Annotated in this window: 88 protein-coding genes, 1 tRNA gene and 3 pseudogenes (1 of these 92 cut by a window edge); 42 read left to right on the top strand and 50 right to left on the bottom strand. The window is 47.0% G+C overall.

What is annotated here, in order from left to right:
- Positions 1 to 2063: 2063 nt before the first annotated feature.
- Together ACYVF1_RS31450 and ACYVF1_RS31445 are read right to left on the bottom strand one after the other, a co-directional pair.
- A complete protein-coding gene (locus ACYVF1_RS31450; protein ID WP_461086555.1) occupies positions 2064 to 3020 on the bottom strand; it encodes a histidine decarboxylase in 957 nt (318 codons plus the stop codon).
- 347 nt (positions 3021 to 3367) lie between these two features.
- Complete coding sequence (locus tag ACYVF1_RS31445) at positions 3368 to 3574, bottom strand: hypothetical protein (RefSeq protein ID WP_461086553.1); 207 nt, start codon at positions 3572 to 3574, stop codon at positions 3368 to 3370.
- Between the two features lie 982 nt (positions 3575 to 4556).
- On the opposite strand from ACYVF1_RS31445, the gene ACYVF1_RS31440 reads away from it, so the two are divergent.
- From ACYVF1_RS31440 to ACYVF1_RS31425, 4 genes are all read left to right on the top strand, one after another.
- Positions 4557 to 5165: a hypothetical protein gene (locus tag ACYVF1_RS31440; protein WP_461086551.1), complete on the top strand. Its 609-nt coding sequence runs from the start codon at positions 4557 to 4559 to the stop codon at positions 5163 to 5165.
- A gap of 363 nt (positions 5166 to 5528) precedes the next feature.
- Complete coding sequence (locus ACYVF1_RS31435) at positions 5529 to 6110, top strand: RNA polymerase sigma factor (protein ID WP_461086549.1); 582 nt, start codon at positions 5529 to 5531, stop codon at positions 6108 to 6110.
- Between the two features lie 128 nt (positions 6111 to 6238).
- The gene (locus ACYVF1_RS31430) at positions 6239 to 7585 is read left to right on the top strand and encodes a putative Ig domain-containing protein (protein WP_461086563.1); all 1347 of its coding nucleotides are present in this window, start codon (positions 6239 to 6241) and stop codon (positions 7583 to 7585) included.
- Positions 7586 to 9799: 2214 nt separating this feature from the next.
- Positions 9800 to 12307 (top strand): PAS domain-containing sensor histidine kinase, encoded by a 2508-nt coding sequence (locus ACYVF1_RS31425; protein ID WP_461086547.1) that lies wholly within the window; start codon positions 9800 to 9802, stop codon positions 12305 to 12307.
- A 145-nt stretch (positions 12308 to 12452) separates the two neighbouring features.
- Here ACYVF1_RS31425 and ACYVF1_RS31420 read toward each other — a convergent pair whose 3' ends face one another.
- Positions 12453 to 13490, bottom strand: coding sequence for a ligand-binding sensor domain-containing protein (locus tag ACYVF1_RS31420; protein ID WP_461086545.1), 1038 nt, complete (start codon positions 13488 to 13490; stop codon positions 12453 to 12455).
- Between the two features lie 465 nt (positions 13491 to 13955).
- Here ACYVF1_RS31420 and ACYVF1_RS31415 point away from each other — a divergent pair, with 465 nt between their 5' ends.
- Together ACYVF1_RS31415 and ACYVF1_RS31410 are read left to right on the top strand one after the other, a co-directional pair.
- Entirely contained in the window at positions 13956 to 14552 is a 597-nt protein-coding gene (locus ACYVF1_RS31415; protein WP_461086543.1) for a dihydrofolate reductase family protein, read from the top strand.
- Between the two features lie 512 nt (positions 14553 to 15064).
- Complete coding sequence (locus tag ACYVF1_RS31410) at positions 15065 to 15370, top strand: hypothetical protein (RefSeq protein ID WP_461086541.1); 306 nt, start codon at positions 15065 to 15067, stop codon at positions 15368 to 15370.
- A 965-nt stretch (positions 15371 to 16335) separates the two neighbouring features.
- On the opposite strand, the gene ACYVF1_RS31405 is transcribed toward ACYVF1_RS31410, so the two are convergent.
- From ACYVF1_RS31405 to ACYVF1_RS31395, 3 genes are all read right to left on the bottom strand, one after another.
- On the bottom strand, positions 16336 to 16578 hold the full coding sequence (locus ACYVF1_RS31405) for a hypothetical protein (protein ID WP_461086539.1): 243 nt from the start codon (positions 16576 to 16578) through the stop codon (positions 16336 to 16338).
- A gap of 9 nt (positions 16579 to 16587) precedes the next feature.
- Positions 16588 to 16752 carry a hypothetical protein gene (locus ACYVF1_RS31400; protein WP_461086537.1) on the bottom strand — a complete coding sequence of 55 codons (165 nt, stop codon included), beginning with the start codon at positions 16750 to 16752 and terminating at the stop codon, positions 16588 to 16590.
- Between the two features lie 195 nt (positions 16753 to 16947).
- Complete coding sequence (locus tag ACYVF1_RS31395) at positions 16948 to 17931, bottom strand: hypothetical protein (RefSeq protein WP_461086535.1); 984 nt, start codon at positions 17929 to 17931, stop codon at positions 16948 to 16950.
- Between the two features lie 121 nt (positions 17932 to 18052).
- Here ACYVF1_RS31395 and ACYVF1_RS31390 point away from each other — a divergent pair, with 121 nt between their 5' ends.
- On the top strand, positions 18053 to 18688 hold the full coding sequence (locus tag ACYVF1_RS31390; protein ID WP_461086533.1) for a MarR family winged helix-turn-helix transcriptional regulator: 636 nt from the start codon (positions 18053 to 18055) through the stop codon (positions 18686 to 18688).
- Positions 18689 to 19106: 418 nt separating this feature from the next.
- Positions 19107 to 19235: a hypothetical protein gene (locus tag ACYVF1_RS31385; RefSeq protein ID WP_461086531.1), complete on the top strand. Its 129-nt coding sequence runs from the start codon at positions 19107 to 19109 to the stop codon at positions 19233 to 19235.
- 463 nt (positions 19236 to 19698) lie between these two features.
- On the opposite strand, the gene ACYVF1_RS31380 is transcribed toward ACYVF1_RS31385, so the two are convergent.
- From ACYVF1_RS31380 to ACYVF1_RS31350, 7 genes are all read right to left on the bottom strand, one after another.
- Positions 19699 to 19932: a hypothetical protein gene (locus ACYVF1_RS31380; RefSeq protein ID WP_461086529.1), complete on the bottom strand. Its 234-nt coding sequence runs from the start codon at positions 19930 to 19932 to the stop codon at positions 19699 to 19701.
- Between the two features lie 60 nt (positions 19933 to 19992).
- On the bottom strand, positions 19993 to 20370 hold the full coding sequence (locus tag ACYVF1_RS31375; protein WP_461086527.1) for an alpha/beta hydrolase: 378 nt from the start codon (positions 20368 to 20370) through the stop codon (positions 19993 to 19995).
- 294 nt (positions 20371 to 20664) lie between these two features.
- Entirely contained in the window at positions 20665 to 21654 is a 990-nt protein-coding gene (locus ACYVF1_RS31370; RefSeq protein ID WP_461086526.1) for a glycoside hydrolase family protein, read from the bottom strand.
- Between the two features lie 180 nt (positions 21655 to 21834).
- On the bottom strand, positions 21835 to 23256 hold the full coding sequence (locus ACYVF1_RS31365; RefSeq protein ID WP_461086523.1) for a RagB/SusD family nutrient uptake outer membrane protein: 1422 nt from the start codon (positions 23254 to 23256) through the stop codon (positions 21835 to 21837).
- 14 nt (positions 23257 to 23270) lie between these two features.
- Positions 23271 to 26783, bottom strand: coding sequence for a SusC/RagA family TonB-linked outer membrane protein (locus ACYVF1_RS31360; RefSeq protein ID WP_461086521.1), 3513 nt, complete (start codon positions 26781 to 26783; stop codon positions 23271 to 23273).
- Between the two features lie 87 nt (positions 26784 to 26870).
- Positions 26871 to 27920, bottom strand: coding sequence for a FecR family protein (locus tag ACYVF1_RS31355; RefSeq protein WP_461086518.1), 1050 nt, complete (start codon positions 27918 to 27920; stop codon positions 26871 to 26873).
- 72 nt (positions 27921 to 27992) lie between these two features.
- Complete coding sequence (locus ACYVF1_RS31350) at positions 27993 to 28604, bottom strand: RNA polymerase sigma factor (protein ID WP_461086516.1); 612 nt, start codon at positions 28602 to 28604, stop codon at positions 27993 to 27995.
- Between the two features lie 193 nt (positions 28605 to 28797).
- On the opposite strand from ACYVF1_RS31350, the gene ACYVF1_RS31345 reads away from it, so the two are divergent.
- Together ACYVF1_RS31345 and ACYVF1_RS31340 are read left to right on the top strand one after the other, a co-directional pair.
- A complete protein-coding gene (locus ACYVF1_RS31345) occupies positions 28798 to 29046 on the top strand; it encodes a hypothetical protein (protein ID WP_461086514.1) in 249 nt (82 codons plus the stop codon).
- 151 nt (positions 29047 to 29197) lie between these two features.
- Positions 29198 to 29653 (top strand): glycosyltransferase, encoded by a 456-nt coding sequence (locus ACYVF1_RS31340; RefSeq protein WP_461086512.1) that lies wholly within the window; start codon positions 29198 to 29200, stop codon positions 29651 to 29653.
- Positions 29654 to 29826: 173 nt separating this feature from the next.
- Here the strand turns inward: ACYVF1_RS31340 and ACYVF1_RS31335 are convergent, their stop codons facing one another.
- The 3 genes from ACYVF1_RS31335 to ACYVF1_RS31325 form a co-directional block, all read right to left on the bottom strand.
- The gene (locus ACYVF1_RS31335; protein ID WP_461086510.1) at positions 29827 to 30942 is read right to left on the bottom strand and encodes a thioredoxin-like domain-containing protein; all 1116 of its coding nucleotides are present in this window, start codon (positions 30940 to 30942) and stop codon (positions 29827 to 29829) included.
- 39 nt (positions 30943 to 30981) lie between these two features.
- Positions 30982 to 31254 carry a DUF4369 domain-containing protein gene (locus ACYVF1_RS31330; protein WP_461086508.1) on the bottom strand — a complete coding sequence of 91 codons (273 nt, stop codon included), beginning with the start codon at positions 31252 to 31254 and terminating at the stop codon, positions 30982 to 30984.
- Between the two features lie 337 nt (positions 31255 to 31591).
- Positions 31592 to 31876 (bottom strand): DUF4158 domain-containing protein, encoded by a 285-nt coding sequence (locus ACYVF1_RS31325; RefSeq protein WP_461086506.1) that lies wholly within the window; start codon positions 31874 to 31876, stop codon positions 31592 to 31594.
- A 182-nt stretch (positions 31877 to 32058) separates the two neighbouring features.
- Here ACYVF1_RS31325 and ACYVF1_RS31320 point away from each other — a divergent pair, with 182 nt between their 5' ends.
- Both ACYVF1_RS31320 and ACYVF1_RS31315 read left to right on the top strand, forming a co-directional pair.
- Complete coding sequence (locus ACYVF1_RS31320) at positions 32059 to 32514, top strand: recombinase family protein (protein ID WP_461086504.1); 456 nt, start codon at positions 32059 to 32061, stop codon at positions 32512 to 32514.
- Between the two features lie 85 nt (positions 32515 to 32599).
- Positions 32600 to 32947: a hypothetical protein gene (locus ACYVF1_RS31315; RefSeq protein WP_461086503.1), complete on the top strand. Its 348-nt coding sequence runs from the start codon at positions 32600 to 32602 to the stop codon at positions 32945 to 32947.
- A 76-nt stretch (positions 32948 to 33023) separates the two neighbouring features.
- Here the strand turns inward: ACYVF1_RS31315 and ACYVF1_RS31310 are convergent, their stop codons facing one another.
- Positions 33024 to 34190 (bottom strand): glycoside hydrolase family 43 protein, encoded by a 1167-nt coding sequence (locus tag ACYVF1_RS31310; RefSeq protein WP_461086501.1) that lies wholly within the window; start codon positions 34188 to 34190, stop codon positions 33024 to 33026.
- Positions 34191 to 34571: 381 nt separating this feature from the next.
- Between ACYVF1_RS31310 and ACYVF1_RS31305 the strand changes: the two are divergent.
- Positions 34572 to 34951: pseudogene (locus ACYVF1_RS31305) on the top strand (YpsA SLOG family protein).
- Positions 34952 to 35081: 130 nt separating this feature from the next.
- Here ACYVF1_RS31305 and ACYVF1_RS31300 read toward each other — a convergent pair.
- Positions 35082 to 35570, bottom strand: a complete 489-nt coding sequence (locus tag ACYVF1_RS31300; protein WP_461086499.1) for an FKBP-type peptidyl-prolyl cis-trans isomerase — start codon at positions 35568 to 35570, stop codon at positions 35082 to 35084.
- A gap of 99 nt (positions 35571 to 35669) precedes the next feature.
- The gene (locus ACYVF1_RS31295) at positions 35670 to 35912 is read right to left on the bottom strand and encodes a hypothetical protein (protein ID WP_461086497.1); all 243 of its coding nucleotides are present in this window, start codon (positions 35910 to 35912) and stop codon (positions 35670 to 35672) included.
- Between the two features lie 228 nt (positions 35913 to 36140).
- Here ACYVF1_RS31295 and ACYVF1_RS31290 point away from each other — a divergent pair, with 228 nt between their 5' ends.
- Together ACYVF1_RS31290 and ACYVF1_RS31285 are read left to right on the top strand one after the other, a co-directional pair.
- A complete protein-coding gene (locus ACYVF1_RS31290; protein WP_461086495.1) occupies positions 36141 to 36485 on the top strand; it encodes a DNA/RNA non-specific endonuclease in 345 nt (114 codons plus the stop codon).
- Positions 36442 to 36978 (top strand): DNA/RNA non-specific endonuclease, encoded by a 537-nt coding sequence (locus ACYVF1_RS31285; RefSeq protein WP_461086561.1) that lies wholly within the window; start codon positions 36442 to 36444, stop codon positions 36976 to 36978. Before ACYVF1_RS31290 ends, ACYVF1_RS31285 begins: the two co-directional genes overlap by 44 nt.
- On the opposite strand, the pseudogene ACYVF1_RS31280 reads toward ACYVF1_RS31285, so the two are convergent.
- A pseudogene (locus ACYVF1_RS31280) lies at positions 36956 to 37602 on the bottom strand (transposase). The gene ACYVF1_RS31285 and the pseudogene ACYVF1_RS31280 overlap by 23 nt on opposite strands.
- Positions 37603 to 37619: 17 nt before the next feature.
- Positions 37620 to 39227 (bottom strand): hypothetical protein, encoded by a 1608-nt coding sequence (locus ACYVF1_RS31275; RefSeq protein WP_461086493.1) that lies wholly within the window; start codon positions 39225 to 39227, stop codon positions 37620 to 37622.
- Between the two features lie 1190 nt (positions 39228 to 40417).
- Here ACYVF1_RS31275 and ACYVF1_RS31270 point away from each other — a divergent pair.
- The gene (locus tag ACYVF1_RS31270; RefSeq protein ID WP_461086491.1) at positions 40418 to 40957 is read left to right on the top strand and encodes a hypothetical protein; all 540 of its coding nucleotides are present in this window, start codon (positions 40418 to 40420) and stop codon (positions 40955 to 40957) included.
- 357 nt (positions 40958 to 41314) lie between these two features.
- Here the strand turns inward: ACYVF1_RS31270 and ACYVF1_RS31265 are convergent, their stop codons facing one another.
- From ACYVF1_RS31265 to ACYVF1_RS31255, 3 genes are read right to left on the bottom strand one after another with little or no spacing between them, the layout of a single operon-like run.
- On the bottom strand, positions 41315 to 42622 hold the full coding sequence (locus tag ACYVF1_RS31265; protein ID WP_461086489.1) for an aminotransferase class V-fold PLP-dependent enzyme: 1308 nt from the start codon (positions 42620 to 42622) through the stop codon (positions 41315 to 41317).
- Positions 42623 to 42641: 19 nt separating this feature from the next.
- Complete coding sequence (locus ACYVF1_RS31260; protein WP_461086487.1) at positions 42642 to 44087, bottom strand: SusD/RagB family nutrient-binding outer membrane lipoprotein; 1446 nt, start codon at positions 44085 to 44087, stop codon at positions 42642 to 42644.
- Between the two features lie 42 nt (positions 44088 to 44129).
- Positions 44130 to 47387: a SusC/RagA family TonB-linked outer membrane protein gene (locus ACYVF1_RS31255; RefSeq protein WP_461086485.1), complete on the bottom strand. Its 3258-nt coding sequence runs from the start codon at positions 47385 to 47387 to the stop codon at positions 44130 to 44132.
- Between the two features lie 369 nt (positions 47388 to 47756).
- Here ACYVF1_RS31255 and ACYVF1_RS31250 point away from each other — a divergent pair.
- The 3 genes and pseudogenes from ACYVF1_RS31250 to ACYVF1_RS31240 all read left to right on the top strand — a co-directional run.
- Positions 47757 to 47900 (top strand): annotated as a pseudogene (locus ACYVF1_RS31250) (apiosidase-like domain-containing protein); the annotation flags it as partial.
- 29 nt (positions 47901 to 47929) lie between these two features.
- On the top strand, positions 47930 to 48064 hold the full coding sequence (locus tag ACYVF1_RS31245; RefSeq protein WP_461086484.1) for a hypothetical protein: 135 nt from the start codon (positions 47930 to 47932) through the stop codon (positions 48062 to 48064).
- Between the two features lie 59 nt (positions 48065 to 48123).
- Entirely contained in the window at positions 48124 to 49101 is a 978-nt protein-coding gene (locus ACYVF1_RS31240; protein WP_461086482.1) for a nucleoside hydrolase, read from the top strand.
- Between the two features lie 297 nt (positions 49102 to 49398).
- Here the strand turns inward: ACYVF1_RS31240 and ACYVF1_RS31235 are convergent, their stop codons facing one another.
- From ACYVF1_RS31235 to ACYVF1_RS31220, 4 genes are all read right to left on the bottom strand, one after another.
- Positions 49399 to 50037: a response regulator gene (locus ACYVF1_RS31235; RefSeq protein ID WP_461086480.1), complete on the bottom strand. Its 639-nt coding sequence runs from the start codon at positions 50035 to 50037 to the stop codon at positions 49399 to 49401.
- A gap of 54 nt (positions 50038 to 50091) precedes the next feature.
- On the bottom strand, positions 50092 to 51951 hold the full coding sequence (locus tag ACYVF1_RS31230; protein WP_461086478.1) for a sensor histidine kinase: 1860 nt from the start codon (positions 51949 to 51951) through the stop codon (positions 50092 to 50094).
- Positions 51952 to 52013: 62 nt separating this feature from the next.
- A complete protein-coding gene (locus tag ACYVF1_RS31225; RefSeq protein ID WP_461086476.1) occupies positions 52014 to 53888 on the bottom strand; it encodes a sensor histidine kinase in 1875 nt (624 codons plus the stop codon).
- Between the two features lie 18 nt (positions 53889 to 53906).
- The gene (locus ACYVF1_RS31220) at positions 53907 to 55814 is read right to left on the bottom strand and encodes a sensor histidine kinase (protein WP_461086474.1); all 1908 of its coding nucleotides are present in this window, start codon (positions 55812 to 55814) and stop codon (positions 53907 to 53909) included.
- A 166-nt stretch (positions 55815 to 55980) separates the two neighbouring features.
- On the opposite strand from ACYVF1_RS31220, the gene ACYVF1_RS31215 reads away from it, so the two are divergent.
- The 5 genes from ACYVF1_RS31215 to ACYVF1_RS31195 all read left to right on the top strand — a co-directional run bounded on the left by ACYVF1_RS31215 (position 55981) and on the right by ACYVF1_RS31195 (position 62254).
- Positions 55981 to 57225, top strand: coding sequence for a serine hydrolase domain-containing protein (locus ACYVF1_RS31215; protein ID WP_461086472.1), 1245 nt, complete (start codon positions 55981 to 55983; stop codon positions 57223 to 57225).
- Between the two features lie 111 nt (positions 57226 to 57336).
- Positions 57337 to 58971, top strand: a complete 1635-nt coding sequence (locus ACYVF1_RS31210) for a flavin-containing monooxygenase (protein ID WP_461086470.1) — start codon at positions 57337 to 57339, stop codon at positions 58969 to 58971.
- 62 nt (positions 58972 to 59033) lie between these two features.
- Complete coding sequence (locus ACYVF1_RS31205; protein WP_461086468.1) at positions 59034 to 59600, top strand: hypothetical protein; 567 nt, start codon at positions 59034 to 59036, stop codon at positions 59598 to 59600.
- Positions 59601 to 59881: 281 nt separating this feature from the next.
- Positions 59882 to 60346 (top strand): hypothetical protein, encoded by a 465-nt coding sequence (locus ACYVF1_RS31200; protein ID WP_461086466.1) that lies wholly within the window; start codon positions 59882 to 59884, stop codon positions 60344 to 60346.
- Between the two features lie 156 nt (positions 60347 to 60502).
- Positions 60503 to 62254, top strand: coding sequence for a hypothetical protein (locus ACYVF1_RS31195; RefSeq protein ID WP_461086464.1), 1752 nt, complete (start codon positions 60503 to 60505; stop codon positions 62252 to 62254).
- Positions 62255 to 63764: 1510 nt separating this feature from the next.
- Here ACYVF1_RS31195 and ACYVF1_RS31190 read toward each other — a convergent pair.
- From ACYVF1_RS31190 to ACYVF1_RS31180, 3 genes are all read right to left on the bottom strand, one after another.
- The gene (locus tag ACYVF1_RS31190) at positions 63765 to 65603 is read right to left on the bottom strand and encodes a hypothetical protein (RefSeq protein WP_461086462.1); all 1839 of its coding nucleotides are present in this window, start codon (positions 65601 to 65603) and stop codon (positions 63765 to 63767) included.
- A gap of 649 nt (positions 65604 to 66252) precedes the next feature.
- Positions 66253 to 66336, bottom strand: a tRNA-Leu gene (locus tag ACYVF1_RS31185).
- Positions 66337 to 66467: 131 nt separating this feature from the next.
- Positions 66468 to 67706, bottom strand: a complete 1239-nt coding sequence (locus tag ACYVF1_RS31180; RefSeq protein ID WP_461086461.1) for an ABC transporter permease — start codon at positions 67704 to 67706, stop codon at positions 66468 to 66470.
- Between the two features lie 159 nt (positions 67707 to 67865).
- On the opposite strand from ACYVF1_RS31180, the gene ACYVF1_RS31175 reads away from it, so the two are divergent.
- Both ACYVF1_RS31175 and ACYVF1_RS31170 read left to right on the top strand, forming a co-directional pair.
- Complete coding sequence (locus ACYVF1_RS31175; RefSeq protein WP_461086459.1) at positions 67866 to 69128, top strand: asparagine synthetase B; 1263 nt, start codon at positions 67866 to 67868, stop codon at positions 69126 to 69128.
- Between the two features lies 1 nt (position 69129).
- The gene (locus ACYVF1_RS31170; protein WP_461086457.1) at positions 69130 to 69579 is read left to right on the top strand and encodes a hypothetical protein; all 450 of its coding nucleotides are present in this window, start codon (positions 69130 to 69132) and stop codon (positions 69577 to 69579) included.
- Here the strand turns inward: ACYVF1_RS31170 and ACYVF1_RS31165 are convergent.
- Positions 69576 to 70634: a DNA/RNA non-specific endonuclease gene (locus ACYVF1_RS31165; RefSeq protein ID WP_461086455.1), complete on the bottom strand. Its 1059-nt coding sequence runs from the start codon at positions 70632 to 70634 to the stop codon at positions 69576 to 69578. The genes ACYVF1_RS31170 and ACYVF1_RS31165 overlap by 4 nt on opposite strands.
- Before the next feature lie 93 nt (positions 70635 to 70727).
- Between ACYVF1_RS31165 and ACYVF1_RS31160 the strand changes: the two genes are divergently transcribed.
- Positions 70728 to 71966, top strand: a complete 1239-nt coding sequence (locus ACYVF1_RS31160; protein WP_461086453.1) for a BaiN/RdsA family NAD(P)/FAD-dependent oxidoreductase — start codon at positions 70728 to 70730, stop codon at positions 71964 to 71966.
- A 64-nt stretch (positions 71967 to 72030) separates the two neighbouring features.
- On the opposite strand, the gene ACYVF1_RS31155 is transcribed toward ACYVF1_RS31160, so the two are convergent.
- The 8 genes from ACYVF1_RS31155 to corA form a co-directional block, all read right to left on the bottom strand.
- A complete protein-coding gene (locus ACYVF1_RS31155; RefSeq protein ID WP_461086451.1) occupies positions 72031 to 72969 on the bottom strand; it encodes a bifunctional riboflavin kinase/FAD synthetase in 939 nt (312 codons plus the stop codon).
- Between the two features lie 61 nt (positions 72970 to 73030).
- Complete coding sequence (truB, locus tag ACYVF1_RS31150; protein ID WP_461086449.1) at positions 73031 to 73765, bottom strand: tRNA pseudouridine(55) synthase TruB; 735 nt, start codon at positions 73763 to 73765, stop codon at positions 73031 to 73033.
- A gap of 64 nt (positions 73766 to 73829) precedes the next feature.
- Positions 73830 to 74675, bottom strand: a complete 846-nt coding sequence (locus tag ACYVF1_RS31145; RefSeq protein ID WP_461086447.1) for an undecaprenyl-diphosphate phosphatase — start codon at positions 74673 to 74675, stop codon at positions 73830 to 73832.
- Between the two features lie 125 nt (positions 74676 to 74800).
- Positions 74801 to 75145: a DUF3098 domain-containing protein gene (locus ACYVF1_RS31140; protein WP_461086445.1), complete on the bottom strand. Its 345-nt coding sequence runs from the start codon at positions 75143 to 75145 to the stop codon at positions 74801 to 74803.
- Between the two features lie 108 nt (positions 75146 to 75253).
- A complete protein-coding gene (locus ACYVF1_RS31135; RefSeq protein ID WP_461086443.1) occupies positions 75254 to 76135 on the bottom strand; it encodes a cell division protein FtsX in 882 nt (293 codons plus the stop codon).
- 170 nt (positions 76136 to 76305) lie between these two features.
- Complete coding sequence (truA, locus tag ACYVF1_RS31130; RefSeq protein ID WP_461086559.1) at positions 76306 to 77073, bottom strand: tRNA pseudouridine(38-40) synthase TruA; 768 nt, start codon at positions 77071 to 77073, stop codon at positions 76306 to 76308.
- Between the two features lie 76 nt (positions 77074 to 77149).
- Positions 77150 to 78493, bottom strand: coding sequence for a DUF6600 domain-containing protein (locus tag ACYVF1_RS31125; protein WP_461086441.1), 1344 nt, complete (start codon positions 78491 to 78493; stop codon positions 77150 to 77152).
- Positions 78494 to 78627: 134 nt separating this feature from the next.
- Positions 78628 to 79578, bottom strand: a complete 951-nt coding sequence (gene corA / locus ACYVF1_RS31120; RefSeq protein WP_461086557.1) for a magnesium/cobalt transporter CorA — start codon at positions 79576 to 79578, stop codon at positions 78628 to 78630.
- A 214-nt stretch (positions 79579 to 79792) separates the two neighbouring features.
- Between corA and ACYVF1_RS31115 the strand changes: the two genes are divergently transcribed.
- Positions 79793 to 81121, top strand: a complete 1329-nt coding sequence (locus ACYVF1_RS31115; RefSeq protein ID WP_461086439.1) for an isochorismate synthase — start codon at positions 79793 to 79795, stop codon at positions 81119 to 81121.
- Positions 81122 to 81188: 67 nt separating this feature from the next.
- Here ACYVF1_RS31115 and ACYVF1_RS31110 read toward each other — a convergent pair whose 3' ends face one another.
- Together ACYVF1_RS31110 and ACYVF1_RS31105 are read right to left on the bottom strand one after the other, a co-directional pair.
- On the bottom strand, positions 81189 to 81365 hold the full coding sequence (locus ACYVF1_RS31110; RefSeq protein WP_461086437.1) for a hypothetical protein: 177 nt from the start codon (positions 81363 to 81365) through the stop codon (positions 81189 to 81191).
- An 86-nt stretch (positions 81366 to 81451) separates the two neighbouring features.
- The gene (locus ACYVF1_RS31105; RefSeq protein ID WP_461086435.1) at positions 81452 to 81715 is read right to left on the bottom strand and encodes an adhesin; all 264 of its coding nucleotides are present in this window, start codon (positions 81713 to 81715) and stop codon (positions 81452 to 81454) included.
- 213 nt (positions 81716 to 81928) lie between these two features.
- Here ACYVF1_RS31105 and ACYVF1_RS31100 point away from each other — a divergent pair, with 213 nt between their 5' ends.
- On the top strand, positions 81929 to 82987 hold the full coding sequence (locus ACYVF1_RS31100) for a glycoside hydrolase family 130 protein (RefSeq protein ID WP_461086433.1): 1059 nt from the start codon (positions 81929 to 81931) through the stop codon (positions 82985 to 82987).
- Positions 82988 to 83101: 114 nt separating this feature from the next.
- Entirely contained in the window at positions 83102 to 83317 is a 216-nt protein-coding gene (locus tag ACYVF1_RS31095; protein ID WP_461086431.1) for a hypothetical protein, read from the top strand.
- 241 nt (positions 83318 to 83558) lie between these two features.
- On the opposite strand, the gene ACYVF1_RS31090 is transcribed toward ACYVF1_RS31095, so the two are convergent.
- Complete coding sequence (locus tag ACYVF1_RS31090) at positions 83559 to 84755, bottom strand: MFS transporter (protein ID WP_461086429.1); 1197 nt, start codon at positions 84753 to 84755, stop codon at positions 83559 to 83561.
- 180 nt (positions 84756 to 84935) lie between these two features.
- Here ACYVF1_RS31090 and ACYVF1_RS31085 point away from each other — a divergent pair, with 180 nt between their 5' ends.
- Positions 84936 to 85319, top strand: coding sequence for a SpoIIAA family protein (locus ACYVF1_RS31085; RefSeq protein ID WP_461086427.1), 384 nt, complete (start codon positions 84936 to 84938; stop codon positions 85317 to 85319).
- 27 nt (positions 85320 to 85346) lie between these two features.
- Here ACYVF1_RS31085 and ACYVF1_RS31080 read toward each other — a convergent pair whose 3' ends face one another.
- Positions 85347 to 86018, bottom strand: coding sequence for a DUF6624 domain-containing protein (locus tag ACYVF1_RS31080; protein ID WP_461086425.1), 672 nt, complete (start codon positions 86016 to 86018; stop codon positions 85347 to 85349).
- A gap of 79 nt (positions 86019 to 86097) precedes the next feature.
- Here ACYVF1_RS31080 and ACYVF1_RS31075 point away from each other — a divergent pair, with 79 nt between their 5' ends.
- Entirely contained in the window at positions 86098 to 89100 is a 3003-nt protein-coding gene (locus ACYVF1_RS31075; protein ID WP_461086423.1) for a S9 family peptidase, read from the top strand.
- Between the two features lie 97 nt (positions 89101 to 89197).
- Positions 89198 to 89575 carry a retropepsin-like aspartic protease gene (locus ACYVF1_RS31070; RefSeq protein WP_461086421.1) on the top strand — a complete coding sequence of 126 codons (378 nt, stop codon included), beginning with the start codon at positions 89198 to 89200 and terminating at the stop codon, positions 89573 to 89575.
- Positions 89576 to 89629: 54 nt separating this feature from the next.
- On the opposite strand, the gene ACYVF1_RS31065 is transcribed toward ACYVF1_RS31070, so the two are convergent.
- Positions 89630 to 90022, bottom strand: coding sequence for a DUF1573 domain-containing protein (locus ACYVF1_RS31065; RefSeq protein WP_461086419.1), 393 nt, complete (start codon positions 90020 to 90022; stop codon positions 89630 to 89632).
- A 174-nt stretch (positions 90023 to 90196) separates the two neighbouring features.
- On the opposite strand from ACYVF1_RS31065, the gene ACYVF1_RS31060 reads away from it, so the two are divergent.
- The 4 genes from ACYVF1_RS31060 (at position 90197) to ACYVF1_RS31045 (ending at position 94120) form a co-directional block, all read left to right on the top strand.
- Complete coding sequence (locus ACYVF1_RS31060; RefSeq protein ID WP_461086417.1) at positions 90197 to 91594, top strand: sensor histidine kinase; 1398 nt, start codon at positions 90197 to 90199, stop codon at positions 91592 to 91594.
- Positions 91591 to 92271 carry a response regulator transcription factor gene (locus ACYVF1_RS31055; protein WP_461086415.1) on the top strand — a complete coding sequence of 227 codons (681 nt, stop codon included), beginning with the start codon at positions 91591 to 91593 and terminating at the stop codon, positions 92269 to 92271. Before ACYVF1_RS31060 ends, ACYVF1_RS31055 begins: the two co-directional genes overlap by 4 nt.
- A gap of 116 nt (positions 92272 to 92387) precedes the next feature.
- Positions 92388 to 93503: a hypothetical protein gene (locus tag ACYVF1_RS31050; RefSeq protein WP_461086413.1), complete on the top strand. Its 1116-nt coding sequence runs from the start codon at positions 92388 to 92390 to the stop codon at positions 93501 to 93503.
- A 131-nt stretch (positions 93504 to 93634) separates the two neighbouring features.
- On the top strand, positions 93635 to 94120 hold the full coding sequence (locus ACYVF1_RS31045; RefSeq protein ID WP_461086411.1) for a hypothetical protein: 486 nt from the start codon (positions 93635 to 93637) through the stop codon (positions 94118 to 94120).
- Positions 94121 to 94473: 353 nt separating this feature from the next.
- Here ACYVF1_RS31045 and ACYVF1_RS31040 read toward each other — a convergent pair whose 3' ends face one another.
- Positions 94474 to 95661 (bottom strand): alpha/beta hydrolase family protein, encoded by a 1188-nt coding sequence (locus tag ACYVF1_RS31040; RefSeq protein ID WP_461086409.1) that lies wholly within the window; start codon positions 95659 to 95661, stop codon positions 94474 to 94476.
- A 438-nt stretch (positions 95662 to 96099) separates the two neighbouring features.
- On the opposite strand from ACYVF1_RS31040, the gene ACYVF1_RS31035 reads away from it, so the two are divergent.
- From ACYVF1_RS31035 to glgX, 5 genes are all read left to right on the top strand, one after another.
- On the top strand, positions 96100 to 96804 hold the full coding sequence (locus ACYVF1_RS31035) for an OmpA family protein (RefSeq protein WP_461086407.1): 705 nt from the start codon (positions 96100 to 96102) through the stop codon (positions 96802 to 96804).
- Between the two features lie 69 nt (positions 96805 to 96873).
- Positions 96874 to 97086, top strand: a complete 213-nt coding sequence (locus ACYVF1_RS31030; RefSeq protein WP_461086405.1) for a hypervirulence associated TUDOR domain-containing protein — start codon at positions 96874 to 96876, stop codon at positions 97084 to 97086.
- Positions 97087 to 97093: 7 nt separating this feature from the next.
- Positions 97094 to 97441 (top strand): DUF3140 domain-containing protein, encoded by a 348-nt coding sequence (locus ACYVF1_RS31025; RefSeq protein ID WP_461086403.1) that lies wholly within the window; start codon positions 97094 to 97096, stop codon positions 97439 to 97441.
- A gap of 143 nt (positions 97442 to 97584) precedes the next feature.
- Positions 97585 to 98040 (top strand): ferritin-like domain-containing protein, encoded by a 456-nt coding sequence (locus ACYVF1_RS31020; RefSeq protein WP_461086401.1) that lies wholly within the window; start codon positions 97585 to 97587, stop codon positions 98038 to 98040.
- 228 nt (positions 98041 to 98268) lie between these two features.
- On the top strand, positions 98269 to 100398 hold the full coding sequence (gene glgX / locus ACYVF1_RS31015) for a glycogen debranching protein GlgX (protein WP_461086399.1): 2130 nt from the start codon (positions 98269 to 98271) through the stop codon (positions 100396 to 100398).
- Positions 100399 to 100495: 97 nt separating this feature from the next.
- Here the strand turns inward: glgX and ACYVF1_RS31010 are convergent, their stop codons facing one another.
- The 4 genes from ACYVF1_RS31010 to ACYVF1_RS30995 all read right to left on the bottom strand — a co-directional run.
- Complete coding sequence (locus tag ACYVF1_RS31010) at positions 100496 to 102127, bottom strand: ABC-F family ATP-binding cassette domain-containing protein (protein ID WP_461086397.1); 1632 nt, start codon at positions 102125 to 102127, stop codon at positions 100496 to 100498.
- A gap of 124 nt (positions 102128 to 102251) precedes the next feature.
- Positions 102252 to 102965, bottom strand: coding sequence for a GIN domain-containing protein (locus ACYVF1_RS31005; protein WP_461086395.1), 714 nt, complete (start codon positions 102963 to 102965; stop codon positions 102252 to 102254).
- A 102-nt stretch (positions 102966 to 103067) separates the two neighbouring features.
- Positions 103068 to 104909, bottom strand: a complete 1842-nt coding sequence (locus tag ACYVF1_RS31000; protein ID WP_461086393.1) for an STN and carboxypeptidase regulatory-like domain-containing protein — start codon at positions 104907 to 104909, stop codon at positions 103068 to 103070.
- Between the two features lie 57 nt (positions 104910 to 104966).
- Positions 104967 to 105222 carry the 3' portion of a FecR family protein gene (locus ACYVF1_RS30995; protein ID WP_461086391.1) on the bottom strand. The gene runs 797 nt beyond the window's last position, so the window shows 256 of its 1053 coding nt (coding positions 798-1053); its start codon lies beyond the right edge, outside the window; it ends in the stop codon at positions 104967 to 104969.

The following is a 105222-nucleotide window of genomic DNA, read 5'->3' as shown; positions in this document are numbered from 1 at the left end:
TCAATCACTGGGCGGCTTGGCACCAGCAACATATGCCAAGCAAGGGGAAGATGAAAAAGTCTAAATGCTTGCTGTCCTAATTGGGGTAAGGCTACACTATTGCAATAATCAGTCGTTTCTCCTTGATGCCGGTCGTTTTGCTGATGGGGGCGAGCTGGCTTAGCCCTCCGTTACAGAACCTTGTTACTTTAGATCCGGTCTTCGTCATACAGGATCAATTAGTACAGTACGTTTTCACCCTATCAAAAGGAAAGATAAAAAACGCGCGTTTATAGTTACTGATTACAGATCTAATTTTTACCGGCATACGTCTAAACGCCCAATCTAACACGTTACTGGTTTACGACCGTGTAAGCCATGATTACCCAAAAGCCTCAAAGGGCAAACAAATGCATATTTCCTGATACCTGCCGTGGGTTATCAGTGGAACGAGCACTGGACCGCTGGGGTCAATCTTGCCCGGAGTGGGACGAAGGAGTCTGTAAACAGTTCCAGCGTCGCGGTTGGTCCATTTGCCCCTAGTGGGAAACGAAGCTAGTGATTAAATCCAGAGCGATTGCCAACAAAAACGGTCAGGCCATAATGAAACAAGAACAGTCGCTCCAAAAGGGAACGGACAAATTCCCCGGATGCGCATTGTATAGATTCCGCTAGGCCACTTTCAGCACATAAGCCATCTCTTTTTTCGTCAGGCCATTCAACCATTCAAGAACGCGACGGGGTCAATAAACTGACGGGGTAACGCTGGGGGCCTATATAATGAGATCAAGCGTGGGAAATCTCAAACCTAAACCAGACCGAGTGATTGCTGGTGATACGATTTAGCCACCAACCAGGATAAACAAATTGACCAAATTTAGCGTTGGCATGCATTGAGCTGCCAGGTAAAGCTTATAGGAACACCTAATGAGTAGAGTATAAGGCACTTCTGAAAAACAATTCCTTACGACAAGCCATGAGGATCCGTATGCCAGGGCTTTGAGAGAGGCATTCAAGAGAGATGGCCTAAAACAGGTAGCTGGATAGATACACTACGGCCTGTCATCGGTTTATACTTGTCGATGCGGCCTCAATCAGGTAGCTGTAGACACATGCGGGAGCAGTTTTGCTAACCGTCTGCTTTATTCAACAGTTAATTACCGCTAAACATGGCTTTTTTGGCTTCGGGCGGCAATTGCTGAAGTAGGGTAGATAAATAAGAATGGACTTTTAGAATCGTTGAAGCCAAGTCGTTGGGACAGGGACCTTCTGAGCAGGTGGCCGCTGCACGTAGCGTCACCTAGGCTATAGCGAAGACTGCCGTTAGCAGCTCAGCTTCCTTCTTGTGCCCCAGTATATAAAACCGGAGAATGGATTTCTTCATCTCCTGAATAGCCAGAAGGAGCTTTGCATCTGCGGAGTGCCCATTCATTAGATAATTTATTAAGTTAAGTGAGTACGTCACGTGTTTCAATCTGATTGAGGCTTATATATTATCATTAGGTTACATATAATTCTATATTTAATTCCTTTTTGGTTTGATTATGCTATAAAATCACCTCGTTGTCAGGTATCCAAAACCATTCCCAAACAGGGTTTTCAATATAAAATAACCACCAGTTTGCGAAAGCAGCTTACAGTCGTTTTTAATCTGTTTATCGGCTTAATACACGAATCGAAGTGGGCATGCCCTGGCGTAATTACCCCCCCCTTCACAATGAGGATTTAGCGGAAACAGGCACCGCTGTGAGGCCAAACCCAATCGGGCAGATATCGTATCCGCTGAGTCTGAAAAATGTCGATTCACCTACCAGATTACCCCATTCGTTTGTCTTTGCGGCAAAAGGCGATCACACAATTTCTCATGGGTTAGGGACGATGTCCAGGCGACTAGGATTTGTCAGGTTATGAACAGACATTTCCTGCTAGCCCGCCTGCAGGCTTACCATATCGTCGATGAAGGCATCGATCATCGACTTGGACAGGCCCGGGATACAGACGATATGAGCCTGATGGCCCTGTGAAGCGAACTGCCATTTACGGCAAATGGATTCTGCCGGTCTAGGAAAGACAACCGTGATGGATTACTTATTTCGCCAGGCAGCTATTCCGTTCCGTTGTAGTTTATCTTCCGTATACGCAGCCAGCGAAAGACATTCCCTTATTCTAGTGAGCAATCCTTCTTTTTTGAGCTGTTTAAGGGCATACCACAGAAACACGGGAGTAATGCCGTTTCTTGAACCCAAAATTGTGGTATCCATTGCCCCAATATAGCTGATATGCCTACCCACGCGCTGGGGATGTTCTTTCCGGACGATAACGACCCCGCAGGGAATGGGCGAACCAATAAATTTGTGACCACTGCACGAAAGGCTGTCGATACCGCCCGTAAAGTCGAACGTGGGGTTCTTATCCAGTAAGGGTAGGTAGATCCCTGAGAGGGCAGCATCACAATGGATATAGGCCTGCTGCACACCTAGCTCCTGGAAGATGTGCCGAATGGTAGGAACATCGTCCTTCGCTTCGGTCATCGTCGTACCAATATTGGCTAATAGGATCACCGGTCGATCCTGATTTTGCTGAATAGCTGACGTTAACGCCGTGTAATCGATTTCACCATTGGCTGTACTGGCAATCTGAACAGCCGTCATATTCAGCACACGGGCGCTTTTTGCTACACTGTAATGCGTGGCCGCAGAATAATAAAGAATTCCCTGTGGGTAGCGTTCGCGGGCCATATATAAGCCGTAAAGATTTCCTTCACTGCCACCACTGGTGACGTAGCCGGAGAAAGAATCCCGGGGAGCCCGAAACAGCTCCGCAAAAAATTCGATCACTTCTAGTTCAATAGCCAGGGAATTGATCCCATAGTTGCTGCCCACAAACGGATCACCCAGGTTAAGCATGGCATAATCCAGCAGCGGATACAAGGCCCGATAATCAAAGTGGGTGGCCAGAGGATAGCCAATAGATGTCTTCGCTTTCTGGGCAAGCTGGTGTATAAAAGTGGTTAATTGATCCTGATCTTGAATGGTCATCATAGGTTACCAACGGAGCTGGCTTAACCAGGCGGTGCGTAACGGCCTGGTTAGCTAATTGGGGTAAGTACATGAGACTGAAGCAGGCCGTCAATGATTCATCCGAACCACATCAACGAGCTGTTAAGTACTATCAATGTCCTTATGTAGCGTATGAACGAGCAGAGCGGCCGAAAGGAAACGGTTACTGATTAGGGTATTAAAATGAGGCAGGCATCTATTAAAGTAAACCTGAAGCGAAGGGGTTAGAAAATCAGCATGACAACCAACGATTCAGTTGATGCAATTCATTACAAGAAACATTGCCTGAACGCCTGGTTGTTTTTTGACAGATGCTGTCGGTTAACGTATTATTGCCGGTCTTTCCAATGGCCAGGAGGTAGGTTAAACTGTTGGAACTGTGCCGTCAAGTGTAACTGCATGATCTGTTCAGCTACGTACCGACCGTGACTGGGCCGTTCAATCCGATGTTCAATGGCAAACAGCAACAGACGTCGCTGGTAATCCCGGATACTTTCGCCGGCCTTTTGTAAGGCCAGGTAACGATCAGTTGGCATAGCAAACGGGCAATGCCCGGGTTAAAGTCGAACCTCTCCAGGTACGTTGCAGTCGTCCGTGGCATAAGGGTGTTTTTTAATCGGATAAAGGCCAATATGCCTAACTGATTAAGCTAACACCTAAAAATTACGGATAGACATGTACTGTATTTGAGCCAGCTGACGAATTAAAACACCCGGCACATTCCCAGGAGCCTTTAAGTTGACTTCGTCTGTGTATCCGAAGCGGCTTATCACAATGTACTATAGACACACAAAGGGGAATTTAGTCTCGCCTGAAACACAAAAATTTGGCGTTAACCTGGTAGTTTAACTGATCGTCGATGCTGATTCCGTCTATCTTGGTGAAAGTTAAGGCCGACTTTCGGCTAGAGGCATTGGTCACGAAGAGCCTAGTTACTCTCATTTTTGCTTTGGTTACGTCCCAGCGGATTACTGAAAGCGTTTGATTATAAAATAGATAGAGAACAAACAGGCCACCCAAAAAAAGAGAGCCAAGCAGGTACAGATGGGAACGAGGTGTCCCAAAGCGAAAAAACCAAGCGTAGCTAAGGAATTAATGGAAGGTCTGGATCACTCTTGTTAAGAAAAACAGTCACCCAACGGCTGCCGAACAGGCGGCTGAGCGCGCGATCTGTCCTAGAAAAAGGTTTTCGGTAGGCTCCAATTGCACGCTTAGGCAAAATGTGGACGACTGCCGACCACTCATCGCCAGACTCATGAATGGCCTACAGTCGGAAAGGAAGTAACATGGGCTTAGTTTATCAACAGAACAGGGCTACTCCGTTACGAACAACCAATTGGTACGAGTCGGTTTTTAAACTACAACGTGTCCGACAGGGTAGCCAAGGAAGCCGTTCATGGATCATCAATCGTTTGCTCAAATAACTAGTTGAGGTCATTAAACAACCCATTAATATAGTTTAGGCGAGTCTTTTAGGTGGTTAACCCGTCTTAGGTACTTCACCATATCGAGACGTTTATGAAAAAATTAGTTGTGTTAATCGCTATGCTGGTCACAGGGCTGGCGCAGGCTCAGGAGTACAAGCCTTTTAAAATAAATTTGTCCGTCGGCTATGCCAATCCGGCCGGACTGGGCGTAAAGGGCGGTGTCTTGATTGGAATTGAGCCCAAATACAACATCAGCCCCAGGATCGAACTGGGGCTTCGGCTGGAGTCAGCCCTGATGATACGGGGGGTCGAGTGGGACAAAAACAATCAGGCATCTGATGGCGTGGTCTCGGGTGTTGGTTCAACCCTGCTTACGGGTAATTACCTGTTTGGTCCCTTTGGCGATTCCCGCTTCCGTCCATTTGTCGGCATTGGTGCAGGCGTGTTCCATATTGCTTCGGGGGGTAAGGTCGCCATTTTTGAAAACCAGACTAACGTGGAACTGCCCCTTACCCAGTACACCACGATTGGGGGAATGGTGCGAGCGGGCCTTAAGGTAGGCCATTTTGTGGTGAGCATCGAGCATAACGCTGTGCCGAGCCACACGTATACGCTGCCAAACGTACCCACCGTTTATACGACCAAAAGTGGCTACACCGGCTTTCGGCTGGGCTTCGATCTGGGCGGAGGACGAAAATAAAACCTACCAAACCGGTTGATCAGTTCAGTTTATTCCTATCCAGCTGTGTTGCTTCTGGCTGAAGTTTCACAGCTGGATAGGTTGATAAATGACGTTTGCTGCCGAGCGTACCCGTGGGTCAGTGAGTTGAACAGGAAATAGCCCCGTTGCCGCTCGATAAAGGCAGTAAGCGATATGCACCTCCTTCCCCACCGGTTTGCCACCGACCACAAACGGACCACTTAACATTCTTTCCGCCAACTATTTAGAAAAAGCAAGAAGCCCGCTTGATTGGCTTCTATTTTTTACAATTCCGGGCATGAGGAGCGCATTCGAAAAACTCATGTCTCAAGTTGCCTACCTTATAAACAACAAAAAACTACCATGTATTGGCCAACCAACTCCATTCAACTCAACAAACGAATTAAACACTTATCGGATGAACAATTGGTACGCTGGTTTCAGCAAACCCAGCCAGCCGAGTGTTTCGAGATGCTCTACCAGCGCTACGTCCAAAAGGTCTATCGGCATTGTTTGAAGATGACGCAGGACAGTGACGATGCTCAGGATATGACGCAGGATATTTTTTTAAAAGTATTTATCAAACTGTACTCTTTTCAGCACCGCTCCAGCTTTTCGACCTGGTTATACACCATTTCCCATAATTACTGCATTACCCAGCTAAAAGCCAGGCGGCTTTCCGTTGAAGTCATCACCGAACAACTACGTGAGCAGACGCCCCAGGAAGAAACGGGCGACTATGTTTTTGAGCAACAGCGCCGAGTATTGAAAAAGATACCCAAATTTGAGCTAACTCTCCTTCAACTCAAGTATGAGCAGAACCGGTCCATTAAGGAGATTGGGGAACACTTTCAGCTGAGTGAATCGGCTGTGAAAATGCGATTAACCCGTGCCCGCAAACGCGTGAACCAGCTGTACAGGGTTCATAATATCGACGAGGGATGAATACAGCATACACAAAGCGAAGCTTAACCAGCAGGCCTAATCGGATAAGGGGCTACAGGACGATTAATTCGGTCCTGTTTTATTCGAGAAAAAGGTGAGTCAAAGAAGCTACGTATACCTACAACTGGCTGGCCGTTTGTCAGAATCCGCAGCCGAATACCCCTCCGCGCGTTGACCAGCAGCTGACTAATCAGACCACTCGAGTGGGTCAAGGCTTCGGCTATACCCTGCCGCAGAATGCGTTCACCGACAATGAATCGCCCCAAAGCCTGACGATATCGGTGAGTGGTTTACCGGCGGGGCTTAGCTTTACAGCACCTGCACAAATTGGGGGTGTACCGACAGTAGCCGGAACAAGTTCGGTGACCGTAACGGCTACCGATCCCGGCGGGCTCACGGTGGCGGCAACCATTGTGATTACGGTGGTGGACACTTCGGCAGCTAACACACCACCGATTGTGGCCAATCCAGTGCCTGACCAGCTTGCGTCCCAGGGCCAGCCGTATTCCCTGAGTCTGGCCAACACGTTCTCCGATGCTCAGACGCCGCAGGCACTGACGCTGGTAGGTACCACAATCTCAGGTACGCCGTCGCAAACCGGTACGTCGACCATTACCCTGACAGCGACTGATCCGGGTGGACTCACGGTAACAACCAGCTTTAGCCTCACGCTACAGGCGGCTTCGGCCAGTGGGCCTTTTGCCATCACCAGCGTGAGTCCGATTACCTGTAATCAGATTGCGGCTAACCGCTACGACATCAGCTTCACTCCGCGCTATAGTGGCCTTAACGGACAAACCGTTACGTTCTGGGTGGCCGATGAGTTGGCACCGACTACTGCGCCGGGGCCTTACAGTCTGCAACTTTATAACGACAAGCCGACGATCGTGCTGAAAGCCTCCCAGGCGGGTAGTCCGGGAGAAGTTATGTTTACCTACAACTGGATCAGTTTCTGTCAGAATCCGCAGCCGAATACGCCCCCTCGGGTCAATCAACCGCTGACTGATCAGGTGGCCAAAGTGGGGCAGGAATTTGGCTATACGATTCCTCAACTCACCTTCACTGACAACGAATCGTCCCAAAGTCTTTTGTTGAGTGTGCGTGGGTTACCAGCGGGTATGAGCTTCTATCCGCCAACGCAGATTGGGGGTGTTCCCAGTGTAACGGGTACCAGCTCGGTAACGGTAACCGCGACGGATCCGCAGGGTTTGACGGTGAGCAACACCTTTACGCTACGTGTGATTGATCCGAACAACTGCCGGACAACTGGAGCCATCACTTCGGTAAAAGCAGGAAATTGGGATGATCCGGGGGTTTGGTCGTGTGGCGTAGTACCCGGTCCTGCTGACGTAGTGCAGTTGAACCACGTAGTGAATTTGCCGGCCAGCTACGTAGCCCCGATCAAAACGCTACGTTACGGAACCGGTGGCAGGCTAACGTATCAGATCGAGGCACGATTGCGGCTGGGCTTTTGAGCTATTTACAAGGCACTTTGGTAAGCGTATCGTAAATATTCCCGGCAAGATAAGTGTCCCTACTTTCAACTGAATGATCGATGAAATTAAAACGAAGTATCTGGGACTTATACCAGGTGCCCCGACGAATAGTTATCATCTGAGTCTTGGTCAGGGTTGTAGCGACGCTGTTTTTTGGCCGATTGGCGCATTAAAATTATACCTAAAAACGGACAGTACCTGACCAAACCTCTGTTTTCTGTTTAGCGACCAATCGGTATTGATTTTCACGCCCCGTTTGCACTACGGACCGCCAGTTCTCGCCCACTTGGGCCATCCAGACTAAGTTAATCACTAGTTATGCCAGGGGCGATTTAGGACAGGCTAGAGGCCTAGGTGATCTCTTTTTGTCCAACACGTAGATCCTTATCGGCAAGTCACCCTGGAGTACTACCCTATCGCTGGGCTTAAAACTCCCATGACCTATCAAAGTAGTCTCGGCAAAGGGGATCTCATTGGGGGTGTATCGGTAACAATGCACTTTCGGGTACATTAAGCGTTACAGAAACTTTCAGCGAACCTCCCTGTGAAACGCGGATGTATGTCAACAATACGGATTGGGCCAATCCACGAACCCATCGTTTGTGATTATTTCGGCAACACCACCCGGGTTTATGACCCATAAATTACCCCCAACTGGAATTACGCACGTATTGTTATCGTGTGCAAACCAGTTTACTGGGGTAAGCCCCTGGCAATTACAAGCGACCTACGCCTACCTAACACGTTAACAATCCGAGGAGGCTCGCCCATAGTGGTAAAGTTGCTAGAGAAGCAATATTTAAATCTTTGATAAAAATTATCATGCTCTAAGGAATAAGCTAATCTACATAAAACGGTAGAAGTGGCCATGGCTTTAAGCCAGATCGGGGCTTATTGTAAAGGAAACGAGATCTTCTTAGGAATACCCAATCCAACGGTACGAGTTTATGGACTGTTTAGTTGACCTTTTATACAGTCATTTATTCTGAACGTGAGTTGATTATTAAATAATATAAAACATAAATCCAACTTAAGACACCATAAATAACTGCCCATAATACCGATTTATTTTTAGTCCAGGATATCGCTACTGCTATTGCCGAGCCTAACCCGATTCCATTATTAACAACCGTTTGCTGGACTGACCCAATTGGTTGAGCAAAGCTAGATGTTACGCAAACACCTATTAGAATAAAAACGAGTATAACAGGTACCTTTACCATAAAAACTTCGGTTAAACTAAAGAATAAAGGGTATTGATATTAGACGAGTCTATAGTAAAAAAGTATTGCTTTCTCTAGTTTTTTCATCAACAAAGAGTTGTGAGCGAACAGACTTTGCCAGTACAAGTCACTGGAATGAGGTCCTCTCAAGTACTGAATCACTCAAAGATTGAGGATCGGACTTTCTTGAACTTACTTCATGTTGAATAAAGAACAGGCTGCCAAGCTTGTCCTTTATTCAACATGAAGTTGGTCTTTTCTAGTTAGTCGAGTTGACTGAGGCGTCAGGGAGTGTGCACCTGAAATCCTACTTATCCCTTCTGATCCTACCACCCTGCAAAAACAGAGGGTGATAGCAGCTAATGAATTTCTGAGTATTTGTGATGGCACTGGCCACCCGGCGTCTCTCGACGGGTTATGACAGTGGCTACTATTGGGAAGATGTCCAACGAGCCCTTCGTATTGCTGTTGGTTTAGAGAAGTGGCTCGACTAAGACTTTGCAAATCAACTGATAAATAACTTTTATTGCCTATTTTTATTGTTCTGTTTTGTAACATTTTCACAACGCTACTCCGAAAAGGCTACAAACTCGAATCTCATCTAATTTTACATTTTCTAAACGGTGGTGGCTGTTGCACAACTCCAACTTACTATCTAGCCAAGTAGTATCTAGAGCTGATTTGCCTGAGTTTTTCGACCAAATAGCCAAACGCAAGCCCTGTGAGCGATCAGATTTAGGCCAAACCCTACCTGAAAATAGTTGTGCAACACCCACGCTCCCAACCGAGACGAAGTAAACTTCTCGCGCTGTCTTACCTAACTGGGCGTTTTATGCGTCACTAGATGTGCTCCGATTTTCACCTTGAATCGCTCAAGTAGGCATATGGATGGGCACAAAAGCCCTGAATTCATAGCTTATTCTAACACATGGGTAACGGAATGGGTTTGCTAAAAAACCTTTACCTAGCGATGAATAGCCCACGACAAGGTGATCCCTGGCCCAACAACGTCCAGCTGCCAGCCGCTGTTTCCGACAGCCAGAAGTATCAGGCCTTGCGCCTACATATGCCCCAGGGCTACTGTGTGATTGAAGTCCTCTTTGATGAGCACGACCTGCCCCTGGATTACCTCTTCCTGGAAGTCAACCCCCTCTTTGAAGAGCTAACCGGCCTGTTGGACGCGGTGGGAAAGACCATGCGCCAGCTACAACCGGCCCATGAACAACACTGGTACGAGCTGTATGCCCAGGTGGTCAAGACCGGACAACCGGTGCATGTTGAACAGCAAGCGGCTCATTTAGCCGGGGGCGTCTGGTATGATGTGTTGGCCTTCCCCCTTGGCCCGTCTCACCCCCATCAGGTGGCCATCTTGTTTCAGGACATCACCCCGCGCAAACGCACCCAACTGGCTTTACAAGTCAGTGAAGAGCGATTCCGACTCTTTGTGACGGCTAGTTCGGATGTGGTCTATACCATGAGTGCCGACTGGCGGATAATGAACCGACTGGAGGGCAAGACCTTTTTAGCCGATACTCGCCAGCCAAGCCGAGACTGGCTGCTAGCCTACATTCCCCTGGAGGAGCGAAAGCGGGTCGAAGCGGCCATTGAGGTGGCCATCACCACCAACAGTCTATTCGAGTTGGAACACCGGGTGATCCGGGCTGATGGGAAAGTAGGCTGGACGTATTCACGGGCCGTACCGATTCTGGATCAAGAGGGCCAGCTTCTCGAATGGCTAGGCACGGCCATTGACATCACCGAGCGTAAACAGCAGGAGCAACAACAGGCCTTTCTGCTCCGATTCAGCGACACGCTGCGGACTCAGCCCAATCCCGATGCGCTCACCAACCGGGCTCTGCAACTCCTCACCGACCACTTGCAGCTCGACCGCTGTTACATAGCCGTCTACCGACTGGCCGAGGATCGAGCCGACATCACGCACCAGGTGGGTAACGAGCGGGTGCCGCCTATGCCTCAGAGCATTCGTCCATCGGATTTCCCTGAGACCTTTCAGATTGTCTTCGAGCAGACGCTGGTGATCGACGACGTGGGCAAAACGGATGGCCTGACCCAGATGGACCGGCAGAATATGAGCGCTTTGGGCTTCTCAGCCTTGGTCGCCTCGACCCTGCGTCAGGGAGAAAACCATCCACTCTGGGTACTCGTGGCGGTCTCAGCCCATGCCCGGCACTGGACACCGGCCGAAATTAAGTTGATCGAAGAGGTGACCGAACGCACCTGGACGGCCATCGAGCGGGCCCGCGCCGAAGAAGCCCTGCGGGAAAGTGAGAAACAGTTTCGAACGCTAGCCGATGCCTTACCCCAGGCCATCTGGGTCACCGATCCGGCGGGTAATGTCGAGTTTTTGAACCAGTGGTGGGCTGACTACAGCGGGATTGTGTTTGAACCCACAACGGCCTGGCAAGTGGCCCAGGACAGCTTACACCCCGAGGATGGTCCCCGGCTGGTGGCCGCCTTTCAGCAGGCCATGCAACAGGGAGAAGGCTTTGCCATCGAACAGCGCAACCGGTCAGCGTCGGGTGAGTACCGCTGGTTTTTGAACATTGGCGAACCCTACCAGGACCCCAAAACGGGGCAGATTACCAAATGGGTAGGCGTGAGTATCGACATTGACGATCGCAAGCGGACCGAGCAGGCTTTAGCCGACAGCGAGAACCGCTACCGGGGCTTAGCTGCTGAATTGGAAGGGCGCGTAGTGGCACGCACTCAGGAACTGGAGCAGGCCAATCAGAATCTCACTCGCTCCAATGCCAATTTACAGCAGTTCGCCTACGTAGCCTCGCACGATTTACAGGAGCCGCTGCGCAAGATCCAGCAGTTTGGCGATTTACTCAGGGCTCGTCATACGTCCTTAGCCGGCGATGAGTTAGTCTACATTGAGCGGATGCAGGTAGCCGCCAGTCGGATGGCTACGCTGATTCGGGACTTATTGAATTTTTCCCGGCTATCGACCCAGCGCGAGCGGGATGAGCGGGTGCCGCTAAACGGGGTCATCGACCAGGTACTGACTACTTTTGACCTGGTCATTGCGGAGACCAAAGCGGACGTTAAGGTAGGTCCACTACCGGCCGTGCTGGGAGATGCCTCTCAACTCGTCCAGTTATTTCAGAATCTGGTGGGCAATGCGCTTAAGTTCCACCGGCCAACAGTAGCTCCCCTCATTCAGATACAGGCTCAAACACTACCCGTCAGTGAACTGCCCTCGACCGTTAAGCCTGGCCGGGCGGCTGAGTACTATTATCAGATTGATGTGATGGATAATGGCGTTGGCTTTGATGAGAAGTATCTGGACCGCATCTTTCAGGTGTTTCAGCGCCTGCATGGTAAGAGCGAGTTTGCCGGAACGGGTATCGGCTTAGCGATTAGTGAGCGGGTTGTGGCCAACCACGGGGGAGCCATTACGGCCAGCAGCCAAGTGGGACAGGGGGCAACCTTCAGGGTGTATCTACCCACTTAAGTAAGGTCATCTAAACGGGTTTCAAGCGCACTAAGCCATACCCTTGGAGAAGACTACATCTTATACCAATAAACCCTCCCACCTGAGACGAAGGCGCATGCTTACTGAGTCTTAATTGGGGCTTTTTGAGAAACAGCTATACACCTTACTTCTGACCCTCTCTACCTTTAAATGCCGTCAAGCGCTTTCCATCATACCGATACACGCCGAAAAGAGAGCCAACCAATATACTTCCATCAATAGCTTCTAACATATCAAAAAGCATTCCTTTACTGCCTTCGTAGGTTGACTTTATTTCGGTTACTATTGGCGTTTTATCGTACAAGGATTTTCGATCATAACGGCAAAGTACCCAATCATTCCCGATGTTCGGTTTAGTGGGTTTTACTTCACCCGTAGTCCAGATGTTGCCTTTTTTATCTTCCAGTATGGCAGAAGCACCCCGCTGCGATACATGAGTAAAGCTTCTGCCGTCATAGCGCCAAAGCCCATCCACGTCACCGAACCAAATGCTTCCTTGTTTATCTTCGATGATGGACCAAACGTTTTTAAAGGCTTTGCCATCTTTGTTTTTTAAAACGGTAACTGTTTTTCCATCATAAAAACAAGGCCCGCCCCCTGTGGCAAACCATAATTTTCCAGTTTTGTCTTCCAGGATAGCCTTAACACCCGTATCGGGCAGGCCGTCTTTGGTTGTAAAATGTCGAAAGGATTTCCCAAATGCCCGCCTGGGATCGTAACGGCTTGCTCCGAACCAAATAGTACCGGCTCTATCTTCATAAAGAGACATAACCAAATTAGTAGCGAGGCCCTCCCTGGTGGTAAAATGTTGAAAGGATTTCCCATTGTACCGATAAACCCCTGAATCAGTCGTAGCGAACCAAAGATTTCCGCGTCGATCTTCCAGTACATCCCAGTATCTGCGCGACCCTATTTTACTGGCGATATTGGTAAACGATTTTCCATCATATCGAAACACACCGCCCCTTGATGCCGCCATCAGAATGTTTCCGTTTCGATCTTGCTTTAGATTCCGAACCATTGAGTTAGGCCCGTAGGCAGTGACTGTGTCTTTGATCGTGTAATTGATCGTATCATTTGGGAGGTCTGTTTTTTTTTGTCCTCCACAGGAAGTGCAAAAACCAAGCATCCATAAAGCACAAACCAATACGCGTTTAGTCATTACTTGTTTTGTTTATGTTTAGTCATTACTTGTTTTGTTTATAAGGATTTCAACCATTGCAGTGGCCGCCATTGCGGTAGGCCACTAAGCTAAACGTTTGTATCCTATCGTCTGTTAATGGTCTGTAAAAGAAGATTAACGAAATGTAAAAGCTACCGCTTCTGCCGTCCAATTTTATGGACTGCTATGGATTTTGGCCTCTAAGTAGTTGGATATGCTGTGCAATAAACATTCCTACTGTATTCTCACGAATCGCTGATTTTACAATCTGTTCAAGCTAACTTTTCGCATCAAATTTCGATCAACGACCTTTTTTTTCGATAAACGGTGGATACAGATGATTTAGGTTGTGTACCGACTATGCCCTTAAGAAGTCATACTTGTCTCTAGTTTTGAGTCGTCATCATCAATCAACTCCTGGCTATATCCTAGCTCGTTGACGCTTACTTAAACCAACTCGACACGATGCGAAAAATAATCGTCTTTTCCATGATGACCTTAGATGGCGTCATGCAGGCACCGGGTGGACCCCAGGAAGATACCTCAGACGATTTCCAGTATGGGGGGTGGAGTGCACCCTATGAGGAGGAAGTGGGTGAACAGGTATTGCAAAACCAGTTGAACCAACCGGCCGATTACCTGTTGGGCAGGAAAACCTTTGAGATTTTTGCCGCCTACTGGCCTGAGCATGCGGATAGCTGGCCCGGTATCAACGAGGGTATAAAATACGTCCTGTCCCAAACCCTACATCAGTCAGCCTGGAAAAACACCATTTTTATCCAACATGTGGAGGCCATCAAACAACTCAAACAGTCCGCCGGTGCTGATCTACAAGTTTGGGGTAGTAGTCAGCTGATAAAATGGTTACTTACCCATGATTTAGTGGACGAACTGCGGCTCAAAATTTACCCCATCACGTTGGGTCAAGGGAAAAAGTGGGTTGACAAGGGCCCGATTCCGGCTGCCTTTCGGTTAACCGACAGTTTGGCAACCCCCAGCGGTGCCCTCATTGCCAACTATCAACGAGCCGGCGAAGTCAAAACGGGTAGAGTTGGCGCTTAAGCAGACAAAAACGATAGTATGGGTCATTAAGGACCCCATAGCGTACATTTATTAAAAAGCGCTAATGACGACTTCACTTGCCATGTCTTGTGTAATGAATGGTTGTCACCGCCAGCTATATAATCTCATAAAAACGCTCTTATCTGAGACGAAGTTAACTTTCTTTATCTGCGTTTTAAATGCCCATGCCGCTGTCCTGTGCATTTAATGAAGTAGATGATCAACCAAGAGTATTTGAGTTTTGCTTATCTATAGCTTTGTCACAAATGTTAAACGAACATTCAAAATTTGTGGCAATACCCGCTGAAATTTTCAGCTTCAGCTAACCATTTCTCCATACTTAGATCCTAAAAGTTAAGACCAAATCTGCTTTTGATCTATTTTACATATCATTTACGGACCGTTCAGGCACGTCCTGCTAGGCTTTTCGACAATTACCTTTTTGGTTTTTATCTATAAAGGGATTGATCGAAATATTACTATTTAACATAATTGAAGATTATACAACAGAAATGAAAGACCTTTTTAGTAGGCTCGACCAGCATTGGGATGAATCAGGATTTTTCGGTTCACTACGTGATCGAGAGCTAAAATTTGATTTAGGTCAAGAGGTCTTAGGTATACTAAGTGAAGTAGATTTTAGCGAGATTGACCATATACCAAAAAACTACTTCACACTCCTATGGTTTATACCTCTCTTTATGGAATGGCAAGGTCAATGGCTACCTGAATATGCTGAGAAGTCAGTAATACATAAATATGCCGTTTTACAAAATGGGATAGCAGGCGAAATTGAGCGAATATTAGGAATTCCTTAGTAGGTTAACATATACCCAGTAGCTGTTGCAAAAGTCTGTTTGGTGCATGGCATTTTCTGAGTCGGAGCCTATAGCAGTATGAACTTGAAGAGTAATTGTAGCTTAATTATGTATTTACTTTATTTAGAGCTGAAGGTTGCCGAAAATACATCGTTAAGAGTAGGCTGCTTGATTGAATTCATTCAAGTAAATGGCAAAACTCACCAAAATACTCTTGACCATCAGTATGGTCCTTGTTTGGGGTTGGACCATCTTTATGGGTACGTTTGCTACGCACGCAAATGGTCGACGGGTAGGCTGGCTCATTGGCATTAGTGTCAATGTGCTCTTAGCTATCGCTTATAGCTACCTTACAAAGCGCCCTAAAACAGTAAAGGAATGGTTTACTATGTAACCGGCACCGACTTTTGCAACAGCCACATGATTTAAGTTAAAGAATTTTTAAATCAGTTTATTTAACAGATGTATTTGAAAATTGGCAAAAGGATGGTCTCCTTTTCACTGTTTAAACAGGTTTAGACTCTTACACAATTGCTCTAAATCATCGTTATTTGGCCAACCACCACATTTAATCATAGAAGTAATAAAATTCGCTCTTGCTAGATCGAAATCTGTTACTTCGCCCAATACTTCAGCGTTTTCCCAAGGCTGTTCATCGACTGGTAGACGGTATTTAATGCGATAAGTATGATTGAATCCGCAAGCTATATCCACTAGGCAGTGTACATTTTCATACGGAGCTAACTGAAGATGATAGAGATGTCCATGCAATAATCTCTGTATTTGGAAACTGGAAATCAATCCACTCGATGAAAGCTAGATAGGATTTTCCAATTTCGGAGTCCACAGACGAATGTGCTACTTCATCATAAAATTCATGTAAAGTCTGCCTTTTCTGGCTAGCTGTTCGCTTGAGTGGCATACTTTTAAATCTGATGTATAAGTGCGTGTAAGTTAACAGAAACTTATTCGAAGCCGTAAATCTGCGTTTTATCGATTATCTCTAACTCCGCTTGTTGTCCCAACATTCTGATATTGTCAACAACTTCATCAGCTATCTTTATCGCTTTTTCAAAAGTGATTTCCTCGTTAAACGTCATTTGAATACCTGGCATTTCTTTAGAATAACTAAACTCATCATTGCCAACTCGATAATAAGGCCAACCGTCCTTGACGACTTTGACCCACTCAAACGAGTTAGGTGTCATAATTTGATCTTATTCTGTTGAGGGTATATCAATTTCGCCAGTGATTAAAAACTCAAAATCCTTTCCAGTCCACTCCTTACTAGTTTCGTTAGCTGGTGTATTGTCATCAGTGCTTTTGATAGCGTTTTCTGTAGAGCTTTCTTTTTTCTTTTTAAAAAAACCGAATAAACCCATATCTTTAAGCTTGTTGTAAAATCTTAATTATGTAAGCCAATGTACAAAACTTCGGCCAAGTACTCGCGTTTTGGTCGTTCCATAAAACGCCCCAATATTGAAAAGATATATGAATACAGCTTCGTCTCACGTAGGAGCATATTTTGAGACGGCTGTTTTTTTAGCTTTCTCAGTACCAAGGTCGATCTGATACGCTTATGATGATAATTCTTTAATTAATTGTTGATAGGTGTAAAAGGCATGTTTAGCCGAATAGTCATCTTCAAGGAGGCCAAACTGATAAAATAAGTTAGGGTTCTCACTATCCGCATCCCGTAACGAGAAAAGCTCATAATGAGTAATATTGAGTTCCCTTCGACTAGCGTAAATACTACGAATTATCGTGTTTAACAAGTAGGCTTGGCGTTCAGCACTTCGACTAGGACCTGTGGGCCAACCATGTTCAGTAATACGAATAGGTATACTTTCATCAATGCCGGTAGTGCTTAGAGTTACATTCCGAAAATGTTGGAGTAGCCCCTTGACCAGTTGGGAGATCTCATTTTCCTGACTAGCTGGATCGATAGGTCTAAACACATCTGGGAAAAAGTCGAGCCCGACATAATCCAGCGAATCGAGAAAAGTAACGTTTAGTAACTGACCTAAGCTAGTCCAAAAGGGATCAGCCTTGTCAAAACAGGGCACGGCATTAAAACCCACCTGTACGTTTAAACCTCTTTGGTGTATGGCCTGCTTGGCGAAGATGACCCCATTAACAATAACCTGGCTAATTTGAGGAAATGCCCCGTCACCCGGAAACTGATACATATTAGGCTCTTCAGCAATCTGCAAAGAATGTAAAACAGGCCCATAGTAATCGAGTACGTGACTAATAAATTGCTGCCAGTTAGAAGGGGAATAAGCGGTTGTCTGAAAGCACAGCACTAAATCAAGTTTTCGTTTGGGTCCACAGTACTGATGCGAGTACTGCACAGCCTCATTAGCTGGCTCAAGTTGAGGTTCACCCTTGAAGTGGAGGTAATTACGGACAATAAATAAATCCCTTTCTCCTTGAAGGGTATCCAAAGCCTGACGGATAGCATCAGGTTTATCGGCTTTACTATGTGTCAAACCAACTTCATTGTCTATTCCGGCTACCCCACCCAGATAGATGCCAAACAGAAAAGATTGCTGTTCCATATCTTCTACGTTTATATCGCCTTAGTGCTTTATTTGTCAAATATACATCAAATAAGATGTAATTATCAAATTATCCAATGCATTTTATACTTATATACATCAGAAGCGTTATAATTGCAACATGAGCAAGATCGTTGAACTAGTCACTGCCTGGGCTGAGTTTGATCAGCAATATCCGAATCAATCCGTTGAGCAATTTTGTCAATACCAGTTAGCTCAACAAAAGGCGACAGCGGAGGAGTCGAGTCATGACCGCCAACAACAGATTGGTGGGCTGCTAAAAACCTTAGGTCGGCTTACGAGTGCTTTTGCCTTGTATCATCGAGCCGCTATGGCCAAAACAGGTTTACCAACCGCCGAAAGCTTTTACTATTTAAATGGCCTACGGTATTTGGGTGAAGTGCGCAAGACCGAATTAATTCAGTACCTGTTTGCTGAATACACGACCGGTATAGAGGCAATCAGCCGCTTACTGGAAGAAGAGTACATCGGTGAGCGGGCTGATCCAGCTGATAAACGAGCGAAGCTAATCCGCTTAACCGAAAAAGGGGTCCAGGCCCTAACATCCAGCTATGAGTACAGCTCAAAAGCAGGAGACATGATATTTAACGAGGTTACTACTGAAATCATCAACCTCTGCCAAGCGTTGTTGGCTCCTATAGAAGCACGGAACACCCAGGAGCTGAGTAGTATAAAGACAAAAGATTTTGATGTAATGTATACCCGGCTGATGAAGGAGAGTATGAATCCCTCTTGACCGGTTTACTCTAGAAAATTGCTCTACCCGAGTAGGCTTGTAGCGATTTAAATTCCAATTTGTTAGCCAAAGTACTTAATTACAAGTTAATTACTTGCATATTGCTCGTCTTCTAAAACGCCCCATTCTGGAGATGAGCACAGTATCTGTTTTGACAAAGTCATTCGGTTTTCGCTTCAGTCTCAAATTGTCATCTCACAAATCAAACTCACATATTAACTGGGTTTGTGATACATATTGGTGACTAGCAAATGTTAAATTTGTACGTAACAGCAGAAATACCTGTTCATATACTTCTTCAGCTTCATCGCTAAACCTGATGAGGCTTTTTTATATGCGTATCGATTACCTTTATCGATATGGAACCCATATCTGATCAACCTCCCAGCCTGATCCACTAGCGATCCAGATACAGCGTGTGGAAGACGCCACTGATTTTCTGAGCATCTGCGACCTTCTGTCGACTGGCTACGATAGTGGCTATTATTGGGAAGATGTCCAACAAGCGCTACGGACTGCTGCCGGATTAGAAAAGTGGCCCGATTGATAATCCAAAAAATGAAATTCCATTTGTCTGCTCGGTAAGTACCCATTAGCTGCCGTATAGCTTACTTTTACTCTTTGTAACGTTCTCATAACGCTCCTTCGAAAAGGCTAAAACTATTCATCTGAGACAATTTTATAAGTCCAACGTGTTTTCAATTAAGGTTTGACACTTACAAAAACGTACGAATGGTACCCCGGCACAGCGTAACGGCAAGAGAGTTGAGCGTAGTCGCGCCATGGTGATCATTATGAAAAGATCAGTATCATCCAATCTTCTACTTTACTTCAGATGGCCAAAGGTATTTTATGTCCAATAACCTACATCTATTGTTCGGCAATTAAGTATAGTCATCGAAGCATTAAATTGTTCTCAGCCAGCCAGTGGCGAATGCGCCCAAACCACTCGTCGAACGACGGCATTCTAGCGAAACCATGTTCGCCTTTGGTATATAGGTGCATATCGGCTAGAATGCCGTTCTGCAATAACGCTTCATAAAAGACTTAGCTATTTTAACCGGAACCTTACTGTCATCACCCGCATGAGCGAGGAAGGTCAAAGGAGTGGTTTTATCAATTTGCAATTCATTGGAGTAGAGTTGAAGCTGATCGGGCTTGGGCGATTCACCTAATAGGTTTTTTCGGGTTTTGGCGCTCCCAATTTCGGCCGACAGACTAATCACTGGATAAATCAGAATCATAAAATCCGGGCGAAGACTAATGGAATCAGGATTGTCGATTACTGACTTTTCAAAGTGAGTTCAAGCTGTAGCTGCTAAATGTCCACCCGCTGAAAAGCCCATAATTCCAAATCGTTTTGGGTTAATATTCCACCCTGCCGCCAGTTGGCGAATCGTTTTAATAGCCTGTTGGGCATCCTGCAAGGGACCAATAGATGGATCAATCATCGTTTTTTCGCTGGGTAGCCGGTATTTCAGGACAAAAGCCGCCACACCCATCTCGTTGAACGCTTTGGCTATATCGAAGCCTTCTCGCTTCATAACGAGTGTCTCGTAACCACCGCCTGGGCAAACAATTACGGCTGCTCCAGTAGCCTTTTCCTTTGGCGGTAAAAAGATGGTAAGAGTCGGTTGGACAACATTGGCTACATTCTGATCGGCCCGTTTGACTTCCTGCACGTTCGATACTTTCGCGTTTGGTATTGGTCCTGTATATAAGGATATTTCCTTCTAAGCCAGACTGATGAGTGCTGATAGAATACAATATACGCTTAGCAGTAGTTTTCTAGTCATTTTCCGCGTGCGGGTAAAACCGGTATTCAAGTATACTAGTTTAAAAGAAAGCAATCACTCAACTGGTGGTGCTTTACTCGATTACCAACCTATAAAGTATACTTCGCTAAAAAGGCTCTCTGGAGAGTTCATCTGATTTTATTCAGGTAGTTTAGTTGTCTCAGGGTAAGTAGCCGTAAATCACCGGTCTTGAGCCGGCCATTGCCACGTAAGCAGGTCGTCGCTCCAGGCAATGCCTATTGAGGCATTTTTATCGAAATCACCAGCTTCTTCCGTCAATGGGCCTGAGCCGTGAAATAACATAACGTATTTGCCAAAAGCAGGAATCTGTTTCAGATTTAGGACTACACCCGCCGTTATTCGCCCTTTCGCCCAGGGCCAATCGGACTGCCCAAGGGTAATGAGCTCTCCCCAATCCTGCCAGTTTTTTAAATCCGTTGATCGTTTTAAACCGATACCATTCTTGGGCGAATGCATTAGGATGTACTGATTATTCTCCACCAAAACACAGGTATTTTCGCCCGACTCGGTATGCCCCACAAAGGTCCAGTTTTGCAAATCGGTAGAACTCGACATACTGACACCATTTTGTTTATAAAAACACCACCATTTCCCTGGCTCGTCTTTATCGGCCAGTAGATACGGGTCAATCATTCTCCCCATGTCTTTTCCCGCCACACTTGGCCCTTTCACCCGAAGTAATTCCGGACTACTCCAGTTGATTAAATCCCGGCTTCGCATGGTAAAAAGTCGCGCATCCTGATTCGCATAATGAGGCATTTGACTAGTCGTATAGTCGGGGCGAGGATAGGTTTGCAGGCACAAAGCCCATTCGTTGCCTTGCCGAACTACATTACCAGGACTACTGTAATCGAGCCGTTGATCGCGAGGGGTTAAAATGCGAATGGGCGTCCAACGTTTGAGGTCTTTAGTCCGGCTCGTGGCAACATAGGAATAAATTTTATTCCCCTCCTCAATGCGCACCAACGTGAAAAATAGGTATAAGCTATCCTGATGATACAGAAATGCTGGATCGCGGTAGGCCGTGTGTTCATCCCCCTTAAACAAAATGGGCGAAGTCAAAGCAGTTAGGCGATTCTTAAGAGGCTCTGCCGGCATTAATCGGGTAAAGAATCCGGCAATGAGGTAAATAAACAGAAAAGGTTGCATCAAGTAGAAATGTTAAGTTTTGTCCTGCTGACGAAGCAAGCATCGAAACGCATTCACAATTACAATGAAGAAATCTTAAGATGCTTGCTTCGTCAGCAGGACAAAACGCTTTCTCTTTATAATCTAAGCTATTTATACATGGTCACCTTTGACGACTATCTAATAAAGGACGCAACGAATTTAATAGCCTGTATTTTGCTTTAAGAGTGGATTGATATCGATCTGCTGTTGGGGGATGGGGAATAACAAATCCCGCTCGGAAATCGTCTTACCCGTGGCTTTCATTACCGTTAATGCACGGCCTGTTCGAACCAGATCAAACCAACGATGACCTTCAAACGCTAACTCGACGCGGCGTTCCTGCTCCAGTGCGAGCCGGGCATCGGCTTGCGACAGGCCCGTACGTTCTGTAAGACCCGCGCGAGTTCGAATTTGGTTGAGATAAGGCAATGCCTGATTCGTTTGCCCCTGTTCATTCAGAGCCTCAGCATACATTAACAGCACATCCGCATAGCGGGTTACAATCCAGTTGCCATCGCCATCATAGGCCGTTGCTAACGGAGTAATGAATGTTTTTTTTACGTAGGGATCGTTGTAGATCACTTTTCCATCGGTCCAGGTTTCGCTCAGGGATACAGGTTTGCGCAAATCACCCGGTTCATAAGCCGCAATGATATTTTGAGTGGGTCGGTTATAGCCTTGTCCGCTTCCCTGCCCGGTGACATAAACGGCTCCCCGTTTGGGAGAAAAATTGGTTGCATAGTTACTCCCTTCACCCTGACTACTGGCTTTGTAGGCTACCTCAAAAATTGACTCTTTATTCTGTGCATTGGCATCCAGAAATACGCTGGCGTAGGAAGGCAATAAACTGTAGGTGCCCGCATCGATTACCGATTTGAGCACCTGCGCAGCCTGCGCATATTGCTTATGAGTCAGATAAACCTTGCCTAGTAACGAACCCGCAGCACCCTTAGTAGTTCGCCCGATCGACGAACCTGTATAACTGACTGGCAGTTTTGTACCAGCATCAGTAAGATCACTAACGATCTGTGTATAAATATCAGCTATCGAGCTTCGATTGACCTGATAGGCTTCGCTTCCGCTAATTGCCGTTAATACCAGCGGCACATCGCCATAGACCCGAACCAGGTTGAAATAGGCCAATCCGCGCAAAAACTTAGCTTCGCCGATTAGCTGGTCTTTCTGACTAGCATCTGTAAAATTCACCGACGGAATCCGACTTAAAATCGTATTGCACTGGTTAATCAATCGGTAATGTGCATTCCATGCATCGGAAATGAAGCTATTGGTTGACAGCAAGGTAAACGTGTCAAAATCACCGTATACTTGTGTCGTACCCGCGTAATCTTCCTGTTCGGTATTGTCGGAGCGTTCTTCGGAAAACAGAAACCAGTTTCCATACATGCCACCCGTCTGTAAGGTCGAATAGGCACCAAGGATAGCCGTCTGGAAATCGGCCGGAGTCTGATAGAATTTATCGACGTTGGCCGATGAAATCGGCGACAGGGTCAAAAAATCATCCTGGCAAGCCGATGAGGCCAGCACAAGAATAAGGAGTAAACTCGATGAGAATCGTTTCATTGGAAAGCAAGGGGTTAGAAAGAGGCATTCAGACCAACGGTGAAGCTGCGGGCGAGTGGGTAAACCCCATAATCGACGCCTTCGACGAGCGGATTGCCACTGTAGTTTCGATTGACTTCGGGGTTGTAACCGGCGTATTTGGTAAATGTGAAGAGGTTTTGGCCCGTCGTATAAATACGGAGGCTCTGCATGCCAATGCGTTCGGCCCAACGAGATGGTATGTGGTACCCTAACGACACATTGCGAATCCGCAGATAGGAACCGTCCTCCACAAAATAACTGGTCACCTGATTGGAGTTACCCGTTGGATAGGCTTTGGGATGCTTGCCATCACCCGGATTGGCTTCACTTTGCCACCGGTTTATTACGTCTGCATAGGCATTACTGGAGTTCACCGAACCGAAGAAACGACGTTGTAAAAACAGTACCTGATTTCCCTGCGAGCCTTGAAGCAACACGCTCAGATCGAAGCCTTTATAGCTAATTGTATTGGTCAGGCCGAATACGAATTTAGGATAAGGCGTTCCAATGATGGTACGGTCGTTAGCATCAATTTTTCCATCGCCGTTAATATCCTTAAATCGGAAATCACCCGGTTTGGTGACCACCGGAGCGGCCCAGGTTGGACCTGCATCGACCTGAGCCTGATTCTGAAAAATACCATCAACCTGATAGCCATAGTAATTGCTGATGGGCGATCCAATCTGGGTAATATGCGTATCGGCAACGTCGGCAGAACTGCGAATCGGGTCTCGGTTAGGCCCTAACGCTAGCACCCGATTCCGGTTGAAGGAGATATTCGCATCCGTCGTCCAGCTAACGGCTTTGTTTACGATATTCCGCGTGGTCAGTCCAAACTCTAGCCCATAATTCTTTACCTGACCAATATTTTGTAAGGCATTCGTAAAGCCCGTAATCGACGGTACTGGCACACTAAGCAATAAGCCAGATGTCAACCGATTGTAATAATCGGCAGTCAGCAGTAGTCGGTTATTAAACAAGCCAACCTCCAGACCCACATCCACTTGTTTAGATTTTTCCCAGGTCAGATCAGGATTTGCAATGGTTGATGGAATTAAACCATTTGACAGAGCTCCCGTACCAGCTCCAGTGATGTAATTTGACGTACTGATTAACCCAATCGAGCCATAATTACTGATAAAATTATTTCCGTTTAGCCCGTAGCTAGCCCGTATTTTCAGATCACTGACGGCTTTCAGCGACCGCATAAAAGGCTCATCAACAATTCGCCAGGCGGCCGCGACCGACGGGAAATTACCCCATCGATTATTCGACCCAAATCGGCTACTGCCATCCCGCCGGAAACTGACGGTCAACAAGTACCGATCTTGGTAATTGTAATTGATCCGCCCCAACCAGGACAAAAGCGCCCATTCGTCGCGCGTTGTACTCCCACTGTTGATCTGACCCGCGTTGAGCGTCGTGACCAAATCGTTTGGAAAATTAATCGCCGTTAAAGCTGTACCGTAATACCGATTTTTCTGAATTGTATAACCCCCTAAAGCCGTGAACCCATGTTTTCCTAGCTGCCGAGTATAGGTCAATGTATTTTCATTCAGCCAGTTATAACTCATGCCGTCATTCGCGAATCCCGACGGTACGGTTGGCGCTGGTTGACCTGGATTACCAATTTTAGACGAACGGAACCGATCTTCGCGCGATGCATTCAGGTCACCGCCAACGGTTATGCGCAGATTGAGGTCTTTAATGATCGAGTAGTCCGCATATACTGTTCCCAGCATACGATAGGCCAACTGCTGCCGATTTTCTTCATTCACAATCACCAACGGATTTTCGGGCGTCTGAAACCCGTACTGATAATTGGCCATGGTGCTGTAGGTCCCATCGGGGTATTGAGCAGGCAGTTGCGGTAGGAAATGGAGTGTACCCAGGATGGCACCCACCGAAATATGCCCTTCTACATCGACAACGCGTTGGGTTCGCACGGATGGAAGCAAGCTGACCCCAATTTTTAGTCGTTCGCTGGCCTGCGATTCAATATTGGCACGAACCGAGTAACGGATCAGATTAGTATTCGGAATAATGCCTTGTTGATTGAAAATGCCAGCTCCTACAGAAAACGTAGTTCGTTCGTTCCCGCCACTGACCGCTATATTGTAACTACTGATGGGGGCTGCGCGGTAAAATGCCTTTTGCCAGTCGGTATCATATTGGCTGAGTTGAGTAAAGATGGGTGGTATTATAGCTAGTCCAGCCGACGTTTTCTTGAGTCGCTCTTCATTACTATCCGCCGGATTACCCCCAATTACATCACGATAATACTGGTTTCTAGCCTCAATACCGATTTCAGACAATTGAGTGGAATTCAGCATCTTGATTGGTCGGTCCAGCGATTGAGTACCGACATAGGCATCAAAATCAACGCGGGTTTTGCCAGCTTTCCCTCGCTTGGTGGTAATAATTACCACACCATTTGACCCGCGAGAGCCATAAATAGCCGTTGATGAAGCATCTTTCAGTACATTGATGGATTCAATATCGGCCGGATTTAGGGTCGTCAGCGGGTTATAGTTCTGGTCAAAGTTTCCCTGTACCGGATAGCCATCAATGACATAAAGTGGTTCGTTGCTGGACGAAATGGACCCAGATCCTCGTACTCTTACCCGTACACCTCCTCCTGGTGCACCCGATGGTTGTGTCACCTGAACACCCGGCAGTTGCCCAGCCAGCGCCTGATCGATACCGGCAACGGGCTGCGCTTTTAGCTTTTCAGCCGTTATGGTTGCTACAGAACCCGTCAAGTCCGATTTTTTTTGCGTGCCATACCCAACGACGACCACTTCATTGAGCGTCTTGTCATCGGCTGCCAGCTTAATAGTCAGCACTGTTTGGTTCTTGACCGAAACCTCCTGAGAAAGGTAACCGATGAACGAAAAGACCACGACCTCCGCTGGGTCGGGGACTACCAGTCGGAAATTGCCGTCCTTATCTGTAATCGTGCCTTTACTGGTATTTTTAACCACAACACTAACACCCGGCAATCCCTGACCGGATGTGGCATCGACGACCTGCCCAGTTAGGGTGCGTTCCTGTACTTGCTCAAAAACGGGAGAACTGCCCGAAGGAATAAGGACTGGACGCATGTCGGCTGTATTTGGTGACTCTGGTTTTGACCCTTTTTTGGCACCACTGATGGGCTGGATTACATAGGTGCGGGCATCGATCTGAATACACTGCAACTCCTTCGGAGCCAATATTCGGTTCAGTGTTTCGGGAATATGTTCACTAAAATCAGTCAACGGAGGGGACGAAATCGTAACCGAACGGACTAAAGCCGCCCGGTAATTGAAGCGGACGCCATACGTTCCTTCTAATTGCCCAAGCAAAGTTTTCAACTCCAATGAATTGAGTACTGGCCTGGTTGTGGTGGATGGATTCTGGTAACGAGCCAGGGCCAAGGTTTGGGCAGAAACCGAACTGATTCCACCGGTCAGCAGTGCCAATGCGACTAAATGAAGGCACTCACGTTGTAAGGGTTTAGGCATTTTTTACGTTCTTTGTTTTTGAATTTTTGAATTGAATAGGCCACGCTCACTGAGGGTGGTTTTATTTTAACCGGCTGTATACCAACGTCAGTTTACGGGACTGGGAATAAAGTAGATGCGGCTCTGATATGGCACCGCTTTGAGTCCGAAGGTTTCAGAAAGAATGTGTAAGGCTTTCTCCTGATTATCGAGCGGCAACTCCCCGGTAAATTGCTGATCTTTAAAGTCTTCACCTTCCAGCACCAATTGTACCCCATACACCTCCTGAAACCGTTGTTGTAGAAGGGCCATCGACGCATTTTCGAACACCAGTAATTTATCGCGCCAGGCCGTAAATGGGCGTTGCTGGGCGGCAGTTGTCATCGCTAGTTTATAGGGCGAGGCTGCTGCCTGATAGCTAATTAATTGACCCGGTTTCATCAAAATTGTCTTTTGACTAATCCGGTCAGTAAGGGCGATACGACCTTCTTCCAGCAGAATCTGAGTTCGTTGTGCACGGGTATATACTGTAAACCGAGTCCCTAGTACAGCTACATCAGCTCGTTGGGTGTGGACCGTAAATTTTCGATAAGTCCCCGTCTCGTCGTTTTTTTGCTTCTGAACCGCAAAAAAACCTTCTCCCCTAAGCCAAACTTCCCGATTCGTCCGCCAGTGAAAACGAGAAGGAATTCGAAGTTGACTGTTGGCGTTGAGTGTTACCTGCGAACCATCGTATAAGGCAAGCGTCTGAAATTGGGCATTTCCATTCTGGATAAGCCGTTCCTGGAAAAAATAGAGATAACCCCACACGCCTATTAACAACGGGATCAAAGCAGCGGCAGCGTAGCTCCAATATAATATCCGTGGTATTTTCCGGATTGGAGCGGTGTCTTCCGCTGGTTCGGGCATTCGATTTGCCATCGTACGCTGAAATAAGTCAGTTACATAGTCTTCTGAGAAAGGAATCCAAGTGGAAGTTAGTCCCTGAGCGAGTAGGCGTGCTTGTTCAAACGGAGCACGCAGGTGCGGATAGGTTTCAACCAGGCCTTGCCAATAAGCCGTCATCTCCGGGGTCGGCTTGGCAATCCAGGCTCGAAAGGAAGCATCCATCAGAAATGCTTCGGCATCATAAGGCATGTAATCACTATACGATTTCATAACATCAGGTTATTCAATCATACAGTGGAGAGAAAGGGTATTTTTGTAGTATAAAAAATGTAAAAAATTTTCTTAATTAAAGAAAAGAAGGGGTAGCAAAAGAGACAACTCTTTGTCTTTCAAAATAATACGTAACTGTTTTAAACTTGAATAAATCTGCGAGCGAGCGGTTTGATAGTTAATATTCATCAGCTCACAGATCTGCTCATACGACAGGTCATTGAAATAACGGAGGTAGATAATTTCCCGTTGCCGGGGCGATAAGGCGTTCATTGCCAGCCGAATTTGCTCCGCCCGTTCCGAATCAATATCCAGGGCGATGAGCTGCTGTTCAGCCGATGGCTCAATGGTAAATGTCGATTGACCAATTTCATCCCGATCATCGTCCCAGCCCGATATAAACGGTTGTTCGCGTCGGTACTGCGCTTTGAGTCGATTGCGAAGTGCCTTTAGCAGATAAAAACGAACGGAAGCGGGTTGAACGACCCGTTGTCGGTAATGCCAGAGTTCGGTGAATACATCCTGAAGACAATCTTCAACGGTTGCCACTGATCCACAAAGACGCAGCCCGTAGTTGAGTAAATGGCGAATATGCAGTTGGTAGACTTGCTGAAAAGCCTGTTCATCTCCGGCTTGGAATTTGGGCCAAAGTACTTGTTCATTTGTTGTCTGGGCAACCCCCATCTATTCCCTCGTCTATCGGATTATAAAACTAATTCCTTTTCATTAGTAAGGGGATTAGTTGCAAAAGCTAATCTTTTTGCGCCTGTTTTACACCGTTTTCAGAAACTACAACTACAGGTACCTTTAGGTCAATGGGTAGTTGAAACGGACACTAGCCTATCCAATGACACCTTTTTTCGAATTCCTTAGAGCCATGCATCGACTTAAGCTAGCCGGGATGAGTACAGGTGAATCAGTTTTTAAATGTAATACCTTCCCGATTATCCAGTATTTGACTATCCTGCTCCATCAATTCCCCTCGAATCGTAATCTGTCGGCTGTGATTGACCTTCAGCCGCTTTGGATAAGCTCGCTGGCTGTCTGGGTCGACATCATTCAATACAGCTCCTTCTACGTCATCCATCACCAGGCCGTAACGGGCATCTGGCTGGCGCACTGTTAGCCTCACATGATCGAGACGAAGACGTTTGACGTGCCGGATAAAAAATCCGTAGCTAGGCAAATTCATTCCGAACATGCGGTTCATGGGGTAGTGCTTTTCGTTTTCGGGTACAATCTGCTCCCGATCCTGCTCAATAGCACCTCCAATTGTCGTGGCTGAATTGCCTGACTGTCAATTAGTCTGCTCAGTCAAAGAACCCTTAACAGGAATACTTAAACGTGAAATTAATAATCGCGCGAATATTCACCTTTATAAACACGTAGATCAACTTGCACTACTACAAGTTGCCCGATTATTCATAACGCACGGTGGTTTAGGTTCAATAAAAGAAAGCCTTTACCACTGCGTACCTATGCTTGTCTATCCATTAGGCCTGTCGTATGTTCAACTGCCAAATGCATTAAAAATTGAGCATCATGGTTTAGGGCTTCGAGGAAATATACAAACTGAAAACCCTGCGGTAATGAAGCAGAAAATAGTACACCTTCTGACTGAGATCAGATTCAACATATCGCTTGACAATTTTCACTCGAACTGTCAGGCTACCTACACAACTGATTACTTATCATCCGTACTAAGCAATGTGTTAGCGCCTGCGGTCTTGTAGATTATGTGCATCAAAAGATCCGGCGGATTTTTAGTTTGCAGCTTAGTACTGCCGTATCATTTACCTTTTTAGTCGTACCTGTATAAACATATCATGACTTCGAATTAACACCAGATTAAGACACCAGAGTTAACCTGGTTAAGTTTAGTCACGGGCCTTACCACATTTATCTATTATCCTTTTTTTGAGGCAGTTGAACTGGTCACCTGCTTTCTCTTTTGAAAAAGGATGAAATCTTCAATATTTTCTACCGGTAATTTGGGGGCTAAAATTGTCTTATCTTTATTCAGAATATACACCGTCGGGGTCATAAATACGTCATATTGATGACGAAAATCAATGGTATGTGTGAAATCATATCCATTGATGGCATTTCCCAATTTAAATTGTTTTATGAAGGCCTTCCATTCCTGAGGACTTTGATCAACCGCAATCGCAACGACCCGAATTCCCTGGCTTTTATATTTATCAGCAAATTGGGCCACTTTAGGCGCGCTCTCCCGACAATGACCACAGGTTGGAGAGTAAAAATAAATGACAGAATACTCCGCTTTTAGCGCTTTAAGGGCAAGCGCCTGCCCTAAAGTGTCACTCACGGCGGGCATACTAAAGGATTTACCCGTTAGATTCCGTCTCATGGCAGCAACTAGTTGGCCAATTATTTTTATGGTTGCCGTGTCTGAAACGCTCATTATTCCGGTGGCATAATATTTCTCAAACATGTGAACATATAGGCCCTCCACGCCTACAATTGTGGGGCGTTCATACTGACTGGTTATATAGTAAATTGTATAATTTTTGATGTCCTTATTTTGACCCGCGATAGCTTTGTCGACGACAAAATCAGCTGCTTTAATGAGCGAATCAGGAACCTGGTTCGTCAATTCTTTGATGTAACGTTCCAATTTACCCTGTAAAAAGGGGGTTCGTAATAGACGGCCGTCCGAAAAATCAAATTCATCCCAATAATGCCGTTTCAGGTAGTGCATCGGAAAATTCGGATCACTGTGATTAGTTAGGGTTGGCTGATCCCGAGGAATTTCAGGTTCGCTTGCCTCTTTAAGTAACTTAACGGTAAACGTGTGGGCATGATCAAGGTAAAATTGCTTTCGGAAAGTAGTCGTTTTAAGGAGCAATTCCTGCTTCTTTGTCCGAAGCATCGATACGGTAACTGAATCTGTTTTCCCATTTTCCTGGCTAGTTAGTGCTTTTGATTGGTCATATAATGTTAACATCTCCTGCTGATAACCATAAAATAGAGCATTTTCTTCGGAACCTATTATATGCATGTGATTTACCAAACCTGCGGTGTCGGTCTTAAAGGCAAACTACTGATCTTCAGTAATAATTAAATGCAGGCCCACATCTTGATTAGACGGACGAACCAGCAAATAGAGTCCTTGAGGCAGAGGCTCTTTACCAGAAAATACAAATGTTCCCTGATTATCTACTTTCGCAGTATCTTTTGGAGTAAAGGAGATTTTACCATACCAATGGGCAAGTATCAGGGTGGTGTCTTTACTCCCTTTAATTTGCCCTTCAATAAAGAAGCCCGGAGAAGCTTGTGTTGCTGGTTGAGCTAAACTGGCTCGTAGGAACAAAAAGTAAAGTAATAGCGCCCATTTCCCTTAATTTAACCATCTATTTATGTTGTGTTTAAGTAACATATAAGTAGATTTTTTACATAAAAATATATAAAATTAGCTATTTTGAAAAAAACGGAATTAATCTGTGGTCTAAAGGATACTGAATGAGATCCAAAAGTGAGAAACCTCCAAATAAAAGTTTCGCCATAACAATCTTATTGGAAATATGTGTAAATACTGATTAGGGCCACAATAGTTTTCGAAGGCAATCAGGACTAAATCAATGTGCGTTGGGTCATTTGCACATGTTACCTTTACCAAGGTTGTCATTAGACTATAATTCAATAATCGGTCACCAATACATACAGACACACTGGAACAGAATATTCCGGCGACGACAAACCCATTCCAAATCAGCGGCAGGGAAGCGGTCTGGGATGAAGAAACGAGTTGCCACCCGGAAGTAGCCCAATTGCAAGAGAAAACCAATTTTATTGGTTGACGTATGGATGGCCTGGAGGTACTCTTCCGCCCATTGTGGAATATCCACCAGGATCAGTCGTTCAGCAGCATTGAGACGCGGGGGCGAATCAAAGCGCAGTCGTTCATCCGTAGACAGAAAGTCGCGCCGGGCCATAGTCGTATGGGTAAAAGTTCGATTCCGGCAGGGTCATCAAGTCATACCTTTCTGAACCCCTCCTTAGCCCATCCCACCGTCGCTACCCAGTTGCCAAAAAGAGGGTTCAAAAAGTAGATCCTAAACTAAACCGGTATTTACCTTTGTGGTACTGACTTTTTGAACCGTAACGACGGACCGCCATGAACAAACTTTTTGGCTACGCCCGCGTCTCGACACTCGATCAAAATTTAGATACCCAACTCGATGCCCTGAGGCAAGCGGGGTGTGATGACATTTTCCAGGATAAGATTACCGGTGTCAGCACCAGTCAGCCGGCTCTTGATACCCTGCTTGTTCAGTTGCGTCTTGGTGATACGGTGGCGGCCCGTTTCTTTCGATTAGGTCGTAGTCGGGACCATTTGATTAGCTTGCTGGGCGAGTTTGCCCGAAAAAGCATTCGCTTCAAGGCGCTGGACTTGGTCGTTGGTAGTAGTACCTCAGCTGGCAAGCTGATTTTGCAGATCTTTGCGGCCCTGACCGAATATGATCGAGAGAGCATACTGGAGAAAACCAGGGCTGGGCAGTTGTTAGCCAAAGCCAAGGGCATACACACAGGCAGAAACGCATTGTCATTGATGGATAAGATCACCGAATAGACTTATTGTTCTATCATCGGAGGTTACGACGGCTCGTAGCTATCGATCTAAAATTAGGCAGGTTCAAGCTGATTTTAAGGGCCAAATGGAGCTTTATTTAGGGTGGTTGAAACAGTATGAAATGCTTGAAGGTCAGGCCCCTCCGATTGGCCTAATTTTGTGTGCTGAGAAAATACGCGAACACATTGAACTGATGAAATTGGACAAGGGGGATATACGAGTGGCGGAATATCTAACCCATCAATTACCAACCACCGTATTAGAGCAAAAACTACATTCAGCTATTGAGCAAGCTCGTCAGCGATTAGACTTCCCGAAAAATGAAGAGGAGCCCCGGAGCCTATCACGGAATACAAGGCTAATTACTCAATCTGCTATTACCCCAAAATCGTTCAGGAAAAGCTCGGAGGGATTAGAAACTGTGAACTACTAAACTGAACGGGTTTATTGAACGCATAAAGGGCCGTTTTCAGCCCTTCCCTTCTACCCGATCCCCGTCCACGAAAACCTCACTTGGTTTGACCTGTCGCTGATGGGCCTGATGGGAGTTTTTGGGGCGTAGTAGTAGGACCGAAGACCTTGATTAGACCGTCACTTACTTGCATCCGGTCCAGAAAAACTACCCGCTCCTCGCCGGTTTTTGCTGTCCTGGCGTGATAAACGCAGAACATTTCTTTCCTATCGGGCGAGTAAGCGATGCTGTTATGGCCAGTGCCCGTGACTGAGCCCCCTTGATCTGTGTTTTTTTGTACGATCGGGTTATTCGACGCTTTTTGATAAGGGCCCAAGGGCGAGCTAGAGGTCGCATACCCAATGGCGTAGTGCTGACCCCCAAAATAATTGGCCGAATACATCATATAATACGTCTTATCTTTTTTAAAGGTAACCGAACCCTCGGTCCAGCGCCGGTTCACTTCGCGACTTGTCACCGATCGACTTTCCCATTCAGCCTGTTTATCGCCCAGTTTAATAGGTGGCCGTAACAGCAGCACCGGCTCACCAACGACGCCCGAAAAATCAGGTTTGAGTTCGATACCGTATACCCAACTCTCTTCAATCGCCTTGAACCAGCCTTTTTGGCGGGCCAGATCAGCCACTTCGCTCTCGACCGGATGTTTGTAGCAGCAGCGCGAATAATACAAATACGCTTTGCCATTGGTGTCAAAAAGAACATTCGCATCAATGATTGGATAACCCGGATCAAAGATAGGTTTGTTGGCTAAGTCAATAAAGGGGCCGGTGGGCTTATCAGCCACGGCTACCCCGATGCGGAAATTTTCCTCCTCATGGGTTGGATTTACGCGCCACTGCGCGCTGTAAAACAAATAATATTTACCCTTCACTTCATAAACTTCCGGTGCCCAGTACGCACCGCCCCACTTGGCCTTGGGGTCACTCCAACCCTGTGGATTATCATGAAAATAGACCTGGCCTTCGCGTTTCCAATTCACCATGTCTTTCGAGGAATACGTCACAAAGCCCTTATCAGCTCCTGCGCCTGTACCGTACATGTAATACATACCCTGGGTCCATAAAACAAAGGGATCCCCAAATTGAACCGGCAGGGGGTTCACATAAGTGGTTTGGGCTGAAACGGTGCTTTGAGCAGGTTGTGCGATTGACTCCTGCCAAACCAGTACAGCAGCAACGAGAAGCGAAAGAAGGTATTTTACCATGGTACTGATGATTTCTGAGATAGACTCTTGTTCAAACGCCCTACTAAGGGGCGGGGGCGATACAAAACCTTAGTAAGTACGTGCAAGTAACTAAGAGCAGTCAACTGTTCTTTTACTGTCAAAGCCTATTTAGATCATCCCCGAAGACAACTAAAACAATAGGCCCGCTGGATGATCCAGCGGGCCTATTGAGCGCACTGTAGTAAAAACGCCTTTCATTGCTTTTTATTGTATACGCTGAAACGGTGTAGCTCTTATTTTTCACTTTTTTGCTCACCCATTTTAGTTTGACTACAAGCTATGGCCGTTTATCCGCTCGAACGCATTATTTCCGGTGGCAAGACGGGCATCGATCAACTTGGTTTGGAAGTCGCCTGATCACTGGGCATTTCAACGGGTGGTGTTGCTCCGAAGGGTTATTTAACGGAAACTGGCCCCGATGAGCGATTGCGGGAGTATGGGCTTACGGAACACCGCTCCGCCAAGTATCCACCCCGTACCCGCGCCAACGTAGTACAGTCCGACGGTACGTTGATTTTCGGCAACGTAGCAGGGGCACGAAACTAACACTCGATACGTGTGTACAGGAAGGAAAGCATTATCTGGTCAATCCGACGCCTGAGCAGCTGCGGACCTGGCTGATGGAGTACCAAATCAGAATACTAAACGTAGCCGGCAGCCGAGGGAGTAACGTAGCACCGGAACAACTGGAGCATTACCGGCAGTTACTGACCGATGCGCTACGTTTCACCGATATGTAACGAATGCCACCTTGCTACGTCTTAGGCAAAAAGCAACTCCATGACAATTACGCACAGATCCGCGACGAGCTGTTTATCCCCTACAGGTCGTCCATCCAGAAACAACGGGGCGATGAACAACCGGTCTGTATTAGTGGGCAGACAGCAGATCAATCTCAAAAACGAGGATCGAATTGGCCGGAATATCCCGCTGCTCCTGATCACCATACGCCAGCGAAGGAGGGAGATATAGCGTAATACGGCCACCGGGGGCGATTAGAGGAATACCTTCCTGCCAACCCACAATCAGTTGAAAGAGTCCAAACCTGACGTCATTTCCACTATCGAAGCGGGTGCCGTTGGTTAGCTTTCCATCATAGTTAACGCTGACGGTTGAGCAGACGGTTGGCTTTGTTCCGCTTCCCGGATTCTGGATTGCGTAGTAAAAACCCCGCTTATCGAAAGTCGCCTTAATCCGACCGGTCTCGATGAACTGTTTGAGCTGGGCGATTTCCTCGTCGGGGGCTTTGGTGGTAACGGGTTTCGCGTCACAAGGGGTGTTGTTTCCAGACTGACAAGCCGTTAGGAGCCAAAGGCTGGCCAGGATAACTAATGCGGTTTTTGATAGGATTCGAAACATAGCCGCAAAGTTAAAGTCTTCAGTCGTGCAACGCGTAGTTCGTGTTCAGTGAACAGCTGATTTCAGAAATTCTGAACTGCATTTGCAGGCCTGAGCTGACTAAATAGAGTTGATCTGAATGGTTTCCAGGTAGGGACCCAGTGGAACCAGACTCCCAAATGAGCGACAGGCGGTAACCTCCCTTAGATCCTGATCAAAGCGAATCTCCACAAAAAAAGAATTCACGGCGAAGAGCATCAGGTACGAACGGCCCAAATCCCGGCGCACTAAACAGGTGCCCTCCTCCCAGACCCAATCCACCTGCCGGGCGCTTTGTAACAGATTAAATTGGTAGAGAGTCATTTGGTAAAAAACGAGAGTCTAATGTACGCATTTCCGTTGACGTAACGAGCACCTGCTTCCCTCCTATCAGGACCACTGCTTCGATAAAGCGCTGTTTAATGGCAAAGTGATATAGCTCCCCTTTACCTTTGCTACAGGCTTACAGCCTTTCCACTTCTTAACGATACGCATGAAATCGAATTTCCTTCGGCTGCTGGTGTATGGGCTGCTGCTGGCTACGTTGCTTCAGTGCAAGCAGACGCCGGATCTCCCCCCAACAATACTACGTCTACCCGCGACGATAATCTGGCGCTAGGCAATCCCGATGGCGCACGTAGCAGTGAGTCCAGCCCCAACGCGTATCTGATCAGCCGTGCTACGTACAGTCTTTCCTATAATCAATCAACGGGTATTGCCAACTGGTGCAGCTGGCATCTAAGTTCGGCCTGGAAAGGATCGGCTCCTCGATACGGGGGTACCTTTATTCCCGAAACCGGTTTGCCGTCGAGCTGGTACGTAGCGCGTCATGCCGATTATACGAATACCGGCTTTGATCGGGGTCACCGCCACGGCGGCCCGGCTCTGCCCGAGTAATGACCGCGACAGCACAGCCGACGAAAATCGGTCTACATTTATCTTTTCCAATATCGTCCCACAGGCACCAACGCTGAATCGGCAATCGTGGCGACTGCTGGAAGAGTACTGCTGGAGTCTGGTGTCGCAGGGCAATGAACTCTACATCATCGCGGGACCATCGGGGAAAGGTGGCACAGGCGACAACAGCACTGCTACGTCGCTGGCGGGTGGAAAGCTGACCGTGCTGGCAGCGCTTTGGAAAGTGATTGTGGTACTGACCATTGGTTCGAACGACTTGAGCCGTATTAATAATCAGACGCGGGTTATTGCTGTACGGATGCCCAATACCAACGGAGCAGGGGACACCAAATGGAACACGTTTCGAACGAGTATCGATGCAATTGAAGCGGAGACAGGCCTTGATTTACTATCCAATTTGCCGGTATCTGTCCAGCAGACGGGAATGTTCAATGAAGTGTGTCATTTCTTTAGACCTTCAAGTATGGTTTGACCCGTTCGCCCAACAAAATAGCTAACTGGTGTACGGTCCGTGACCAATTGGCTAAGGGCATCCTCCACGTTTCGATAATCCCTAGAGTAGTCAGGTAAAGACTGTTCACTAGCGCAGCCCCCCAGGGGAAAGCCCCCTTCGATTTAGTTACACACCGGATCGGGCGATGAAAGCCTTCCACTGTATTGCCCGGCCGCCGGGGCGGTTGTCTAAACTACGTTGCGAATAGGGGCAGGATACTTGAAAAAGCGGGGCAAGCCTAACCAATTTCGTTGCCAGCCCTCAACCACTAAAGGCTGTTTACTCCCACCCAGCGTAGTTTGTCGTTTACCAATCAACTTTGGCTCGCAGGAGCCGTCCCGGTCACGAGGCATCTCCACGCTAACGGGGCCGTGGGTTGTTTTAACTTGGCTGGCCTTACTGCCGTTGGGTCGGTTGGGCCGACTCTGCTCGACATGGGCTTGCCTTTTTCCGGCCAGGGCGGCATCCGGCAAATCTTTTTAGCAGCGGAGCTAACACACCGTCTTTGCCAGTAAGTTCTTTATCACCGGCCAACATGCGCTGAATGGCCTGCTGAGGAAAGGCCGTGTAATGGAAGTTTTCGCCCCCTTTTGTATGTTCCATTTAGTTGCCAAGTTCGTTCATTCCAACTTGACACACTTTACTGAACGCTCTCCCCGTTTAACCAAAGCCTTTAACTCAGTCATTTCCGTTTCTAGCTGCTGAATTTTCTGCTCTTTAAGTTGATCTTTCTTCTCCAGTTGAATAGTGTAAAGCGTCAACTCCTCTATTTTCTCCAGCAGTTTGGCATCCATTTCTGCTACGTCAACACCCTTTTCAACCACTTCTTTGGCAGATAGCATACCCGGTAAATGACTATGTTGTTGGATGTAGTGTTCGACTTCCGAAAGTGATCTGAGCAAATAATTAGGCTTGAATACATAGTCGCTCCAATCATTGGTATTCTTTACGGCTACCTTCACTTTCTCGGTCAGAATGCCCTCTTCGACAAATAACTTGTAACCCGATGGCGTACGCGCTACGTTACTACCAATAATGACCGCATCGTTCTGGGTGCTTTGCAGAAACGAGCCTTTGCGCTGCCACAGCGATTCCGACACACCCTCGCGAGCCGAACCGTTTACACTGCCTAAGATCACATCGCCCGCCGAATTAACCGTGAGAAACTTATACTGATTCGTCACCGAGGCTGGGGAATTACTGGTTAAATTGGTTAGTCTCAAACCTGACTGATTGGCAAGCCCTTGGGTAATCTCCAGTTTATTCTGAGGGGCTGAATTGCCAATACCGACTCTGGCATCGGGTGCGCCTAGAATCACTGAGTTATCCTGCGATACCACGGCGTTCACCCCGATGGCCGTCGAGTTGTTGATACTGCCACTGGGGGTACGAGCCTGGAAGCCAATAAACGTGTTCTGATTGCCTGACCCGTTGCCCGCGAAGTTTGCCGCCCGGCCAATATAGGTATTGTTCTGGCCGGTAGCGTTGCCTAGCCCGGCTCCGTCGCCAATAAAGGTGTTGCCTAGTCCGGAGGTGTTATTCTGGCCTGATCCGTTACCAATGAAGAGGTTGTAGGAACCGTTGCTGTTCTGCCCCGCGTAGGAGCCCATAAACAGGTTACCCAGGCCGGTCGTGTTGGTGTAGCCAGCATTATAACCAATAAACACATTGTTGCTGGCCGAGGTGTTACTGTAACCCGCCTGATAACCCACAAACACATTATTGCCTCCTGCCTGATTGAACACACCCGCACGAGACCCCAAAAAGGTATTACTGCTGCCCGTTGAGGTGCCGCTACCGCTATACGCACCCAGGAATGTGTTCTCTCGGCCGGTATAGCCGAAAATACCTGTTTGATAGCCGATGAAGGTGTTGTTGCTACCAGTTGTATTTTGGGAGCCAGCAAAAGAACCCAAAAAAGTGTTTGCCTCTCCAGTTGAATTGTTACTGCCTGCATTAAAGCCCATGAAGCTATTATACTTACCCTCAGTGGTTCGCGCGCCTGCGGTATAGCCCACAAATACATTTCCTTCAGCGGTATTGAGTTGACCGGCAAAAGCGCCCAGGGTTACCGTCTTCGAGCCGCCACTCGTACCTGCGTAAGGGCCCAGCGTTATGTTGGATTTGCCGTCAGCATTGGTAGAGCCTGTGTAATAGATGCTTTGGGTTTGTTGCGCCCACAGCGAAGTAGATACCATCGTTGCCAGCAGGAGAAGATTAAGTTTCATAGCGAAAAGACTGAGAAGAAGAGTTGAAAACTGTCAACAAATGTAGTTAACCACATCTTACACACTATTCATGAATGAGTTAATGGTAAAACTAGCAACGGCGCAAAGGCTACAACCACCTGTAAGGAGCTTGAGCAGTTACTGAATCAGTTAGTTCAACAAATAATCAGTGACACGCGAAAACGGTATGCAGTAACCATTTTTCCCATTCATCTTATGGCCAACTTCGCTGATCTATCATGAATCACAAACTCATCCTCATCTTCGTATTTGATACCTCTTTGATCGGGCCGCAAACGGTCGCCGGAGCGGATGGAAATTCGAGAATCTTAAATAGACTGAACTAGTGTAATTTTATAGTGCTGGATTCTGTCTCGCGAAAAAGGGCGATTAAAGAAACAAATAAATAGTTTGCTACTATGCCATTAGCCTTTTCAGTAATTGAACCGCATTTTTATGGGGAACTTGAATGGGATATGCCTAAGTTATTAAATGCCTTGAATTTATGAGTTTGAATGTAAATGAGAATATATTTAAACAAGAGCATTCAAAGTTTTACATTATTAAATATGGCGACTTTTTAGGCGGTTCTTTTCCAGCAATCGGAGCTATATAATTAAATCCTGTTGAAAGGATTTTAATGACTTTAACAAGGTGTATGAAAAACTCAAAGCGTGGGTAGATTCAACCGGGATTAAAGAATTAGTCCAGAAATCAGAACGCCTAAATGGTATAAGTTGGGAAAAGCTAATGAATATTGGGCATTATTCTAAAGAATAAATAGAACCTATCTGTCTCTTTAATACACTCCATTTAGCATTGAACTCAACTGGTTTTAGCGACTCCTGCGCGATTTCTTAACGATCGCTCGAATACCAAATAGTAGGGCGACCGGGATGGCTACATACCCGACTAGCTTTAAGACCACAACTAACCAATACAAAACGTAGTTCATACCTCTTGGAGACAGCTTGATTAGGCTTTCTTGACGAAGATACTAGATAAGCTACTCATGTTCTACCTACTAAACACCAATGAAAAGGTTTACATAGCAGAATGGCAACCCTTTTTCTGTGGAAGCAGCAATGGGTTTGACTAGGCGATACGTTCACAATAACTAAGAAGCTGACGAGGCCTATTGATTGGCAACTTAAAACATACTTATTGTATTCATTCGACCTAAATTTGTCATGAAACAATCCGTCCAAAACTCGAAACGTTCAAACGCATTTGGCTTGCTCGCCAGTGCATTTGCATTGATCGGCTGGGCAGTACCAATCGAATTTCTTTTCAGGCTATTGATCCTCGTAGCGGCTTGTGCGATCATTGGATTGGCCAGCGACCGAACCAAACTGTTTAGTGGGCTAGCGATTGGTATGGGTTTACTACTGTACTTTACAAGGTATCGATATGACCTGGGCGCGGATGACTTGGATAAGCAGCGATACGAAGTACGCTATGAGGTGGATTGCCAGGATTGTAGTGTCAGATTCACGAATTCTTCGGGAGGTGTTGACGAAGAAAAAGGGGTTCATGGTGGCTGGTCGAAAGTCATTGAGGCACCCGGAAATTTATTGATCGACCTTACTGCTCAACCAAACGGGGCTAATCCAACGGCATCAGTTCGTCTGTTTGTGAATGGAGTTTATATGGCTGGCGAGCATTCGTCAGGTCGTTATCTGGCCGCCTTTGCCAGTTGTCGCCCGCGTGATTATTATGATAAACGCTAACCTGGGAAAGACAAGCTTGACAGTCTTGTTTACGTCAACTTGCTGGAGAAATTGAGGTAACATTGTCTCGTAAAATCGCTCTATTCTTGGAACGGCTTATTAGACTGCTGATACAATCGAGAGCAACGTCCGACTGTGAATTATCCGTTTTTTGGTAAAACTGCACACATCATCGAGATTTTCGCCAAACAAAAGGGTGCCAGCATAACTTACTCATTAGTCTAGTCTATTACTAATGAGCAAGTTATACTGGCACTGCCGTTAACAGAACTCGTCTATAGAAACCTCAGCTTCAAATTAGGACAAGATAGTGCGTTTTAGGGATGTATTCGTTAATCTGGCTTTCAACAGAATAGCTTAGGCCTTCTTTTTTTCTGCGATGATTTCGCTTAAGGAGTTGACCAGCTTATCCAGATCGGCTAGCGTCGTATATACATGGGGCGTTACCCGAACGCAACTAATATTCTCCCAAACCGTGGGCGACGTATTGATCTTATATTTAGCCATTAGCTTTCCCTCCACTTCGCCCGGCGTCATCCCTTCGATACTTACCCCGCAAATGCCGCAGGAAAACTGAGGTTTCAGTGAAGTCAACAAACGAACGCCGGGCAACTTCAGGGCTTTTTCAGCCCAGTAATTTTTCAGATACCGCACGCGCTCTTCTTTACGTTTGCTACCGATGGCGTTGTGAAAATTGATAGCTTCATTAATACCTTGCTCAATAGCAAAACTTCGGGTACCCAGTGTTTCAAATTTTCGGATGTCGCTGCTTTTCGGCTGGCTGTTACAGAGCAGTGGCCAAATGTTGGTAATCTTTTCCTTTTTAATCCATAGCATACCAGTACCCACCGGAGCGGATAAAAACTTGTGCAGACTGGTACCGAAATAATCGCAGCCTAGTTCGGGAATTTTAAAGTCCAGTAAGCCAAACGAATGCGCGCCATCGACTAGCACTTCAACGCCGTGTCTACGGGCCATCTGGCAAATTTTCTGCACGGGCATGATTTGGCCGACCCAGTTGATGACATGCGTTACGTGAAGGAGTTTTGTTTTGGGCGTAATGGCTTTTTCGTACTCGCGAACGATCTGCTCGTCGTCTTCAATCGGGAATTTGAAATTCAGTTGCTTATAGACGATGCCTTCCCGTTGGGCCCGTTGTCGCCAAGCCTGGATCACGTTCGGGTAATCCTGCAGCGTTCCGATCACTTCGTCACCCTTCGCCAGATCAAGTCCGTAAATGACCGTGTTCAGAGCCTCAGTAGCGTTGCGGTTAATGGCAATCTCGTCGGGCAACGTACCAGCGAGTAAAGCCAACTTTTCGCGTACTGGTTCGCGTCCCTGATCCAGCAGCCGCCACATGTAGTAGGAGGGTCCTTGATTGATCATCTGGTTATAGCGCTCCACGGCCTGCTGCACAACGAGTGGTGACGGCGAAACGCCCCCATTGTTGAGAATAATGATGCTGGAAGATGATGCTGTATAGCCCTGCTGAATGGTGCGCCAATAGTCTTCGTCAGCAGCAACTTCCAGTGGGCTAAGGTGTTGTACACGTCGGTTAGCAGCCGTCAGATTGGCAGCGTACGTCGTTTCCAGAAGGTTATTTACCGAAAATGTACCCCCAGCGACGGCTAATTTTTTAACGAAATTTCGACGGTTATGCGCCATACCTATACGTTTGGTCAGTTTATTGAATATCCCACCAGTTCTTAACAGCCTGCGTATCGCCACCAATATTATTGGCAGCTGTGGTGCTGTTCGCTGCGTTACTGGTTCGGCTTCCGCTCGGATATTTCAATCGTTTAGGAACGTCTTTTACATCCGGGTCCAGACTTCCCGAGGCTGGATCGATGAACAGGATATCGCCATTCGGTTTTTTTATGTCTAGCCGCAACCGTTCCATCCAGGCTTGCAGACCCTGCATGTAGAGCGCCAGCCATTTCTGGGTACCAATCACGTTTTTAAAATTACCCGCTTTATACGGTACGTTGTCCAGATAAGCCGCAACCGCTTTTGAATCTGTGATTCCCCACTGGTTCATCGAGGCAGTTACGGCAGCTTTGTATAAATCTTCTGGCGTTTCAGTGCCCACATTCATACCACGGGCAGCGGCTTCAGCTTTGGCAAACGCAACTTCTGCGTACGTAATCAGGTAACCTTTGGCCGAACCGCTGTAAGCAACCACCCCCGGTTTGGATAACCCAATCATTGTTGGCGAATTGGCTTCCGTACCGTAGACTTTACCAACGTATTTACCATTCGTTTCGTCGGGGCGGGCGTATATGGGTAAGCGGGGGTCGTTGGTTGCCTTCATGTAATCAACCAACGTAGCAGTCACGGCAAATTCAACCAATGGTCTTTCTACGTCGTTGTACGGAAAGCGACTGGTTGTCGCCGTCAGGTTATACGGAAAAAAGGCGTCCTGACTAACACTGGTCAACGTATTCTTCGCGGCTTCCTCAATGACGGATTTGGCTTCTGCCGGCTGAACGTCGGCAGTTCTCAACGCAATGCGAATACGTAGTGCATTGCCAATACGTACCCACTGTTTGGCATCACCATTGGCAATAATATCCCCCCTGATCTGGCCCGCAGTGGTGTTCTGCAGCATATCAACCTGTTTCTTCAGCGAAGCCAGCAGACCGGCGTATACATCTTTGCCTTTGTCAAAAGCTGGCTGTGGAATGTCGTCTCCTTTGAGCGCCTGCGAATACGGAATATCGATATAAGCATCGGTCAAAACGTGAAACATCCAGGCTTTCATTATTTCAGCCACCGCCAGCACATGCGGATTCACTTCTCCCGGATGGCGGTTGTAATAATTTTGAATCTCCTGAAGATCCATCAACGGTCCGGCATACAGGCCAGCCCACAAACCATCGTTGGTGAATAAGTACCGACCGTCGGAAGTTTTGTCGGTGCCCATCCAGTATTGTGACAGTTCCATGCCGATACGTCCATTAAAGTACGAATCGTACATCAGATCGGCCGCCCGTTTCTGAGCGTTGGCCAGCAAAAACTCCGGCTGGGTTTCGCTCGACCGGGCGGGGTTTGTATTTAGGGATTCAAAATCCTTGCAGCCCGTAAAAGCCACGAACAGGAAGGCCAGCAAAAAAATAGTGATACGTTTCATTGTGGTTAAGGATATGATGTTACGTGCCTGAACGGCCACTTATTAGAAAGTCACGTTTAGATTGACGCCATAACTCCGTACCGGCGGTAAAGCGCCCCCTTCAAAACCAATCTGGTTGCTGATTGAATTGGTAATGTTGGCCGGGTCCACATTCGGGGCGTTGCTTTTGATCAACCAGAGGTTGCGGCCCGTCAGGGTGAGACGTAACGACTGCATTTTGATTTTTTGCGTCCAGGTTTCCGGTATATTCCAGCCCAGACGAACTTCGCGCAGATAGATGAAGCTGCCATCGTATAAGTTGGCGCTACTGATGCGGTTACCGCCATCAGCATTGAAATGCGTACGGGCCGTGACCACTACGTCATTCGGTGAGCCATCCGCTTTTACGCCGGGATTGATCAGGCCGTTTTCGCGGATACCGTTTTCGGCGGTTTCGAACAACATGCCGGATTTGTTGCCGTATAGATTGGTATACGAAAAGAAATCACCGCCTTTCTGGAAGTCAATCAGGGCAGACAGATAAAGTGCCCGGTAGCTAAACGTATTGGAAAAGCCACCGATGAAATCTGGGTTGGCATCCCCAATGACCACTGGAGCAGGCGTTACGTTGTAGGTACCGTTAGCACCAACCGTTTTGTTTCCTCTGGCGTCGTAAACAAAGTCGGTACCCAGCATGGTGCCTAAAGACATTCCTTTCTGAGCGACCATAGACACTTTATTCGTGCGACGTTCCGTACCGATAATAAATCGCTCGATGCCCTGGATGTTGTCCGTGTTCAGATCAAGTACCGTATTTTTGTTTTTTGAAAAATTCAAGGCTGCACGCCAACTGAAATTTCGCGTGGTAATGGGCGCAACCGAGAGCGATACCTCAATGCCCTTGTTCTGGACGGTTCCGCCGTTGACAATCTTCGTGGAGAAACCGCTTTCAGCGGGTACCTGAACATCCCAAATCTGATTTTTGGTCCGGCGGTCGTAATACGTGAAATTTAACCCAAGCAGTTCATTGAAAAATTTGAAGTCAAAACCACCCTCTACTTCGGACGAAAGCTCGGGTTTCAATTTGCTGTTGAACAGCTTATCCGATGTGCTTTGCAATGGATACGAACTAAACGGCGCTACGTAGTCATAGTACCGAGAAACGTTGTACGGGACGGCGTCATTACCGACCTGCGCGAACGACAACCGCGCTTTACCCAGGGTGAGCCAACTACTCTTGGGCAGTACGTCGGTAAAAATAAACGAACCAGCAATCGAAGGATAGAAATAGGAGAAGTTGCCGGTCTGTTGAAGCGTTGAGGCCCAGTCATTACGTCCAGTGGCCGTCAGGTACAAAAACCGCTTATAGCCTAACGTAGCAGATGCAAAAAGGGAATTCGTCTGCCGATTGCCATAATCGTTCGACACGGTTGCCGGTGTTACTGAATTTTGCAGTACATACACCAGCGGATTCTGAAGCCCGCCATTCGTCGTTCCAGCATCTACCGTCGATTGTATACTCAGGATGTTACCCCCCAACACGCCTTCCAGACTAATTTTGGAGTCCATTAGGTTTTTGTTGATGTTCAGCGTAGCCTGGTAATTGGTTTCGCTATTGACAAGTACCCGCTTGGCGTACGAACCAACGAAAAATCCTTTCGCACTTCTGACCTCATCCAGGTGATTCAAGTAATCTGAAAAGACGCGCACGTCGGTCGAAAGCCAGTCGGTGATTTTGTACGTCAAACCGGCATTGCCGAAATAACGGTTATTTTGATCGGTATTGAAACTTTCATACTGGTTCCAGTACGGATTCTGCGTGAACGCTGGTTTCTGGATATTCCAGGCGGTTCGGTTCCAAGATTGCTCGGTGCCGTCCGCGTATTTATATTCTCTCAGATACGCATCGTCAATCTGCCGCTGCCCGAACATGACGTAAAAAAGCATTGGGTTATTACCGAAGAAGCCCGTACCGGGCCGGCCTTTGGAATCGTCGTGAACGTAATTAATGCCCCCGCTGAACGTGAATTTATCGGTAAATTTATACGTCGTGTTCAGACTCATGAAGAATCGGCCGAGCTGGCTGCCGGGATAAATGAAGCGCTGGTTCGTCTGACCCAGTGAAAACCGGATAGAGCCCTGATCGGTACTACTGGCGACCGACAGATTATTGGAAAAGGTAAAACCGGTTTTAAAGAAATCCTTCGCGTTGTCGGGGTGGGCGCTCCAGGAAGCGGTTTTCCCGAAATTAGGATTGTTCCGGTCTTGGTCCCACGACCAGTAATGCCGCACCAGCGATCCATCTAGTTTTGGTCCCCATGATTCATCAGTGCCGTAATCAGGAATCAGGTCATATTTTCCTTTTCCATCGTTGTCGTCGAACGTGCCTCCACCGGGTAAAAAACCGGTTGGATTCTGGTTGACGTATAATTTGGTAAACGTAGAACTACCGCCCCCACCGTACAAATTCTGGAACTTAGGTAAGTACGAAACCTGATCGATCTGCATGTTGAGATCGTAATTCACCGAAACTTTTCCGGATCCTTTTCCCGATTTGGTCGTGATATAAATAACGCCATTCTGTCCACGGCTACCGTATAGGGCTGTCGCTGCGGCACCTTTCAGCACCGAAATGTTTTCAACATCATTCGGATTGATTAATTGGGCCGGATTACCGTAGTCATAGCCACCGCCACCCGTACCCTGTCCACCTGTAGTACCGTAGGAGTTAAGGTTCATATTGGCCATCGGCACGCCGTCTACGATGAACAGGGCGTTGTTATTGCCGGAAATGGACTTTAAGCCGCGGATCGTGACCCGCGCAGAACCTCCCATAGACCCGCTATTGCCGCCAATCTGCACCCCCGCCAGTTTACCCTGCAGCGAATTAATGAAATTGACTTCTCGGGCTTCCTGAATCGCTTTACCGTCAAGTTGCTGTACAGCGTAACCTACATTACGGGTGTTACGTTGTACACCTAACGCGGTAACGACCACTTCACCCAAACTTTTGACATCCGGTAACAGCTTGATGGTCAACTTGGTCATGGCGGGCGATACGTCAACTTCCTGCGTTTTGAATCCGATTGATGACACAATCAAGGTTCGATTGCCAGACGGAATGGCAATGGTGAAGCTGCCATCCGCTGCAGAATTAGTGCCAATATTTTTTCCTTTTACCAAAATATTGGCTCCAGGTACGGCAACATCCATTTCATCAACTACTTTTCCGGATACGTCCAGATTCTGAGCCTGAACGTCGATTATCCCTATTGATAATCCGATACTTATCAGAAAACAACGAAGTAGATTTTTCAGCATGGTTTAGGATTATATGATTAAAGGTTTGATTGGTAATTTTACATAAAAAAACACATAATGTATATGGCTTCGCCTGTTATTAAGGAAAGCAATCGAGTTTAAACATTTCCGTGTCAAGATATGACCTATTTTTGGGCTCGTAAGCTTACATACCGTCGCTAAAACCCTCAATTATAAAATTATAGATCGTCCAGATAAATTTCCGATTCAAATCAGGACATCCAACAAGCTTCTCTCCATTTACGAGAGCCGATACCTTTGGGGAGACGCACTGGGTGGCGATCAGATACTAAAACAACTACCGATTTACCACGCTTGGCCAAAGGGTTGCCGGAAACGTATGCCAATGGAAACGCTTCCGGCATTTAGATAACGTACCATCCACCGGGTGGTGCTACGTCGTCAGGGGAGTTTTTTCATAATGAATCCTGGCTAGACTTCAACATGATTCAATCAGGTTACGCGGTCGATAATGCGAGTTACCAACGTATCAGTGAAGATTATGTCAGAATGCCAACCAAACCGACGCTCGATGCTGAGCCATGCTACTTAAACCGTTGCCAGCGGGCAAATGGACGTATCGCGGGGTCGATCCGCGCACCGGACGTAGCAGTTCACCCGAGAAGGTAAAAGAATTAACCATTTCGCCACCTACCTCAGGCGAAAACGCCAACTGAGTATTAGTATTAACGCGCTGAGGCCTTTACGACCTGGTTGTCATCATAAATTGTTTCGTATGCACCAATTATTAGTGGTCGTTTTTGCCTTCTTCGGAACTTTGTCAACGGCTTGTTTGGGCCAGCAGACGCCTGTTCAATCTGCTCCAACCGCCGTAATTCTAGATACCGATATGGATTCGGATGTAGATGATGTTGGTGCGCTGGCTATGTTACATACGTATGAAAAAGCCGGTAAAGCTCGGATACTGGGCGTTATCGTCACCAGTGATGAACAGCATAGCGCTACGTGTACCGATGCGATCAATACGTATTTTGGGCGTGGCGATTTGCCGATTGGTGTGAGCCAGAAAGATTCGTTGAAAACTTTTTCAAAATACACACAGGCAGTTTCTCAGGAATTTGCGCACAAACTTACCACCAGCAAAGACGCCGAAAATGGTACGTTGTTGTATCGACGCCTGTTGGCAAAGGAGCCTGACGGCAGCGTAGTGATCATTACGATTGGGCACCTCACCAGTCTCAGTAACTTACTCAACTCACAGCCCGACGGCATCAGTCCTTTAAATGGACAGGCACTGGTAGCCAAAAAAGTAAAACGCTGGTCGTGCATGGGAGGCCAGTTTCCAAGCGGCAAGGAAGCCAACTTTTACCGGCCCGACCCCGCATCGACGGTCAATTGCCTGGCGAAATGGACGCTGCCCGTTACGTTCGCCGGTTGGGAAGTCGGCAATCAGCTTATAACAGGCGGAGCTGATTTCAAAGCTCAATGCAAGCCAAATAGCCCTATCTATCGAGGCTATGAACTATACAATAATTTCAAAGGTCGAGCCAGTTGGGATCAGGTAGCGATGCTGGAAGCGATTGAAGGCGTTTCATCTTATTTCTCTCTCGTAAAAGATGGGCATTGCGTGGTTGGTGCTGATGGAAGTAATACATGGACATCGCCCGCTAGTCAATTGCAAGGATATCTGGTGGTAAAAAACACGCCGGAGGTTATTCGCAGACGTATTGAAGCGTTAATGCTTGGTAATTAAGTGCCTGACTATTCCGTCATTAGAGGTAACGAATTATTAATGAAAGCAAGTTTATTCTCATAAAATGCCCTTTTTGAACAACTGCTTCCTGGGCAAGCTAGACTAAATAACTTCTTTTAAGGTCGGCCGCCGTGGTTCTTTCTAGTTGCATGATTCCAAAGTCCGCTACCGTATAACCAAAGTACTATTAATTGAATGCATTTATAATCTAATTCATTCACAATCAGTTATTCATGATAACCTCGTTTGTTACTACAAATCGTCCACGAAAACGTCCGATGTATCCTAGAACAAGACCTACGCCAGCCCATGTTCAAGAGCAAACTTCACTAGATCGGCGGGTTTGTTTATGCCTAATTTGAGGTTGATATTATTGCGGTGGGTTTTTACTGTGGCTACGCTTAAAAACAGCTTATCGGCAATTTCTTCGTTCGTGAAACTCTGTCCAATCAGACCAATGATTTCAATTTCACGCTTGGTCAGCTGAAACTGCTTCATGAAAAAATCATCGGCGTGCAGATTTGCTTTATGTGCCTGAGTAAGCTTGGGATCGTAATATTTTTTATTGGCAGTTACTGTCTCGATCGCGTTGATGACCTCATCGACACCCGAGTTTTTCAGGATATAGCCATGTACGCCCATTTTTTTACAGTCGTCTACAAACTTGCGATCGTTGTACATGGTAAGCACAATAATGCGGACGTTCGGGGCCACTTTCAGTAGTTGCGACGCTACGTCTAAACCATTGATATGCGGCATGTTAATATCGAGCAAAATTACGTTGGGCATCAGCCGGTTGACAGCGTCCAATACGTCCTTTCCGCTAAAAACCTGCCCGACAATCTGAAGATTATCTTCGGATGAAAGCATCATTTTCATGCCATCGTTGAAGAGTTGATGGTCGTCGGCAATTAGAATTTTGATTGGCGTTTCCATTTACAAAGAGCGAATGTGCGAAAGAGTGATTTTTCGTACGTCGAATTTTAAAATTTACTGGTACGGAATTTCAACGATGGTTGTTACGCCACGTTGCGTTTCATCGATGGTCAGTTTTCCATTAATAAAATCTACTTTGGATGTCAGATTATTATAGGCTGGAGTTCGTGGTCCGTCGTCCTCAACTAAAATACTTAACTGTTCGTGATTGAACACTAGTTGAACCGTAGCCTCGGTTGCATCCGAATTTTTCAAAATATCATTAATAATCTCTGACGCGATGCGAAATACCTGCACTTCTACAGCTGCATCAAGCCTTCGTTCTTCGCCAACCACTACGTATTCAAACTGAACGGGGGTAGTATCCGCAATTTTGTCCAGCGATTCGCCCAGCGATTTTGCCAGACCAAGCTGTGCGAAATTCTTCGGCATCAGGTTATGCGATACGGTACGCAGATTTTCAACGGCGCGATCAAGGAGTTTGCGCGCTTCGGCCAGTACCGGAAATCGCTCTTTGATATCCGGTTTCCGCCCGACACTCGATACGTAGCCAATGGCCGTCGACAACATCGCGCCCACATCGTCGTATAGATCTTCGGCAATTCGGTTACGCTCTATTTCAAGCGCGTCGATAATTTTCTGTGATTGCTCCTGCTCACTTCGATGCAGGGCGATCAACAACGCTTCGTTCTGCTGACGGTATTTTTTAAACCAGAAATACAAAATTCCAGAAGTGAAAACCAGCAGATCGAACAGGAAAACCAGTACAACAACGACGTAGCTGTCGAATTGATATAGCGATTCTTCACCGCGCGTAAACAACAGATTAACGAAGAAAACAAATAGATAGCCAATTAGCTGAATCGTGACCGTAGCGGTGTAAAAAATCACCACGCTCTCACGCCGACGAATCCGCTCAAAAACCGACCAGAACGCCAGCACAATGCAAATCACCATGAATATTAGTGTCGTGTTGAACGTCCATCGGAAATGGCTTTGCGGAAACACATCTAGCGACCGCAGTATTACATTGATGATCAGTAAGCTCAGTCCTATATATTTGAACGTTTGCACTGCCCAATACGCCTGACTTTTGCCCTTCTTCTGACCAATAAATAGCTGCATAAACTGCAACTGAGCCAACATAATCAGCCAGCCGGACAACAGAGCTATATCGAAGCGATTAAAGGTGGGTGAATTTGGCCAGAGATACTGGAACCCTAGCCCGGATTGCCCGGCAATATGCAGAGCGATGGCGATGATCAGACTTGAAAACCAGAAGTAAATAGCCTCTTGAGTAGCGGCAAATGCTACCAGATTGATGAGTAGAATGAGTAGGCTCACACCCGTCAATATTCCCCAGAAAAGATAACTTTCCCGGTCGTGCTGCTCAAAGGTATCGGCTTCCCATAAACCAATGCGAATGCCCAATACCTCGTACCGTTTAGCCACCATGATGTATAAATCGGTTGGTTCCTGACCCGTTAGTGTCACCGGGAACACCCAGTTTTTATTGGGGAATTTTCGGGAAGCAAACGGCTTCCAATCACCCGTAATCACCTCACGAACTAGCGAATCACCAATAAATTGATAGTATCGGAGGTCGTTAATACGCGAATTGTCAATTTCTAGAAAAACGGTTTGTGGTTTCCGGGTATGCAATCGAATGTGTAGCCAGTGGTGCGACGGTGTATAGCCTACGTTCATCGAACTCGTCGGAAGCGGTACAAAGGACCGCTGTTTCTGCAACCCCACAATCTGACGAATACCTTGCTGCGCTGTAGTATCCTCATAATGTGAGATGTATCCATCCAGTCGGTGATATTGTCCCAAATCGACCCAATAGGTTTTCTGGGCGTGAGACGCGCCAGTAGCCAGAAAAAGTAGGATCGATATGATAGCAATGTTCTTCAACGGTGGTACAGATTAGTCTTGAATCAAGCAAAAGTAAGGTATTGCCAACCCTCGAAAACATACTAACTAGTTTGTATTTTTTGAGGGATCGATACGGTTATCGTGGTGCCGTTACGTCCCGATTCCATGTGAATGTCACCCTGTAGTTTATGAACGCGGTCATACAAATTTCGTACACCAATACCGCTTGCTGTTTTGCCTACGGCCGATGTATCGAAGCCTTTGCCATCGTCACGTACTATCAGCAATACATCATCGGAATTAGTTGCTAGTTCGACTTGTGTCGTGGTTGCATCGGCGTGTTTAATAATATTATTAATTAACTCATTACCAATTCGATACAATTGCACTTCCTGCTCAACAGTGAGTTTCGGAACTGGGCCTTTCTGCTGGAATATAAACCGAACTGGCTGCGTCTGATTTAGCTGTTCTGTGAGTTCATCAAAGGAAGTTATCAGCCCTTTTTCGACAACCGACACGGGTAATTTATTCTGTACAATCTGTTCGAGTTCGTTATCAACCTGTTCAACCAGACGTACTGAATCAGTCAACAGAGGTGAAGGCACTACGTTGGCAAGTAGCTGACGTGCCTGCTGAAGGCGCAGACCAACATCTGAACGTAGCAATTGGTGAATGTGCTGACGCTCAGCATCTAGTACGTCGATGATTTGCTGGTTCGTTTCCTGCTGCGACTGCGTCAGATCGATACGTAGTTGCTGATTCTGACTCAGCGACTGCCGGAAACGATAGGCCAGCAGATAAGCAAACACAACCAGATCTATAAAGAAAACGACTGTCAGGATTAGATACGGGTCGATCAGGTAGGTGCTGCCGGTCTGAAATCGCATAGTGTTCTGGATAACATTGAAACTCTGGGCCAATGTCTGAAACGCAAACGCAGCCCCGTAAGCTCGCTTTAAATCATCTTTCGAACGGATCGCCACTACACTTACCCACACAAATACGAACATGATACAATTGGCTACCACTGCGTGAATCGACGTAATGATTACATCCATTTGCGGGTATCGCCGGGGGAAATCGCCTATCTGCATGAAAATCAGCACGAGCCATCCAGTCCAGAGAAGGTATTTCAATACTTGCCCAATTCTGAAAAGTGGGCGGTTCATCCGGCGTAAATTCAGGAAATAGTGCTGAAACTGAATAACTGCTGGAATGTATAGCCAGATGGCTTCAATGACCGGATTGGGTGCATTGATGGCCGGAATTCCGGGCCATAAATACTGAAAACCCAGCCCCGAATCGGCAAACTGACGCAGGGACAAACCCGCTACGTAGAGCGCGTACCAGAGATAGACTTTGTCGGAGGTTACATTCCAGAAAATCAGATTCAATAGCACGACCAGTACTACTACGCCCGAAAAAATACCCCACAGAAAATATTCCCGCTGCTCTTTATCTTCGAAATCACTGGTTCGCCAGAGTAGGATTTCAGTAGCCAGATTTTCGTATCGATTGTCAAGACGCAGGTAATAATCTGCCGTCGGATTAGCGCGTGCGTCAATAGGAAAAGCAAATGTTTTGGTGGGTATCGGGCGAATAGAAAACGGTAGCCAGTCGCCAGTTTTCGTGAGCGATACGATTTTACCCTGCTGAATAACAAACAGTTCGACGTAGTTGATGACGTGATTTCGTATTTCGAGGGTCAACTCATCGGGCAAACTATCTGGTTTTAGCTGAAATCGGAACCAGTGAATCGATTCAGTATAGCCAAAATTCTGCCGTCCCTCCCGCGCCGATTCGAAATTCCGGGAACGAATAATCTGTCGGATACTGGCCTGGTTGGTTGTATCTTCCCAATGCGCTAAACGTAACGGTAACGTTTTCAGAGGCTGAATGGATTTGTTATGATACCAGGCAAATCCCGAAATCGCGAGAACAACCAGCACAAATAACACCATCAGATTACGAGCCATGCTAGTTATGTCAAGGTGTTAGTTTGTCGAGATCGGTACGCTTAAAATCACCGAATTGCCGTATTCATTCGCATCAACCAGCAACTCAGCTTTCAGATACGTTGCTTTCGTTCGCAGGTTCAGCCAGCTACTTTCGCTCGAATCGGTCGGGGTTTTAGTTCGGCCGTTGTCCTCAACCATTAAATTCAACTGGTCGGCGTGGTAAATCAGTTGCACAGTCGCTTCGGTGGCTTCGTCGTGTTGATGAACGTGTCGGATTAAATCAGTTGCCATGCTCAGAATCAGTCGTTCCGTTTGCAAGGGTAGCAATACGGTTTGGCCCAAACTCACAAAATCAAACTGAACGCGGTCGGTCGATACCTTTGCAATGGCTTCTTCGATCGCTTGTGCCAGTCCGGTCTGTTCAATATGTTTTGGCATCAACTGGTGCGAAATCGTCCGTAATTCGCTAGCTGCCTGATCAATCAACAATTGCGATTGCGTCAATACGTCCGACTTTCCCTCCCGCGCAAGTCGCGACAGATATCCTTTCGCCGTCGACAGCGTAGCTCCCACTTCATCATGGAGATCCTGTGCCAGTCGCTGACGTTCGTCTTCCAGCGAATTGATCACCCGTTCCTGAGCTAGTTGTCTGGCTTCCAATAGATTTAATTCAAGTGCGCGATTCGCTTGCCGGAACGTTCGGAAACGATACGCCAGTCCATACGAGAAAAAAATAATGTCCAGAAAAACCGTCGTACCAATAATCACATAGGTTTCCACATCGAACGGCAATGCCCAGCCTTTATCCTGGCAAAAATTTATAACCGATACCGCAGCAAAACCCACAAATTCGATAATCAGCGCATAGACGTAGTAGTTGATCAGTTTCTCGTTCTGGTCGTTTCGACGTACCGCTTCACGCAGACTAATCGCCGTAAGCACCATCAATCCGATCACAAAATAGCGCGTTGCCGATGCCACAAATTTGTACATATACAGTTCGCGGCCCAGAAGTTCGGTCAGTTGAATACCTACGACCGAAGCAAAAGTAGCTATCACCAGAATCTTAAAAACCGTAATCCAACGATGTACGCGGCTATTTTGCGGGGTTTGTCGAACAAAAAACTGAAGGAACGTAATCTGCGCAATCATGCCCAGCCATACGTAGAGATAGACGGGCGCGTACTCGTTGAGAACCGGCTGATCGGGCCACAGATACTGAAAACCAAGTCCCGCATCCGAAAATAGATGCATCGTCATAAAATGGATGTACAGGCCATACCAGAGATAGATCCGGTCTTTGGTAGCCAGCAACATGACCAACGTAACGATCATGACAATGCACACGATGCCTATGTACATACCCCAGACGAAATATTCGTCGCGGTCAATTTGCAGAAAAACGGAGCGTGGCCAGAGTCGTATGAAAAACGATAGAATGGCGTTGGGGCGATTGAATCGCAGATAATAACCCGCCTTCGTCCCCACGGGCATACGTAGCGGAAAAACATAATTGTTGTTGGCAAACGGTCGCTGGCTAAACTGAAAATGGTCGCCGGTTTTAGCAATTAGACGAATGGTGTTTCCTTTCACCTCAAACAGTTCAACCTGATCAATATTGGCGTATTCGATTTCGAGGAGCAGGTCGGCCTTCTGAACGGATTCAAGGCTAAAAAAGAGCCATTGTGTGGCAGTGGTATACCCGAAATCCTGCCGAAACGTAGGGCTATTTGACTGGTGAAATCGTCCGGTGTTACGTAGCTGAATGGCCTGCTGAATCGTTACGTTGCCGGTCGTATCCTCAAACTGATAAATCGCCCCAAGGAGCGATAACTCGCCAGAGGGAAGAGCTGATTCGCCCACCAGTAAAGGCGGATGATCAGGCTGCGCCCAGGCAATCTGATTTATCAAAACCAATAGGAAGAAATACCACAACCGTCTCATTACGTGGGTAGAAAAGAATTTACCTAAAGAATCCTACTACGACTAAAAATACAAACAAGTCCGTATGGAAATGCCCCTGCCCGGTTTGCCAATTTTGCATCGGTCAAAACGACAACCAATCAACTTCTCTAACAGCAGGACAACCTGCCTTTTCGACACAATTATCATGAAACGTTCTCTTAATTTCCTGACCGGTTTAGCCTTAACCGCATCACTTCTGACCTTTTCAAGCTGTGACAAATTAAACGAACCTCAACCTGTTGCGCCTGCCGGCGCAGCTCGATCCGGCGACTTTGGTTTTGCTAGTAATGGTTTTGATGCGTCACTTATGAAAACAAAGATTGAAGCATACATGAATAGCCGGAATCTGGCAGGCTATGGCTACAGCATTTATGTTGATGGGCACCGTGTTACGTCTGCTGAGGGTGGCGCAGGATTTGCCCGCAAAGCTATAGACGCGCCTAAATTCAACCATGCCTCCATCGTAAGGCAGGAATTGGCAAGTTGCTCAAAATACATTACGACGCTGGCGACCATTCGCATGATTGAGCGGGCAGATTTACACTACGATGAATTAATCTGGAAATACCTGCCATCCTATATGAATGCTTCGGCCGGTGTACGGAAAATCACCTTTCGGCAGTTGCTCTCGCACCATTCCGGTTTAGTTGGTGGTATCAGCGATTTAACGATTTCCCTGACTGATATGGAGAATTCGGTGGAAGCTGATAACAGCGCCATGTATGACCAGTATCAATATAACAATATGAATTTTGCGCTCTGCCGCGTGCTGGTGCCTTATATGTACTGGAAAAAAGTGAAAAAATTGAGTGATCAGGCCCTTCAACTAGCAGAAATCAACAGATCATTACTGGATAATAAACTGGCCGAAGAATTTCTGGATTTAGTGCGTGAAGATGTATTCAAGCCTGCCGGATTAGCTGCCTGGCAATTTCTGGGGGCTACTGATCCTTCAAACGCCAATCCGCCTATGTATTATACCAATAATAACAGTGTTACAGGCGGAGTTTCCATGGGATCACTGGATGATATTAAAAACTTAGGTTCGGTTGGATTCAACCTTAACGCCTGGGAACTGGCCCAGATTACCTCAGCCGCCCACGACAATAAAATCGTTTTTAGCTCGTCGATGACGATTATCCGAAATGGCTATAAAGGGCGCCCACTCGGTTTCAATGACTCTCGTACTGGCAAGTATGGTGAATATTACTACAAATACGGTGGAGCAACCTGGAATACGAACAGTAAAACGGGTGGACTCGCCACCATGCTGGTTGACTTTAACTGTACTGGCGCAAATGTACAGATAACGGTTGTAGCTAATCAAAATGACGGTGCAGTAACAGATATTGATTGGATAAAAAACGCCTTTGATGCCTCCTGGCGGTAAAACCTAACCCATAAAACAAAAAGGCCATTCTACAGACGTAGCGTGGCTTTTTTGTTTTCTAAAGATGGGCAGTAAACCATTTGATTTCCTGAAAAATACAAACAAGTTAGTATGGAAACTGGCCTATCGGATGTGCCAACTTTGTCCTATCAATTAATCATCGAAAAAGACATGAAAATGCTAAACCTGAATCAGCCTATCGTTCCCGCAACATTTGGAAATACTACGTCGAATCAGCCGAAAAAAGTAGGTATCATCGGCGCTGGTGTCAGTGGTCTGGTAACGGCCAAAACCATGCGCGAACACGGCTTTGAAGTCGTCGTGTTCGAAAAAGAAGCTGAACTGGGTGGTGTCTGGATTTCGAATCGCCGGTATCCGAACGTAACGACGCAAAACACCCGCGATACGTATACATTCTCCGATTTCCCCATGCCTAAACATTTCCCTGAATGGCCAAGCGGTGAACAGGTTCAGGAATACCTGATGAGTTACGCTCGCGAGTTCATGGTGCTGGCGTATATCCAGTTTAGCACGAAAGTTGAAATGGCCGAACCAATTGAAGGCGGCAAAGGTGCCTGGTTACTTCACATCTCGCAGAATGGCAATTTAACCAACGTAACGGTCGATTTTCTGGTCGTTTGCAATGGCGTTTTCAGCGAACCGAATATGCCGCAAATTCAGGGACGAGAATATTTCAAAGGTCAGGTACTTCACAGCACGCAATTTCGCCAAGAACATCTAGACTCGGCTAAAACTCAGAAAGTTGCCGTAGTTGGTTTCGCCAAATCGGCCCACGATATTCTGTCGCAGGTAAGCAACGTATCGGAGAAACCAGTTTGTATTTACCGTGAGGCCAAGTGGAAAATGCCGCGTATTTTTCTGGGCCTGAACTTCAAATATTTACTGCTGCACCGTTTTGGCGAATCGCTGTTTCCATACCGATTTCTGTATGGCATTCATAAGTTTTTACATGGCCCAATGGGAAAACCCGTTACCGATCTGCTGGTAAAAGGCATTGGCAAAGCGGTGGCCGCGCAGCTCAAACTCAAAAAGAGCGGTCTTTTACCTGATAAACCATTCGATAGCATCGCCAACTGCTCCATCGGTCTCACTTCCGATAATTTTTACGAGCGAGCAGCGTCGGGAGAAATTCAGTTGGAAAAGGGCGAAATCGCGCGCTACGTAGTAGATGGGGTTGTACTAACTACCGGGAAGAAAATCAAGGCAGATACACTCGTGTTTGCAACAGGTTTCCGGCAAACCGTACCATTCTTCGACCAGACGATCAGTCGCCAGCTACGTAACACCAAAGGCTGGTTTCAACTGTATCGTAACGTATTGCCAACCGACGTACCGAACCTGTCGTTTGTGGGTTATAATCCTTCGTTATTTACGCCTTTTACGTCTGAACTGGCAGCACACTATTCAGCCCAGTATTTCAAAGGTCAGCTAAATCTGCCCAGTGCCGATGGCATGAAAAAAGAGATTGCCCAGCATCAGGCATGGCTGGCACAACGGGCTCCACATGGGCATTCGTCGGGTACATGCATTATTCCATTCTCGTTCCATCATGCCGACGAACTCATGCGCGACATGGGCCTGAAAACACGTCGCACCCGCAATCCAATCAAGGAGTTTATGGCCCCCTTCAATCCGGGAATTTATAAAGGACTTACGCCGGAACTGCAGTTACTTCGTTCGGTAAAAACAGCAGCAAAAACGACTGAGCCTCTAGTTGAAGCTTAAAAAAATCCAGTGCTGACTAGTTTCGAAACTAGTCAGCACTGGATTTAAATGACTTTCCAATCATGAATTCTCTGTATAACTTCCTCAACCGCATAGCCAACTGGAAAACCGTGCTGCTCCTGCTGTCGATTTACTTGAGTTTCCCGGCGTACTGGCTCAAAAATGCGGAAGACACCATCAATCAATTAGCGGGTAAACCCATTGGGCCCATAGACCTGACGTTCGGCTTCAACCCCACACGAACGCTGGCTATGGTTGCTGATTACGGCCCGACGGCTCGCAGCTTTTATGCCCAAACAGAACTCACGACTGATCTGATTTATCCGCTCGTGTATAGTTTGCTGCTGGCGGTCCTACTGACGATGGTATTCCGCCACAAACTGAATCGACGATTTATCATACTACCCTTATTCGCGCTGCTGTTCGACTACCTGGAAAATGCAGCCATCGTAACGTTACTCACTACGTACCCAACTCAATCACTAGGCGTAGCGGTACTATGTGAAGTAGTCAAATTAGCGAAGTGGCTCTCATTTGTGCTTGCCATTGGCCTGATCGGGTACGGACTTGTCCTGAAAGGTATTAACCAGACTAACCAGAGACGTACTGTAGTAAAAGATATTCGTTAGTCAGCATGTAGCAGAAACGACATTTTAACACGCTTGATTTTCGAAGAACGTGTGAATAAATCAGACTCTTAAAAGACCCAGAACGTTTACGTTTTTTCTGTACACGTTTAAAAAGCCACTCCGTATAAGAATGGCTTTTTTTTTACAATCAACAACTTGATTACGAGAAAAATACAAACATGTTAGTATGGATTTAACCCTCCTTCATCTGCCATCTTTGTATCACTCAAACGAGACAAAATCAGTTCAAATTTTTAAACCGAAATAAACCAAACAGTATCATGAAAACAGTACTTAGTATTCTTGCCCTTTGCTTCACCCTTACCACTTCCACATTCGCTCAGTTCGGCCAGGCACAGTGCGCCTGGAACGCACAGGCTGTAACGGAAGCAGAAAAAAACAAGACCGTCCATTTTAGCGACATCGAAGTATTAGGCATCACAAATAGCGAGGGAGACAATGCTTACTCGGTTGCCCTGACGATAAACTTCGCAACGCTGAAAGCCAGTCAGGTTGTAGTTACCGAAACGGGAACCGGTAAAAAGTGGGTGATGAATCAGGAATCTACCCTGAACGGCCCTTCCCCAATCAAATGTAACAGTGGTCAGGGACTTCCCTGGGGAACGATGGTTTTCAAGGGGAACGCGACAAGCCTGGTGGTTTATGTGAATGTTCCACAAAACCCAGGTCTCTGGTCTGTTTATGTTTACAAACCGGCCACTACACAATTTAAGGCGAACCTGTAAGTAGTAAACGGTATAAATAGCAAAAAAGGCTGGCTCTATAGGTTAGCTTTTTTTGCTATCTATACCTCATTCTCAGCTATATACAAACTAGTTTGTATGGATTTGTAGCAGGCAAAGTAGCCACCTTTGTCGTGTGATTCACGCACAAAGAAGTTCATGAAAACGGTTCTACTTTTTCTCTTACTATACGGCTTGCTGACCAGTTCTTCTCTGGCGAACGGATTATTGACCAGGTCAGATACCATACCCTCAACCCGGGTAGATTCGACGACTCCGCTTCATCCAGGCGTTCAACCATCCCTGAGCATTAGGGGTAACCTGGAATTAACAAAGGGGTATTATGCTATGCGGGGCACCGAAATCAGTTCTAATCAATACTCTCCCTGGTATCTGAATGGCACCCTTATTCTGACAACCCGTAGCGGCTGGACGATTCCGCTTCAAGGTGTATGGAGTTCGCCATTGGATGGGTACGGTCAGGCCTATACTAGCATCGGAATTAGCCCGCGCTATAAAAACTGGCTGACCCTGCACGGAGGCTATCGAAATGTGGATTTTTCACCGTTTACGCTGTCGAACTATACCATTTTAGGTGCGGGGGTTGAACTAAAGCCCGGCTTGTTACGGATTGGCCTGATGGCGGGGCAGTTTACCAAAGCTATTGAAGCCAATGAAACCAATCCTGACCAAGGAGCAGCCTTCCGAAGAATGGGTTATTGCGCCAAACTTGGTATTGGTACTGACCATACCTATCTCGACGTAATCCTGCTTCACGCTGCTGATGATGCCCATTCTATCCGTACAGATAGTGCCGCCTGGCTAACTCCTGCCGAAAATGCAGTGGTGGGTCTGAGTGGCAGAATTCGAACTGGCAGAAAGTTAACCATCGAAGTAGACGCGGCTGGCAGTGCCTACACCAACGATACTCGTGCCGAATCGCTGCCTGCAACCAGGTCCATCGACAAACGATTTCGGTCACCGAATTACCTCAATGGGCTTGGTAAATTGATTACCCTCCGGCAAACAACCAGTATTCGCACAGCTTTACAGGCATTGTTTAGCTACCGGACAAGCTGGGGCGACCTAAAACTTCGCTACAAACGAGTGGAACCCGGTTATCAGTCGATGGGGGCTTATTATTTGCAGACTGATGTGGAGCGGTTCACTGTAACGCCTGGTATCTGGCTGATGAAAAAACGGCTTCAGTTGCGCAGCAGCCTGGGATGGCAACACGACAACCTGTTCAATCAGAAACGAACCCGTAATGACCGGCTCATTGGGTCCGCAAGTCTCTCCTATGCATCAGACAACAACCTAACACTTGAATTCACTGCATCCAACTACAGCACTAGCCAACGTGCCGGATCTCGTCCACTCAACGATACGGCCCGCGTGACCCAAACGAATCGTAGTGTGTCGGGTAGTATGTACAAATATTGGGCAAGTGAAATCCGCACGCACAGCCTGAACGGCTCAGCTACGTATCAGACCTTGCAGGACCTAAACCCATTCACTACCAACCGGAACCAAGGCCAGAACTGGAGCTATACACTTGATTATATGCTACAACACGCTGCCTCCCGGCTAAATCTGAACATTAGTTATAATTATAGCTACTCTTACTCTCCGGAGTTGAGTTTTCTCGTTCACGGCCCCACGGGTAGTGTGGAAAAAAAGCTGGGTAAAAATCGTATTCTAAGTGTGTTACTTATGGGTAGTTACCTCAAAAACAAACAAATCATTAGCGGTAAGCAGGAACTGAGTGTTACGTTTACTACAACCCTTACCCTCGATTATCAGCTAACGCCCGTGCATCGCTTATCGGTAAACGGCACAATGCACATCAATCAGGGTGAGCAATTCTTTCGCCAGCAGCAGGGTACGCTTCAATACACAATAGTTTTTTGATGATTTCCCTGTTAAAAAATTAGTTTTTTCAGCATGCTGGGCGAGTAAACAGAATTGATTGAACTGGATAGATCTCATCTTTCGGTCGATTAAGCTGACGGCACGGCACGGAAGATAACTATCTAAATTTACCCGCATGCATATATTGATGTGGTCCGATTTAGCGGCACACTGAATTGTCAGATTTGTGTAGTACTGCTGTTCGAACTGTTCAGGGCTTTTGTAGCCCAGCGACGAATGCTTATGCACCCGATTGTAGCGTCCCCACAGCAGTACACGTCAATATACTCGAAGATTTCGGCGAGCATCGTCCACACTCAAGAATGTTCCTCCCTCTACTAATTCCGCTTTCAGGCGGCCGCTTCGGCGGTCCGATCCAGAATGACTCCGCAAAGACATTGCCATTTGAATCGTCGGCTTGACTCATACCAGGCCTGTTATTCCATAAACGTGCTAGCTCCTTCAGTTCAGTTGATGCATACTGCCCACCTCGATCCGACCGGGTCACCGGAGCGATTGATAATTAGTCCTTTGGCAGGTTGACGAAACTGAAAAGCGCGACGTAGTGGATTGAAAAACAATCCATCTGTTAATTTACTGTCTGATATTGAGTTATTTGGCAAAAATTACATATCATGTTAATCCCTCCATTTATGGCAAAGCACTTCTCTTCCGCTATTCTTCTCCTTTACTTTTCTGGCCTGCTGATCGCACAGAGCACTTATGTGGCTAACTCGGCCAACACTAATAATCCCTAGTCTATGGCAGCTTTAATACGAGGGTAAAAAGGTAACGTCCTGCTGCCTAGGCGAACAGGACGTTATGTTAACATTTGTTACTTTTTTGGAATTGGTATAAAAATAGAAATCGTCCACTACGTAGCAGACAGGATTTTTCCCGTACTGACTACGTGCTTTTTCCCGTAAATCGAAAAGTCACCGGTGGTCCATAACCGGACTGGCGTTTTTACCTATTCCATATGATTTACTAGCAACATTTATACAGCGGTTCTTTGGTTGCCGGATGCTGACTGAGTGGATCAGAATCTCTAACCCTAAAGTAAACCACCCGAATTATGACACGCAATGAACGCGTCCAGGTGTGAGCCAAAAAAGAATAATTGACCAAAGCCTTAAAGCAACTCCCAGTCACTAATCAGCGATCACATGATTACATCAAAGAACAGATTGAGCAGTGCATCAGGCATTAGTCCAGAATAACTACGAACTTATGTCGCAAACTGTGGATGCTGAGTTATGACACACGCCCTTCTGCTGCAACTCAGCTTTAAGCCGGTAGCTAACCTACTCTTATAAAGGGGTCACTGGCTGGATCAATGTAATTGCAGGCGCTTTTCAGTTTGACGGTTCTACGACCTCCATCATTACACAACATGAGCTGTGCTTTCTAATGTGGCTGATTGATTACGGAGAGGGCGATACGTTGACCGCTTATCCGAGTTGCTTGAACTAGCAATAAAGAGCTCCTACCGATTTAATATGGGTTGGTGTTATTTTTTCTCTAGAAGTTGTTTGACAAGTTGCTCTAACTGGTCGATTCGTTCCTCCTGTTTCTTTGCTTTCTTGTCCTGCTCAATACTATATAGCGTCAACTCCTCAATTTTCTCTAACAGCTTAGCATCTGTTTGATGCAGATCATTACCTCTCTCCACCATTTCTTTCGCTGAGGGAATACCCGGCAGGTGCTTATTGGCCCTGATAAATTGTTCGACTTCTGACAGACCGCTCAAGTTATAGCCCGAATCAAACACCTTATCACTCCAGTCTGAGGTATTTTTAACCGCCACCTTTACTTTCTCGGTCAGAATGCCTTCTTCCACAAACAATTTATAACCCGAGGGTGTACGGGCTACGTTGGTGCCAATAATTACGGCATCATTCTGGGTGCTTTGCAAGAAGGAACCTTTCCGATGCCACAGCGATTCATTCACGCCTTCACGAGCTGAACTATTGACGCTACCTAGAATCACATCACCCGCCGAGTTAACCGTCAAAAACTTGGTCTGATTCAGCGCTGTGGCTGGCGAGGAAGTAGTCAAATTAGTAAACCGCAGACCTGACTGGTTCGCCGTTCCCTGAGTGATTTCCAGTTTAGTGTTGGGGGCTGAGTTGCCGATACCCACTCTATAATTCGGATCGACACTGCCCAAAATAATGGAATTACTGGCCGTGACGACGGCATTAACTCCGATGGCAGTGGAGTTATTCACATTGGGCCCTCCTGTACCGGCCCCGAAGCCGATAAAGGTGTTATAGTTGCCCGCCCCATTACCCGCGTAGTTGGCTGCCCGGCCAATGTAGGTGTTGTTCTGACCAGTAGCGTTACCGAGTCCGGCTCCATCCCCGATGAATGTGTTGCCCAGCCCACTAGTGTTGTTCTGACCCGAGCCATTGCCAATAAACAGATTATAGGAACCGGTGCTGTTCTGACCAGCGAATGCACCCAGAAACAGATTACTGCCCCCTGAAGTGTTGTTATAGCCTGCCTGATGCCCTATGAATACGTTATAGCCACCAATGGTATTTCTGTAACCGGCAAAATTTCCTAGAATTGTGTTGCTTACCCCCGTTGTGTTACCAGCCCCTGAGGCATAACCCAGAAATACGTTCTGATTACCGGTCGTATTATCATTACCCGTAAAATTGCCTATGAATGTGTTCCTATATCCTTGTGTGTTTGAAAACCCAGCCCGAAAACCTGTGAATACATTATTGGTACCGGTTGTACTGACAAAGCCAGCCTGATAGCCCAGAAACACATTCTGATCGCCTATGGTATTAGCATCACCGGCATAACCGCCTACAAATACGTTTTGACCACCCGTAGTGTTGGAGTTACCTGCCAGATAGCCCAGAAATACATTGACCGATCCTGATGTGTTGACACTGCCCGTATAACGGCCCAGAAATGTATTACCAAAGCCGGTGGTATTTGCAGCACCAGCCTGGTTCCCCACTAGTACATTGCCATAACCCGTGGTGTTGAGTCGACCGGCAGATCGCCCTATAAACACATTCTGAGAGCCCGTAGTGTTGCTAAGCCCTGCTGCATAGCCCATAAACGTATTATCATCGGCTGTCGTGGTTGCTTTACCTGCGTCCACCCCATAAAAACTATTTCCGCTGCCTGTTGTCAGTTCAAATCCGGCATTATAGCCGACCACTGTATTACGGTTCCCGGTCAACGGTCCACCTGCCCCCGCAAATGGCCCTACTAATGTATTTAAGCTCCCCGGTGAGGCAGAGTTGACCGAGTTGGCCACATAATTTTGTTGAGCCACGACGCTGTTACTGACTAGCAGCAGGAGCCAAAGAAGAACTATTTTCATGATGTAAGGGTGCTTAGATTTAGTCAAATCTAGCTGAAAATCAGTCGGTGTTTATTTCGGGTTATTTAGCGGCAAAGCAACAGCCTCAACTGAATACAAGGGAGAACTATGTAGGATGTGTAGGAAATGTATGCTCAAAAACATCTTTCTATTTTTTCCTATATCAAAAATAATGCGTACTGAAACAGCATATGCCACTTTTCATTTTTGTCTCCTCAAATATTGTTTTCTGGAATTCAATAAGTTTTTCGCTTCGTCTTAAAACGTCCTTTGCTACAGATCTTCTGATACTCCTACTCTGCCCTTGCCGTGTTCTATCAGCAAAGGTTTTAGTTCGACTCTTGTTTACGGAGAAGTCAATTAATCCTGGGTACATATCAAAAGGATCATTGAAGTTGTCAGGACAGGAAACCAAAGCTTCTTTGATTGTAGTGCGTCGATACCCCTCTCCGCAGTTAAATACCGATAAATTATTCTTGGAGGTAGCTTTATAGCCTCTGTATCTTTTTGATTGCTATAGTTGAATGGCCAGGGCTGAAGAATAAGTGTATTTCTATAAATATTGAGAATATGTTTCAGTAATATTACAGCTTGAAAAACAAAAAGGCCGTAAAAGCTTTATTATTAGCTATTTACGACCCAATGTAAGTACCGGGAGCCGGACTCGAACCGGCATGTCCTTGCAGACAATGGTGTTTGAGACCATCGCGTCTACCGATTCCGCCATCCCGGCGACAGAATCGTCTCTGTTTCCAGAGATGCGTTTGTCAAACGTGGGTGCAAAAGTAAGGGTTAAAGAATAATGTACAATGAATGATGGATAATTTTTCCCAATTTCTACTTCCACAGCTCATCCATTTTACATCATTCATAACGTAACGCTTCGATAGGATCGAGACGGGACGCGCGCACAGCTGGGTAAATACCTGCAAACAGGCCAACAGTTATACAGACCACTATCCCCAGCCCCATCCAGGCCCAGGGTACAACAAAAGTCCCCTCTCCCTCGCTAATCAGCGACGAAATCAGGTTCCCAACGCCTAACCCGAGCAAAACCCCTCCTATTCCACCTAACAGGCAAATGACAATGGCTTCAATTAAAAATTGCTCACGGATGCGTTTGGGCGTAGCCCCCAGTGATTTCCGAATGCCAATCTCGCGGGTACGTTCTGTAACTGATACCAGCATGATATTCAGCAACGCTATAGACGCCCCAAGCAACGTAATGAAACCAATTCCAAAACCACCGATACGTAAATAACCAGTTATAGACTCTGTTTCTCTCGCCAGGTCATCGGCCCGCTCGATTTCAAACGAATCGGGTTGGCCGAGTGGGTCCCGACGTATCAACCGCATTACACCACGCGCTTCACCAACGGCTTCGTCCTGACTCGATACGCTTGGTACAGACGCAGTAATATCGAAGGTAAGTTTCTGATTTCCAGCCAGTGCGCGAGCATTATCGAGCGGAATTAAGATCATTCGGTCTTCACCGCCACCCGCAAAACCACCTTTTTTAGCTAGAACCCCTACTACGTTGTATTGCGTGCCCGACACCCGAATCGCCTGATTAAGCGGATTAATTTTTTTCTCAAACAGGGTATTTGCAATTTCACTCCCGATAATTGCTACGTTACGTGCCTGAGACAGGTCGTTCGTTATCAGGTTTCGGCCACTTTGCAGCGTAAAGCCTTTTACGGCAAGATACGTATCGTCGCCCCCAATCAGTACTACGTTCGGGTTTGTTTTTTTTGACCCAAATTTTGCCTGAACAGCCCCACCTACTACCGATGATACGGTGATGGTTGCGCCGTAGGGAAATCGCCGTTTAAACTGTACAGCATCAAAATAATCAATAGGCTCATCCTGACGCTGCACGCGCCCCCCCCGGCGGAACGCATCCTGACGAGCCACAATACTGAACGTGTTAGCTCCTAATCCTGCAAAACTGCTGTTTACAGAATTCTGAATCCCGTCGATGGCCGTCAGAATACCTACCAGCGACGTAATACCAATGGCAATAATGAGCGATGTGAGAATGGTACGTAGCTGATTGCCTGCAATCGAACGTAACCCTTCCCGTATGTTTTCGATGAGGTTCATGTTTCAAAGAGTGAAAGAGCGAATGAGTGAAAGAGCGAAAAGGAGCACGCTAATCATCGCTCTTTCACTCATTCGCTCTTTCACTCTTTATTCTCGCACAATATTTGCGTATATTTCGTTATAGCAAAACTACCACAAGCATTCTTATTCGGAAAACCAATGAAACGGCTGCTGTTACCGCTTATACTAATTCTCAGCCTGACACATCAGGTCTGGGCCTCAAAAATTCTGATTCCTATGGACGATGCCCAGAAGAATCACCTGAAGGCGTACGGCATTGCGTATTGGGTTCTGAAAGTGCATGATACCGAAATCGACTGGCTGCTTAACTACCGGGGCGGTTCATTTCTGTTGCCGCAAACCCAGGCATTCATCAATGAGATGGTGATACGTGGTGTTAGTTACGAAGTTATTTCGGATGCGCAATCGGCCCAGATTTTATCGGAAGTAGCCGCAGCCGATGCCAACATGGATGCGGTAAAGCTTCAGAAGCCCCCAAAAGTTGCGGTTTACTCGCCTAAAACAAAGCAGCCCTGGGATGATGCAGTAACGATGGTGATGACTTACGCTGAGATACCCTATGACGTAGTATTTGACGAAGAAGTGATGAATGGCAAACTGCCCGAATACGACTGGCTTCACCTGCACCACGAAGATTTTACGGGACAATATGGTAAGTTTTTTCACTTTAAAGACCAGCCCTGGTACATCGCTCAGAAGCGCGAAGCCGAAACCATTGCGCATAAATATGGCTTCACTAAAGTCCCTCAACTGAAGCGGGCCGTTACTCAGAAAATCCGCGATTTTGTGCTTGGTGGCGGTTATCTGTTTGCCATGTGCAATGCCACCGATACGTACGACATCGCCCTGGCCTCTCAAAATACTGACATTGTCGATAGTTTTTATGATGGCGACCCCGCCGACCCGAATGCGAATAGCAAGCTGGATTTCAGCCAGACGTTTGCCTTTCGGAATTTTCAGGTATACACGAATCCCTACCTGATTGAATTCTCCAATATCGACAACCAGCCCGAAGAACGCGGCCTGAGTGAGCACAACGATTATTTTACGCTGTTTCAGTTCTCGGCCAAGTACGACCCTATTCCAACCATGCTGACGCAGAATCACCTGAACGTTATCAAAGGATTTATGGGTCAGACGACAGCGTTCAAGAAAAATCTAATTAAGCCTGAGGTAGTTATCATGGCCGAAAATCGGTCTGTGGGCGAAGCACGCTACGTTCATGCACCTTACGGCCGGGGCTTTTTTACGTTTTACGGTGGTCACGATCCCGAAGATTACCGGCACGAAATCGGCGAGGAACCAACCGACCTGAATTTGCACCCAAACTCAGCCGGTTATCGTCTGATTCTGAACAACATTCTGTTCCCCGCTGCGAAAAAGAAGAAACAAAAAACCTAGGATGAACCCGTTTACCGAAACGCAATATTTCCGGCAATGGTGGCTTTGGGCACTATTAGGAGGGGTCTTTTTGGTAACAGTTTTTTCTTTATTAAGCAATAGCGCCAGCCAGGAGCCCTTTGCCTGGATGGGTCCCGTTATAGCCGTGCTGACTGCCATTCTTTTTTATGTGTGGCATTTAGATACTCGCTTGGACGCCGACGGTATTCATTACCGAGTTTTTCCAGTTTTTTCCTGGCGAACCATTCCCTGGAGTACAATTAAATCGGCTTCGGTAACAAAATACGGATTTGTCGGCTATGGCATTCGTTTAGGATTTGACGGATGGGTTTACAATATTGCTGGCAACAAAGGCATACGTATTGTTCGAACGGACAGTTCACGGCTTACAATTGGCACACAACGACCAGATGAAGTTGAATTCTTTTTAACGTCGCAGATAGCGGTTTAGTTATCGAACCAGGCGTCTACCATTTCGCCACGGCTTCGGCTTTCGAGTTGCCGCTCCAGATCGTCCGGGATTTTCGGGAAAAAGTCGAGGCCCGTTAGCTGCTCGATAAGGTCAACGGATACCACAAATTCCCGGATTGACTTATTCGACCCTTCATTATCCAGCAGGAAGCCAATCATCCGAATTTGCGGTTTGTTGCAGTACAACAGCACTTTATAAAATTTCTCTGGTACGCTTACTTCGTTTGCCTTACCGATGGTAGGCAAGCCAGATTTGAGCACCGGCCCAGTCACTACGTATAAGCCGTGGTCGCGTCTGGCCCAGGAACGTACCTGATTTTCAAGATCACTCCAGATACCCCGGTTGAAATCGGGTGCCTGGGGCGTAATGTTGCTCATATAAAATGTTTCGCGCATGATACGTTGCGAAAACTTAAAATCAGCTGCGGGTGCCAGGTGCCCTCTGTCGTAGCCAGAACGTGTATAATCGGAGGAAATCGCCGTACCATTGGCGACTTCAGGATCAGGTTTGAACTGCTCGAATTTCCGATCTGCGTCACCTTTGGTTTCGTAGTCAAGTAATGGATACGCAACCCAGGAAGCATCTTTATACTGATCCATATAACGTAGCGTATACCCCTCATGCCGGATAATTTCGTCGCCCGACTTCACGAGTGGCAGAAGAAAATCGACCTGTTTCTCAAAATCAAATCGTTCGTTCTTGGGCGAATTCCCTGACGGCGTATTACCGTTGTTATCGCTGGCTTCGCTCTCATCTGTAGCCTCGCTTTCCGAATCATCACTTTTCTTACGCGATGTATTACCCTGCGGCTCAGGAGCTTTGTATGGATTATCGCCGGATTCCGACTTCGATCTTCCCAATCCGATAATTTCCCGAACATCGTTCCAGAAAGCTACTACCGGCTTGGTCTTTCCGCCGTAATGCAGGAACAGACCAATCAGAAAAAAAATAAACAGAAGTACGAGCGTATTGCCGCGTAACCGGAATCCCCGGCGGTGGTAGTTCTTCGTTGAGAATCGAGGTTTGAGGAGCATGCAGCAAAGTTACGTCCCAAGTTCCAGGTTCCAAGTTCCTGTCACCCGACGGCACTGCTGGAACTCGGAACAGTATACACCTGTTCAAAACCTATGTCATCGATGCATATTGTCGTTGTTGGTGGAGGAGCCGCCGGTTTTTTTGGAGCCATTACAGCCGCCGAAAATTTTCCTAACGCAGCCATCACTATTCTCGAAAAATCACGCAACGTACTAAATAAAGTACGTATTTCCGGTGGTGGGCGCTGCAACGTAACACATGCCTGCTTTGATAACCGACAATTGGTAAAACACTACCCACGGGGCGAAAAACCACTACGTTCTTTACTCAATCAATTCGATGCAACGGCTACGGTACGTTGGTTTGAAGAAAGGGGCGTCGTTCTGAAAACCGAAGCCGATGGGCGTATGTTTCCCAACACCAATACGTCTGATACCATTGTCGATTGCCTGCTGACCAGAGCCCGTCAATTAGGTATCCACATCCGAACAAGCGCGGGCGTTACGTCTCTCTCCTACTCTTCTGAACGTAATGGAGACACAAAATGGAACGTAGCAATCAATAACGACGAGATTATAACGGCAGATCGCGTTCTGGTGGCTACGGGTGGCTACCCACAACCAACATCATACGCCTGGATGCCCGATCAGACTGAAGCCCTTATTTCGCCAGTTCCATCGTTATTTACTTTTAACGTACCAGATAGTCCGTTACTTCCACTTGCGGGAGTTTCGGTGGCGGATGCTGCCGTATACGTCGTTGGCACAAAGCAGGAGCAACGCGGTCCCGTTCTCGTCACCCACTGGGGTTTCAGCGGACCAGCGGTGCTACGTCTTTCAGCCTGGGCCGCCCGCGATCTGGCCAATCTGGATTATCGCTTCACACTACGTATCAACTGGGCACCTACACTGAATGACAATCAGTTACGTAACGTATTGCAGGATTTCCGGCAGCAGCACGGTAAAAAGCAGGTGAGTTCTCAAAATCCGTTTGGGTTGCCTTCACGTCTATGGCAGGCGCTGGTTTCGATGGTAGAAGTTACCGAAACACAACGCTGGGCCGACCTGCCCGCCAAACCGATGAATCGCCTGATCGAGCGACTCACCAACAGCCAGTTTCAGGTGGCTGGAAAGAGTACCTTTAAGGATGAATTTGTTACGTGCGGGGGCGTTTCCTTCGACGGTTTACATCAGCAAACGCTGGAAAGTAGAGCCCAATCGGGTTTATTTTTCGCGGGCGAAGTGTTAAATGTAGACGGTATTACCGGCGGTTTTAATTTCCAAAGCGCCTGGACTACCGGATACGTAGCAGGGAAAAATATTGGGCTGTAGCCTGTGTCCAAGTCGCAATGGCGGAGCAGCCATTCAATCAAAAGCCAAGCTACACCATTCCACCTTAGCGGCTTGATCCAGACAATACCTCTCTCGCGGTTTCTTCGTCCCGTTTTAACTGAGCGACTAAGGCCGGAAGTCCGTCGAATTTTTGTTCGGGGCGTAAAAACTCCTTGAACTTCAACGTCATGTGTTCGCCGTAAATGTCTTTATCGAAATCAAAGATGTAGGTTTCGATGGTCTGATTGGTACCGGCAACCGTTGGTCGGAATCCGATATTAAGCATCCCCCCTAACGTTTGTCCGCCGTATTCAACGTCAACGGCGTAAACCCCATTGGCCGGAACCAGTTTAGCTGCATCATCGACCTGCATATTGGCCGTCGGGAAGCCAATGGTACGTCCAAGCTGCCGGCCTTTTACGATAGTTCCAGTCAACGTATACGGTCGTCCCAGAAAGCGATTGGCGGTGCTTACATTGCCCTGACTAAGCGCCATCCGGATTTTAGACGAACTTACGCCAACGGCCTCTACGTCCTGACGAGGGATTTCTTCTACCTCAAATCCATAGTCGCGCTGGTGCGATTTGATATATTCGAATCCTCCCTCGCGGTCGCGCCCGAAGCGGTGATCGTAGCCAATGACAAGTTTTTTTGTACCGATTTTATCCAGCAAAATCTGGCGGATGTATTCTTCTGAAGTGAGTTGCGAGAACGAGCGCGTAAACGGAATGATAATCAGATTATCAACGCCCGCCTGATCAATAAACTCGATTTTTTCGTCGAGTGTGGTTAGCAGTTTCAGATTCTGGCTGTCGTTCGAAACAACGGTACGCGGGTGTGGCCAGTACGTAATGAGCACCGATTCACCATTACTGGCTTTGGCTACTTCCGTTAATCGGGCTAAAATCGTTTGATGCCCCAAATGGACTCCGTCGAACGTACCGCTGGTTACCACGGCGTTTGTCAACGGCTGAATATCGTCCAGACCTCTATAAATAATCATTTTGTAGTCGTCAGTCGGGAGAGGAGTTGATCGTCAACAGTAGTTAGTTACTAGTACTTTGCTACTGACTGTCGATTACCAACTGTTGGCTCTTCTCTCGGCACTGTTGAATAAATTCGTCAAGAGTATGCGCTTGCTCAATCCGGAACTCACCGATTCGTGTCCTACGTAGTGCGCTCATGTAAGCTCCGTTGTTGAGCAATAATCCCAAATCGCGTACCAGACTGCGAATATAGGTGCCTTTAGAACAAACAATGCGAAAATCTACTTCGAGAAAGGGCCCGGTGTGGATTCGCTCGGTCTTTACCTCAAACACAGATACAGTAACCTGACGGGCTTTTATGCCACCCTCAACCCGATCGGCCGTTTCACCGCGTCGGGCTTTTTCGTAAAGTCGTTCGCCATTGACACGTACCGCCGAATATATGGGCGGCACCTGCAAAATATCGCCAGTTAGCTGGCGGGCAGCTTCTTCAATTTGCTCAGCTGTTATACCTGACGTATCAAATTCTGCATCGAAAGTGGTTTCGAGATCGACGGAGGGCGTTGTTTTTCCCAGTACCAACGTACCGGTATATTCTTTTTCCTGCGCCTGGTACTGGTCAATCTGCTTGGTCATTTTGCCCGTACAGAGAATCAGCAATCCTGTAGCCAGCGGATCGAGCGTACCGGCGTGGCCTATTTTTTTAAACTTACAAGCGTACTTAAGCTTATTCGCTACGTCGAACGATGTCCAGGTAAGCGGTTTATCGATGAGAATAAGCTGACCGGGATCGGGGGAATTTTGTTGTGTCACAGAGATACGCGGAGAAGCACAAAGATACACACAGAGCCTTGGCGCATCTCTGTATTATAACTTTTTACAAAACGTCTAACTTAACGCCAGCTGCCATCAGGCCTAGCAGAAGGAGGCCGACAGCAATCCGGTAATAGCCAAACACTTTGAAACCGTAGCGATTCAGGAAACCGACGAAACCACGTATCGCCAGCATACCGACGACAAAAGCGATTACGTTTCCGATCAGAAGGGTCTGATAATCGGCAGGTTGAAGAAGTTTATAGGTTTTGAGGAGTTTGTAACCCGATGCAGCCGCCATCGTTGGAACGGCCAGAAAGAACGAAAATTCAGCCGCCTGCGCCCGCGTCAATCCCTGGAACATCCCCCCAATGATTGTTGCCGCCGACCGAGAAACACCCGGAATCATGGCAATGCATTGAAAGAAACCGATACGTAGCGCATCAGGTACCGTTACGTCGCCGTCTTTAGGTTGCCGGTTCACAATCGTATCGATAAAAACGAGTATAATACCCCCCACCAGCAGCGAAATAGCTACGACCACTACGTTCTCGAGTAGGGAATCAATGAAGTCGTTCAGGAGAAACCCAATCACCGCGGCTGGTAGAAACGCAATCAGGATTTTACTATAGAAATCGGCCATTGGCTGCAAATGAACCGGTACAGATTTCAAATAAGACGGAACAACGAAATTACCAGCCCGCGCATTCGTTAGGAAACGGCGATGATACAGTACCAGGACCGATAGAATGCAGCCAAATTGAACATCGACTGTGTATAATTTCGTAAATTCATTTCCGGCGATGCCCGCCAGCGAGGAGTAGATAATCATGTGGCCGGTAGAAGAAACCGGCAGAAACTCTGTCAGACCTTCAATAATGGCCAGCGCAATTGCGTGAATTAAATCCATCTAGAGGAGTTTAAAAGATATACGGTTATAAAACGGTTCGCCGTAGCGGTTGTAAAATTGGCTAACGCATCAGGACTTTACAACTACTACGGCGGACCGTTTTATAACCGTACAACTTTAAAACTTTATGACAATTCGTTTTTAGGTTTTGCGAGAATGGCGAAAAATTCGAGAACGAAGCCACTCATAACCACAATTGGGCCGAGGGTAAGCCCCAGAAAACCAAAGCCAAACTCTTCTTTATCAAGGCTCATGATAAAGAAACCAGCCAGAATAACTCCGATACCGATCAGCATCAGCACATAATTTTGCCGACCGAATGGAAGGCCAGCGGCACTAACTGAACGATTGGCTTCAGCCGGAATTCGGGTTGAAGTCGACTTCGGGGCAGAGACGGGAGTAGTCACCGTTTTTTTTGCGGGTTCTTCACGCGTCAGCGTGGTGGAGCCATATTGTTTATCTTTTGCCATGTTCTTCCTTAAGTTAGAATGTATAATGAACAATGTAGAACGAATAATGGCTTGTAAAAAGCTCGTTTTATTCGTCCAGGTTTTACAGTATTCATTTCAAATTATTCACTAATAAAGCTCGTCCAGCGTTAAGCCCAGATACCGATTAACGGCCTGAAACGTACTCAGAAACCCAATCAAAACGCCCAGTCCGACGATAGCCGCCATCAAAATGGCAATCTTCTCAACATCCTGAAACATCGCCAGTTCAGGCAGATTGCTGATAGCAAGCTGAAGCCCAACCAACAGCATTCCCACAGCAATTGCACCAGCCAGAAGTCCCTGCCACATACCTCGCAGCAAAAACGGTCGGGTAATAAATCCATTCGTTGCGCCCACCAGTTGCATACTCCGGATAAGCATCCGCTGCGAATGAAGCGCCAGCCGAATGGTGTTATTCATCAGGATAACAATAATGATCAGCAGAATGATTGCAAAGGCCGACATGACGACGTAAATCTTCGTAATGTTTTTGTTGATGCTATCCACCAGATTTTCCTGATAGACAACTTCAAACACGCCACTGATCTGTTCTAAATCCTGTTTTACTTCCTGTAATTTGGCTTCCTCGAAATAGCCTTCGTTGAGTTTCAGCCGAAAGCTATCATGTAGCGGATTTTCACCCAGAAACTTCGAAAAATCCTCTTTAGTTTCAGCAATAAACTCTTTAGCAGCCTCTTCTTTTGTGACTAATTTAACCTGCGGCTCACCATTGGTTTGCAGAATATAAGGCCGGCTTCCAATGGTTTCCTGCAAGTCTTTTATCTTCTTGTTACCTAGATCTTTATCTAGAAACGCTCGTATTTCGTAATTCTCGCGGATATACGTAACGAGCTTCTTAGAGTGAAGCGCCAATACGGCACAAAAACCAATCAAAAACAAAGCCAGCGTCAGACTAAACAAAATCATACCGCTGGGATACGTACCAACTTTCTTTTTTGTACGAGCCATTCAGGGGTTCGTGTTATGTGACAAAAATAATGGTTTCAACCAGTGAACGGCCCAATTTAAGAAATTTTAAGTGAATGGGCAGAGGGCATGGAGCGAAGGACAGAGGATTACCTGGATACATATAGCAAAATTACCTTGTCTATATTTTTCTCGGGCTTTGCCCTCTTCCCCTAATTCCATGCTTTCTGCCTCACCACTTCCGCCGGATAACCAACTTCTACCAGGTATAAACCGTTGGCGGGAGCGGCTCGGCCGGCCGCGTTGCGGTCCCTAGCCAAAATAATCTGTTCAAACTGTTCAAGGTTCATTCGCCCCTGTCCTATCTCGAGCAACGTACCGACGATGGTACGTACCATGCCCCACAGAAAACGGTTTGCCTGGATATGAAACGTCAGGTCATCGTCATTTATGCGTTCCCAGTAGGCAAAATCAAGTCGGCAATGGAAGTGATTGACGTTAGCCCTTGCCTTGCTGAAGCTCTGAAAATCTGTATGTTGACGTAGTATTTGGCAGGCCTCATTCATGGTTTCATGGTTAAGCTGCGGTCGGAAATGATACGTTAAACCACTCTGGAAAACATCTTTCTGACGACTCACATGGTACTGATAATATCGATACTTAGCTGAAAACCGAGCGTGATGATTCTTCTCAACCGGGAAAATTGTGCGAATGGCAATGTCTTCGGGCAGAATGCAGTTCAATGAATAAATGAATGACTCCGACAGGTTCAGCGGCTTTTCCACCTCAAAATGAGCAAATTGCTGTTTCGCGTGAACGCCCGCATCGGTACGTCCGCTACCCATTACGTAAATTGACCGACCCAATCGTTGCGTAAGGGCCGCTTCGAGCGTAGTTTGTATACTAATGCCATTTGCCTGCGTTTGCCAGCCGTGGTAGGCCGTTCCCCGATACGAGAGTTCAATAAAATAACGTACCATCGAGTAAAAGTACCACCAAAACAAACACCACACACCCGATTGGGCATGTGGCGTGATTTTAAGCAAACTAAAACTGTTATCTAGGTCCTCGTCGGCCGCCCGGATTGAATCCTTCATGCGACCGGCCGCCTTGTTCCATGCTACGTTGCTGAAACCGCTGTCCCTGACCTTGCCCTTCCATGCTACGTTGCTGGAAAGTTTCGCTACGTCCCCCCTGCATCGGTTGGCTGGGCTGGCTGTTCATCTGCGGTTGCGGCTGACTTTCACTACGTTCGAAAGTCCGGTTTCGCTGGAACCCGCCCCCTTGCTGAAAACCACGGGAATTCCAGCCTCCCGACTGACCCTGACCCGAATTATTATCAATTTGTGGCGTGTTATTATCAGGAGCAAAGCTACGACCCCTACTCGGCTCAAATCGATTTGGTTGAGACGGAGCGCTATTGTTCACATCTGGCACCGTTCTATTATTGACGTTACCATTCGGAGTGCCTGAGAAAGGCTGGCTATATTCCCGACTCGAACCATCGCGGCTGTTGCCCCGATTTGGTGCAATTGGTGAGCGTTCGTAAGTCCGATTTGGTACGTTGTTGTCGCCGACATTGCCCCGACTGTACGCCGTATTGCCATCGTAAGTTGGCCGTGGGTTGGCGTTGTTGAAGCGGTCGTTACGTCCATAATCGCGGTTGTACGAAGAACCGGGGCGATAAAATCCAACGGAACCATTACCAACTACTGAGCGACCAGGACGATCCATGTGATCAACCCGGTAAACGGGTACCGAGCTACGCGTAACGCGCTCAATATCGTCCCTCGGCGGGCCATAAGCATAGGCCCGGTTATTAGTCCGGTAATAATTGTTGATAATCGTTGTGTTGTGATACACGTTCACGATTTGCGGACGAGGCACACAATAGCTATACAGTCGCGGGCTGGTAATGTAAATCTGAGGAACAAACGTCCAATATGGAGCTGGAATATTGATGTTGACATTAACACCCCAGCCGGGAGCCAGCGGAGCCCATCCATAATAGCCCCCGCCCGAACGCCACGTCACCCACGCCGGTCCCCAGTCGGGTCCAGGTACCCAAAGCCAGCCGCCGTAGGCGGGGTCATAAATCCAGCGACCGTAATGAAACGGTGCCCATCCCCAGTTATAATCCGATACCCAGGTGTTACCGTATTCAGTAACAACCCAATGTCCATTAGTACCATATGGCTGAAAATCAGGACCAGCGTTGGGAAGCCATACATCACCGTAGCCGGGGTATTGCATCCACTGTCCATATGGGGCTAGTTCGTCATAGAAAGATTCCACAGGCACCGAAACACCGGGTTGAGCTTCTGCTTTCTGAAAAATCATTGCTCCGGATAGAAGCAATACAACCAGACCGAGCCGTTTTATTGTTTTCAGGATAATCATGACGTTAATCGATTAGGTGCAGGTTCCACCCTCTCAATCCTTAGATTTATAAACCTGCCAAACGTTTAACGGACAAATCAACAAATCCGGTCTTTTTTGAAAAAATTGCTTGACTAACTGGAAGCTACGTTCGTTTACAGCCATTTTTTTCGTCGGAAATACCAGAGCGTGCCGACTACTGACAACACCATCAATACCAACGCCATCGGGTATCCGTATTTCCAGTGCATTTCGGGCATGGCATCGAAGTTCATACCGTAGATACTGGCGATGAGCGTCGGCGGCAGCAGAACGATGGAAACAACCGTGAAAATTTTCACAATCCGGTTCTGCTCCAGATCAATTAGACCGAGGTATGTATTCTGGAGAAATTCGAGTCGCTCAAAAATGAAATTAGTATGGTCAATGAGCGAATTTATATCTTTTATTACGGTTCGGAGCCGTTGCTGTTCTAATTCATTAAACCAGCCATCGGAACGTATCATTGCCGAAATAACGCGCTGTTTATCAACGGCGCTCTCCCGAATTGACATGGTCAGTTCCTGATAATCGTTGATACTAAGCAGCATTTCCCGATCAAGATTGGCATCGAGGTCTAACATGCGATTAATGGCTTTGATTTCGCCCGATACCAGCTCGACCAAATCAGCATCATAATCGATGCGGGATTCAAAAATGGAGATGAGAATCTGCGCCCCATCGCTAAATACTGCCCGGCGTGATTTAATACGTTTCACCATATCGGCAAACGATTTCAGATCGGCATTTCGGTACGTGAATAACGTATCATCTTTTAGGATAAAACTCACCGGCACCGTTACGTAGCGATGCTCCGGGTCGGGAACCAGAAAGTTGGAATTGGCAATCAGATAATCATCTTCTTCAATGTAACGCGATGAACTTTCAATTTCCAACTGCTCCTGTTGGCTCAGAAAATCGACGTCAAATTTTTCTTCAACGCTCTTAATTTCGGCGGGGCTGGCATTCTGCAAATCCACCCAAAGGGTTCGTTCGGTATCGGAAAACGAATCAATATCACGGATTTTGCGGACGGCGGTTTCGTCTTGCTGAAAGATGCGAATCATATACGTAGCACGGACTGAATTTCGGGCCGCAAGTTCGCAGAAAACCACCGGACTGCCACGTACCACTCAATCATTTGTAGAATCACCGTCTGGAACTGTACACCATAACGGCTTGGCCAAAACAAAAGCTCTAACCTTTTTGCAATCCTGCGCACAAAATCAATGTAAATACTGTTATTTGGATAGGCAAACCTAATTCGGTTGGCTATTACCTATGCAGTCTGATACGTTAAGAAATCGCACTTCATTAAAGCATTCAATTGAGAATCAGCCCAAAGCCATTGACCTTTGGGACGCAGCGCTCACTACCGGATTCCCGGCTGCGTTATGGCGATTACCCAATCAGCAGGAAAAACAGTTGCTGGTTTCGTTCGATGAAAAGTTGCCCCGCGTATCAGCCGACTTAGACGAACTGCCCGCCGGATTTGTGTTCAGTCCTTTTGATAATCTGGCCAAAAATGCGCCGGTTGAAGCCCAGCTTTCGGAGCATTTAGATACATCGGACTACCTTCCACAAACGCTTTTCTTGCGGGCTGATCTCCAGGCTCTTGTTACCGAAAATTCCACATTTTTTTCTGATCGGAATCGAAGTCAGGAGCACTTGAGCGAGCCTGCCCGACGCTTTTGGCAGGCTGTTAAAGCCCAACAAAAGACCAATAAACAGGTAGCCCCCGTACGCGCTACGTTGCTGGATGACCCGGAAGCTCAGGAAATTTATGAACGTAACGTTGCGGAAGCTGTAGCGGCCATGCAGCGGGGTGATTTTCGAAAAGTTGTGCTGTCGCGCACGAAGCAATTGGTCTTTTCCAGTGCTCCTAACGCTATTACATTGTTCGACAAACTTTGTCAGCAATACCCAACGGCCTTCGTTTCAGCCGTTTCTATCCCGGAAAAAGGGCAGATCTGGATCAGTGCTACGCCCGAGCGGCTGGTAAGCGTTGATGCAAACGGTATTTTCCGGACTGCAGCATTGGCAGGAACACAATCGGCTTTTAACCCCGATGGCACGGCGAAGCGCCCGCCCGAAGCCATGTGGTCGCAGAAAGAAATTGAGGAGCAGGCATTGGTTTGCCGCTACATTATCGAGTGCTTCAAGAAAATTCGATTGCGTGAGTACGTAGAAGAAGGCCCTCAAAGCATTATCGCCGGGAATCTGATGCACCTCGGCACTACGTTTACAGTAGATACGCAGGCGGTACGTTACCCACAGCTTGGCACGGTTATGCTCCGACTGCTGCATCCAACTTCAGCGGTTTGCGGCACTCCCCGCGACGTAGCGTTTGATTTTATTCGTAGCCACGAAGCGCACGATCGCGAATTTTACAGCGGTTTTCTGGGCCCGGTCAACATCGACGATCAGCAGTCAGGGCCGGCGAGCCATGTATTTGTACATATCCGCTGTATGAAACTCGAAGGCAATCAGGCTACTCTCTACGCAGGTGCCGGTCTCACAGAATATTCCAGCCCTGAACGCGAATGGCAGGAAACCGAAATGAAATGCCAGACTTTGCTGAAAATAGTGATGAGTAACGAAAATAACTAATGAGTTGACTGCGGAAGAAATCTGTTTCATACATCAGCCAACTCATCAGTTATCATTCATCACTATTTTACGCACCCTCGGCGGGGTCGTTAGGGGCGCGGGAGCCTTCCTCATCGGTACGTCCACCCGCTTCGCTAGCTGCCGAAGACTGCGTTTCAGAATCAGGGGCAGTGCCACCATCTTCTGTATTTACGGCTGACGATTGCAGCTCTTCTGTTGGCTGCTGGTCTTTAGGATCTGTCATAGATAGTTTTCAATAAACGTTGGTAGTACGTTGGCAGCCTTAGCTACCAACGTTTTCCAGAAATTAGTGCAGGATGATGTCAGAGCTTATTCCATGCTATCGTCGTCCAGATCGTCTTCGATGTCATCATCGTCGAGATCTTCCAGATCGTCTTCGTTGAAATCTTCTTCGATATCGTCGATGTCCTCCAGATCGTCGGCACCATAACCGCTACCGGCTCCAGTCCCCAATTCATCAAATTCGGCATCTTCGTCGAAGTCATCTTCTTCGTCGTCGTAAGCGGCTGCTTCTGGATCAGGGTTCAACATCAGCACGTCCTCATCCTGATCAAACGTTGGCTGGTAAATCATGAGTATTTAAGGATAAAAGTTAGTTCACTCGTCATAACGCGGCTATTTCCCCGAAGGTTTTGCCTGCCCCAAACTTATTCAATAAATGTTTTAAAACGCAAACCCTTGCAAACTTTATGTGTTACAATCTTGGCACCAGTACGTCATCATTGCGATCATCAGCCGATTCGGTCTTAAAAAACCACGTATCGTTATCCAGAAAAACTCCGATTCATGAAGAACTACCAGCTCAAACGCTTATCGAATCAGCCCATTCTGCAAACAAGTGACGTAAAGCCAAGTATTGATGGATTTGAGGTATTGGGCGCCTTTAATCCGGCGGCCTGCATCGTCAACAACGAAGTGATTCTTTTGTTACGTGTTGCCGAAGCTCCTCACGCGAAACCGGGCTTTGTGAATGTCCCGATTCTGGAAGAAAAAGACGGCGTACCGGCACTGACTGTTAAACACTTCGCAGAACCCGAAGAAGATTATGACCCGCGTGTGGTAACAATTGAGGGAAAGGTCTACCTGACCTCACTCAGCCACCTGCGTCTGGCACGTAGTAAGGATGGAATTCATTTTACAATCGACGACAAGCCGTTTCTGTTTCCAGCCCGGATGGATGAATCGTTTGGGGTTGAAGATGCCCGTATTACGTTTCTCGACGGCAAATACTGGATTACCTACACCGCCGTATCTGAGCATGGCCCCGGCGTTGGGCTGGCCGTTACGACGGATTTTGTGAACGTCGAACGTATCGGTATGATTTTGCCACCACCTAATAAGGACGTAGCGCTTTTTCCCGAAAAAATCAACGGCAAATACATGCTGCTTCACCGACCTATGGTGTCAGATATTGGCAAACCGTCAATCTGGTTGGCGGAGTCGGTCGATGGTACGCATTGGGGCAACCACCAGTTTCTGTTTGGTGGACGCGGTGGTGTCGATGCCCGTTATGCGTGGGAAGGCGGCAAAATTGGCGGGGGACCCGAACCGATGCTGACCGATGAAGGTTGGCTGGTCTGTTACCACGGTGCCGACGAAACACATGCCTATTCCCTAGCTTTGGCGTTGCTGGATAAAGACGACCCTTCACAAATTCTGGATCGCTCCGAACTACCATTGTTATCACCCGAGTTGCCGTGGGAACGCGAGGGATTTTTCCCGAACGTAGTGTTTTCGAACGGCTGGATTCAGTGGCCGGAAGGTAGCGATAAAGCAGGGCAGATATGGGTTTACTACGGTGCCGCCGACTCTGGCGTTGGTGTAGCGGAGTTGATTCAACACTAATTTTGGGTAAGGCTCCGGCGGCTCAAGACCGACATTTGTCTAATCCCGATGAGTTCACTACTCTAGATTGCCCACATTGAAATAAGGTATCAGCTGCGGCAGCCTTCTTTCTACGTGTTTGTACTGCTCATCGCAGGGCAAGGCATCTGGTATTCATTTCAGATCGAGAAAACGTACTTATATACCGACAGCACCGTTACGTCCTACCTGATTTTATCATCGCTGGGCGTCATGCTGGCGGTGGTTGCTACGTTGCTGGCGGGCCAGTCGCAGACGAAAGATGTAGAGTATAACGCTACTCCTTACCTGTTGATCAGGCGTTGGCCCTAGCTGCGATACCCGGCGCCCGTCAGGTAATTGTCGATCCAATGGGTGCCTGGCCAAAACCAAATAAACGGGATAATACTAAACTTTTTTAGCGAGGGCTACTGCAGAAAGTCTTCGAATGATTTCCGAGGCTCCGTTACAGCTTTTAGGAATCTAATTCGCGATGAAAAGTCTTAATTAGCCTGAATAATGAATTGACAGAAAATAAACTCATTCATTGACAATGCATGGCTGCTATACCCGATCATGAATCCGCTTTTCCCTTTACGCCATAACTCAGCGCGACGATCAGCAGTAGGAAGGCTATGGCGCCTAAAGCTGTGGACAATGAAAATTGTTGGGCGATAAAACCCAGCAAAGCCGGTCCAGCCAGCATACCGGTATAGCCGATTGTAGTAATGGCCGATAAACTGACCGTTGGGGCAATCCCCGGCAGCCTACCAGCCGCGCTAAAAAATACCGGCACAATATTGGCCGCTCCCAGCCCAACCAATACAAACCCAAGCAGTGCACCAGCCACCCAAGGGCTCAGGATTGCAAAAAACAGGCCGGCTGCCCCTAATAAACTCCCACCTACAACCACCGTTTTGCTGTTCAGGCGTGCTACCAGTTTATCACCTACCAGCCGCATCACAGCCATAGCAATCGAAAAAGCAGCATAGCCCGCACCGGCAAACTCTGCGTCAATTCCTTTACTATCCCGTAAAAAGATGGCACTCCAGTCGAGAATCGCCCCTTCAGCCAAAAAAATGGCAAAGCACATAATACCCAAAAACAAGACACTGCCCTGCAACCAACTGAACCGCCGATTTGTCTCGATTGGCTTTTCATCGGCAGTGGAGAATTTGGCAATTATCGCTCGTTCAACATCGGGAGGAAATAAGTGCTTATATTGAGTCAGGGTGATGAGGATCATCAGAGCAGCAATGGTAACGATAGCGTAGACGGGGTTGAGTCCTAGTTTAATCAAAAACCCCAGGCCCAGCGAACCCAACAAGCCTCCTACACTAAAGAGCCCATGCAACGACGACATAATCGGGCTTCCGTACAGATTCTGCACCTGTACTCCATGTGTATTCATGGCAACGTCAATAGAACCAACGCCAGCCCCGAACAGGAATAAGGTTACAGCTGTAGCGGCCGTGGAGGGGAGAACGATCAGGAGCGGCAGCGTAAGGGCCATTGTCAGAGCAGCACCAGCTATGACAATGCGGCTACCGAAACGGCTCACCAGCCAACCTGAAGTAGGCATCATCAGCATAGCACCCGCGCCCAGCAGAAGCAATAAGAGCCCCAGATTGGCGTCGTTCAGTGCTAATCGATCCTTAGCAAACGGTACCATTGGCGCCCAACTGGCCATACCCAGGCCGCAAACCAGAAAAATCAACTGAGTGGCCAGGCGGCCCTTTAACACATGCTCGGAGGGCATGACTACGTTCATAGTAGAAACAGGTTAATGCAATTATTACTGCCAAAGCTATAAAAATGTAAGTATTCAGGCCGCCTTTTATTGGCGCTCTGCAAGCGATACGGGTAATTAACAAGATCAAAATTGTGGCAGATATGTCAGGTAATGATTTCGTAAAGCGCTAAACCATAGTTCTCTTAGACAAGTTAAATCATGATAGATACGTACCGCATCATGATACAGACAATTGACCTGAATAATGATCGCATCCTAGGCTATCGGATCGACGGCGACATTACATTGGAAAGCATTACGCCCCTGATTGCTGAGGTAAAAAGTAAAGTAGCTCATCATCCGGGTAAATTACGTGCCTACGCAGAGTATATCAGCATAGGTTCTATTTCGCCTGGAGCTTTTTGGGAAGATTTGAAGGCAGACGCTCAATTTCTAAATAATTTCGAAAAAGCTGCCGTAGTTACCGATAAAGATTGGGTAGGCTTATTGGATAAAGTTGGGAACCTATTTCCGGGCCTGACTATTAAAGTTTTCCCCTTTTCAGAACGCGATCTGGCTCTTCAATGGATAACTCAGAATTGATGATTGGTTGCTAACCTCTTTCTTATTTCAATTCATTACGTAGGTTTTCCGCACCACATCAATTGTGAGCGAGGGTTCGTAGGCGGCATTAAGCCGGTTTGCATTTTCCTCAACCGTTAGTGGGAAACCTGCCTGTTTACGTCGCTCGTTTACTGATTTGGCATCGCTAATGGGCCACACGAAGCAGCGCTGCTGTTTGGTGTTGATAAGCTGGCGACATGAAACCTGAGTGCCGTACAACTGTGGCTTTCCGTCATACATCATTGAGCGATCGAGCATCATGGCGTATAGTGAAAAAGGTAATTCCTCCTGCTCAGCCGCTTTTTTTATGAGGGGCAGATACGTCGGTATCTTATTGGAATGCTGAATAACGTAGAACACCGTTTCGTTGGCCGGCTTTCCTACCATCGATTTTCCGGGATACCCATGCAGCTTCATAATTGCTTCAACACGTACCAGATTGCTTGAATCGATCTTCGATTGCTCAGCCCACAGGGCACCAGCCAATTGTTTCCTATCAATTTTATACACAGCACTTAGGCTGTCGGTTAGAGGTTGGTTGTTTCCTATTTTGGTCAGCCATTCCCGGTTACGTTGATCCAGCACAAACATGCTGTCTAATTCGCGTTTTAGCGTAGTGGTCGACTGCCCAAATACTACGTACGGTAGTAAACCAAGTATAAATAGCATTAATCGCATAGCAACAATCGGTTTCTGTTTTATAAACTTATGTTTCCTGTATTTTTTGTAGTTTAGTAGGTCTTAACTTCCTTCTTTTATGACCCGATTTCATCAACTACTTATTCTTTTTTTGGTCTCCACGCCTTTATTGGCGCAGACCCAGAAACGCCCATTGACCGCAGCCGATTATGATCGCTGGCAGAGTGTTCGCGCCGAGAAAATTTCGGACGACGGTCGCTGGATCGCCTACCAGATTGATCTTCAGGAAGGCGATGGGCGGCTGGAAGTAGCCTCCAACGAAAACAACTCGTCGAGTCCCCGCTATGTTTTCCCAAGGGGCTATATGGCACAGTTTACGCCAGACAGTAAGTATTTGATTATGCGGCTGAAAGTACCCATTGCCGATGTTCGAAAGGCCAAATTGAAGAAAAAAAAGGCCGACGAAATGCCTAAAGACAGTTTGTTGGCGCTGAATCTTTCAACGGGCAAAACTGTAAAATTTCCGAACGTAAAGTCGTTCACGTTCGGCAAGGAATCCGGTTTGTGGCTGGCCGTCTTGCAGGAACGTAAAGACGAGCGGGAAAGGCCGACTCCTAAACCCGCTGCTCAGACTCAGAAAGACACGCTGCCCGTATCTCCTCCAGTTTCGACAACCAACGTAGCAACCCGCAAGGGCGTAACGAAAAAACCGAAAGGCGATGATCTTACGCTGTTGAATCTGGCGGATGGCACGCGAAAAACGTTTCGCTACGTCTCCAATGTAGCCATGTCGGCAAACGGGCAAAAATTATTTTACAGTAAAGAATCGGCAAACGATACGTTGAAAACCGGCGATAATGCCGTACCGGGCGTATTCCTGTTTAACACAGCGACTGGTCAGACAATGCTGGTCGATACGAGCGGTAAGCGAAAGATATACAAAGGATTAGCCATCGACAAAACGGGGCAGCAACTGGCCTGGATGGCATCGGCCGACAGCGTCGGTGCCGACGTAAAGGTATTTTCGCTTTACTATAAAAACCTTATGGCGACCGCACCTGCCAAAAAAGGGAAGCCGTCGAAAGCGTCCATTCCCGAAGTTCCTTTCAAAGTAATTGCCGATACGTTGACGGCAGGATTACCCAAGCGCTGGTCGGTGAATGAATACCGCGAGCCGAAATTTGCAGATGATGGCAAACGGCTTTATTTCGCTACGTCGCCCATTCCTCCCAAACCGACCAAAGATACGCTGACGCCCGACGATGAGAAGGTAAAAATGGACATCTGGACCTGGACCGATAGTAGGCTGCAACCCATGCAGCAACGGCGATTGAAGGAAGAAAAGGAACGCGGTTTTCTGACCTTTTACGATGCTGAATCAGGTAAAATAATTCCGCTGGCTAGCCGCGAGGTACCCACCGTTACGTTCGATGAGAAAACCAATACACGCTATCTGCTGGGGCTGAGCGATTTGCCGTATCAGGTACAATCTTCCTGGGATCCCGGCCATACTGATCTCTATCTGATTGACACGCAGAGTGGTGAGAAGAAACGTATCGCTAATGACGTTATGGCTTCACAACCCAAATTATCACCAGGTGGCAAATATGCATACTGGTTCGATGAGCGGGACTCACTCTGGCGGGCTTGGTCCATTGCCGACAGTAAACGTATCGACCTGACGCGGGGTCTGCCCAGCAAATTTTTCGATGAAGAGCACGATACGCCAAATCTGCCTGGCTCGTATGGCTCCGCAGGCTGGACAACCGGCGACCGTTACCTATGGCTCTACGACCGTTACGACATCTGGCAAATCGACCCTACGGGTAAAGAGAAACCGACTACCATTACCGCTGGCTGGGGCAGAAAAAACAACGTCCGGCTACGTCGCGCTGAAGTAAGTGACGACGATTCGCCATTCCGCTTTGCACCCGAAAAAGCCATCGACCCTAAAGCTGAAATTTTCCTGACCGGTATTTGGGAAAGCGACAAAACAACTGGCATTTTGAAAAACAAAAACGGACTTACGGCGTCTGAACCAGCGATATTGGCACGTAGTAATCACCGGTATTTTGGCATCAGCAAAGCCAAAAACGCCCCGACCCTAACGTATTACCGGGGTAATTTCCAGGAGCCAATTAACCTCTTCAAAACCGATACAACGCTGGCAAAACCGGTTCAGTTGACGCGGGTCAATCCGCAACAGGACAGCATTCGCTGGGGTAGCGTTGAACTGGTGAAATGGACGGGAACGAACGGCATTAAACTCGAAGGACTGCTGTTTAAACCCGAAGGTTTCGACCCGAAAAAGAAGTATCCCATGCTGACGTACTTCTACGAACGTAACGCCGAAACCCTCAACGATTACCGCGCTCCATCACCAAGCCGGTCGACCATAAATATTTCCTACTGCGTATCAAATGGTTACCTTGTATTCATCCCAGATATCGTGTACACAACCGGTCAACCTGGCCCGAACGCCTATGACTGCATTGTACCTGGCGTATTGAGTTTGCTGGACCGTGGCTTCGTTGACCGCGACCGGCTCGGGATTCAGGGGCAAAGCTGGGGTGGTTACCAAACGGCATACATCATTACCCGCACTAATTTATTCCGGGCAGCCGAAGCAGGAGCTCCCGTAGCGAACATGACATCGGCCTACGGTGGTATTCGTTGGGAAACGGGTATTAGTCGGGCTTTTCAGTACGAAAAAACGCAGAGTCGAATTGGCGGTACATTGTGGGAGAAGCCAATGAATTACATCGAAAACTCACCGCTTTTCTTCGCCAACCGGATCCAGACACCCCTCATGATGACGCATAACGACGCCGACGGAGCCGTCCCCTGGTATCAAGGCATTGAGTTATTTTCGGCGCTACGTCGGTTGGACAAACCTGTCTGGATGCTCGTCTACAACGGTGAAGGCCACAATCTGACGCAACGACATAACGCTAAAGATCTTAGCATTCGCCTATACCAATACTTTGATTACTACCTAAAAGACGCGCCCATGCCCCTCTGGATGAAAGAAGGACGTAGTGCCGTGGAGAAAGATCGGGGCGAAATGAAGTACGGTCTATCGGCAGAGCCGCAACAAATTTCAAGCAGCGGGACGAATTGATCATGTATGACGTAGGATGTATGGTGTAACCGATGCGTAAGTCATACGTCCTATACTCTACATCAATTTTGTAACTTTGGTTAAACGAGTAGCTGACATGTCCATTATTAAGAAACCCTTACTTTACGCAGGCTCCCAGGGCGAGAAACATTTATATACGCTTTTCGACAGCGGGGCTAATCTCTCGTGCATTAGTCCTGAATACGTTGCCGATTTAGAAATACCAGTTAGCTTAGGCCGTATCCGCCAGATTGCCACGGCAGCCGAGGGCCACTTTATCGAAGTCAGTCACGTAGTCAGACTTGATTTTTATCTGGAAGACGTACTATTATCGGATGAATTTCTGGTCGTGCCGGGGCTAAGTGAAGAAGCAATAATTGGAGCAGCTACGATGCAGAAGTGGCGGATAAAACTGGATTTCGAGCACGACGCCGTACACGTCGATCCTAAAGTCGCCAAGATGCAGTTGATTTAAGCAATTTCAGAAATAAATTTCAGAGCCGGGTTGAAAAACCCGGCTCTTGTGTTTTTACTGCGCTGCACCAGCGTCTTTCACTACCTCGCCTTTAAAATTCAGTACTACAGTCCCGCCTTCAGCATTCGATTCAACCGTTACGGTTTTGTTGAAGGCACCCATTGCAGCCGCATTGTACGTCGCTTTAATTACACCAGACTGACCGGGCAAAACAGCCGCTTTCGGATAATCGACACCTGTACATCCACACGAACCCTGCGCCCGGTTGATCACCAGCGGCATTTCACCTTTGTTGGTGAAGGCAAATTCCACAGTTACGGGTTTCCCCTGCGTAATACGTCCGAAATCATGCGTTGCGTTCTTCCAGTTGAAAACAGCAGCCGGAACGGTCATCGCCATCAAAATGGCCAATACTATAAGCGAGCCGAAATACAAAGTACGTTTCATACTCAAATGATTTTGGTAAGGTTTATGCTATCGTTCACCCGAACGACATTACAAACGTATCGCCATCATTCAAATCCCTTTGTTAATCACCTCCTAACGTTTGTTAATGAGTTGTTAATGATTTGCGTATGCACCATAAACGGCTACTTTTGATGGCTAAAAAAGAGCGAAAGAATGAATGAGCGAAAGAGCGATATCGGCAACGCGACCAAGGTCAGAAAAGCGACCGGATGGCATTCGCTTTTTAAAATCTCTCATCTCCGCATTTTAGTCATCCTATCTGTACTGTCCATTGTGGGCATTCTGGCCGTGCAGGCGGTTTGGGTACGTAACGCTTATGCACTACGTGAAAGGCAGTTTCGGCAAACGGCTTTTATTGCCTTGCAGGACGTAGCGGACGAGGTAGCGCAACTCAATCAGTTTACCCTTAATCGTTACGCTGTTACGCAGCTCTCCGCCGATTACTTTATCGTCAACACCGATGCCCCCATCGACCCTGCTACGTTGGAAGGTTTTATCCAGAAATCGCTGGAAGCACATAATCTGTTTACGGACTATGAATATGGCATCTACAATTGCGAAACCGACCGCATGGTTTACGGTGCTTATGTGAGTACCAGCGCTAAAACTGCGCTAAAAAACCGTAGTCATTTGCCCAAATTTTCGCGCTATACCTACTACTTCGGCATTCGATTTCCAAATCATACAGCCTATGTAGCCGGGCAATTGAGTGGCTGGCTCTGGTCAACAATAGCCGTTTTAATGGTAGTCATTTTCTTCGGATATACATTAAGTGTGGTACTAAAACAACGTCGGCTTACGGAAGTACAACGCGATTTCATCAACAACATCACCCACGAATTACAAACGCCCGTCTCGACGATACGTATCGCGGCCGATGTGCTTCAATCGGATGGTATTATCCAGCAGCCCGACCGTCTGAAACAATACGCCCGCGTTATTCAGGAGGAAAGTCGGCGACTACAGAAACAGGTCAGCAACGTACTGCAACTGGCCCGCTCCGAACGTACTGGGTTTGTTCTGGACGTAACACAAGTCGATCTACATGAGTTAATGGCAGCGGCAGCCACTACGTTCGGGCCGGCGGTTCAGCTAGATTTGACTGCTTCTGACGCCCATATTCAGGCGGACCGTTACCACCTTGAAACGGCGCTGAACAACCTGATTGACAATGGCCTGAAATATTGCACGCAGTCGCCTTGTGTAGTGCTGCACACACGTACCGAAAACAATCGATTCATCTGGTCGGTACGTGACAATGGAATTGGTATTGCGTCAGAGTATCATAAAGCTGTTTTCCGGCAGTTTTTCCGAGTTCCTTCGGGCCACGCTCACGACGTAAAAGGGTTCGGTCTGGGCTTATACTACGTTCGGCAGGTTGTTCAAGCGCACGGCTGGAAGCTCATGCTGGAAAGTGAGCTAGGGAAGGGCAGTACGTTTATAATAACGAGCGAAAGAATGAATGAGCGAAAGGGTAAATACCAACAGGACAGTTCTCCGCTTCGCGCCAGCCTTTCGCACGTTCACTCTTTCATTCTTTCGCTCTTTTGAAATCCGTACCGGCACACATTCTGTTCGTTGAAGACGACGTTAACCTTGGCTTTGTAATTCGCGACACGCTCGAAAACGTACCGTTTGTAGTCACGCATTGCACCAATGGCCCTGATGCCTGGACAGCCTTCCAGTCGGGCCAGTTCGACGTCTGCCTGCTCGACGTAATGCTGCCTCAAAGCGATGGCTTTACACTGGCGCGTCAGATTAGGGCGGTCGATACACAGGTGCCGATCCTTTTTTTGAGCGCACTAGCTAACAAAGATGATCGGCTTCAGGGTCTTCGGCTAGGTGCTGACGATTACCTGACAAAGCCATTCAGCATTGAAGAACTTATCCTGAAAATCAATGTATTTCTACGTCGTACTACGTCGGTAAGTACTACGTTCAATCCGACCATTGCCCCCCTACTCGATCGGCAGAATTTAACGCTCACCGTTAATGGGCAGGAGCAGCTTTTGACGCACCGCGAGGCCGACGTATTGGCCTATTTACTCGAACGACCCAACATTCTCGTCCGACGCGATGAACTGCTACGTTCGGTTTGGGGCGATGATGATTACTTCATGGGACGTAGTCTGGACGTTTTTATTTCGCGGCTTCGGAAACGACTTGCGCAGCATCCAAGCGTCCGTATAGAAAATGTGCATGGCGTTGGATTTATTTTGAAGGAGTAATCACCGAAGTTTGCAGTTTACTACGTTGTCTGAGCCAGACTCCTTCGGTAGACAATTCCACCGGGCTGTCGTTCCAGATTGCTTCAGACTTAATTGCTTTAAAAATTCAAACCATTATGACGTACCGATTACCTGCCATTACCTTGCTGATAGCTCTTTTCGCCTGGGGCTGTAAAACCAATAAACTTTTTACTGGAGCGAAAATCCCTACGGCCAGTGTTATTCAGGAAGGTTTCCTGACCTGTTTTGCGCCGGGAACGGCTCTGAATAATCAGCCTGTTTGGTGCGAAGCCTCGGCCGTTTTGTTTGACGGAAAAAATCTGCTTGTTGCCAACGACAAAGACATGCCACCGGGCCAGAGTCCGGTGTTTATGACTGCAACAGAAAAACTGGCAGATTCTACCCAGCTACCTGCTCCGGTAGCTCCGTCGGCGTTTGCTGCAAGTCGCAAATACGAAGATTTCACCCAGACGCCTGACCGAAAATTTGTTTTGATCACTACCGCATTCGACCGAACAAAACCCGGTAGCCACGATTGGGACAATTATAATACTATTCTGTACTGGAAAACGGGCGACGAGCAGCACCCGCACGTACTGGCTCCCGACGATACAAGCCGCACGTCTATCGATTACCGACAACGTATCGCACAAGTGTTGGCAACCAGCGAGTTTCCGGGCGAGATGCCTTACTTTAAAATTGAAGGGCTGGCCGCTACGGATCGCCAATTGCTGTTTGGTATCCGTGAAGAAGGCAAATCATACGATAGTTTTACGTACCGGGCAAAAATCATCAGCGTGTCTTATTTCACGGAAAAAAGGGGCGATGTTGAACGTATCAGATTAAAGGACGACTGGAAAATTATTAATGATTTCGACATTGCACAAGCCGAACCGACATTACCCAAACCGCTGGCTTTATCAAGTCTTGAATATGACAGCCAACGCAAGTGTTTCTGGATGCTGACTTCACAGGAAGCTAATGGCCAGCTCGATGCTTATTTATGGACCATCACGCCGGAAGATCTTTACGCCAAGCGACCGTTTACGCTTATACGTAACGACCAAGGTCAGCCGATGCACACACCCGGTCACAAAGCTGAAGACGTAACGCCTTTAGACCGAAATCGACTCCTGCTCATCAGTGATGATGATCGTGCACGTACTACAGTCAACGGACGCACTCGCCAGCCGAATCAGGCAGCATATATGATTATAAGTATTCAACCCTGAACTATATTTCGCGTTGATACTACGTGATCAGTCGAAAAAAATCGACACAGATTACTATAACCAAAGCTAATTCAAAATTTATACGAGTAGAGAGCGTTTGTAGTTATCAGGAGGTTAAAAAATATTGGCTTATGAAATCCAAGGAATTTACACTAAAAATCAATAATCCTTGTACAACAAGCTGGAATTCTATGACTCCCTCAGAACAAGGAAAATATTGTTCAATCTGCGCAAAAAACGTTATCGACTTTACAAATCTAACTGATGAAGAAATTATAAGTATACTTCAAAATCAGAACAGCAGAATTTGCGGGCGGTTAGAGGCAACACAAATAAATAGATTGATTAAGCAAAAAAAACGCTCAAGATTAAATTTGAAGCTATACAGGCTTATGACCGGGCTTGCATTCTTTTCTTTTCAGGAACAAACAGAAGCCCAGAGCCCACTTGTTATAAACAGCAAAATCGAACGTAACAAGTTGGCATTGAACGTAAAAAATGATATAAATACCGATCGAATATCGCTTGATGACAGTTCAAAGACTTCTATTTCGGGAAAAATTCTGGATGCTGAAACTAATGAACCACTTGCTGGCGTCATGGTTTTTCTGCTTTAGAAAAACTACGGCACAAATACAGACAAAAATGGTCTATTCACTTTAAACATTCGTGAGGATTTATTATCTGATATAATGACGTTTACAGTTAGCTATGTCGGATATATTACCCAAGAGTATATATTTAAACGCGGGGATTTACCAATATATAAAAACCAGATTTTATTACACGTCGATAATACATTTATAGTTGAAGTAATAATTGTAAAACAGAAGAAAAAATGGTGGCAACGAAAAAGAAAAAACCGTGACTGATCTATTATCTAATCTAGTTTATACAAAAAGAAGCTATTGAAATTTTCAATAGCTTCTTTTTGTATATAGTCGTACGAATAAAGAAGTTTATGATCTTCTTATTGTATCGAACCAAAGAAAGCATACGTACCAGTAACATACTCAAGCAGTCCCGAACCATGGTTGGCCCCTTTCATCGGTATCAGTTTTACGTTAGTAGCCCCCCTTTTCTGCATGGCGTCGTAGGTATTTTTCGAGTTCAGAAATGGCACAGTGTCATCAGCGTCGCCATGATACAATTGGGTGGGCGTACGGGGTTTCCAGTCATGAATGTCGTTGTCCTGTACAGCCGCCAGGAACTCTTTGTCGGTACCCTGATTTATAGCTTGTTTAAATGCATCCGTAAAGGCGAGGTTCAAACTAACATTGATACGTGCATCTTTTCCCGACGCAGCCACCTGGGAAGCATATGGCTCTTTAAAATAATACGTCATCGGTCGGTTTAGGCCATACATACGATCGTAGGTCAGCAAAACCCACATATAAAGCTGATTATTGTATGAACTGGTAGTTTCGTTCAGAATCTGACGCATAAATGCGGGCATATCGTATGGACCGGCCCCACAACTCGATGCCACCAGATTGAATTCACTCTGAGTTTCCTCTTCAATTTTTTTCTGCAACGCCATCGTCGCGTACCCACCTTCCGAATAGCCAGTAATGTACAATCGATTGTTCCAGTTGGTATTAGTATCGGTCAGAAAATTACGGGCAGCCCGTAACATATCGAGCGACGCAGTTGCCAGACCATCACGAACAATATAGGTATGCGGAACATCCTTCGAAGCACCGTACCCAATATAATCCGGAGCCACAATAATGTACCCCTGCGAGGCAAAGACCGATCCAAATAGATAAGCTTCACTTCCAGATTTATAATTTGAAGGTGCATCATTTTCACTCTGGATTGTCCCATGCTGTGTACTGATCATCGACATGGGAGTAGTTGCGTCGGGCACCAGAATCGCACCTGAAGCTTTAATAGATTTGCCAGCCGCATCCGTTGTTGTGTACTCTAGCCGGTATACTTTGATGCCATTTCGAATAAAAACCTGCAAAAAAGAATAAGCACCAGCGTAGCGGGCTTTTAGCTGACTGGCCGAATATTCACCAATAAGTGTGCTATTAACTAGGGTACGTATTGGCGCAACAGTCTCAGTTTCACCTAAGCTCTTACAACCTGTAGGCCCGACAAACAACGTAACGGTGATGAAAAAGAAAGCTATGATTGATTTAAGTGTCAACATCCTTTAGTGATTTATCCATAAGATTGGTATAGTAATAACGCTTTATATACTCTTTTCGTTTATTGAAATCAGATGAAAATGACTCATTCAATCTATTGATTATCAATAACTTAAAGAAGGAAATATTTTATAAGCTCAACAATCAGCGCGAATTACATGGTCTCTACTAAGTGTTTACCTTTATATAGATAAAAGTTAAACACTTAACACCAATTCTGTGGAACAGCTTCCACAGAATTGGTATCTACTTTCCCGCTTACTCTATCAGACTACTTCCACTACCTCTAGTATATTAGTTCTGATTCAATATTATAGCCGATAGTTATTCTACTGAAAATCAGTCTTTTACATTATTTATCATGCGAAGATTTACTCGAACTGTTCTAATCTGGTATAAGGTTTGGACGTAGTGAAGCAATACCAAACATTCACAAAACTATGAATCGTATTATGAAATCAGTCGGAACGAAGACCTTAGCAACACTTGTTGCGGGTGGTCTTTTGTTTGGCCATGACGTATCTGCACAAAAGCGCGGACTTAATAAAACAGAAAAAGGTGCAATAGTCGGTGCCAGTGGTGGAGCCGTAATCGGCGGTATGCTTGGCAAATCGAAAGGTAAAACGGCGCTGGGTGCCATTTTGGGAGCCAGTGTTGGTGGAGCCGCCGGAGCTGTTATTGGTCGCCGGATGGACAAACGAGCTGAAGAAATGAAACGTCAGATGCCCGATGCTCAGGTCGAACGAGTTGGCGAGGGTATTAAAGTTTCGCTCGGTTCCGATATTTTGTTTGACGTAGATTCGTACGCACTGAAGTCTGAAACCCGCAAGCAGTTGACTGATTTTGCATCTACACTCAATAAAGAAAAAGACACAGATATTCGAATTGAAGGCCACGCCGATGCTACAGGTTCTGAAGCACACAATCTCGAATTATCTAGAAAACGAGCAAATTCAGTAGCTGAATTTTTAGAAACACAAGGCATTAAAGCTTCTCGGGTTGATGAAAAAGGATACGGTGAAGCTCAGCCAGTTGCGGATAATGCAACAGAAGCTGGTCGCCGGAAAAATCGTCGTGTCGACATTGCCATTTTTGCCAATGAAAAAATGAAACGCGACGCTAAAGATGGTAAGCTAGGAGACTAATTTTTTGCAACCTGTTGAAAACACTATGTGTCCACAACAGGTTGCTTCACTTAATAAGACTGAATAAAAATGGCTACGGTAAAGAAGGGCGACAAAGTGGAGTGGAACTATGGGCGAGGTAAGGGAGAAGGAACAGTAGCTGAAGTACATCCGACTACCATCACGCGCAAAGTTCAGGGAGCTACGGTTAAACGCAAAGGCTCGGAAAAGGAGCCAGCTCTGGTTCTTAAACAAGGTGACAAGAAAGTTGTGAAATCGGCTAGTGAGGTCACTAAAAAATGACAACCTTATGGCAACGGCAGTGATTGACGAGAAAGAGAAAAAAGCGATTCGCGACGAATTCACGAAGGTGGTAAATATGTCGGCCACACAGCTCGAAAAATGGCTTAGTTCAGAAGAGTCGAAATCAGTAGGTCAGCGAAAAGGCGATGATAGTGAGTCGATTGGACACAAATCAGGCAAGCATATTATCGCTATACTAAAAAAGAAAGTTCAAGAGCTAAAGAACGACGATTACGCTCATATGGAGAAAGTAATTAGCTACGTTAAACGACACAGTGCTCAACGACCAGACCACGTGGCGGGCTCTAACTGGGCCTATTCCTTAAAAAATTGGGGTCACGACCCTACGAAATAAAACTTTCTGGTTTACTCAACGCTTAATTAAATGAACAATAATTAATACATAATGTAAATTGAATAGTTATCTATCTGAAAACAGATAAAAGCTATTGAAGCATTACTAATTATTTGTTCTGCATTCTCTTAAAAAGTAACGTTATGAATGTGAAAGAAACACGGGGCGAAATCCTCGATCAACTCAACCGCCTACTCACAATTAGTCAGGACGCTAAAGAAGGCTATGAAAAAGCAGCCGAAAGTGTGGAAGATAGTGAGTTGAAAAGCTTGTTTCTGACTCAATCGGCTCAACGAGCTGAGTTTGCCCAGGAACTAGACCGCGAAATAAGAACGTTGGGGGGCGAACCCAACGAACACACAAGCATCACTGCCGACCTACACAGAGCCTGGATTTCTATCAAAACTGCTTTTACAAGCGACGATGATAAAGCAACCGTCCAGGAATGCCACCGAGGTGATAAAGAAGCCCTGAATACTTACAACAGCGTATTACAGGAAACAGATCTTAGCGCCAGCACCCGCGAACTCTTGCTGAGACATAAGCAAAGCATTGATACGGCCAATTCAACAATGGCCCGTCTGGCCTTGGTAGTGTAGTGAATGGTGGGATTGGAAAGCCTGTCTCCTCTGGGGGCAGGCTTTTTTGTTGCTATGCAGTCAAAAACAATACGCTTCAAAATTGATTTATAGTAATGGTATTAATAGACATTCTCGGTCAGGCGTGGGCAATTACAATTGAGTTCTAACTCTCTGATAGTTATTCCCCAATCCTGAATAAGTAAGCTATTATTATTACTGACAATTGACTTAATACATTAATATACAATGAGTAAACCATCTAACACAACGCTATCTCCCCGATCTATCCAGACCAAACAAGGAAAACCATACCCGCTCGGCGCTACGTATGACGGCGAGGGTGTCAACTTTGCGTTATTTAGTGAGAATGCCAGCGGTGTTTCGCTGTGTCTTTTCGACCCTACTAAACCAGGTCAGCAAATTGCGCAGTACCCAATTACCGAACGTACTGATTTTGTGTGGCATATCTACCTTGAAGGTGTGCAACCTGGGCAACTATATGGCTACCGGATAGATGGCCCTTACGAACCACAGAATGGTCACTTTTTCAATCCGAATAAAGTGCTTCTCGACCCCTACGCCCGCGCTATCAACGCTCCGGTAAACCATAATGATGCCTGGCTGGGATACGACCGGCATGAACCAACAACAGACGAGGAAGGCGCACGCGAATACCTGACCATGAATCAGGAAGACAGTGGGCCGAGCATGCCCAAAAGTGTTGTCGTCGATACGTCGTTCGATTGGGACGATGATGCCGCTCCGGACGTACCACTTCATCGTTCTGTGATTTATGAGATGCACGTCAAAGGGTTTTCGCACCTCCACCCTACCATCGACAAACGTATTAAAGGCACCTACGCAGCCATTGGTACGCCTGAAAGCATTGATTACCTGAAAAAATTAGGAATCACCGCTGTTGAACTTCTGCCGGTTCATCAGTTCACCGACGAAAGCTATTGGGGTTATAACAGCATTGGTTTTTTTGCCCCGCAGAATACATATTCGTCGTCGGGCATGAACGGTGAGCAGGTTACTGAATTTAAGCAGATGGTCAAAAATCTGCATAAAGCTGGCATTGAGGTGATTCTTGACGTAGTATATAACCACACTGCTGAAGGTAACCAACTCGGACCTACACTTTCGTTCAAGGGTATCGACAATCGAATTTATTACCATCAGGTAGGTGATAATCCCGAATATTACATGGATTATACGGGCACGGGCAATACGTTCAACCTGAGCCATCCCCGTGTATTGCAACTTGTGATGGACAGTCTGCGGTATTGGGTAACGGATATGCACGTGGATGGCTTCCGTTTTGATTTAGCTTCGGCACTGATACGTACCGATGAGGAAGTTGGGCGTGTTTCGTCTTTCCTGGATACAATTTCGCAGGACCCTATTCTAACAAAAGTGAAACTCATTGCTGAGCCTTGGGATATTCATTCCTACCACGTGGGTGGTTTTCCGGTTGGCTGGTCGGAGTGGAACGGCAAATACCGCGATACGCTACGTTCGTTCTGGAAAGGCGACGAAGGCAAAGCAAACGAAACAGCGCTACGTCTGTTGGGAAGCCCCGATCTTTACGCCAGCGATGGTCGTTCGCCGGCCAACAGTATTAACCTGATTACTGCGCATGATGGCTTCACGCTCAATGATTTAGTAAGCTATAACGACAAACATAATGAAGCCAATGGCGAAGATAACCGCGACGGCTCCAACGATAACCTTAGCTGGAATTGTGGTGCAGAGGGCCCTACCGACGACCCGGCTATTATCGACCTGCGCGAACGCCAAAAGCGGAATTTCCTGTCGACGATGCTACTCAGCCAGGGTACACCTATGATCGTAATGGGCGACGAATACGGTCGAACACAGGGCGGCAATAACAACGGCTATAATCAGGACAGCGAAATCAGCTGGATGAACTGGCACTGGAACGAGCGCGAGCAAGCCTTGTTTGAATTTACCAGTCAGTTGACTGCGCTACGTCGTGACATTCCGATTTTGAGTCGCCGTCGCTTCTTTGGTACCGAACAGATTGCTTATCTGCTCCCCGATGGCGGTGAAATGACCGCCCACGACCTCGAAAATCCGCATACCCATTGTTTAGCTCTCTTTATCGATGGCATGCGCGTGGATGAACAAACCGAAGACGGTCAGGATATTGGCGATGAACAATTGCTCTGGATTCTGAACGCCTACTGGGAAGATGTTCCGTTTTTGTTGCCCAAAATCGCCAGAAAAAAATCGACCTGGAAGGTTGTAATTGATACGTCTACCGGACAGGTAAACCCAGACCAGGCAGAAGTGCCGGGCGGCAAAATCTTCAACGTAGCAGCCCGTTCGTCCGTTCTGCTACGCTTACCGTAGTGTTTAGCAATGTAGCCCATACAAAAAAAGGGTAGCCAGGAAATTCCTGGCTACCCTTTTTTTGTATGGGCTAAGCCCAAGCCAGGCCCATATTCTGCTACGCCACTGCTTCGTACAGCTCTTCGCGCTGAGCTTTCACCCGTTCGTCGGAAATAAATTCGTCGTAAGTCATCAATTTGTCCAGGATGCCCGCCGGGGTTATTTCGATAATTCGGCTGGCAATGGTTTGCACAAACTGGTGGTCGTGCGACGTAAAAAGAATCGGACCTTTGAAGTCAATCAGCCCATTGTTAAGCGATTCGATAGATTCAAGATCGAGGTGGTTGGTGGGTTCATCGAGCATCAATACGTTCGCACCCGACAGCATCATTTTCGAGAGCATACAACGCACTTTTTCGCCCCCACTCAACACAGTCGCTTTCTTGAGCGATTCTTCGCCCGAAAACAGCATCCGGCCCAGAAACCCCCGAATGAAACTTTCGTCTTTTTCGGTCGAATATTGACGTAGCCAATCAACCAAACTCAGATCGGCCTGAAAGAATTTGTCTTTCTCGGCATCTGTTGGGAAGTACGACATTGTAATGGTGATGCCCCACTTGAACGTACCAGAATCGGCTTTCCGCTCACCAGCCAAAATATCCATCAGGGCAGAAACGGCAAGTCCATCACGACTGTACAGGAAAATCTTATCTTTCCGATTCACCGTAAACGACAGGTTTTCGAACAGCTTTGTACCATCTTCGGCCGTATAGGACAGATTTTCGACCGTCAGAATCTGGTCACCGGGTTCGCGCTCGGGCTTGAAATTGACGTAAGGATACTTCCGCGACGACGGCTGAATATCATCAATGGTGAGTTTTTCAAGCAACTTAGCACGGCTGGTAGCCTGTTTCGACTTCGACGCGTTGGCCGAGAAACGCCGAATAAACTCCTCAAGTTCTTTGCGTTTGTCTTCGGTTTTCTTGTTCTGATCCTGCCGTTGTTTCAGCGCCAACTGACTCGATTCGTACCAGAACGAGTAGTTACCAGCAAACAGCTTCACTTTACTAAAATCAATATCGACAATCTGCGTACAAACCTGATCGAGGAAGTGCCGGTCGTGTGACACCACAATAACGGTATTGTCGAAATTGGCCAGGAAGTTTTCGAGCCAGATACTCGATTCCACGTCGAGATTGTTCGTCGGCTCATCAAGTAACAGAATATCAGGGTTTCCGAACAGCGCCTGCGCCAACAGCACCCGAACTTTCTCCGAACCATTAAGGTCGGCCATCTGCGCATAGTGCATATTTTCTTTAATGCCCAATCCCGATAATAGCGCAGCCGCATCGGACTCAGCATCCCAGCCATTCATTTCGGCAAATTCGGCTTCCAGTTCGGCTGCCCGTTCGCCATCGGCGTCAGTAAAGTCAGTTTTAGCGTAGAGTTCGTCTTTTTCCTGAGAGATATCATACAGCCGCTGGTTACCCATGATGACCGTCTGCAATACAGGAAATTCGTCATAGGCCGACTGATTCTGTTTCAGGACCGACATACGCTCGCCGGGTGTAATATTCACACTACCGGTCTGCGGCTCAATTTCTCCCGATAAAATTTTAAGAAATGTAGATTTGCCCGCTCCGTTCGCGCCAATGACGCCATAACAGTTGCCGGGGGTAAATTTTATATTAACGTCATCAAAAAGCACCCGCTTTCCATAGCGGAGAGAGACGTTTTGAACCGATACCATATCTTGCTTTTTCGTTCAGAATGAACCACAAAGATACGAAATTTTAGCGGGAAAGCCTTTGATGTGTTATTCCGTTATAGAGCTGTAAAGTCAAAGGCTTTACCCAACTTAATTTAGTCTGCAGCTACTCTCTTTCAACTGTACTGGCTCCGCTTGTCCGCTGGCTTATCTTTGGAGCACCCATATACCGAACCTTACTGGCCCCACTAGCGTCAATAACCAGATTATCCGTTACGTTCACATTGGCTTTACTGGCTCCACTGGCATTAATGTTCCCGCTACTAGCCGGATACCCAAATCCCTGCAATGACGACGCGCCAGATAACTCAGCCGACACCCCTTTGCCGCTTCCTGTTATCCGTAGCGTCGACGCACCTGATAAGTCGATATTTATTTGTGCTGCCTGTACGGTAAATTGACTTTCCGATGCACCAGATAACCTAACGTCCAGGTTTTCCAGACCCGCAAATCCGGTTACTGTTGCGTGTGCAGCTCCCGAAAACTCTACACCGCGCAACGTGGGCATGGTGATCGTAAAGTTTGTCTGGTATTTACGGTTTCGGGAATTGCGATACTGTGCATGCAACGTTCCACCCCGAACGTAAACATCCAGATCGTCCAGGTTACGTCGGTCGCCCTCGGCGGTAATGCCGAACGTAGTACCCTGTCGTACGGTAATACCAAAGGCACTGCCCATATCGAGTCGATCAAAGTTGGTGAATGCATAGGATTGATCATCAGGCTGATAAGGTCCAACATCTTCGCGTTTGAGCGAGCAACCCGCAAGGGTAAACAGAAAAGCAATCAGACCAAGGCAGAAAATACGTGCGTGTGTCATTTTTGTAGGTGTTGTTTATGGTTTGAGCGTAGCGAACGCTACGCTGTTTACACCAATGACACCTACCAATCGGTTCCCCCCTACGCCCACCAACACTTTTTCTTATTTACCGTAACGTATTCCAACCTGAAAACCGATCCAGCCCCAATAGCGATTACCATTCACATCGCTACGTTCAGAAACGATAGGAATAGATGGCTTTAAAAATGGACTCAAATACTCATCCTGCGTGAAATACCAGTTAACCGACGGCCCAAACGCCAGTGCTACGTGCGACGTGAGTTTGGTTTCGACCAACGTACTGAAACGCAGTTGATTATTCCACTCTTCAGTTGGCCGATCGAAGTAAAAATGGTGATGATACGTTCCTTCCAGACTCAGCAACGTTCTGGGCGACAGGCCAAAAGCAGTACCAAGGCCGTAGCCCGCCGTCATACGGGGGCTTCCTTCCCGTTCGAAACTATAGCCCGCTGTCAAAATATTGTATAGTCGACGAACGCCGGTACGTAGCGTCACATTCAGCAAATTTAGTTCGTCGGTGCCGGCTTCTATTCGCAGGAAACCGCCTTTTCGGACATAGCTAATCAAACCGATGGGAACGCCCCCCAGTGAATCTGCTACGTTGATTAAGCCAATCTGGCTACCTTTTGTAACGGTTCGGGCGCGGTTCAGGATACCGGCAATCTGCCAGCCCGCTACGTCCTGATGGGCATAGTTAATCAATCCAGCTACCTGTACACCACGTACTGATTTCGTGGAAATATTCAACAAACCAGCCACCTGCGCTCCCTGAACATCACTACGAGCGAAATTGATTAGGCCCGCCATTTGCAAACCTTTAACCGAGTCGATGACGGTATTGATCAAACCGGCGGCCTGAACGCCACGTACCGACTGATTCGTATGATTGACTAAGCCACCAAACTGAACCCCAGTTACTTTTCCGCCCACTACGTTCGCCAGACCAGCGGCCTGAAACCCCTGTACATTTGTTCGAACGATATTAACCAGCCCACCGAGCTCAAATGCGCGTACACCAAATGAGTAACCAGCCAGCGCATTTACCGAAAACTTGTTACTGATACGTCCGCTCAGGCGCAAATTTGTCCCGATAGTGGGAAGAAACGATACTTGCCAGTTGCGGTAAAGTGTATCGCGATTCAGGTTTATGTCATGTATGGCCTGTTGCGCCGACACAAGCAGTTTCGTAACACCTGCCATTCCCTGATCAACAACCGATTTTGCTGGTTTAACGGTTGTATCCACCATGGGCAACGGTGTTTCAACGGGCACAGTAGATAACGAAGATTCAGTAGCCTGGGTAGAGTCTTCGGTGATTCGGACAGGCAACGGCTCTACTACCGACAGCGAAATTGGCTGAGGTCGCATACGAATGCTGACCGAATGCGGGGTCCGTGAGCGAATAATGACGGTTTCGCCCAAATAATCCTGTTTGCGAACATCCAGACGTAGCGAGGGCGGGCCGGTCGGTAGTCGAAGTCGATAATAGCCAAACGGATTGCTGACGGTTGACGCGAGAGTTGTTTTCTCGAAAATACTGGCCTGCGCGATACGTTGACCCGTTTTTTCATCGAGGATGTAGCCGTCTACCAGGAAATTTTTGGGCGTTTCGTCGGTTACATCCCCCCGGACCAGAATAATGTGATTGCCCCGCGACTTGACCATTATCTGGCGTTGAAATAATCGGTTGAGCACTTCCCGAACCGGGGTGTTCACCAACCGAAGAGTCACCAATGTAGCGCCATTGATACGTGCCGGATTATACGAAAATTCAAAACGGCCCGCCTGGCTAATCTGCCGAAGCGCACTTTCCATTTTCTCGTTTCGGATATCTACCGAAATAATCCGGTCGAGGGGCGGGACTGACTGAGCTTGTAGACTCAAACTCAGCAAAACAAATAGTAAACCAATTAAAGAGCGCATGAATGTGATTTCCAGATGGTTTTTACAGATGACATCCATCTGCTACGTTCCCCCTATTTACTGGCACCCATCGCCCTCTAAAATAATCTGTTTACCCTGATAACGAACACGTAACGTGAGCGTTTCGGCCGTTACGTTCAGTACATCTTCCAGCGGCATATTGTCGAAACGGGTTTTCAGGAGGCAGTTGCCGAGGTTCGCATTGGCCAGTCGCACATCGGCGTTGTAGAACTGATTTATCGTTTGTACTACGTTCCGCAGCGGCTCATTATCAAAAACCAGTTGACCCGTTTTGTAGGCAAACGTATTGGGC

Source organism: Spirosoma flavus (genome assembly GCF_054778555.1).
The sequence above is the reverse complement of the archived record's forward strand: the minus strand, read 5'-3'. Positions and strand labels throughout refer to the sequence as shown.

Bases quoted from the DNA above. Each gene is read 5' to 3' on its own strand.
- ACYVF1_RS31070 (WP_461086421.1), top strand. From the start codon at position 89,198: ATGTCCATTATTAAGAAACCCTTACTTTACGCAGGCTCCCAGGGCGAG.
- ACYVF1_RS31010 (WP_461086397.1), bottom strand. From the start codon at position 102,127: ATGGTATCGGTTCAAAACGTCTCTCTCCGCTATGGAAAGCGGGTGCTT.
- ACYVF1_RS31170 (WP_461086457.1), top strand. From the start codon at position 69,130: ATGAACCCGTTTACCGAAACGCAATATTTCCGGCAATGGTGGCTTTGG.
- corA (WP_461086557.1), bottom strand. From the start codon at position 79,578: ATGATTCGCATCTTTCAGCAAGACGAAACCGCCGTCCGCAAAATCCGT.
- ACYVF1_RS31075 (WP_461086423.1), top strand. From the start codon at position 86,098: ATGACCCGATTTCATCAACTACTTATTCTTTTTTTGGTCTCCACGCCT.
- ACYVF1_RS31035 (WP_461086407.1), top strand. From the start codon at position 96,100: ATGAATCGTATTATGAAATCAGTCGGAACGAAGACCTTAGCAACACTT.
- ACYVF1_RS31000 (WP_461086393.1), bottom strand. From the start codon at position 104,909: ATGCGCTCTTTAATTGGTTTACTATTTGTTTTGCTGAGTTTGAGTCTA.
- ACYVF1_RS31145 (WP_461086447.1), bottom strand. From the start codon at position 74,675: ATGGATTTAATTCACGCAATTGCGCTGGCCATTATTGAAGGTCTGACA.
- ACYVF1_RS31270 (WP_461086491.1), top strand. From the start codon at position 40,418: ATGAAACAATCCGTCCAAAACTCGAAACGTTCAAACGCATTTGGCTTG.
- ACYVF1_RS31065 (WP_461086419.1), bottom strand. From the start codon at position 90,022: ATGAAACGTACTTTGTATTTCGGCTCGCTTATAGTATTGGCCATTTTG.
- ACYVF1_RS31030 (WP_461086405.1), top strand. From the start codon at position 96,874: ATGGCTACGGTAAAGAAGGGCGACAAAGTGGAGTGGAACTATGGGCGA.
- ACYVF1_RS31255 (WP_461086485.1), bottom strand. From the start codon at position 47,387: ATGCTGAAAAATCTACTTCGTTGTTTTCTGATAAGTATCGGATTATCA.
- ACYVF1_RS31140 (WP_461086445.1), bottom strand. From the start codon at position 75,145: ATGGCAAAAGATAAACAATATGGCTCCACCACGCTGACGCGTGAAGAA.
- ACYVF1_RS31350 (WP_461086516.1), bottom strand. From the start codon at position 28,604: ATGGGGGTTGCCCAGACAACAAATGAACAAGTACTTTGGCCCAAATTC.
- ACYVF1_RS31125 (WP_461086441.1), bottom strand. From the start codon at position 78,493: ATGATTATCCTGAAAACAATAAAACGGCTCGGTCTGGTTGTATTGCTT.
- ACYVF1_RS31115 (WP_461086439.1), top strand. From the start codon at position 79,793: ATGCAGTCTGATACGTTAAGAAATCGCACTTCATTAAAGCATTCAATT.
- ACYVF1_RS31265 (WP_461086489.1), bottom strand. From the start codon at position 42,622: ATGGCGCATAACCGTCGAAATTTCGTTAAAAAATTAGCCGTCGCTGGG.
- ACYVF1_RS31310 (WP_461086501.1), bottom strand. From the start codon at position 34,190: ATGGTAAAATACCTTCTTTCGCTTCTCGTTGCTGCTGTACTGGTTTGG.
- glgX (WP_461086399.1), top strand. From the start codon at position 98,269: ATGAGTAAACCATCTAACACAACGCTATCTCCCCGATCTATCCAGACC.
- ACYVF1_RS31040 (WP_461086409.1), bottom strand. From the start codon at position 95,661: ATGTTGACACTTAAATCAATCATAGCTTTCTTTTTCATCACCGTTACG.
- ACYVF1_RS31200 (WP_461086466.1), top strand. From the start codon at position 59,882: ATGAAAACAGTACTTAGTATTCTTGCCCTTTGCTTCACCCTTACCACT.
- ACYVF1_RS31245 (WP_461086484.1), top strand. From the start codon at position 47,930: ATGCTACTTAAACCGTTGCCAGCGGGCAAATGGACGTATCGCGGGGTC.
- ACYVF1_RS31355 (WP_461086518.1), bottom strand. From the start codon at position 27,920: ATGAAATCGTATAGTGATTACATGCCTTATGATGCCGAAGCATTTCTG.
- ACYVF1_RS31435 (WP_461086549.1), top strand. From the start codon at position 5,529: ATGTATTGGCCAACCAACTCCATTCAACTCAACAAACGAATTAAACAC.
- ACYVF1_RS31190 (WP_461086462.1), bottom strand. From the start codon at position 65,603: ATGAAAATAGTTCTTCTTTGGCTCCTGCTGCTAGTCAGTAACAGCGTC.
- ACYVF1_RS31235 (WP_461086480.1), bottom strand. From the start codon at position 50,037: ATGGAAACGCCAATCAAAATTCTAATTGCCGACGACCATCAACTCTTC.
- ACYVF1_RS31300 (WP_461086499.1), bottom strand. From the start codon at position 35,570: ATGTTTCGAATCCTATCAAAAACCGCATTAGTTATCCTGGCCAGCCTT.
- ACYVF1_RS31315 (WP_461086503.1), top strand. From the start codon at position 32,600: ATGGAGCTTTATTTAGGGTGGTTGAAACAGTATGAAATGCTTGAAGGT.
- ACYVF1_RS31275 (WP_461086493.1), bottom strand. From the start codon at position 39,227: ATGAAACTTAATCTTCTCCTGCTGGCAACGATGGTATCTACTTCGCTG.
- ACYVF1_RS31360 (WP_461086521.1), bottom strand. From the start codon at position 26,783: ATGCCTAAACCCTTACAACGTGAGTGCCTTCATTTAGTCGCATTGGCA.
- ACYVF1_RS31425 (WP_461086547.1), top strand. From the start codon at position 9,800: ATGAATAGCCCACGACAAGGTGATCCCTGGCCCAACAACGTCCAGCTG.
- ACYVF1_RS31380 (WP_461086529.1), bottom strand. From the start codon at position 19,932: ATGATTCTGATTTATCCAGTGATTAGTCTGTCGGCCGAAATTGGGAGC.
- ACYVF1_RS31215 (WP_461086472.1), top strand. From the start codon at position 55,981: ATGAAACGTTCTCTTAATTTCCTGACCGGTTTAGCCTTAACCGCATCA.
- ACYVF1_RS31020 (WP_461086401.1), top strand. From the start codon at position 97,585: ATGAATGTGAAAGAAACACGGGGCGAAATCCTCGATCAACTCAACCGC.
- ACYVF1_RS31225 (WP_461086476.1), bottom strand. From the start codon at position 53,888: ATGGCTCGTAATCTGATGGTGTTATTTGTGCTGGTTGTTCTCGCGATT.
- ACYVF1_RS31295 (WP_461086497.1), bottom strand. From the start codon at position 35,912: ATGACTCTCTACCAATTTAATCTGTTACAAAGCGCCCGGCAGGTGGAT.
- ACYVF1_RS31135 (WP_461086443.1), bottom strand. From the start codon at position 76,135: ATGGCTCGTACAAAAAAGAAAGTTGGTACGTATCCCAGCGGTATGATT.
- ACYVF1_RS31345 (WP_461086514.1), top strand. From the start codon at position 28,798: ATGCATCGACTTAAGCTAGCCGGGATGAGTACAGGTGAATCAGTTTTT.
- ACYVF1_RS31080 (WP_461086425.1), bottom strand. From the start codon at position 86,018: ATGCGATTAATGCTATTTATACTTGGTTTACTACCGTACGTAGTATTT.
- ACYVF1_RS31335 (WP_461086510.1), bottom strand. From the start codon at position 30,942: ATGCATATAATAGGTTCCGAAGAAAATGCTCTATTTTATGGTTATCAG.
- ACYVF1_RS31160 (WP_461086453.1), top strand. From the start codon at position 70,728: ATGTCATCGATGCATATTGTCGTTGTTGGTGGAGGAGCCGCCGGTTTT.
- ACYVF1_RS31060 (WP_461086417.1), top strand. From the start codon at position 90,197: ATGAATGAGCGAAAGAGCGATATCGGCAACGCGACCAAGGTCAGAAAA.
- ACYVF1_RS31420 (WP_461086545.1), bottom strand. From the start codon at position 13,490: ATGACTAAACGCGTATTGGTTTGTGCTTTATGGATGCTTGGTTTTTGC.
- ACYVF1_RS31155 (WP_461086451.1), bottom strand. From the start codon at position 72,969: ATGATTATTTATAGAGGTCTGGACGATATTCAGCCGTTGACAAACGCC.
- ACYVF1_RS31085 (WP_461086427.1), top strand. From the start codon at position 84,936: ATGATAGATACGTACCGCATCATGATACAGACAATTGACCTGAATAAT.
- ACYVF1_RS31205 (WP_461086468.1), top strand. From the start codon at position 59,034: ATGAATTCTCTGTATAACTTCCTCAACCGCATAGCCAACTGGAAAACC.
- ACYVF1_RS31260 (WP_461086487.1), bottom strand. From the start codon at position 44,087: ATGAAACGTATCACTATTTTTTTGCTGGCCTTCCTGTTCGTGGCTTTT.
- ACYVF1_RS31440 (WP_461086551.1), top strand. From the start codon at position 4,557: ATGAAAAAATTAGTTGTGTTAATCGCTATGCTGGTCACAGGGCTGGCG.
- ACYVF1_RS31195 (WP_461086464.1), top strand. From the start codon at position 60,503: ATGAAAACGGTTCTACTTTTTCTCTTACTATACGGCTTGCTGACCAGT.
- ACYVF1_RS31370 (WP_461086526.1), bottom strand. From the start codon at position 21,654: ATGCAACCTTTTCTGTTTATTTACCTCATTGCCGGATTCTTTACCCGA.
- ACYVF1_RS31175 (WP_461086459.1), top strand. From the start codon at position 67,866: ATGAAACGGCTGCTGTTACCGCTTATACTAATTCTCAGCCTGACACAT.
- ACYVF1_RS31320 (WP_461086504.1), top strand. From the start codon at position 32,059: ATGAACAAACTTTTTGGCTACGCCCGCGTCTCGACACTCGATCAAAAT.
- truA (WP_461086559.1), bottom strand. From the start codon at position 77,073: ATGGTACGTTATTTTATTGAACTCTCGTATCGGGGAACGGCCTACCAC.
- ACYVF1_RS31100 (WP_461086433.1), top strand. From the start codon at position 81,929: ATGAAGAACTACCAGCTCAAACGCTTATCGAATCAGCCCATTCTGCAA.
- ACYVF1_RS31090 (WP_461086429.1), bottom strand. From the start codon at position 84,755: ATGAACGTAGTCATGCCCTCCGAGCATGTGTTAAAGGGCCGCCTGGCC.
- ACYVF1_RS31105 (WP_461086435.1), bottom strand. From the start codon at position 81,715: ATGATTTACCAGCCAACGTTTGATCAGGATGAGGACGTGCTGATGTTG.
- ACYVF1_RS31395 (WP_461086535.1), bottom strand. From the start codon at position 17,931: ATGGAACAGCAATCTTTTCTGTTTGGCATCTATCTGGGTGGGGTAGCC.
- ACYVF1_RS31325 (WP_461086506.1), bottom strand. From the start codon at position 31,876: ATGGCCCGGCGCGACTTTCTGTCTACGGATGAACGACTGCGCTTTGAT.
- ACYVF1_RS31220 (WP_461086474.1), bottom strand. From the start codon at position 55,814: ATGAGACGGTTGTGGTATTTCTTCCTATTGGTTTTGATAAATCAGATT.
- ACYVF1_RS31050 (WP_461086413.1), top strand. From the start codon at position 92,388: ATGACGTACCGATTACCTGCCATTACCTTGCTGATAGCTCTTTTCGCC.
- ACYVF1_RS31445 (WP_461086553.1), bottom strand. From the start codon at position 3,574: ATGCCAACTGATCGTTACCTGGCCTTACAAAAGGCCGGCGAAAGTATC.
- ACYVF1_RS31045 (WP_461086411.1), top strand. From the start codon at position 93,635: ATGAAATCCAAGGAATTTACACTAAAAATCAATAATCCTTGTACAACA.
- ACYVF1_RS31165 (WP_461086455.1), bottom strand. From the start codon at position 70,634: ATGCTCCTCAAACCTCGATTCTCAACGAAGAACTACCACCGCCGGGGA.
- ACYVF1_RS31410 (WP_461086541.1), top strand. From the start codon at position 15,065: ATGAAAGACCTTTTTAGTAGGCTCGACCAGCATTGGGATGAATCAGGA.
- ACYVF1_RS31210 (WP_461086470.1), top strand. From the start codon at position 57,337: ATGGAAACTGGCCTATCGGATGTGCCAACTTTGTCCTATCAATTAATC.
- ACYVF1_RS31025 (WP_461086403.1), top strand. From the start codon at position 97,094: ATGGCAACGGCAGTGATTGACGAGAAAGAGAAAAAAGCGATTCGCGAC.
- ACYVF1_RS31110 (WP_461086437.1), bottom strand. From the start codon at position 81,365: ATGACAGATCCTAAAGACCAGCAGCCAACAGAAGAGCTGCAATCGTCA.
- ACYVF1_RS31450 (WP_461086555.1), bottom strand. From the start codon at position 3,020: ATGATGACCATTCAAGATCAGGATCAATTAACCACTTTTATACACCAG.
- ACYVF1_RS31005 (WP_461086395.1), bottom strand. From the start codon at position 102,965: ATGACACACGCACGTATTTTCTGCCTTGGTCTGATTGCTTTTCTGTTT.
- ACYVF1_RS31400 (WP_461086537.1), bottom strand. From the start codon at position 16,752: ATGGGTTTATTCGGTTTTTTTAAAAAGAAAAAAGAAAGCTCTACAGAA.
- ACYVF1_RS31405 (WP_461086539.1), bottom strand. From the start codon at position 16,578: ATGACACCTAACTCGTTTGAGTGGGTCAAAGTCGTCAAGGACGGTTGG.
- ACYVF1_RS31365 (WP_461086523.1), bottom strand. From the start codon at position 23,256: ATGAAACGATTCTCATCGAGTTTACTCCTTATTCTTGTGCTGGCCTCA.
- ACYVF1_RS31180 (WP_461086461.1), bottom strand. From the start codon at position 67,706: ATGAACCTCATCGAAAACATACGGGAAGGGTTACGTTCGATTGCAGGC.
- ACYVF1_RS31390 (WP_461086533.1), top strand. From the start codon at position 18,053: ATGAGCAAGATCGTTGAACTAGTCACTGCCTGGGCTGAGTTTGATCAG.
- ACYVF1_RS31240 (WP_461086482.1), top strand. From the start codon at position 48,124: ATGCACCAATTATTAGTGGTCGTTTTTGCCTTCTTCGGAACTTTGTCA.
- ACYVF1_RS31415 (WP_461086543.1), top strand. From the start codon at position 13,956: ATGCGAAAAATAATCGTCTTTTCCATGATGACCTTAGATGGCGTCATG.